109 protein-coding genes, 3 tRNA genes and 3 pseudogenes (2 of these 115 running past the window's edge) are annotated in these 112,473 nt (G+C 63.4%); 48 read left to right on the top strand and 67 right to left on the bottom strand.

Annotation, left to right across the window (positions count from 1 at the left end):
• From JJC00_RS18645 to pepT, 8 genes are all read left to right on the top strand, one after another.
• Positions 1-236, top strand: partial view of a hypothetical protein gene (locus JJC00_RS18645; RefSeq protein WP_200473912.1) — the 3' portion only. The gene continues 148 nt to the left of window position 1, outside the view; only the last 236 of its 384 coding nucleotides appear in the window; the start codon falls outside the window, past its left edge; its stop codon occupies positions 234-236.
• A complete protein-coding gene (locus JJC00_RS18640; protein ID WP_200473911.1) occupies positions 226-489 on the top strand; it encodes a hypothetical protein in 264 nt (87 codons plus the stop codon). The genes JJC00_RS18645 and JJC00_RS18640 overlap by 11 nt, the downstream gene beginning before the upstream one ends.
• Positions 486-704 (top strand): hypothetical protein, encoded by a 219-nt coding sequence (locus JJC00_RS18635; protein WP_200473910.1) that lies wholly within the window; start codon positions 486-488, stop codon positions 702-704. The genes JJC00_RS18640 and JJC00_RS18635 overlap by 4 nt, the downstream gene beginning before the upstream one ends.
• Entirely contained in the window at positions 701-883 is a 183-nt protein-coding gene (locus tag JJC00_RS18630; RefSeq protein WP_200473909.1) for a hypothetical protein, read from the top strand. Before JJC00_RS18635 ends, JJC00_RS18630 begins: the two co-directional genes overlap by 4 nt.
• A complete protein-coding gene (locus JJC00_RS37700) occupies positions 880-1,170 on the top strand; it encodes a hypothetical protein (RefSeq protein ID WP_210347360.1) in 291 nt (96 codons plus the stop codon). The genes JJC00_RS18630 and JJC00_RS37700 overlap by 4 nt, the downstream gene beginning before the upstream one ends.
• On the top strand, positions 1,163-2,485 hold the full coding sequence (locus JJC00_RS18625) for a hypothetical protein (RefSeq protein ID WP_200473908.1): 1,323 nt from the start codon (positions 1,163-1,165) through the stop codon (positions 2,483-2,485). Before JJC00_RS37700 ends, JJC00_RS18625 begins: the two co-directional genes overlap by 8 nt.
• 424 nt (positions 2,486-2,909) lie before the next feature.
• Positions 2,910-3,209 (top strand): HU family DNA-binding protein, encoded by a 300-nt coding sequence (locus JJC00_RS18620; protein ID WP_200473907.1) that lies wholly within the window; start codon positions 2,910-2,912, stop codon positions 3,207-3,209.
• Positions 3,210-3,355: 146 nt separating this feature from the next.
• Positions 3,356-4,603, top strand: coding sequence for a peptidase T (gene pepT, locus JJC00_RS18615; protein ID WP_200473906.1), 1,248 nt, complete (start codon positions 3,356-3,358; stop codon positions 4,601-4,603).
• Between the two features lie 10 nt (positions 4,604-4,613).
• Here the strand turns inward: pepT and JJC00_RS18610 are convergent, their stop codons facing one another.
• Entirely contained in the window at positions 4,614-5,507 is an 894-nt protein-coding gene (locus JJC00_RS18610) for a hypothetical protein (RefSeq protein ID WP_200473905.1), read from the bottom strand.
• A gap of 374 nt (positions 5,508-5,881) precedes the next feature.
• Between JJC00_RS18610 and JJC00_RS18605 the strand changes: the two genes are divergently transcribed.
• From JJC00_RS18605 to JJC00_RS18590, 4 genes and pseudogenes are all read left to right on the top strand, one after another.
• Complete coding sequence (locus tag JJC00_RS18605) at positions 5,882-6,247, top strand: hypothetical protein (RefSeq protein ID WP_433996512.1); 366 nt, start codon at positions 5,882-5,884, stop codon at positions 6,245-6,247.
• 56 nt (positions 6,248-6,303) lie between these two features.
• Positions 6,304-7,572: pseudogene (ihpA, locus tag JJC00_RS18600) on the top strand (divalent metal ion exporter subunit IhpA); the annotation flags it as partial.
• Positions 7,572-7,946, top strand: a pseudogene (locus JJC00_RS18595) (efflux RND transporter permease subunit); the annotation flags it as partial. The pseudogenes ihpA and JJC00_RS18595, both read left to right, overlap by 1 nt.
• A gap of 2 nt (positions 7,947-7,948) precedes the next feature.
• Positions 7,949-8,923: a cation diffusion facilitator family transporter gene (locus JJC00_RS18590; RefSeq protein ID WP_200473904.1), complete on the top strand. Its 975-nt coding sequence runs from the start codon at positions 7,949-7,951 to the stop codon at positions 8,921-8,923.
• A gap of 3 nt (positions 8,924-8,926) precedes the next feature.
• Here the strand turns inward: JJC00_RS18590 and JJC00_RS18585 are convergent, their stop codons facing one another.
• Entirely contained in the window at positions 8,927-9,790 is an 864-nt protein-coding gene (locus tag JJC00_RS18585; RefSeq protein ID WP_200474153.1) for a class I SAM-dependent methyltransferase, read from the bottom strand.
• Between the two features lie 143 nt (positions 9,791-9,933).
• Between JJC00_RS18585 and JJC00_RS18580 the strand changes: the two genes are divergently transcribed.
• Positions 9,934-11,139 carry an IS481 family transposase gene (locus tag JJC00_RS18580; protein WP_200469653.1) on the top strand — a complete coding sequence of 402 codons (1,206 nt, stop codon included), beginning with the start codon at positions 9,934-9,936 and terminating at the stop codon, positions 11,137-11,139.
• Positions 11,140-11,402: 263 nt separating this feature from the next.
• On the opposite strand, the gene JJC00_RS18575 is transcribed toward JJC00_RS18580, so the two are convergent.
• The 7 genes from JJC00_RS18575 to JJC00_RS18545 form a co-directional block, all read right to left on the bottom strand.
• Positions 11,403-11,479, bottom strand: a tRNA-Val gene (locus tag JJC00_RS18575).
• Positions 11,480-11,544: 65 nt separating this feature from the next.
• Entirely contained in the window at positions 11,545-11,949 is a 405-nt protein-coding gene (locus JJC00_RS18570; protein WP_200473903.1) for a GFA family protein, read from the bottom strand.
• Between the two features lie 74 nt (positions 11,950-12,023).
• Positions 12,024-14,447: an endopeptidase La gene (lon, locus tag JJC00_RS18565; RefSeq protein WP_200473902.1), complete on the bottom strand. Its 2,424-nt coding sequence runs from the start codon at positions 14,445-14,447 to the stop codon at positions 12,024-12,026.
• Positions 14,448-14,771: 324 nt separating this feature from the next.
• The gene (gene clpX, locus JJC00_RS18560) at positions 14,772-16,043 is read right to left on the bottom strand and encodes an ATP-dependent Clp protease ATP-binding subunit ClpX (protein ID WP_018320118.1); all 1,272 of its coding nucleotides are present in this window, start codon (positions 16,041-16,043) and stop codon (positions 14,772-14,774) included.
• Positions 16,044-16,516: 473 nt separating this feature from the next.
• A complete protein-coding gene (locus JJC00_RS18555; protein ID WP_200473901.1) occupies positions 16,517-17,149 on the bottom strand; it encodes an ATP-dependent Clp protease proteolytic subunit in 633 nt (210 codons plus the stop codon).
• 293 nt (positions 17,150-17,442) lie between these two features.
• Positions 17,443-18,801, bottom strand: coding sequence for a trigger factor (tig, locus tag JJC00_RS18550; protein ID WP_200473900.1), 1,359 nt, complete (start codon positions 18,799-18,801; stop codon positions 17,443-17,445).
• Between the two features lie 180 nt (positions 18,802-18,981).
• A tRNA-Leu gene (locus tag JJC00_RS18545) sits at positions 18,982-19,066 on the bottom strand.
• A gap of 154 nt (positions 19,067-19,220) precedes the next feature.
• On the opposite strand from JJC00_RS18545, the gene JJC00_RS18540 reads away from it, so the two are divergent.
• Positions 19,221-20,525 (top strand): multicopper oxidase family protein, encoded by a 1,305-nt coding sequence (locus tag JJC00_RS18540; RefSeq protein WP_200474152.1) that lies wholly within the window; start codon positions 19,221-19,223, stop codon positions 20,523-20,525.
• Between the two features lies 1 nt (position 20,526).
• Here the strand turns inward: JJC00_RS18540 and JJC00_RS18535 are convergent, their stop codons facing one another.
• Together JJC00_RS18535 and JJC00_RS18530 are read right to left on the bottom strand one after the other, a co-directional pair.
• Positions 20,527-20,970, bottom strand: coding sequence for a GNAT family N-acetyltransferase (locus tag JJC00_RS18535; protein ID WP_200473899.1), 444 nt, complete (start codon positions 20,968-20,970; stop codon positions 20,527-20,529).
• Positions 20,970-22,469 (bottom strand): NAD(P)H-hydrate dehydratase, encoded by a 1,500-nt coding sequence (locus JJC00_RS18530; RefSeq protein ID WP_200473898.1) that lies wholly within the window; start codon positions 22,467-22,469, stop codon positions 20,970-20,972. The genes JJC00_RS18535 and JJC00_RS18530 overlap by 1 nt, the downstream gene beginning before the upstream one ends.
• Before the next feature lie 380 nt (positions 22,470-22,849).
• On the opposite strand from JJC00_RS18530, the gene JJC00_RS18525 reads away from it, so the two are divergent.
• Positions 22,850-23,188, top strand: a complete 339-nt coding sequence (locus JJC00_RS18525) for a P-II family nitrogen regulator (RefSeq protein ID WP_007603495.1) — start codon at positions 22,850-22,852, stop codon at positions 23,186-23,188.
• A 150-nt stretch (positions 23,189-23,338) separates the two neighbouring features.
• Positions 23,339-24,748: a type I glutamate--ammonia ligase gene (gene glnA, locus JJC00_RS18520; RefSeq protein WP_200473897.1), complete on the top strand. Its 1,410-nt coding sequence runs from the start codon at positions 23,339-23,341 to the stop codon at positions 24,746-24,748.
• A gap of 179 nt (positions 24,749-24,927) precedes the next feature.
• Here glnA and JJC00_RS18515 read toward each other — a convergent pair whose 3' ends face one another.
• The 3 genes from JJC00_RS18515 to JJC00_RS18505 all read right to left on the bottom strand — a co-directional run bounded on the left by JJC00_RS18515 (position 24,928) and on the right by JJC00_RS18505 (position 28,274).
• Complete coding sequence (locus tag JJC00_RS18515) at positions 24,928-25,689, bottom strand: slipin family protein (RefSeq protein WP_200474151.1); 762 nt, start codon at positions 25,687-25,689, stop codon at positions 24,928-24,930.
• Positions 25,686-27,059, bottom strand: a complete 1,374-nt coding sequence (locus JJC00_RS18510; RefSeq protein ID WP_433996531.1) for an NfeD family protein — start codon at positions 27,057-27,059, stop codon at positions 25,686-25,688. The genes JJC00_RS18515 and JJC00_RS18510 overlap by 4 nt, the downstream gene beginning before the upstream one ends.
• A 441-nt stretch (positions 27,060-27,500) precedes the next feature.
• A complete protein-coding gene (locus JJC00_RS18505; protein ID WP_200473895.1) occupies positions 27,501-28,274 on the bottom strand; it encodes a gamma-glutamyl-gamma-aminobutyrate hydrolase family protein in 774 nt (257 codons plus the stop codon).
• A 243-nt stretch (positions 28,275-28,517) separates the two neighbouring features.
• On the opposite strand from JJC00_RS18505, the gene JJC00_RS18500 reads away from it, so the two are divergent.
• The gene (locus JJC00_RS18500) at positions 28,518-29,657 is read left to right on the top strand and encodes an AI-2E family transporter (protein WP_200473894.1); all 1,140 of its coding nucleotides are present in this window, start codon (positions 28,518-28,520) and stop codon (positions 29,655-29,657) included.
• 6 nt (positions 29,658-29,663) lie between these two features.
• Here JJC00_RS18500 and JJC00_RS18495 read toward each other — a convergent pair whose 3' ends face one another.
• The 6 genes from JJC00_RS18495 to JJC00_RS18470 form a co-directional block, all read right to left on the bottom strand.
• Entirely contained in the window at positions 29,664-29,960 is a 297-nt protein-coding gene (locus tag JJC00_RS18495) for an antibiotic biosynthesis monooxygenase family protein (protein ID WP_200473893.1), read from the bottom strand.
• A 99-nt stretch (positions 29,961-30,059) separates the two neighbouring features.
• Positions 30,060-30,296: a hypothetical protein gene (locus JJC00_RS18490; RefSeq protein WP_200473892.1), complete on the bottom strand. Its 237-nt coding sequence runs from the start codon at positions 30,294-30,296 to the stop codon at positions 30,060-30,062.
• Between the two features lie 57 nt (positions 30,297-30,353).
• A complete protein-coding gene (locus JJC00_RS18485) occupies positions 30,354-31,586 on the bottom strand; it encodes a GGDEF domain-containing protein (RefSeq protein ID WP_200473891.1) in 1,233 nt (410 codons plus the stop codon).
• 229 nt (positions 31,587-31,815) lie between these two features.
• A complete protein-coding gene (gene rpsI / locus JJC00_RS18480) occupies positions 31,816-32,295 on the bottom strand; it encodes a 30S ribosomal protein S9 (protein WP_007611021.1) in 480 nt (159 codons plus the stop codon).
• A gap of 2 nt (positions 32,296-32,297) precedes the next feature.
• Entirely contained in the window at positions 32,298-32,762 is a 465-nt protein-coding gene (rplM, locus tag JJC00_RS18475) for a 50S ribosomal protein L13 (protein ID WP_008137961.1), read from the bottom strand.
• A gap of 159 nt (positions 32,763-32,921) precedes the next feature.
• Positions 32,922-33,350: a PaaI family thioesterase gene (locus JJC00_RS18470; RefSeq protein ID WP_200473890.1), complete on the bottom strand. Its 429-nt coding sequence runs from the start codon at positions 33,348-33,350 to the stop codon at positions 32,922-32,924.
• 85 nt (positions 33,351-33,435) lie between these two features.
• Between JJC00_RS18470 and JJC00_RS18465 the strand changes: the two genes are divergently transcribed.
• From JJC00_RS18465 to JJC00_RS18445, 5 genes are all read left to right on the top strand, one after another.
• A complete protein-coding gene (locus JJC00_RS18465) occupies positions 33,436-34,260 on the top strand; it encodes an enoyl-CoA hydratase (protein WP_200473889.1) in 825 nt (274 codons plus the stop codon).
• 108 nt (positions 34,261-34,368) lie between these two features.
• Positions 34,369-34,953 (top strand): CoA-binding protein, encoded by a 585-nt coding sequence (locus JJC00_RS18460; protein ID WP_200473888.1) that lies wholly within the window; start codon positions 34,369-34,371, stop codon positions 34,951-34,953.
• A gap of 138 nt (positions 34,954-35,091) precedes the next feature.
• Positions 35,092-36,372, top strand: coding sequence for an O-acetylhomoserine aminocarboxypropyltransferase (locus JJC00_RS18455; protein ID WP_200473887.1), 1,281 nt, complete (start codon positions 35,092-35,094; stop codon positions 36,370-36,372).
• Positions 36,373-36,511: 139 nt separating this feature from the next.
• On the top strand, positions 36,512-37,264 hold the full coding sequence (locus tag JJC00_RS18450) for a class I SAM-dependent methyltransferase (protein WP_200473886.1): 753 nt from the start codon (positions 36,512-36,514) through the stop codon (positions 37,262-37,264).
• 109 nt (positions 37,265-37,373) lie between these two features.
• Positions 37,374-37,718 (top strand): hypothetical protein, encoded by a 345-nt coding sequence (locus tag JJC00_RS18445; protein ID WP_200473885.1) that lies wholly within the window; start codon positions 37,374-37,376, stop codon positions 37,716-37,718.
• Between the two features lie 38 nt (positions 37,719-37,756).
• Here the strand turns inward: JJC00_RS18445 and JJC00_RS18440 are convergent, their stop codons facing one another.
• Entirely contained in the window at positions 37,757-38,839 is a 1,083-nt protein-coding gene (locus JJC00_RS18440) for a COX15/CtaA family protein (protein ID WP_200473884.1), read from the bottom strand.
• A gap of 95 nt (positions 38,840-38,934) precedes the next feature.
• On the opposite strand from JJC00_RS18440, the gene JJC00_RS18435 reads away from it, so the two are divergent.
• Positions 38,935-39,144 (top strand): DUF2842 domain-containing protein, encoded by a 210-nt coding sequence (locus tag JJC00_RS18435; RefSeq protein ID WP_200473883.1) that lies wholly within the window; start codon positions 38,935-38,937, stop codon positions 39,142-39,144.
• A 55-nt stretch (positions 39,145-39,199) separates the two neighbouring features.
• Here the strand turns inward: JJC00_RS18435 and JJC00_RS18430 are convergent, their stop codons facing one another.
• A complete protein-coding gene (locus JJC00_RS18430; protein WP_200473882.1) occupies positions 39,200-40,243 on the bottom strand; it encodes a polysaccharide deacetylase family protein in 1,044 nt (347 codons plus the stop codon).
• 129 nt (positions 40,244-40,372) lie between these two features.
• Between JJC00_RS18430 and JJC00_RS18425 the strand changes: the two genes are divergently transcribed.
• Positions 40,373-41,554, top strand: coding sequence for a GNAT family N-acetyltransferase (locus JJC00_RS18425; protein ID WP_200473881.1), 1,182 nt, complete (start codon positions 40,373-40,375; stop codon positions 41,552-41,554).
• A gap of 189 nt (positions 41,555-41,743) precedes the next feature.
• Here the strand turns inward: JJC00_RS18425 and JJC00_RS18420 are convergent, their stop codons facing one another.
• The gene (locus JJC00_RS18420; RefSeq protein ID WP_200473880.1) at positions 41,744-43,990 is read right to left on the bottom strand and encodes a GumC family protein; all 2,247 of its coding nucleotides are present in this window, start codon (positions 43,988-43,990) and stop codon (positions 41,744-41,746) included.
• 202 nt (positions 43,991-44,192) lie between these two features.
• Here JJC00_RS18420 and JJC00_RS18415 point away from each other — a divergent pair, with 202 nt between their 5' ends.
• The 3 genes from JJC00_RS18415 to JJC00_RS18405 all read left to right on the top strand — a co-directional run bounded on the left by JJC00_RS18415 (position 44,193) and on the right by JJC00_RS18405 (position 48,404).
• Positions 44,193-45,326 carry a glycosyltransferase gene (locus tag JJC00_RS18415; RefSeq protein ID WP_200473879.1) on the top strand — a complete coding sequence of 378 codons (1,134 nt, stop codon included), beginning with the start codon at positions 44,193-44,195 and terminating at the stop codon, positions 45,324-45,326.
• A 119-nt stretch (positions 45,327-45,445) separates the two neighbouring features.
• Positions 45,446-46,993 (top strand): undecaprenyl-phosphate glucose phosphotransferase, encoded by a 1,548-nt coding sequence (locus JJC00_RS18410; RefSeq protein ID WP_200473878.1) that lies wholly within the window; start codon positions 45,446-45,448, stop codon positions 46,991-46,993.
• Positions 46,994-47,147: 154 nt separating this feature from the next.
• Positions 47,148-48,404, top strand: coding sequence for an O-antigen ligase family protein (locus JJC00_RS18405; protein WP_200473877.1), 1,257 nt, complete (start codon positions 47,148-47,150; stop codon positions 48,402-48,404).
• Here JJC00_RS18405 and JJC00_RS18400 read toward each other — a convergent pair.
• A complete protein-coding gene (locus JJC00_RS18400) occupies positions 48,373-48,849 on the bottom strand; it encodes a MarR family transcriptional regulator (protein WP_200473876.1) in 477 nt (158 codons plus the stop codon). The genes JJC00_RS18405 and JJC00_RS18400 overlap by 32 nt on opposite strands.
• A gap of 148 nt (positions 48,850-48,997) precedes the next feature.
• Here JJC00_RS18400 and JJC00_RS18395 point away from each other — a divergent pair, with 148 nt between their 5' ends.
• Positions 48,998-50,194: an FAD-dependent monooxygenase gene (locus JJC00_RS18395; RefSeq protein WP_200473875.1), complete on the top strand. Its 1,197-nt coding sequence runs from the start codon at positions 48,998-49,000 to the stop codon at positions 50,192-50,194.
• A gap of 115 nt (positions 50,195-50,309) precedes the next feature.
• Here JJC00_RS18395 and JJC00_RS18390 read toward each other — a convergent pair whose 3' ends face one another.
• The 4 genes from JJC00_RS18390 to JJC00_RS18375 are packed head-to-tail and all read right to left on the bottom strand — an operon-like array spanning position 50,310 to position 54,297.
• Positions 50,310-51,485 carry a saccharopine dehydrogenase family protein gene (locus JJC00_RS18390; RefSeq protein WP_200473874.1) on the bottom strand — a complete coding sequence of 392 codons (1,176 nt, stop codon included), beginning with the start codon at positions 51,483-51,485 and terminating at the stop codon, positions 50,310-50,312.
• Positions 51,486-51,513: 28 nt separating this feature from the next.
• Positions 51,514-52,692, bottom strand: coding sequence for a saccharopine dehydrogenase family protein (locus tag JJC00_RS18385; protein ID WP_200473873.1), 1,179 nt, complete (start codon positions 52,690-52,692; stop codon positions 51,514-51,516).
• Positions 52,693-52,701: 9 nt separating this feature from the next.
• Positions 52,702-53,484, bottom strand: coding sequence for a DUF169 domain-containing protein (locus JJC00_RS18380; RefSeq protein ID WP_200473872.1), 783 nt, complete (start codon positions 53,482-53,484; stop codon positions 52,702-52,704).
• Positions 53,485-53,529: 45 nt separating this feature from the next.
• A complete protein-coding gene (locus JJC00_RS18375) occupies positions 53,530-54,297 on the bottom strand; it encodes a YdcF family protein (RefSeq protein ID WP_246774276.1) in 768 nt (255 codons plus the stop codon).
• Positions 54,298-54,480: 183 nt separating this feature from the next.
• Between JJC00_RS18375 and JJC00_RS18370 the strand changes: the two genes are divergently transcribed.
• The 3 genes from JJC00_RS18370 (at position 54,481) to JJC00_RS18360 (ending at position 56,382) form a co-directional block, all read left to right on the top strand.
• The gene (locus JJC00_RS18370) at positions 54,481-55,422 is read left to right on the top strand and encodes an acetamidase/formamidase family protein (RefSeq protein WP_200473870.1); all 942 of its coding nucleotides are present in this window, start codon (positions 54,481-54,483) and stop codon (positions 55,420-55,422) included.
• 201 nt (positions 55,423-55,623) lie between these two features.
• Positions 55,624-55,821: a hypothetical protein gene (locus tag JJC00_RS18365; RefSeq protein ID WP_007603456.1), complete on the top strand. Its 198-nt coding sequence runs from the start codon at positions 55,624-55,626 to the stop codon at positions 55,819-55,821.
• A 72-nt stretch (positions 55,822-55,893) separates the two neighbouring features.
• The gene (locus JJC00_RS18360; protein ID WP_200473869.1) at positions 55,894-56,382 is read left to right on the top strand and encodes a GcrA family cell cycle regulator; all 489 of its coding nucleotides are present in this window, start codon (positions 55,894-55,896) and stop codon (positions 56,380-56,382) included.
• A gap of 277 nt (positions 56,383-56,659) precedes the next feature.
• On the opposite strand, the gene JJC00_RS18355 is transcribed toward JJC00_RS18360, so the two are convergent.
• The gene (locus tag JJC00_RS18355; RefSeq protein ID WP_200473868.1) at positions 56,660-58,207 is read right to left on the bottom strand and encodes a porin; all 1,548 of its coding nucleotides are present in this window, start codon (positions 58,205-58,207) and stop codon (positions 56,660-56,662) included.
• A gap of 414 nt (positions 58,208-58,621) precedes the next feature.
• Here JJC00_RS18355 and JJC00_RS18350 point away from each other — a divergent pair, with 414 nt between their 5' ends.
• Positions 58,622-59,128, top strand: coding sequence for a MarR family winged helix-turn-helix transcriptional regulator (locus JJC00_RS18350; protein WP_200473867.1), 507 nt, complete (start codon positions 58,622-58,624; stop codon positions 59,126-59,128).
• Positions 59,129-59,162: 34 nt separating this feature from the next.
• Here the strand turns inward: JJC00_RS18350 and JJC00_RS18345 are convergent, their stop codons facing one another.
• A complete protein-coding gene (locus JJC00_RS18345; protein WP_200473866.1) occupies positions 59,163-60,278 on the bottom strand; it encodes an alpha/beta hydrolase family protein in 1,116 nt (371 codons plus the stop codon).
• Between the two features lie 273 nt (positions 60,279-60,551).
• Positions 60,552-61,523 carry an SDR family NAD(P)-dependent oxidoreductase gene (locus tag JJC00_RS18340; RefSeq protein ID WP_200473865.1) on the bottom strand — a complete coding sequence of 324 codons (972 nt, stop codon included), beginning with the start codon at positions 61,521-61,523 and terminating at the stop codon, positions 60,552-60,554.
• Between the two features lie 360 nt (positions 61,524-61,883).
• Here JJC00_RS18340 and JJC00_RS18335 point away from each other — a divergent pair, with 360 nt between their 5' ends.
• Positions 61,884-62,123: a hypothetical protein gene (locus JJC00_RS18335; protein WP_200473864.1), complete on the top strand. Its 240-nt coding sequence runs from the start codon at positions 61,884-61,886 to the stop codon at positions 62,121-62,123.
• A 117-nt stretch (positions 62,124-62,240) separates the two neighbouring features.
• Here the strand turns inward: JJC00_RS18335 and JJC00_RS18330 are convergent, their stop codons facing one another.
• Positions 62,241-63,212, bottom strand: coding sequence for an alpha/beta fold hydrolase (locus JJC00_RS18330; RefSeq protein ID WP_200473863.1), 972 nt, complete (start codon positions 63,210-63,212; stop codon positions 62,241-62,243).
• A 160-nt stretch (positions 63,213-63,372) separates the two neighbouring features.
• Here JJC00_RS18330 and JJC00_RS18325 point away from each other — a divergent pair, with 160 nt between their 5' ends.
• Complete coding sequence (locus JJC00_RS18325; RefSeq protein ID WP_246774250.1) at positions 63,373-63,963, top strand: TetR/AcrR family transcriptional regulator; 591 nt, start codon at positions 63,373-63,375, stop codon at positions 63,961-63,963.
• 571 nt (positions 63,964-64,534) lie between these two features.
• Entirely contained in the window at positions 64,535-65,740 is a 1,206-nt protein-coding gene (locus tag JJC00_RS18320; RefSeq protein WP_200469653.1) for an IS481 family transposase, read from the top strand.
• A 263-nt stretch (positions 65,741-66,003) separates the two neighbouring features.
• On the opposite strand, the gene JJC00_RS18315 is transcribed toward JJC00_RS18320, so the two are convergent.
• The 7 genes from JJC00_RS18315 to JJC00_RS18285 form a co-directional block, all read right to left on the bottom strand.
• Positions 66,004-66,081: transfer RNA gene (locus tag JJC00_RS18315), tRNA-Pro, on the bottom strand.
• 109 nt (positions 66,082-66,190) lie between these two features.
• On the bottom strand, positions 66,191-66,769 hold the full coding sequence (locus JJC00_RS18310) for a MerR family transcriptional regulator (protein ID WP_200473861.1): 579 nt from the start codon (positions 66,767-66,769) through the stop codon (positions 66,191-66,193).
• 26 nt (positions 66,770-66,795) lie between these two features.
• On the bottom strand, positions 66,796-67,137 hold the full coding sequence (locus JJC00_RS18305) for an integration host factor subunit alpha (RefSeq protein ID WP_018456841.1): 342 nt from the start codon (positions 67,135-67,137) through the stop codon (positions 66,796-66,798).
• Between the two features lie 134 nt (positions 67,138-67,271).
• Entirely contained in the window at positions 67,272-68,252 is a 981-nt protein-coding gene (locus JJC00_RS18300; RefSeq protein WP_200473860.1) for a beta-ketoacyl-ACP synthase III, read from the bottom strand.
• A complete protein-coding gene (plsX, locus tag JJC00_RS18295) occupies positions 68,249-69,310 on the bottom strand; it encodes a phosphate acyltransferase PlsX (RefSeq protein ID WP_200473859.1) in 1,062 nt (353 codons plus the stop codon). Before plsX ends, JJC00_RS18300 begins: the two co-directional genes overlap by 4 nt.
• Positions 69,311-69,605: 295 nt before the next feature.
• Positions 69,606-70,181 (bottom strand): YceD family protein, encoded by a 576-nt coding sequence (locus tag JJC00_RS18290; protein ID WP_200473858.1) that lies wholly within the window; start codon positions 70,179-70,181, stop codon positions 69,606-69,608.
• On the bottom strand, positions 70,178-70,732 hold the full coding sequence (locus JJC00_RS18285) for a ubiquinol-cytochrome C chaperone family protein (protein WP_200473857.1): 555 nt from the start codon (positions 70,730-70,732) through the stop codon (positions 70,178-70,180). Before JJC00_RS18285 ends, JJC00_RS18290 begins: the two co-directional genes overlap by 4 nt.
• Before the next feature lie 98 nt (positions 70,733-70,830).
• On the opposite strand from JJC00_RS18285, the gene JJC00_RS18280 reads away from it, so the two are divergent.
• Both JJC00_RS18280 and JJC00_RS18275 read left to right on the top strand, forming a co-directional pair.
• Entirely contained in the window at positions 70,831-71,316 is a 486-nt protein-coding gene (locus JJC00_RS18280) for an outer membrane protein assembly factor BamE (protein WP_200473856.1), read from the top strand.
• Positions 71,317-71,433: 117 nt separating this feature from the next.
• Positions 71,434-72,435 carry a Bug family tripartite tricarboxylate transporter substrate binding protein gene (locus JJC00_RS18275; protein WP_200473855.1) on the top strand — a complete coding sequence of 334 codons (1,002 nt, stop codon included), beginning with the start codon at positions 71,434-71,436 and terminating at the stop codon, positions 72,433-72,435.
• A gap of 174 nt (positions 72,436-72,609) precedes the next feature.
• Here JJC00_RS18275 and JJC00_RS18270 read toward each other — a convergent pair whose 3' ends face one another.
• The 20 genes from JJC00_RS18270 to JJC00_RS18175 form a co-directional block, all read right to left on the bottom strand.
• Positions 72,610-74,730 carry a sodium-translocating pyrophosphatase gene (locus JJC00_RS18270; protein WP_200473854.1) on the bottom strand — a complete coding sequence of 707 codons (2,121 nt, stop codon included), beginning with the start codon at positions 74,728-74,730 and terminating at the stop codon, positions 72,610-72,612.
• Between the two features lie 237 nt (positions 74,731-74,967).
• Positions 74,968-75,966: a thiamine-phosphate kinase gene (thiL, locus tag JJC00_RS18265; RefSeq protein ID WP_200473853.1), complete on the bottom strand. Its 999-nt coding sequence runs from the start codon at positions 75,964-75,966 to the stop codon at positions 74,968-74,970.
• A gap of 175 nt (positions 75,967-76,141) precedes the next feature.
• On the bottom strand, positions 76,142-76,636 hold the full coding sequence (nusB, locus tag JJC00_RS18260) for a transcription antitermination factor NusB (protein ID WP_200473852.1): 495 nt from the start codon (positions 76,634-76,636) through the stop codon (positions 76,142-76,144).
• 3 nt (positions 76,637-76,639) lie between these two features.
• On the bottom strand, positions 76,640-77,131 hold the full coding sequence (gene ribH / locus JJC00_RS18255) for a 6,7-dimethyl-8-ribityllumazine synthase (RefSeq protein ID WP_200473851.1): 492 nt from the start codon (positions 77,129-77,131) through the stop codon (positions 76,640-76,642).
• 87 nt (positions 77,132-77,218) lie between these two features.
• On the bottom strand, positions 77,219-77,845 hold the full coding sequence (locus JJC00_RS18250; RefSeq protein WP_200473850.1) for a riboflavin synthase: 627 nt from the start codon (positions 77,843-77,845) through the stop codon (positions 77,219-77,221).
• A gap of 1 nt (position 77,846) precedes the next feature.
• A complete protein-coding gene (gene ribD, locus JJC00_RS18245; RefSeq protein ID WP_200473849.1) occupies positions 77,847-78,995 on the bottom strand; it encodes a bifunctional diaminohydroxyphosphoribosylaminopyrimidine deaminase/5-amino-6-(5-phosphoribosylamino)uracil reductase RibD in 1,149 nt (382 codons plus the stop codon).
• Positions 78,992-79,474, bottom strand: coding sequence for a transcriptional regulator NrdR (gene nrdR / locus JJC00_RS18240; RefSeq protein WP_027529969.1), 483 nt, complete (start codon positions 79,472-79,474; stop codon positions 78,992-78,994). Before nrdR ends, ribD begins: the two co-directional genes overlap by 4 nt.
• Positions 79,475-79,489: 15 nt before the next feature.
• Positions 79,490-80,788 (bottom strand): serine hydroxymethyltransferase, encoded by a 1,299-nt coding sequence (glyA, locus tag JJC00_RS18235; protein ID WP_200473848.1) that lies wholly within the window; start codon positions 80,786-80,788, stop codon positions 79,490-79,492.
• 202 nt (positions 80,789-80,990) lie between these two features.
• Positions 80,991-82,181 carry an AAA family ATPase gene (locus JJC00_RS18230; protein WP_200473847.1) on the bottom strand — a complete coding sequence of 397 codons (1,191 nt, stop codon included), beginning with the start codon at positions 82,179-82,181 and terminating at the stop codon, positions 80,991-80,993.
• Positions 82,182-82,223: 42 nt separating this feature from the next.
• Positions 82,224-82,826, bottom strand: a complete 603-nt coding sequence (locus JJC00_RS18225) for a plasmid pRiA4b ORF-3 family protein (RefSeq protein WP_200468617.1) — start codon at positions 82,824-82,826, stop codon at positions 82,224-82,226.
• The gene (gene tnpC / locus JJC00_RS18220; protein WP_200468616.1) at positions 82,823-84,388 is read right to left on the bottom strand and encodes an IS66 family transposase; all 1,566 of its coding nucleotides are present in this window, start codon (positions 84,386-84,388) and stop codon (positions 82,823-82,825) included. Before tnpC ends, JJC00_RS18225 begins: the two co-directional genes overlap by 4 nt.
• Positions 84,389-84,440: 52 nt before the next feature.
• On the bottom strand, positions 84,441-84,794 hold the full coding sequence (gene tnpB / locus JJC00_RS18215; RefSeq protein WP_200468615.1) for an IS66 family insertion sequence element accessory protein TnpB: 354 nt from the start codon (positions 84,792-84,794) through the stop codon (positions 84,441-84,443).
• Positions 84,788-85,210, bottom strand: a complete 423-nt coding sequence (gene tnpA, locus JJC00_RS18210; protein WP_200473846.1) for an IS66-like element accessory protein TnpA — start codon at positions 85,208-85,210, stop codon at positions 84,788-84,790. Before tnpA ends, tnpB begins: the two co-directional genes overlap by 7 nt.
• Before the next feature lie 47 nt (positions 85,211-85,257).
• On the bottom strand, positions 85,258-85,926 hold the full coding sequence (locus JJC00_RS18205) for an AAA family ATPase (RefSeq protein ID WP_200473845.1): 669 nt from the start codon (positions 85,924-85,926) through the stop codon (positions 85,258-85,260).
• A 279-nt stretch (positions 85,927-86,205) separates the two neighbouring features.
• On the bottom strand, positions 86,206-86,427 hold the full coding sequence (locus tag JJC00_RS18200) for a hypothetical protein (RefSeq protein ID WP_027529971.1): 222 nt from the start codon (positions 86,425-86,427) through the stop codon (positions 86,206-86,208).
• A 55-nt stretch (positions 86,428-86,482) separates the two neighbouring features.
• Positions 86,483-86,719 (bottom strand): hypothetical protein, encoded by a 237-nt coding sequence (locus JJC00_RS18195; RefSeq protein WP_200473844.1) that lies wholly within the window; start codon positions 86,717-86,719, stop codon positions 86,483-86,485.
• A gap of 197 nt (positions 86,720-86,916) precedes the next feature.
• Positions 86,917-87,435 (bottom strand): transcriptional regulator LdtR, encoded by a 519-nt coding sequence (gene ldtR / locus JJC00_RS18190; protein WP_027529973.1) that lies wholly within the window; start codon positions 87,433-87,435, stop codon positions 86,917-86,919.
• A 475-nt stretch (positions 87,436-87,910) separates the two neighbouring features.
• Positions 87,911-90,169 (bottom strand): adenylate/guanylate cyclase domain-containing protein, encoded by a 2,259-nt coding sequence (locus JJC00_RS18185; RefSeq protein WP_200473843.1) that lies wholly within the window; start codon positions 90,167-90,169, stop codon positions 87,911-87,913.
• Positions 90,170-90,254: 85 nt separating this feature from the next.
• Positions 90,255-91,610, bottom strand: coding sequence for an LssY C-terminal domain-containing protein (locus JJC00_RS18180; protein ID WP_200473842.1), 1,356 nt, complete (start codon positions 91,608-91,610; stop codon positions 90,255-90,257).
• 16 nt (positions 91,611-91,626) lie between these two features.
• A complete protein-coding gene (locus JJC00_RS18175) occupies positions 91,627-92,370 on the bottom strand; it encodes a carbonic anhydrase family protein (RefSeq protein WP_200473841.1) in 744 nt (247 codons plus the stop codon).
• A gap of 222 nt (positions 92,371-92,592) precedes the next feature.
• On the opposite strand from JJC00_RS18175, the gene JJC00_RS18170 reads away from it, so the two are divergent.
• From JJC00_RS18170 to JJC00_RS18155, 4 genes are all read left to right on the top strand, one after another.
• Complete coding sequence (locus JJC00_RS18170) at positions 92,593-93,612, top strand: patatin-like phospholipase family protein (RefSeq protein ID WP_200473840.1); 1,020 nt, start codon at positions 92,593-92,595, stop codon at positions 93,610-93,612.
• 255 nt (positions 93,613-93,867) lie between these two features.
• The gene (locus tag JJC00_RS18165) at positions 93,868-94,344 is read left to right on the top strand and encodes a hypothetical protein (protein ID WP_200473839.1); all 477 of its coding nucleotides are present in this window, start codon (positions 93,868-93,870) and stop codon (positions 94,342-94,344) included.
• Complete coding sequence (locus tag JJC00_RS18160; protein WP_200473838.1) at positions 94,337-95,569, top strand: HlyD family secretion protein; 1,233 nt, start codon at positions 94,337-94,339, stop codon at positions 95,567-95,569. The genes JJC00_RS18165 and JJC00_RS18160 overlap by 8 nt, the downstream gene beginning before the upstream one ends.
• Positions 95,570-95,703: 134 nt before the next feature.
• Positions 95,704-95,907, top strand: a complete 204-nt coding sequence (locus JJC00_RS18155) for a sodium/glutamate symporter (RefSeq protein ID WP_200473837.1) — start codon at positions 95,704-95,706, stop codon at positions 95,905-95,907.
• Between the two features lie 12 nt (positions 95,908-95,919).
• Here the strand turns inward: JJC00_RS18155 and JJC00_RS18150 are convergent, their stop codons facing one another.
• A complete protein-coding gene (locus JJC00_RS18150; RefSeq protein ID WP_200473836.1) occupies positions 95,920-99,264 on the bottom strand; it encodes an AAA family ATPase in 3,345 nt (1,114 codons plus the stop codon).
• Between the two features lie 242 nt (positions 99,265-99,506).
• Entirely contained in the window at positions 99,507-100,010 is a 504-nt protein-coding gene (locus JJC00_RS18145; RefSeq protein ID WP_200473835.1) for a DUF6163 family protein, read from the bottom strand.
• Between the two features lie 124 nt (positions 100,011-100,134).
• Between JJC00_RS18145 and hemB the strand changes: the two genes are divergently transcribed.
• Positions 100,135-101,196, top strand: a complete 1,062-nt coding sequence (gene hemB / locus JJC00_RS18140; protein WP_200473834.1) for a porphobilinogen synthase — start codon at positions 100,135-100,137, stop codon at positions 101,194-101,196.
• Positions 101,197-101,201: 5 nt separating this feature from the next.
• Here the strand turns inward: hemB and JJC00_RS18135 are convergent, their stop codons facing one another.
• Complete coding sequence (locus JJC00_RS18135) at positions 101,202-101,837, bottom strand: DUF6151 family protein (RefSeq protein WP_200473833.1); 636 nt, start codon at positions 101,835-101,837, stop codon at positions 101,202-101,204.
• Positions 101,838-102,033: 196 nt separating this feature from the next.
• Here JJC00_RS18135 and JJC00_RS18130 point away from each other — a divergent pair.
• Both JJC00_RS18130 and JJC00_RS18125 read left to right on the top strand, forming a co-directional pair.
• A pseudogene (locus JJC00_RS18130) lies at positions 102,034-102,575 on the top strand (RDD family protein).
• 104 nt (positions 102,576-102,679) lie between these two features.
• A complete protein-coding gene (locus JJC00_RS18125; protein WP_200473832.1) occupies positions 102,680-103,456 on the top strand; it encodes an arginyltransferase in 777 nt (258 codons plus the stop codon).
• A 5-nt stretch (positions 103,457-103,461) separates the two neighbouring features.
• On the opposite strand, the gene JJC00_RS18120 is transcribed toward JJC00_RS18125, so the two are convergent.
• Positions 103,462-104,826, bottom strand: a complete 1,365-nt coding sequence (locus tag JJC00_RS18120; RefSeq protein ID WP_200473831.1) for an Nramp family divalent metal transporter — start codon at positions 104,824-104,826, stop codon at positions 103,462-103,464.
• Between the two features lie 170 nt (positions 104,827-104,996).
• Here JJC00_RS18120 and JJC00_RS18115 point away from each other — a divergent pair, with 170 nt between their 5' ends.
• Positions 104,997-106,241, top strand: a complete 1,245-nt coding sequence (locus JJC00_RS18115) for an MFS transporter (RefSeq protein WP_200473830.1) — start codon at positions 104,997-104,999, stop codon at positions 106,239-106,241.
• Here JJC00_RS18115 and JJC00_RS18110 read toward each other — a convergent pair whose 3' ends face one another.
• On the bottom strand, positions 106,242-107,501 hold the full coding sequence (locus JJC00_RS18110) for an adenylate/guanylate cyclase domain-containing protein (protein ID WP_200473829.1): 1,260 nt from the start codon (positions 107,499-107,501) through the stop codon (positions 106,242-106,244).
• Positions 107,502-107,656: 155 nt separating this feature from the next.
• Here JJC00_RS18110 and JJC00_RS18105 point away from each other — a divergent pair, with 155 nt between their 5' ends.
• Positions 107,657-108,814, top strand: a complete 1,158-nt coding sequence (locus tag JJC00_RS18105) for an MFS transporter (protein WP_200473828.1) — start codon at positions 107,657-107,659, stop codon at positions 108,812-108,814.
• Positions 108,815-108,845: 31 nt separating this feature from the next.
• On the top strand, positions 108,846-109,037 hold the full coding sequence (locus JJC00_RS18100; RefSeq protein WP_200473827.1) for a hypothetical protein: 192 nt from the start codon (positions 108,846-108,848) through the stop codon (positions 109,035-109,037).
• On the opposite strand, the gene JJC00_RS18095 is transcribed toward JJC00_RS18100, so the two are convergent.
• The 3 genes from JJC00_RS18095 to JJC00_RS18085 all read right to left on the bottom strand — a co-directional run bounded on the left by JJC00_RS18095 (position 109,034) and on the right by JJC00_RS18085 (position 111,538).
• Positions 109,034-109,912 carry a DMT family transporter gene (locus JJC00_RS18095; RefSeq protein ID WP_200473826.1) on the bottom strand — a complete coding sequence of 293 codons (879 nt, stop codon included), beginning with the start codon at positions 109,910-109,912 and terminating at the stop codon, positions 109,034-109,036. The genes JJC00_RS18100 and JJC00_RS18095 overlap by 4 nt on opposite strands.
• A gap of 109 nt (positions 109,913-110,021) precedes the next feature.
• Positions 110,022-110,663 carry a glutathione S-transferase family protein gene (locus tag JJC00_RS18090; protein WP_200473825.1) on the bottom strand — a complete coding sequence of 214 codons (642 nt, stop codon included), beginning with the start codon at positions 110,661-110,663 and terminating at the stop codon, positions 110,022-110,024.
• A 32-nt stretch (positions 110,664-110,695) separates the two neighbouring features.
• A complete protein-coding gene (locus JJC00_RS18085; protein WP_200473824.1) occupies positions 110,696-111,538 on the bottom strand; it encodes an N-acyl homoserine lactonase family protein in 843 nt (280 codons plus the stop codon).
• Between the two features lie 242 nt (positions 111,539-111,780).
• Here JJC00_RS18085 and JJC00_RS18080 point away from each other — a divergent pair, with 242 nt between their 5' ends.
• A protein-coding gene (locus JJC00_RS18080; protein WP_200473823.1) for a chromate resistance protein ChrB domain-containing protein crosses the window boundary here: on the top strand, positions 111,781-112,473 show its 5' portion. The gene runs 126 nt beyond the window's last position; only the first 693 of its 819 coding nucleotides appear in the window; the start codon lies at positions 111,781-111,783; its stop codon lies beyond the right edge, outside the window.

The raw sequence follows: 112,473 nt of genomic DNA, 5'->3' as shown, positions 1-112,473 counted from the left end.
TGCCGTCCTGGCTCGAGCGCCAGGCAATGCAGGTCCACGCCGAGCTCGTCCGTCCTCAGGCCGAGTTCGAGGCGATCTATCACGACCTGGTCATTCTCGGGCAACCGAGGCCCGGGCTTTACGCGGGTATAGCTCAAGAAGAGCGCCGGCTGCTTCCCGCTTCCGGAGATGGCGTATCAAATCGTCCTGCCCGCTCCACCCTTCGCGTTATTCCGGGAGGATCAGATGCGCTATGATCCTGTCGAGCTGAACACGCGCCCGCGCACCGCCGGCCTCGCCTGTAAGTTCTGCGGCTGCACCGACGACCGGGCTTGTCCCGGCGGTTGCTTCTGGATCTCGCACGATCCTCCGGTTTGCTCCGCGTGCGAGGCACGCCTTTTCAGCCAGGAGCAATGCCCCGTTTCGGAGACGCCGGCACTTCATCAGCTCCTCTTCCTTGAGGAGAACTCCGGCTATTGCGTTCGTTGCCTTGCAGGCTTCGAGCTATGAGCCGGCCCGAAGCCCTCGCCGCGGCGGTGGCCGCCACTATGCGGCTTACGCCTATGATCACCAGGCATGTGATCACTGCGGCTCATTCGTCGAAGCCGGAAGGCTATCGCGCGCACTCTCTCGAGCAGGCCATCCGCCACGCTGAAACGCTGCTCAACGAGCTGAAGCTGCAACAGGAGCGCCTGCGCTGGACCCGCGAGGATCGGGCATCATGATCGGGCTCGAGGTCACAGAGGTCGGTCGCCTGGTCCGCAGGATCCAATGGTGCCGCATCGTCGCCGCGCGAATCGAAATGCAGCTTTGCCGCTGCCCGCCGGCAAACGCGGAAGCTCTCGCGCGTGTCCGCCGGCGCCTGCTCGAGGTGGCCGACAAGCTGGAAGGGCGCACGCGATGAGCAGCATGCGCTTTCATCTTCCGCCAGGCGGAGACTGTCCGCCCGAAGTCGCTGCGCGCCGAATCTGGCTGTCCCTGGCGCAGTTTAACGAGAAGCTGCCCGAGCTGCTCCAGCGCGGGTTTCCGCCTCCCGACCCGACCACGGGCAACTACGACCTCGACGCGATCGACACGTGGCGTCGGGCGCGTCATCCACAGATCTTCCGCCCCAATTTGACTCCGGTCAGCACCGCGCGCGACGCTCGTGACGTCGTTCGCGCAAGGCTGGCTGGGGCTCGGGATGGGTAAGGTGAATATCCGCTACTACGTGACACGCGGAGGAGACGCACCTGGCACCAAGAAATGGGGCTACTGGGCGCCCTGCCTCGCGCGTCGCAGTAAGAAATCTGGCGAGATCGAACCGACATTGATGGCGAAGCTCGGCTTCGCGCTGGTCGACTGCGGCCAGGACGGACCTTCCGCCTGGGCGATTGCCGAGGGCTGGAATGCACGCTGGGACGAAACCTTCGCGAGGTACAAGCGCGGCGAGATTGATGAGAAGGGCAAACCGATCATCGTCATGGCCTCGCAGGAGCGCATCTACCCGCCCAACAGTGTCGGTGAAGGCTTTGCGCGATTTCGCGGCACTGCGACCTGGGAAAAAAAGAAGCCGCGCACGCGCGAGGACTGGCTGCGCGGCTGGAAGTACATCGAGCCCGTTTTCGGCGACGTCGACGCGCGCACGATCTCTTTCGAGGATCTCGATCTCTGGTATGGGGGCGATCCGGACGATCCGAAAATTCCCGGACTGCTCGCGCCGCGTGAGGAAGGCGGCGTCGGCGTGCGTGAGGCACATCGCGCGATGAAGATCTGGCGCGCGCTCTATGGCGTGCTGTCCGTGCTCAAGCGCGAGGATGGCGAGCGCTATGTCGAGGGCAAGGATCCATCGCTCGGCATCCGCCGGCAAACGCCAAAGGCCCGCGATGCGGTCTGGCTCTACGACGATGCCGTGCGCCTGGTGAAGCGTGCGATCCGCATGGAGTACTACGGACTCGCCGCCGCGCTGGCAGTCTGCTGGGATACGCAGTTCTCGCCCGTCGACGTGCGATCGCTGACGACCGCGAAGCTCTATCCGGATGCCCAGGGACCGGTTTTCGACGTCGACCGCACCAAGAGCGGTAAGGGCGCGATCGGCACGCTATCGTCACGGACGCGGATCCTGCTGAGATGGTACATCAAGCAGCTGCCTTTCGAGCTGCATCCCAGCAAGCCGATCTTCCATACCCGCGGCAGCGGGACCGGCCCGAAGGGTGGCCGGCCGCGGCCGCCGGCGATGTACACCAAGGATACCCTGTCGAAGGATTTCCGGGTGGTGCGCGTCGCCGAGTTTCCCGGCGAGACCAGGAAGGTCTCGGATTTCCGCCGCTCCGGTGCGCTCGAGGCTGTCGCCGGCAAGGTCGATCCGGCCGCACTGGCCGCAAAGATGGCCAACACGATCGACGAGAGCCGCGAGCTGCAGGCGACCTATCTGCCGGCCCAGACCGCCGTCGTCAGGCTCGCCGACGAAGCCCGCACGCGCGGTCGCTCGGTGCTGCGCGTTGCCAAGGATGGAGCCCGGAAATGACTGTCAGATCGTTTCGACTCCTGGCGCCCACCCTTCAAAAACCCCGAGTCGAATCGGGGGTCTTGCTTTGGGCGTTTGGGGGCCCGGAGTCGAATCGCAGCTTGATCAAGCGTGGTGAGCGGTTGAAAAGCGCCGGCCTGTCACGCCGGAGGTCGCGGGTTCGAGCCCCGTCTCTCGCGCCATTTTTGGTAGCATCTTCAAAAACTTAGCAGTACGTCCTCAGCCTGATTGACGACGCCTGCGTCGAATCTCGCGCGTTGCGTTCGTCCGGGGCTGGCGGGAACGCGTGGATTCCCTGACAAATCACGCGAAACCCACTCCGCTGGCCGGCGTAGTCAATCCCATCTCGAATCGTCTAGGCCTTCGGGAACTTGGCAGTTTGGGAGCCCTGCAAGCTTCCGCGCGATACCCGAGGAGGCCAGATATGGCGAAGAAGGCAGCTGCTCCCGCCACGATCACTCTCAAGCAACTCGCGGCCGACATCGCGGAGAGTCAGGGCCTCTACAAGAAGCACGCCGAGGCCGTCTTGACCGACATGGTCGATCTGATCACCAAGCACCTCAAGAAGGGCGACCGCGTCCGCATCGTCGGGCTCGGCATCCTCCAGGTTCGCAAGCGCGCCGCCCGCACCGGCCGCAATCCCGCCACCGGCGAGGCGATCCACATCAAGGCCAGCAAGAAGGTCGCGTTCCGCCCGGTTAAGGAACTGAAAGAGGCGATCTGACGCTACTTTTCGTGAAGTCTGATCCGCCTTCGTCCGGCCGCAACGCGGCCCGCTTTTCTGGTATACCGGTTGCTTCCCAAGAACTGCTCCCAAAAGAGCTGCTCTCAAAAGACCTGCTCCTGAAAGCCCCGGCGGTTTAATCAGACATGTCCCTGACCTTCGCGCATACCGTGACCGAGCGCTTCCTGCGCTACGTCACCATCGACACCCAGTCCGATCCGAATTCCCCGGCCTCGCCTTCGACCGAGAAGCAGAAGGATCTTGGCCGCGTTCTCGTCACCGAGCTGAAGGCCATGGGCGTCGCGGACGCCCATCTCGACGATTACGGCTATGTCTACGCAACGATCCCGGCCAACACCGAAAAAAAGGTGCCGGTGATCTGCTTCTGCTCGCACATGGATACCTCGCCCGACGTCACCGGCAAGGACGTGAAGCCGCAAATGGTGAAGAACTATCGCGGCGGCGACATCACCTTGCCGGGCGATACGACCCAGGTGATCCGCTTCGCCGAGCACCCCGCGCTGAAGAACCAGATCGGCAATGACATCATCACCACCGACGGCACCACGCTGCTCGGAGCCGACAACAAGGCCGGCGTCGCCGAGATCATGGATGCCGCGCATTTCTTCATCAACAATCCCGACGTGAAGCACGGCACCATCAAGATCCTGTTCACGCCGGACGAAGAGATCGGCCGCGGCGTCGACAATGTCGACATCAAGAAGCTCGGCGCCGATTTCGGCTACACCATGGATGGCGAGAGCGCCGGCAGTGTCGAGGACGAAACGTTCTCGGCCGACGGCGCCACCATCACCATCACCGGCGTCAGCGCCCATCCCGGCTATGCCAAGGGCAAGATGGAGCACGCGATCAAGATCGCTGCGGCCATCGTCGAGCGGTTGCCCAAGGAAGGCTGCTCGCCCGAGACGACGTCGGGCAAGCAAGGCTTCCTGCATCCGGTCGGCATCGAAGGCGCGCTGGAACAGGCGACCCTTTCCTTCATCGTGCGCGACTTCACCGAGGAAGGATTGAAGGAGAAGGAGGTCCTGCTCGAGACCATCGTCAAGGATGTGATGAAGGATTTTCCGCGCTCGACCTACAAGTTCGAGATCCGCGAGCAGTACCGCAACATGAAGCAGGTGATCGACCGCCACCCGCACATCCTCGAATACGCCATCGAGGCGATCCGCCGCACCGGCTTGCGTCCGATGCGCACCGCGATCCGCGGTGGCACCGACGGCTCACGCCTCTCCTTCATGGGCCTGCCCTGCCCCAACATCTTTGCCGGCGAGCACGCGTTTCATTCGCGGCTGGAATGGGTGAGCCGGCAGGACATGGAAAAGGCGGTCCAGACCATCGTGCATCTGGCGATGATCTGGGAGGAGAAGGCGTAAGCCTCGTCCGTTACGGCACCGGCGTGGCGCGCCGGCCACGATGGAAGCGGTTGGAGCTCGCCATCCAGTTCGGCAGCGGCTCACCATCGCGGTGCCGGCCGCCGGCCACGGCGGCGGCCCACGCCACGGCGGCACCGATCAGGGTCGCCGCCGCAACCGAGAAGGCGACGATCACCGAATTGCGCCGAGCGCGGTTGATCGCCGTCTGGGAGGCGACGATCGACCCATCGACCCGCCGCTCGGCATCCGGCGCAGACAGTCCCGTCAAGGCGGCGACCTGCTGCACGAGATAGGCGCGATCATCGGTGCCGACGCCGCTATGGCTTGATGACGTCATCAGGATGCGCCCGGCTTCGGCACGGGCTTCCCGCATATCTGTGTTGGGAGGCTGCCGCGGCGCACGGAACAGCTTGTCCAGCTCGTAGCTCAACAGCGGCTCGGCCGACGTCGCATTCCCGGCCGAGCTTCGCATCGGCGAGCGGTCGATCGCCGCCGCACCGATGATCGCCAGCAGGGTCGCGCCGATCAGCACGGCGAGCGCCCAGGACGTCAGCCCATGAAGCCCGTCGCGCCGCTCGCCGTCATCCTCGATCGTTGCCAGCGCAGGCGCCGGTCGTGCTGTCCGGCCGGCGATGTAACCGCCGAAGCCGAAGCTGACGATCGCCTGAATCATCAGATACAGCCCCGACAGCAGTGCCAGCGCGGCCGACGCATCACGCCAGGTCGGCGAGGCCGAGCTCACGCCAAGGCCGACGGCCACGCCAAAGCTGACCAGGATGAACGACATTGCGCCGGCCGCGAAAGCGCCGGCGATGACGGAGCTCCACTGGATGCTCCGTCGTTCCTCGGCGGCCATGAGGCCGCCTTCCATCACGTCTTCCCGCACGAGAGTTTCGATCGCCATAGCTTTTCTCTCAGCGCAGGCCGAAGAACGACAAGATCGCCATGATCACCACGATCAGGCCGATCAGATAGATCAGTCCGTCCATAGTCCCATCCTCCTCAAATGCTCCGCGGCGCTAATGAGGGGGACCGGCGAACGTTCCTAATTTTCGCGACGAGCGGGAACGAACCCGCGGAAGGCGACTTGTAGGCTCAAGTCCCAAGGATGAAGATTGTGAGCACGAAAGGCCTCAGCCGGTCAGCCCCGGGGCTGGGGTCTTTTCGTATTCTGTTTTGCGCGTGCGTCATCGAGTTCCCCACAGGTAACATTATTGCGGGTCGACACTGTTCCGACCGCCATGCTACGGCAGGCGGATCAGGACCCTGAGTGCAACAGTGACCGCGATCCGCCGCCCCCACAGCTTTTGCTCCCTGCGCAATTGGCGCGGGCTCGTGGCTGTGCTGGTTGCGGTGATGTACCTGCTGTCGGGCGCGCTGCATGGCGCACACGATATCGATGTGACCAGCCCATCCGGTGGCCCAGAGATCGCGTCGGTGCTCAACGACGGTGCGGCCGGTCATAATGACCATAAGGCCATCGGTGGCCATCACTGCCACGGCTGCTTCTCCGTGGCAGTCACGCAGCTGCTGCAGTCCGAAGCCGCGGCCCACATCGTTGCCGCGCCTGTCGCGCAGCGCGCACCTGCCCTGATTGGCATTGCGCCCGATACGGACTCCCCGCCCCCCAAACTTCTGACCTGAACTGATCAGCCGGGCGCCGCGTGCGCCCACGATGCTTTTGTTCACAGGTCACCTTCATGTCTTGCAGACGAACGGCCGCGCGCCTGGCGTGCGCGATGGCGATTTTCGTCAGCCCCTGGCTGACGCAGCACGCCCACGCCCAGACCCTGACGATGCGCGCCGCGCTGTCGCGTGCGCTGGCCGCAAGCCCGCGCCTCACGGCGGCGGAGCGCGACGTCGGCATCGCCACGGGCCAGCGCATCCAGGCCGGCGCGCTGCTCAATCCGGAACTGTCCTATGAGCAGGACAGTTCGTTCGGCTCCGGCATCTATCGCGGCACCAAGTCGGCCGAAACCACGCTCCAGATCAGCCAGGCCTTTGAGCTGTTCGGCAAGCGCGATGCCCGTATTGCTGCCGGTGCAGCCGGCATCGAGGTCGCCGCAAATTCAGCGCAAGGCGATCAGGCTGGAGGTACTGTCGGAAACCGCGATCGGCTTCCTCAGCGTGCTCGGTGCTCAGCGGCGCATCCAGATCCTCGACGAGCAGATTGCAGCGATCGACAAGCTGACGCCGCTCCTGCGCCGCCGCGTCGAGGCCGGCGCCTCCTCGCCGGCCGAATCCGGCCGCGCCGAAGTCGCCTCCGCCCTGGTGAAGGCCGATCGCGAGCGCTTCAAGGCGACGCTGGCGAGCGCCCGCCGCGAGCTTGCTGTGCTGATGGGCGATCCCGCTGCGAAATTCGGCGAGGTCTCCGGCCGGCTCGACACCATGGGCAAGCCGCCGACATTCCAGTCCGTCGTCGCCGCCATCGATGCCAATCCGCAGCTCGTACGTTGGACCGCAGTCTATGCGCAGCGAAACGCCGAGTTGTTGATAGCGCGGCTGAGGCCTTATCCCGACGTGCGGATCGCCGCCGGCTGGCGTCACTTCAACGAGACCAATGACGACGCAGTGCGCCTCACCGTCTCGGTGCCGATCCCGGTGTTCGACCAGAACCAGGGTAACATACTCTCGGCGCAGGAAAGCCTCGCCAAGACCAGGGTCGAGCGCGAGGCCAACCGCAACACGCTGATCGTGGTCGCCGGCCGCGCTTACGACTCGCTGCAGGGCTCGCTGCGCGAGTTTGCGGTGCTGCGCGAGACCGCGATCCCCAAGGCCACTGAAGCTGCGGATGCGATCTCGCAGGGCTACGGCCAGGGCCGCTTCACCCTGCTCGAAGTGCTCGACGCGCAGGCCAGCGTAGCCCAGGCGCGGCTGCGCGAGCAGGAGGCGTGCAGAACTTCCATGCCGGCGTTGCGACCATCGAAGGCCTCGTCGGCAATCCGTTTGCCCTGGCCCGGGAGAGCGCAGCGCCGGCGTCGGCTTCATCGCGCTGTCGGGCGTCGCCGTGCTCAACGGCCTCGTCATTATCGCTTTCATCGAGCGTCTCCGCAGCGAGGGGCGCCCTATCGCGGAGGCCGTGCGCGAGGGCGCGCTGACGCGGCTGCGGCCGGTGCTGATGACCGCGCTGGTCGCCTCGCTCGGCTTCGTGCCGATGGCGCTTGCCACCGGCGCCGGCGCCGAGGTGCAGCGGCCGCTCGCGACCGTCGTGATCGGCGGCATCATCTCCTCGACCGTGCTGACATTGCTGGTGCTGCCGGCCCTCTATTTGCTGTTCCGGCGTGACGACGCGGGCGAAACGCCTACAATGGCGCCTGATTTGGCAGCGTCCGGGGAGCGCTAGGTTTGGCCAGCCACGACCATCACGGTCATCACCACCATGATCACGGCGATCATGGCCACGACCACGGCCATTCCCATGGTCATGGACGCGCGCATGTCCATGCGCCCGCCAATTTCGGCAAGGCGTTTGCGATCGGAATCACCCTCAACACCGCGCTGGTCGTGGCCGAGGCGGTCTACGGCTATCTCGGCAATTCCACCGCGCTGCTCGCCGATGCCGGCCACAATCTGAGCGACGTGCTCGGCTTGGTCGTGGCCTGGGGCGCCTCGATCGCGGCGCGGCGCGTGCCGAGCGGCCGCTTCACCTATGGCTTTCGCGCGTCCACCATTCTGGCGGCGCTCGCGAATGCGGTGTTCCTGCTGGTCGCAACCGGCGCGATCGGCTGGGAGGCGATTTTGCGGCTGCGCGAGCCGGAGCCGGTCGCGGGCGTCACCGTGATGGTGGTCGCCGGCATCGGCATCCTCATCAACGGCTTTACGGCCATGCTATTTGCGAGCGGCCGCAAGGACGACATCAACATCGAGGGCGCTTATCTGCACATGGCGGCCGATGCCGCGGTCTCGCTCGGCGTCGTGGTCTCGGCGGCGCTGATCATCTGGACCGGCTGGCTTTGGCTCGATCCCGTCACCAGCCTCGTCATCTGCGCCAGCATCCTCTGGGGCACCACCAGCCTGCTCCGCGGCTCCATCGACATGTCGATGGCGGCAGCGCCCAAGGGCACCGACCTCGCCGCGATCAAGGCGTTCCTGCTGGCGCGGCCGGGCGTCTCAGGGATCCACGACCTCCATGTCTGGCCGATCAGCACAACCGAGACCGCGCTGACCTGTCATCTCGTGATGCCCGCCGGCACTGTTGATGCATTCCTGATGGAGACGGCGCAGCTGCTGAAGATATCGTTCCGCATCGGCCACACCACGCTTCAGGTCGAGACGCATCCCGACAATGGCTGCGCGCTGGCGCCGGATGATGTGGTTTAGGACTCACCGACCCATCCGCGCCGTCACGATCCAGATCGCGCCCTGCAGCGCCACGCTCTGCCCCCTCAGGAACGGCGCAAGCGCCTCGCGGATCGACGCCTTGGCCGCAGCGTACGTCTCCGGCGGATGACCCTGAAGCGCACGGCTGGCGGGGCCGATCTGGAGTGAACCGTCGACGGCGGCATCGAGCCCGCCGCCAATGGCGATGTCCATGGGAAGATCATGCGGCTCCATCGCCACGTCGACGAAGCCGGCGCCTTTCAGGATGCGCATCACGCGGTCTTCGGAGGCGAACGCGAACGGGCCCGGCTCTTCCGGCCCGACCGGCGGCATCTTCGGCACGTGCTTGTAGACCGCCATCAGCGGCGCCATCATCCAGGGGTTTTCCTTCGGCTCGCGCCAGCAGGCGAACGCGAGCCGCCCCGTCGGCTTCAGCGCACGGCGAAGGTTGATGAAGGACGCAATCGGATCGGCGAAGAACATCACGCCGAAGCGTGAAGCGAGCAGATCAAAGCTCGCCGGCTCAAACGGATGCACCGTCGCATCCGCCAGCACGAAATCGAGCGGCAGTCCCTTTGGTGCAAACGCATGCGCCTGCGACAGCATCGGGTCGGAGACGTCGAGGCCGAGCGCAAAACCATCAGGCGCGACGGCTTTCGCGAATGCGACCGTGGTCGCACCCGAGCCGCAGCCGACGTCGAGAACACGCTCGCCAGGCTTCGGCTTGGCGTGCTCGATCAGCACGTCGGCAATAGGTCCGAGCAAGGTTTCCTGCGCCCCATGACGATCGGCCCAGCGCTGCCCGCTTGGGCCGTTCCAATAGGCGATCTGGTCGGCGTTCTGCTCGTGTCCGCTAGGCTGCTGCATCAGGGCCTCCCGTTCGGCGGCCTGCTTGGGCTGGCCTGCGAAGCCATCGCCCGCGACGCGAACTGAGCGGCCCGAGACATAGGTGACAAAACGTACCGGACACATGGGTTACACTTTCCGCTTTTGTTCTGCGGGAGGTGTGGATGCCGTGGAAAGCGAGTTCGGTGATGGAGGAGCGCCTGCGGTTTGTTGCCCGGCTGTTGGATGGCGAGGCAATGACGGACGTATGCCGGGATTTCGGCATATCGCGGAAGACCGGCTACAAGATCTTTGGTCGGTACAAGGAGCACGGGCTTGAGGCCCTGACGGACCGGTCGCGGCGGCCGGTCCGCTACGCCAACCAGCTGCCGCAGCAGCTCGAAAGCCTGATCGTACGCCTGAAAACCGAGAAGCCACATTGGGGAGCCCGCAAAATCCGCGAGCTCCTGGTCCGGCGGCTGGATGGTGACGTCAGGGTGCCGGCCAAGAGCACCATCCATGCCGTGCTCGACCGCCAGGGCCTGGTCAAGCGCGCCCGTGAACGGAAGACCCCGGCGCAGGGCACGCGGTTGTCGGCCGCGGTTGCGCCCAATGACCTCTGGTGCGCCGACTTCAAGGGCGAGTTCAAGCTCGGCAATGGGCGCTATTGCTACCCACTCACCGTGACCGATCAGGCTTCGCGGTTCTTGCTCATGTGCGAAGCTCTGGAGTCGACGCGAGAGGAACTGGCAGTTACGGCGTTCGAGCGGCTGTTTGCCGAACGCGGGCTGCCGCTGTCGATCCGCTCCGACAATGGCGTACCGTTCGCCAGCCCCAATGCGCTGTTCAACCTGTCAAGGCTCTCGGTCTGGTGGCTTCGTCTCGGCATCGCCATCGAACGCATCAAGCCTGGCCATCCGCAGCAGAATGGCCGTCACGAGCGCATGCACCTGACGCTGAAGAAGGAGGCGACCCGGCCGCCAGGCTCGAATATTCTGCAACAACAAGACCGCTTCGATGCCTTCGTTCACGAATTCAACACGGAAAGACCGCACGAGGCGCTCGACATGAAGTGTCCGGCGGAATTGTATGCGGCTTCACCGCGCCACTATGACGGCTTGCCCGAACTGTCCTATCCATTCCATGACCGCGACGTCCTCGTCACGGCCTGCGGACGGCTCTGCCTGCATCGCAAGAGGATCAACATCTCGAGCGTGCTGGCCGGCCAGAAGCTCGGCATCAAGGAAGTCGACGATGGCATTTGGCTCGTCAGCTTCATGCACTACGATCTGGGATACTTCGACCTCGAGCAAAAGACCTTGCAACCCCTCGACAATCCATTCGGCCCGAAGCCCGTCACCGATGTTCCCGGTACGACATTGTCGCTCTGACCGAGATGCACTCTTGCTCATTCTTGGCATGGCAGCCACCGGCTTGGCCGCGCTGAGCCGTCAACCCCCGAAGCCCCGTAGGGGGCGCGCCCTTGGCGCGCGGGCTTGACGGCGAAAGTGCGGGCCGAGCAATAATGGCCATGCCAACGAATGCGTGGAGTGAGTGACCCTGCAACCCTTCGACAACCCGTTCGGCACGAGGTTGTCACCCATGTCTTAGGTACGACCTGTTACCTATGTCTCCGGGCTGGACAAACAAAGGCTGGTGGGCGGTCACGGATTCGAACCGCGGACCCTCTCGGTGTAAACGAGATGCTCTAACCAGCTGAGCTAACCGCCCCACGGCGCTTCTTTATCCCCACCTGCCCTGTGCGGGCAAGTACGGAACGAGGGTCCTCAGGGCCCTCAATCCCCCGGCCGGCCCGGCAGCAGCGGCACGGCGTCGATCCACACCGCGGCCGACTGGCACCAGATCTGCCTGACCGGGCGCAATTTGTCGCGCTGGCGGATCGAGCCCCAGCGGATGCCCCAATCGTCGGCCTGGTCGCCCTCGCCGCTGGTGAACAGCGGGGAACCGCAATCGCCACAGAAGTGCTGGAAGCGCATCCGGCCGTTATCACCGCGCTTGCCATAGACTTTTGGCGCGCCGCCGGTGACGTGCACATCGGCCTTGGAGCAGATCGCGGTCACCCGGAATGGCGAGCCCGTCAGGGTCTGGCAGTCGCGACAATGACAGACCGACACCGTCTCGGGGTCGATCTCGGCTTCAAAGGTGATCTTTCCGCAATGGCATTGCCCGTCGACCAGCATCGCGATCGTCCCTTCTTCCCTCCAAAAAAACGGCGCCCGAAGGCGCCGTTTTATCATTTTTTCGAATTGCGATCTCAGTGAGCGGTCAGGCCGCCGGCGGCTTCGTCGCCGTCGGGCTTCACCGTCACCTTGGTGTCCTCTTCCCAGACGATCGGCACGGGCTTCCGCACCAGAGCCTTGGCGACGACGTCATCCAGACGGGAGACCGGGATGATCTCCATGCCGCCTTTGATCGCATCGGAAATCTCCGTGAGATCCTTGGCGTTGTCCTCGGGGATCAGCACCGTCTTGATGCCGCCGCGGGCCGCAGCCAAGAGCTTCTCCTTCAGACCGCCGATCGGCAGCACGCGACCGCGCAGCGTGATCTCGCCGGTCATCGCGACATCATGGCGGACCGGAATGCCGGTCATAACCGAGATGATCGCGGTGGCCATCGCCACGCCCGCCGACGGACCGTCCTTTGGCGTCGCGCCCTCAGGCACGTGCACGTGGATGTCGCGGCGGTCGAACAGCGGCGGCTCGATACCGTAGACGATCGCGCGGGAGCGGACGTAGGACGCCGCCGCCGAGATCGATTCCTTCATCACGTCGCGCAGATTGCCCGTGACCGTCATCTTGCCCTTGCCGGGCATCATGACGCCTTCGATGGTCAGCAGCTCGCCGCCGACGTCGGTCCAGGCCAGGCCGGTGACGATGCCGACCTGCGCCTCGCTCTCGATCTCGCCGAAACGGTACTTCGGCACGCCGAGCAACTCTTCCAGAGTCTTCTCGGTGACCTTGACCGACTTCTTCTTGGAGATCATCAGCTCCTTCACCGCCTTGCGGGCGAGCGTGGAGAGCTCACGCTCCAGATTACGCACGCCCGCTTCTCGGGTGTAGCGGCGGATCAGAAGCAGCAGCGCGTCGTCGTCGATCGAGAACTCCTTGGAGTCCAGGCCGTGCTTGGACACCGCGGTCGGGATCAGATGCTTGCGCGCGATCTCGACCTTCTCGTTCTCGGTGTAGCCGGCGATCCGGATGATCTCCATGCGGTCCATCAGCGGGCCCGGAATATTCAGCGTATTCGCGGTCGTGATGAACATGACGTTCGACAGATCGTAGTCGACCTCCAGATAGTGGTCGGCAAACGTCCCGTTCTGCTCGGGATCGAGAACCTCGAGCAAAGCCGAAGACGGATCGCCGCGGAAATCGGCACCCATCTTGTCGATCTCGTCCAGCAGGAACAGCGGATTGGACGACTTCGCCTTCCGCATCGACTGGATGATCTTGCCGGGCATCGAGCCAATATAGGTGCGGCGGTGGCCGCGGATCTCGGCCTCGTCACGCACGCCGCCGAGCGACACGCGCACGAACTCGCGGCCGGTCGCCTTCGCGATCGACTTGCCGAGCGAGGTCTTGCCGACGCCGGGAGGTCCGACCAGGCACAGGATCGGGCCCGTCAGCTTGTTGGCGCGCGACTGCACCGCGAGATACTCGACGATACGTTCCTTGACCTTCTCCAGCCCGTAGTGATCCGAGTCCAGAATGGCCTGCGCCGCTTCCAGATCCTTCTTCACCTTGGACTTCTTGTTCCACGGGATCGACAGCAGCCAATCCAGATAGTTGCGCACGACGGTCGCTTCCGCGGACATCGGCGACATCTGGCGCAGCTTCTTCAATTCATGCTGCGCCTTCTCGCGCGCTTCCTTGGAGAGCTTGGTCTTGGAGATCTTCTCTTCGAGATCGGCGAGCTCGTCGCGACCGTCGTCGTCGCCGAGTTCCTTCTGAATCGCCTTCATCTGCTCGTTGAGATAATACTCGCGCTGGGTCTTCTCCATCTGGCGCTTGACGCGCGAGCGGATGCGCTTCTCGACCTGCAGCACCGAGATCTCGCTCTCCATCAGGCCCAGCACCTTCTCCAGGCGCGTGGTGACGGACAGCGTCTCCAGGATTCCTTGCCGGTCCGCGATCTTGACGGCGAGATGCGAGGCAACGGTGTCGGCGAGCTTGGCGAAATCGGTGATCGCCTGCACGACGCCAACGACCTCGGCCGAGATCTTCTTGTTGAGCTTCACATAGCTCTCGAAGTCGGACACGACCGAGCGCGACAGCGCTTCGGCCTCGACCGACTTCGCATCGGTGTCGGCGAGCGCAATTGCGGTGGCCTCGTAATAGTCGGCGCGATCGGTGTATTTCTGCACGCGCGCACGCTCGAGCCCTTCGACCAGCACCTTCACGGTGCCGTCGGGAAGCTTCAAGAGCTGCAGCACGCTTGCAAGCGTACCGGTCTCGTAAATGGCATCGGGCGCCGGATCATCGTCGGACGCGTTCTTCTGCGTCGCGAGCATGATCAGCGCGTCGTTCTTCATCACCTCTTCGAGCGCGCGGATGGACTTCTCGCGACCGACGAAGAGCGGAACGATCATGTGCGGGAAGACGACGATATCGCGCAGCGGCAACACCGGATAAGCGTGCGTCTCACCATGGACGATGGTTGGCCGGGGTTTTGGATTAGTCATGGCCTTTTCCTTTTGCTTTGCCCCCTCGCACGCAGTCCGCTTCTCTCATGCGCAACCGCCACAAGGTGCCGAGGTGATCCACAAAACCGGTCTACCACGCGAAGGTTGGACCGGGCTTGCCGGATCGGAACTGAGGCGAATCTTTAACAGAATTCTCGCTCGCCGCCGACATTAGGTGGCTATCGACCCGGGGGGTGTCAAGTCATTGAAAAACACGCGCCATCAGGCGCTTACGCACTGGGTAAGCGACGCAATTCCGGCTGCGGAGTACATGTCCGCAGCCGCTACAATGAAAGACGTTTGGAGCATTCCAGCGCCGCAAAATCAGGCGCTGGCGTTCTCGACGGCGCGATCGGACCGATCGGCGTAGATGTAGAGCGGACGCGCCGTTCCTTCCACGACTTCGCGCGAAATCACGACTTCTTCCACACCTTCCAGGCCCGGCAGGTCGAACATGGTCTCGAGCAGGATCGCTTCGAGGATCGAACGCAGACCACGCGCGCCGGTCTTGCGCTCGATCGCCTTGCGGGCAACCGCGCCAAGCGCCTCGTCGGCGAAGGTCAGCTCGATGTTCTCCATCTCGAACAGCCGCTGGTACTGTTTCACCAGCGCGTTCTTCGGTTCGGTGAGGATCTTCTTCAGCGAAGTCTCGTCCAGATCCTCGAGCGTCGCGACAACAGGCAGACGACCGACGAACTCGGGAATGAGGCCGTACTTCAGGAGATCCTCAGGCTCGACGTGACGGAAGATCTCGCCGGTCCGGCGGTCTTCCGGCGCCATCACCTGGGCCGCGAAACCGATCGAGGTCGACCGGCCGCGCGCCGAGATGATCTTCTCGAGGCCGGCGAACGCACCGCCGCAGATGAACAGGATGTTGGTGGTATCCACCTGCAGGAATTCCTGCTGCGGATGCTTGCGGCCGCCCTGCGGCGGGACCGAAGCCACCGTACCTTCCATGATCTTCAGCAGCGCCTGCTGCACGCCCTCACCCGACACGTCGCGCGTGATCGAGGGATTGTCGGACTTGCGGCTGATCTTGTCGATTTCGTCGATGTAGACGATGCCGCGCTGGGCGCGCTCGACATTGTAGTCGGCGGCCTGGAGCAGCTTGAGGATGATGTTCTCGACGTCCTCACCGACATAACCGGCTTCGGTCAGCGTGGTCGCATCCGCCATCGTGAACGGCACGTCCAGGATGCGGGCAAGCGTCTGCGCGAGCAGCGTCTTGCCGGAACCGGTCGGACCGATCAGCAGGATGTTCGACTTCGCAAGCTCGACGTCGTTGTGCTTGGTCTGATGGTTGAGGCGCTTGTAGTGGTTGTGCACCGCGACCGACAGGACCTTCTTGGCATGGCTCTGGCCGATGACGTAGTCATCGAGAACCTTGCAGATTTCCTTCGGCGTCGGAATCCCGTCGCGCGACTTGACCAACGAGGACTTGTTCTCCTCGCGGATGATGTCCATGCAGAGCTCGACGCACTCGTCGCAAATGAAGACCGTGGGACCCGCGATCAGTTTGCGAACTTCGTGCTGGCTCTTGCCGCAGAACGAGCAATATAGCGTGTTCTTGGAGTCGCTCGTGCCGACCTTACTCATTCATGTCTCCGTCCGCGGTTCGATCCCGTCCGCTCGATCGTCCCATCCCGATACGTTGTCGGGTAAAGGACTTAAATAGAGCAAATTCCGTACCAAAAAAGACCCTACGCGTTACATCCCGTGCGAATCACGGTCACTCGATTCTCCGCGATCATAGCCGATCAGTCGTAGCCAACCATGCTGTCACCCGACTATCAAGAATTCGCTAATCGGGGGGGCGCTGGCTACCCGTGACAATACCGTGATTTCACGTCTTGGCACGGGCGAAGTGATCGAAATCACCCCGGCGTTGCTGGATTGCCACGAAAAACAAGCACGAAAGCGGAACTTTCTGCCTGCCGCAGGGCGCAAAGCTGTCTTTTTGCGCCCTCGCGAAGTCGGCCGTTAACGTCAACATTGCCCTGGCGATCCCAGGGAATCCAAGAGGAATTCCAAGACGAACTCCAGGGATCGATGTTGCAGCCCCGGTCGCGTTACTGGGGCTTCGCTGCCGGCTCCTCGGCGCGCTTGTCGATGACCTTGTCGACCAGGCCGAACTCCTTGGCGTCGGTGGCGGTCAGGAACTTGTCGCGCTCCAGCGCATCCTCGATCGACTTGTAGGTCTGGCCGGTGTGCTTCACGTAGATCTCGTTGAGCCGCTTCTTCAGGTTCAGGATTTCCTGGGCGTGCAGCATGATGTCGGTGGCCTGGCCCTGGAAGCCGCCGGAAGGCTGATGCACCATGATGCGCGCGTTCGGCAGCGAGAAGCGCATGTCCTTTTCGCCGGCCGCGAGCAGCAACGAGCCCATCGACGCGGCTTGTCCCGTGCACAGGGTCGAGACCGGCGGACGGATGAATTGCATGGTGTCGTAGATCGCAAGGCCCGACGTCACCACGCCGCCCGGCGAGTTGATGTACATCGAGATTTCCTTCTTCGGATTTTCCGCCTCGAGGAACAAGAGCTGCGCGACAACCAGCGTCGACATGCCGTCCTCGACGGGTCCGGTCAGGAATATGATGCGCTCTTTCAGCAGGCGGGAGAAAATGTCGTAGGCGCGCTCGCCACGGTTGGTCTGCTCGACCACCATGGGCACGAGGTTCATGTAGGTTTCAACGGGATCGCGCATGAGTCACCTAGGGTTTTTAGAGGCCGACATCGCCAATCGTGGCTACCAGTTGGGCTGGATGTGCCGGAAGGCGGATGGACGTCCCGTGATGCAGGAAGTTGGGAGAGGTAGAACGCGTATGTACCGACAGATATAGCCCAATTCGCGCCAGACAAGTGCGGAACGAATTAAGGCTTAATCCACTGAGCCCTTTGAGGCACTTGAAGCTGATTCTCGCAAAAAGGCCCAGCCGGCCATCTGGCTAGCTGGGCCCCTTCGCTGATCATCCTTAATAGAAGACTGTCTCAAAGCCTTCAGGCTGCAGTCTTTTCCTCGTCGTCCTTGTACAGGTCCTCGCGCGAGACCTTCTTCTCGGTCACGTTGGCAAGCTCGAGGATGAAGTCGACGACCTTGTCCTCGTAGATCGGTGCACGAAGCTGGGCCAGCGCCTGGGCATTGCTGCGATAATAGTCCCAGACTTCCTTTTCGCGGCCGGGCATCGAGCGGGCGCGCTCGATCACGGCGCGGCCGACCTCGTCGTCGGTCACGGTGATCTTGTTCTTCTCGCCGATCTCGGAGAGCACGAGGCCGAGACGCACGCGGCGGTCGGCGATCTTGCGGTACTCTTCCTTCGCCTTGTCCTCGGTGGTGTCCTCGTCGGCAAAGGTCTTGCCGGCGGAGTCCATCTCGGCCTTGACCGAGTTCCACATCAGATTGAACTCCTCGTCGACCAGCGAGGGCGGCGCCTCGAAGCGATGCGCCTCGTCGAGACGGTCGAGCAGCGCGCGCTTGACGCGCTGGCGCGTTGCACCGGCGTATTCGGCAACCAGCCGCTCGCGCGCGGCTTCCTTGAGCTTGTCCAGCGATTCCAGGCCGAGCGTCTTGGCGAACTCGTCGTCGATGGTGAGATCCTGCGGCGCCTCGATCAGCGTCGCTGTGGTCTCGAACTCGGCCGGCTGGCCGGCGAGCTTCTCGCTCATGTAGTTCTTGGGGAACGACACCTTCAGCGTGCGCGTCTCGTTGGCGCCGATGCCGATCAGCTGTTCCTCGAAGCCGGGGATGAAGGTGTTGGAACCGATCGCGACCTGGATGCCCTCGCCGGTGCCGCCTTCGAAGGCTTCGCCGTTGATGGTGCCCTTGAAGCCGATGGTGACGCGGTCGCCGGAGGCAGCCTTGGCGCCCTCACCCTTGTCGGCATAGCCGCGGTTGGTGTCGGCGATGCGCTTGATCGCTTCGTCGACGTCCGAATCGGAGACGTCGGCGACGGGCTTCTCGACCTGGAAGGTCTTGAAGTCGGCAAGCGCGATGGACGGCACCACTTCGATCGCGACCGTGTAGGTCAGGTCGGTCTTGCCATTCAGCAGTTCCTCTACTTCGGCCTGCTCGGTCGGCATCGTGATCTTCGGCTCGGTTGCGAGTTTGAAGCCGCGCTCGGAGAACAGCTGGGTGTTGGCGTCGCGAATGGTCTGGTCGATGGTCTCGGCCATCACCGAACGGCCATAGACCTTCTTGAGGTGAGTAACCGGCACCTTGCCGGGACGGAAGCCGTTAAGGCGCACCTTGTCCTTGAGGTCGACGAGCTTGGCGCCAGCCTTGGCGTCGAGATCAGACGCGGGAACGCTGATCTTGAACTCGTGCTTCAAGCCTTCCGAGAGGGTTTCTGTGACCTGCATGGCGTCCAATCTTCTTCTCGTTCGGTCCCGGCACGCGCGCGTCGGGACGCTGTCATCAATCGGTCCGGCGCGCGAGGCCAGTGCCCCTGCGCCGGTGGGTTCAATCAGAACCGGCTCCATACGGAAAAACATCCGCAAGGAGCAGGCCCTTCGGTAATCCGTGCAAACGCTGAAAGCGCTTGGTGCGGGCGGAGGGACTCGAACCCCCACAACTTTCGTCACTGGAACCTAAATCCAGCGCGTCTACCAGTTCCGCCACGCCCGCGTAAATTTGCATCAAGACCGGCCGCGATGCCGCGAGCGGCGGGCTTATAGCATGTGCCCGCCTGTTCGCAGCAAAAAAATGGCCTGATGGAGGCACCCTTCAGGTAGGCACGATGGCTGGACTTATCCAGCGCGGCGTGGTCCGGATCGCGCCTATGAAACCGCGGATTTTCGACCCGAGCAGACGCGAAGTCCTGGCCGGCCTTGGGGCTTCTGCCGCGGGCCTGTTTGGCGGCGGCGCAGCACCAGTCGCGACCACCCAGCTTGCGCTCCAGGCCCGCCCCGCGACCCTGGCTTTGAAGCCGGATCAGCCCCCTGCACCGATCTGGGAGCTGGCCGCCGTCAGCCATCTCGGCAACGTCCGTCTTAGGCGCGGCGACCTCTGCGAGGTGACCTTCCGCAATACGCTGCCTGTCCCGCTTGCGCCAACCTGGTACGGCCTCAATGGCGCGGCGGTGGCCGATCCCCTGCGCGGGCGCGCGCCCACCGCGCCTGACGCGACCGAAACATCAATTATTTCAATACCAAGCGCCGGAACCCTGGTAGCCGACTTTCGCCTCTTTGAAGACCGCCTGAAGCAGCCTGCACGCCCGCTTCTTGTCGTCGCCGAGGAGACCAGCCGCATCGCCGTCGATCGTGACGAGGTCCTGCTGATCGAAGAGTGGCGCGTGAGGCCGGATGGCACCGCGTTGCCGCCGGGCCAGGATCCCAAGGACACGACCCCGCTCTACACGCTGAACGGACGAACTTCATTTGAACTCTCAGCCGCGGTCGGCGAGCGGCTGCGGCTGCGCTTCATCAACGGCTCGCAACGTTCTGTTCTGGCGATCAAATTGGAAAACCACGAGGTCCACGTGATGGCGCTGGACGGACAGCCGACCGAGCCGTTCCCGGCCCGCAACGGCGCCCTGGTGCTGGCCCCTGGCGCCCGCGCCGACGCCTTCGTCGATGCAGCCATATCGGCCGCGTTCGTGCTGCATGACGGCAAGCAGGCGAGCCCGATCGGGCACCTCACCATCTCGGGCAACCTGGAGCGACGCGCGGCCCTGCCGCCGCCACAGCCGCTGCCCTCGAATGACCTCCCCGAAAAGCTCGATCTGAAAGGCGCCCTGCGGTTCGATGTCGCGCTCGGCGCCCTCGACGCCGGATGGACACGGACCGCCAATTTCTCCACCGCCTCGGCTCCCGCCTTCCGCGCCAGGGCGGGCCGGACCATCGTGCTGGCGGTGCAGAACCCCGCCCCCATCACCATCGTCTTCCACCTGCACGGCCACCATTTCCGTTTGCTCGACCGGCTCGACGATGGCTGGAAGCCGTATTGGCTCGACACGCTCGCGATCGAACCCGGCCAGACCCAGCGCATCGCCTTCGCCGCGACCTGGCCGGGACGATGGCTGATCGAATCCGTCGTGACCGACTGGTCCGCGCCGCGGCTGGTGCGGTGGTACGGTGTGGAGTGAGCTATCGGCTCGTTCGCGTCCAGACGTACCGAGCGTCGGACTCCTTCTCCTCGTTACGCGCCCCGTCGGTCTCCTCGGCCAGGCTGAACCCGCGCGCCTCATAGAAGCGCCGCGCCGGCACGTTGCGCTGGAAGGTCCAGAGCTCGAGCCTTTCGGATGCGCCTTTGGCAATGTCGAGCAGTTCCGTGCCGACGCCGCGGCCCTGCGCGGCGGGACGAACGTAGAGCTGCTCGATCCAGCCGTCACGAAACGCGATGATCCCGCGCAGTTCATCGCCGTCGAAGCGTCCCCAGACGCGGCAGGTCGGAAAGACACGCTCGCGGTAGAACCAGTGATCCTCGTCCGGGGTGTGCAGCCCAACGAGCCACGGCATCGCCCGGTCAAACGCGGCCCGATGGACCTGCGCCGCCGCGCCCATGTCGGTGAGCGCGAGCGGCCGGAGCATCAGTACTCGATCCCGAGCGCGTTATAGATCCGCCGGTGCACGGCCGGCAGCGTCTCAGTGAGATCTTCGGCGATCAAGCCCGGCCCTGCTTCGCTTCCCGCCTCGCCGTGCATCCAGACGCCGATACTGGCGGCCTCGAACGCCGGCACGCCTTGCGCCAAGAGGCCAGCGATGATGCCGGCGAGCACGTCGCCGGCACCTGCGGTCGCGAGCCAGGGTGGCGCGTTGGCGGCGATGGTGGCCCGGCCGTCGGGCGCGGCGATGGTGGTGTCGGGGCCCTTCAAGAGCACGACGGCGCCGGAGCGTTCCGCGGCGGCGCGCACGCGCTCCAGCTTCGAGCGGCCTGGAGTCTTGTTGCTGAGGTCGGAGAACAGCCGTGGAAACTCGCCCTCGTGCGGCGTCAGCACCACCTGGGCCTCAGCCGCGGACTTGATCGACTCAAACAGCCGCTCGGGACTTGCGGCAAAGCTCGTCAGCGCATCCGCATCGAGCACGACATGGCGCCGCGCCGAGATCGCGGTGTGAACGATATCGCAGGCACGATCGCCGACGCCGGCGCCGGGGCCGATCATGCAGGTGTTATAACGCTTGTCATCGAGCAGCTCGCCGAACTCGATCACGGTGTCGACGGGTCGAACCATCACGGCGGTTAGCGCGGCTGCATTGATCGCGAGCGCATCGCGCGGGGTCGCAAGCGTCACCAGGCCCGCGCCGGCGCGCAGAGCGCCGCGAGCGGCAAGCCGCGCAGCGCCGGTCGCGGCCGCATCGCCGGAGACCGCCAGCACATGGCCGCGCGCGTATTTATGGCCGTCGATGCGCGGCACCGGGAAAGCAGCGCCCCAGAAATCCGGATCGTTCTCGAAGGTCTGTGGCGCGATCTCGTCGAGCACCTGGGCGTCGATCCCGATGTCGGCGACGCGCACGCGGCCGCAATGCATGCGACCGGGCAGCAGCAAATGCGCGGGCTTCTTGCGAAAGAAGGTGACGGTCTCGGTGGCGTTCACCGCGACGCCCAGCACGGCCGCGCTGGTGCCGTTGATGCCGCTCGGCAAATCGACCGCCAGCACCGGCGCGCCATTGGCATTGATCGCCTCGATCATCGCGCGCGCCTCGCCGTCGATGGGACGGCTCAAGCCCGCGCCGAACAGCGCGTCGATGATCAGCGCAGGTCTTCCGATCGCCTGCGGATTGAACGGCAACACCGGTTGCTTCCAGCCGCGGGCGGCGGAGGCTGCGTCGCCCTGAAGCTGGTCGCGCTCGCACATCAGGATGACCGAGACCTCGCGGCCTTGCGCGGCGAGTTCGGCGGCTGCGACAAAACCGTCACCGCCATTGTTGCCGGGGCCGGCCACGATCAGGATCGACCCCTCCTCGACCAGCGCGTTGGCGGCTTCGGCGACCGCCTGGCCTGCGCTCAGCATCAGCTTGAAGCCAGGCGTGCCGGCCGTGATGCTGAGTTGATCAGCCCGCTGCATTTCCGCGGTGGTTAGAACTTCCATGCCACTTCCCTGGTCTTAAACGCCTTTTCAACAGGCACGTTCCGCGCCGATCCACCCCGCGGAGCAACGAACTGCACAGATATTGAACCGTTTGCCTATTTCGTAGTCTGCGGTATTTTGGGTCGATCGGCTCCACCTATCAGAGATGCTCGTTAAAAGGCTGATAACGCTCCATTAATCAGGGCATTTGCAACTTGGCATAGACCCTGCTTTCGAGGAAGCCGCTTCGGTTCGTCGTGCTCACTGACATTATCTGGGTGTGGCCGGCCGTTGTTGCCGGGCTGGTCAGGTCCCGGCATAGCGAAGACAAAATCGTGCGTGAGATAAAGCGCATCCTGACGAAGACGTTGCTATTTGATCGAAAGGCCGGGAGGCGCGCAGTGAAGAAAATCGAAGCCATCATCAAGCCGTTCAAGCTCGACGAGGTGAAAGAAGCGCTGCAGGAAGTCGGCCTTCAGGGCATCACCGTGACCGAGGCCAAGGGTTTTGGCCGCCAGAAAGGCCACGCCGAGCTGTACCGCGGCGCAGAATACATCGTCGACTTCCTGCCCAAGGTGAAGATCGAGATCGTCATCGGCGACGACCTGGTCGAGCGCGCGATCGACGCGATCCGCCGCGCCGCGCAAACCGGACGCATCGGCGACGGCAAGATTTTCGTCTCCAACATAGAAGAGGCGATCCGCATCCGAACCGGCGAATCCGGGCTGGACGCTATCTGAGCCGGGTGCTATCCCGAATCTTGCGACACTCTGAAAGAAAAAAGGCTGCTTCGGCGGCCTGATTTCGTTTGTGCGGTTGCGCCAACTCGCCGAAAGCGAGAACGAATCTGCTCATCTGGAAACCGACCCGCAGAGCCAAAAGGGGTATGCATGAAGACCGCCAAAGACGTCCTGAAATCGATCAAGGACAACGACGTCAAATACGTCGACCTGCGCTTCACTGATCCGCGCGGCAAGTGGCAGCACGTGACGTTCGACGTCAGCATGATCGATGAGGACATTTTCGCCGAAGGAACGATGTTCGACGGCTCCTCGATCGCCGGCTGGAAGGCGATCAACGAGTCCGACATGTGCCTGATGCCCGATCCGGTGACCGCGACGATCGATCCGTTCTTCGCCGAGACCACCATGGTCATCACCTGCGACGTGCTCGAGCCGACCACCGGCGAGCCGTACAACCGCGACCCCCGTGGCATCGCCAAGAAGGCCGAAGCCATGGTGAAGTCGATGGGCGTGGGCGACACCGTCTTCGTCGGCCCCGAAGCCGAGTTCTTCGTGTTCGACGATGTTCGCTTTTCGAGCGGCCCCTACAACACCGGCTTCAGGCTCGACTCCTCGGAGCTGCCGACCAACACCGACACCGAATATGAAGGCGGCAATCTCGGTCACCGCATCCGCACCAAGAGCGGCTACTTCCCGGTCCCGCCGCAGGATTCCGTGCAGGACATGCGCTCGGAGATGCTGGGCGCCATGGCCAAGATGGGCGTCAAGGTCGAGAAGCATCACCACGAGGTCGCTTCCGCCCAGCACGAACTCGGCATGAAGTTCGACACGCTCACGCTGATGGCCGACCACCTCCAGATCTACAAATACTGCATCCACCAGGTCGCGCACATCTACGGCAAGACCGCCACCTTCATGCCGAAGCCGGTCTTTGGCGACAACGGCTCGGGCATGCACGTGCACCAGTCGATCTGGAAGGACGGCAAGCCGGTGTTCGCCGGCAACAAGTATGCCGACCTGTCGGAGACCTGCCTCCACTATATCGGCGGGATCATCAAGCACGCCAAGGCCATCAACGCCTTCACCAACCCGTCGACCAACTCCTACAAGCGTCTGGTCCCGGGCTATGAGGCGCCGGTGCTGCTCGCCTACTCCGCGCGCAACCGCTCGGCCTCCTGCCGCATCCCCTACACCGCTTCGCCGAAGGCCAAGCGCGTCGAGGTTCGCTTCCCCGATCCGCTCGCCAATCCCTATCTCGGCTTCGCCGCGATGTTGATGGCCGGCCTCGACGGCATCAAGAACAAGATGGATCCGGGTCCGGCGATGGATAAGGACCTCTACGACCTGCCGAAGGAAGAGCTGAAGCAGATCCCGACCGTCTGCGGTTCGCTCCGCGAGGCGCTCGAAAACCTCGACAAGAACCGCGGCTTCCTCAAGGCCGGCGGCGTGTTCGACGACGACTTCATCGACGCCTATATCGAGCTGAAGATGACCGAAGTCGAGCGCTTCGAGATGACCCCGCATCCGGTCGAGTTCGACATGTACTATTCCGGCTGATCGGCTCGAACAGGAAACGGCAGGCAAAAGGCGCTCCGAGAGGAGCGCCTTTTCGTTTTGGCGCATGATCCGGAAAAGTGCGCAGCGGTTCTCCGAAAGGAGCATGCTCCAGCAATAACCTTGAGCGCGATGACGATTCATCCCAATCTCATCGCGCTTGAGGCTGCAGGACCTCCCGGCTACGGTTGCTCACGCCGCGGCATCAAATGATCGAGCAGGCCCGTCGGCAGCGGAAACACGACGGTCGACGACCGCTCGCCCGCGATGTCGTGCAGAGCCGCGAAGTAACGCAGCTGCATCGCCTGCGGCTCCTGTGCCAGAATGCGGCCGGCCTCGACGAGCTTTTCGGCGGCCTGCTGCTCGCCCATGGCGTTGATCACCTTGGCGCGCCGCAACCGCTCCGCCTCGGCCTGCTTCGCAATCGCGCGTATCATCGTTTCATTGATGTCGACGTCCTTGATCTCGATACCCGTGACCTTGATGCCCCAGACGTCGGTCTGCTTGTCGAGGATCTCCTGGATGTCGGCGTTCAGCTTGTCGCGTTCGGCCAGCATCTCGTCGAGATCGTGCTTGCCGAGCACCGAGCGCAGCGTGGTCTGGGCGAGCTGGCTGGTCGCGGCCATGTAATCGCCAACCTTGATGATGGCGCGCTCGGGATCGACGATACGGAAGTACAGCACGGCGTTGACCTTGACCGAGACGTTGTCGCGCGAGATCACGTCCTGGGGCGGCACCACCTGCACCATCACCCTGAGATCGACCTTGACGAGCTGCTGCACGACCGGAATGAGGATGACGAGGCCCGGCCCCTTCACCCCGGCGAAGCGGCCGAGCGTGAAAATGACGCCGCGCTCGTATTCCCTGAGAATGCGAACGGCCTGGGTGAGAAACATGACGACGAGCAGCGCAAGCACCGCATAGATCGAATATTCAATCATCAGAGTTGACCTCCCTCGCCACCGGCCGGGCTCGGACGCCGGACCACCAGCGTTAAATCGACGATATTGGCGACCTCGACCGTCTCGCCCGGCCTGAAGCTGTCGGCGCCGCGCGCCTGCCAGCGTTCGCCATGCGTAAAGACGTGACCTTCGGTCTCGTTCCAGTCGAGGACCTGGGCGGACAGGCCGCGCATGGCTTGCGCGCCGACCCGGGTCGGGGCGTTGCGGGCGCGCCTGAGCGCGCCGAGCACGACGAGAACAAAGCCGGTGAACATCGCCGCGACGACGGCAATGACCGACCATGACAGCCGGTAGCCTGGCGCTTCGACCCGGACCAGCATGAGCGCTCCCAGCACGAAGGCGACGACGCCGCCAAGACCAATCACCACGGTTGGACTGAACGCCTCGATGGCCAGCAACGCGATCCCGACGAGCATCAAGCCGAGGCCCGCATAGTTGATCGGCAGCAGGTTGAGGGCATAGAGGCCGACCAACAGGCAGATCGTCCCGACCACCCCCGGGGCGACCGCACCGGGCGACACGAACTCGAAGATCAGGCCGTAGATGCCGACCATCAGGAGAATGAAGGCAACGTTGGGATCGGTGATGACCGCCAGAAATCGGGAGATCCATCCGGGGTCGACGACTTCGACCACGGCGTCCTTCGTCGCGAGCCGCTGCGTCTTGCCGCCTGCGACCTCGACCACGCGACCATCGATCTGTCTGAGCAATTCGGCCGGATCGCGCGCGACGAGATCGATGACCTTTTCCTGCAACGCGCCGTTGGCCGAGAGCGTGGCCGCTTCACGGACCGCCTTCTCGGCCCAATCGGCGTTGTGATTGCGCAACTCGGCAAGGCTGCGGATGAGGGCGACAGCATCGTTCGTCACCTTTGCCGTCATCGCGTCTTTCGGCTCAGCCGTCTTGTCCTTGCTGTCCTTGTCGGGTGTGCCGCTCGGCAGGCCCGGGAGCGGACCGCCAATCTGCACCGGCGTCGCGGCACCGAGGTTGGTACCGGGCGCCATCGCCGCGATATGGGTTGCATAAAGAATGTAGGTCCCCGCGCTCGCCGCATGAGCGCCCGAGGGCGCGACGTATCCCACCACGGGAACGGAAGAACCCAGCACATCCGCGATGATCTCACGCATGCTCGAGTTGAGACCGCCGGGCGTGTTCATTTTCAGAATCACGACCTCGGCGCGCCGCGCGGCTGCCGTGGCCAAGGCCTCCTTCACGTAGCTCGCCGACGCCGGTCCGATGGCTCCGTCGATCGTGACAGTGACTGCAAGACGGCCGTTCTCCTCCGCCGCTCCGGGACGGAGGCAGAGAGCAAGAGCGACGACGCCGATCGCCGCTATGAGGGCCGCCTTCATGATCCACACGGCAAGGGCTCCCTTGCCAGACATATGGTGGTCGGTTCGCGAACCTCAATGCGGCAGCATGGGTTGCTGCGATTGTGCAATGCAATGGATGGGATCGAAATGCATCGGCCGCGCGCCGTCAGCTACACCGTCGCACCGTAGAGATGTATGTCGGGCCCCGGCACCGTCGATTTTCGTTCTGCATCTGACTCCACTTCGTTCTCAAAGAACGAATCGGAATCGCGAAAATCGGCGCGTCCCAATCGTTGCTGATTGGTTTATTCAGTCCGAGATATTGCCGTCACCACCGGCGACCATTTCACCAGCCGCAACGGTCAATCTGCAAATCATCGGGATGCAATTCCAGCTCGAAAATTCAAAGGAGAAATGGCGCTCAGCCGCACGTCCGGCTCCACTGCGCTCGCAATGTCGACGTGGCCAAAAGATCTGCGCCTACGCCACTGCCCTCTGCTTCGCCACCATCGCCTCGCCAAACGCCTCGAACAGTTTCCGATTGATCGGATTGCGCTGCGGGTCGTATTCGGCGTGCCATTGCACACCGAGTGCGAAGCTCGCCGCTTCCGCGATGCGGATCGCCTCGATGGTGCCGTCCTCGGCCACGCCTTCGATCAGCACGCGCCTGCCGGGATCCAGAATGCCCTGCCCGTGCAGTGAATTGACCCGGATCTTCTCGCAGCCGAGGAGCTTTGCGAATGCGCCGCCCGGCGTAAGGTCGACGTCGTGACGGTCGGCGAACACGACGGTCGGGTCGGGATGGATCTCGCCATTCTCGAGCCTGGGCATGCGGTGGTTCATGCGGCCCGGGATTTCGCGGATCTCGGGGTGGAGCGAGCCGCCGAAGGCGACATTCATCTCCTGCAAGCCCCGGCAGATGCCGAACAGCGGAATGCCGCGGGCGACGCAGGCGACCGAGAGCGCCAGCGCGACCTCATCGCGGTGGATGTCGTAGGGCTCGTGCTTCTCGCAGGGGTCGACGTTGAAGCGGGTCGGGTGCACGTTGGCGCGGGCCCCGGTAAGCACGATGCCGTCGACCGTATCGAGCAGTGCGGCGATATCGGTGATGTCGGGCGAGCCCGCGAACATCATCGGCAAGCCGCCGGAAACCTCGGCCACGGCGCGCAGATTGCGCTCGCCGACCATCTGCACCTGAAATCGATTTTCGATGCGACTGGCGTTCCCGATCACGCCGACGACCGGCTTTCTCATCTCCCGTTCCGACCTCCCACGTTAAGAAGATTCTCCAAACATGCCCCTCGGATGGAACAAATTCAACAGAGGGGATCGCGGGACGGCAATGCTATTTTCGCGCAAATGCTCGCCGAGGCACCCTGCGCGCCCGCGGCGGTGGCCCCTGGGGCCCGGGCGCTTCAATCCGGCGCACGGGCCAGGCTTGATCTCCGGTCAGATTTCACGAAAGAGTGCCCCGGCCCGCTCCGAAAAGGACATGATGTGACCATCTCCAGAGATGAACAGCCCAAAACCCGCTCCGATCTGGCCTGGGCGATTACCGTCGGCGGCGTCGGGGTGGTGCTGTTCACCGCCGCACTGGTCTTCACCTGGTATTTTGCGGCCACCCTGCTCCTGATCTTCACCGGCATGCTGCTCGGCGTCGGCCTGAACGCGCTGACCACTGCGCTCGGACGCCGTGTGCACCTGCCGCACGCGGTGCGGCTTGCGATCGTCTGCATCGTGCTTGCGGTGCTGCTCGCTGGCGTCGTCTATCTCGGCGGCGCGACCATCGCCGAGCAGGCCGCGGTGCTCAGCAGCACCATCAAGTCGCAGATCTCGCATGTCAGGTCGTTCCTGGAGAACCACGGCATCGACACCAGCTTCTTCGATTTCGGCAACGGTCCATCTGACGCCGCGGCCAATGCGCCGTCGGACTCGACGCCTTCGCCGGCAACGCCCCCGCGCGCTCCGTTGCCCGGCGCCGGCGCGCTGGCCTCCAGCGGCGGAGCGATCGTGAGCCAGACCTTCAAGCTGCTGCTCGGCACCATCCACGGTGTGGGAAACATCTTCATCGTGCTGTTTCTGGGGTTGTCCTTCGCCGCGCAGCCCGGCGTCTATCGCGACGGGCTGCTGTTCCTCGCGCCGGCGAAACATCGCATCCGCGCCGCCGTCATCATCGACGGTATCAGCGAGACGCTGGAGCGCTGGCTGATCGCGCAGATCATCGTCATGCTTGCGGTCGGGGCGGTAACCTGGATCGGGCTTGCCATCATCGGTATCCCCGGCTCGTTCATCCTGGGGATCCAGGCCGGCCTGCTCGCCTTCATCCCCACGGTCGGCGCCATCATCGCCGGCGTCGTCGTGGTGCTGGCGAGCCTCGCCTCGGGTTGGATCCCGGCGCTATCGGCGCTGATCCTGTTCCTCGGCGTGCACGCGATGGAGAGTTACGTGCTGACGCCGATCCTCCAGCGCCAGGCGCTGGACATCCCGCCGGCCACGCTGTTCGCGTTCCAGATCCTTCTCGGCGTCGTCTTCGGAATCTGGGGCCTGGCGCTGGCGCTGCCACTCGTCGCCATCGCCAAGGTCATGATCGACCATTTCAAGGCGTATGAGGCGCCGCCTCTGGCGGAGGCGGCGTAAGCCGCCTCAGGTCGTCAGCACGGTCTCGGTATGCTCGACGTCTGGAGGCGAGGCAAAATACTGGCCGACGAGGCCGCGCCATTCGGTGAAATTCTCGGAGCCGCGGAAGTCGACGGTATGGTTTTCCAGCGTCGCCCATTTCACCATCAGCCGGTAGCGCTGCGGCTTCTCGATCGACTTGTGCAGCTCGAAGCTGTGAAAGCCCTTGGAGCGGCCGAAGGCGGCCTTGGCCTTGGCGACGGCGGCCTCAAAATCCTTCTCGCTGCCCGGCTTGACGTCGATTTGCGCGATCTCGGTGATCATCGGTTTCCACCCCATTGTTTGATGGGCGTATCTACCGCAGCCGGGGCTAAAGAAAAAGGCGCCGAAACGGCGCCCTGCCCGGCCTAAAATGCGGCGCTCTCAGGCGAACAACAGCACCGTGCCTGCAACAATGAGCGCACATCCAAGAAACAGCGCGATCGACCAATAGCTGCGGCTCTGCGTGTAACGTCCCTGGGCGCGGCGTTCGGCAATCAGCGCGGTCTCGTATTCGGCCGCGGTCGAGAACAGACAGGCGAAACCGCCGCGTGCCGAGGCTGCAGCGGCTTCGAGCGACATCAGGGCAGCCTGCGGGTTCTGTCGACGGATCGATTCCATGACCGCAATGGTAGGAACCGAATGGTAAACAGGGGATTACCGCGAGGCCCTTTCGTCTCAGGCCGTCGCCGGCTGTGTCTTGCCGTCCGTCTTGGGCACACCGATCCGCGCGGCGCTCTGGCGGCGCCAGTTCTCCAGCGACAACGGCAGCTCCTCCGCGGCCTCGATACGGTTTCGGCCGCCGCGTTTGGCCTGATAGAGCGCGGTATCAGCCGAAGCCAGCAGCACCTCGAGCTCAGTACCGGCAGGGCCGCCGGCCACACCGATGCTGACGGTGGTATCGACCGGGCCTTCATCGACCACGACACCGGAGGTCTCGAACGCTTCGCGCACGCGCTCGGCGACCAGCACGCCCTCCTCCAGCGCACATGGCAGCAGCGCGGCGAACTCCTCGCCGCCGATGCGGCCCGACAGGTCCGAGATGCGCAGATTGTTGACGACGACGGTCGAGAACAGTTTCAGCATCTCGTCGCCGGCGGGATGGCCGAAGCGATCGTTGATCGACTTGAAATGGTCGATATCGAAGATCATCACGGTGACGGGGCGGCCGCCCTTGGCCTCGCGATCGATCATGCGCGCACAGGCTTCCGAGAAGCCACGGCGGTTCAGCATGCCGGTCAGCGGATCGGTCGACGCGGCAGTGCGGTGCGCAGTCACCGTGCGCTCGGACACCAGCATGAAGATCACGAACACGGTGCCGACGGCGTAGAGCACGAGCTCGACCGCGAACACGGTGACCCAGACGCTACCGGAGAAGCCGGCATCGTTCGGGCGCAGGAAGCTGCCGAGCAGGATCGGCAGCATCAGTACGCAGCCGTGCATCACCGGCACCACCAAGGCGGGCCATCGCCGTTGCAGGCTCTTGCGCCGCTCGACCCAGAGCTCGCTCGCGGTCAGCGCCGCATAGACCGAGACGATGCCGGCGCCGATGATCATGCGCAGCATCGACGCGGTGGGATCGAGCAGCATCACCGTCGCGACCCAGGCGAGCGCACCGATCACGAGGCCGGGCCAGTTCGGCTTGCGGCCGTGGAAGACGCGCGCCGCATTCCACACCATGCCGCAGGCGACGAAGCCTACCGCATTGAGCGCGAGATAGAGATGCGGACCGAGCTTGTCGCCGGTCGCCGTCCACAGCGCGACGGAGGTCGCGCCGAGCAGATAGGCGGTGCCCCACCATTTCAGCGCGGGGCTGTTCTCCTGTCTGCCGAAAAACACCATCATGGCGCCGAGCAATGCGGCGACCATGGTGGCGACCAAATAGAGCGTGATGCTATCGAGCGACATCATGTCGGCCCCCTCTTGAACATAGCAGTTGCGCGATCGGCACATCCGATTTGCGCGCCCTTCCAGATGCGACGCTATGTCCCGCGCGTTCCATTGAGGTTTTCACGCGGCACCAAGTTTTCGGGAAACACGTCATCAATTTGCGTACAAACGAACAACAAAAAGGGCGCTGAAATCAGCGCCCTTTTGCATCTCATTGAAGCCGCTTTCGCGGCGAATGTGACCGAAGCGATTAACGCTTCGAGAACTGGAAGGACCGGCGGGCCTTGGCCTTGCCGTACTTCTTACGCTCGACCACGCGGGAGTCGCGGGTGAGGAAGCCGCCCTTCTTGAGGACGGTGCGCAGCTCGGGCTCGAAATAGGTGAGCGCCTTGGAGATGCCGTGACGGACAGCACCGGCCTGACCGGATAGACCGCCGCCGGCGACGGTGCAGATGACGTCGTACTGGCCGGAACGCGCAGCCACGGAGAACGGCTGCTCGATCATCATGCGCAGCACCGGACGAGCGAAATAGACCTCGACCTCGCGCGAGTTGACCGTGACCTTGCCGGCACCCGGCTTGATCCAGACGCGGGCGACCGCGTCCTTGCGCTTGCCGGTGGCGTAGGCGCGATTGAACTTGTCGACCTTCTTCTCGTGCTTGGGCGCGTCGGGCGCCGCCGCGGTCTTGAGCTGCGAGAGCTGGTCGAGCGACTGAATGGATTCGGCCATGATTATGCGGCCCTCGTGTTCTTGCGGTTCAACTTGGCGATGTCGATCTTCTCGGGCGTCTGGGCCTCGTGCGGATGATCGGCACCGCCATAAACGCGGAGGTTGCCCATCTGGACGCGACCAAGCGGACCACGCGGGATCATGCGCTCGACGGCCTTCTCGAGCACGCGCTCGGGATGCTTGCCTTCAAGGATCTGGCGCGCGGTGCGCTCCTTGACGTGGCCGACATAGCCGGTGTGCTTGTAATAGGTCTTCTGCTCGCGCTTGCGGCCGGTGAGGACCGCATGCTGGGCATTGATGATGATGACGTTGTCGCCGCAATCAACGTGCGGGGTGTAGGTCGGGAGGTGCTTGCCGCGCAGGCGCATGGCAACGATGGTGGCGAGACGGCCGACGACCAGACCCTTGGCGTCGATCAGTACCCACTTCTTCGTCACCTCAGCCGGCTTTGCCGAAAAGGTTTTCATATCGGAGTTTCCGTGGACGGGGAGACATCGGCGCGAACACCGCACCGGACTGCGCGGTTTTCTAGAGAAGTGACGCGCAACGGTCAATGCCCAAAGACAGAAATTAAAGCAGCAAAATCAACATCTTAAAAATATGGTGCTATATTACCTGCAAAAAGCTCAAGCATTTGGAATGGAATAGGTCGATGTGACATGGGCAATTGGATCGGGCGAGGTCCCTGACAACAGGTTCACCTCACCGACCGCAAGGCGCTTGCCGAGCTTGAGCAGCCGGGCCTCCGCCAGCACATCCTGCCCGGGCTGGCCCTTGCGCAGGAAATTGATGTTGAGATTGGTGGTCACCGCGAGCCCGATCGGCCCGATCGCCGACAGCAGCACCACGTACATGGCGAAATCGGCCAGAGCCATCAGCGTCGGGCCGGACACGGTTCCGCCCGGCCGCAGCATCCGCTCACTGAAGCGCTGGCGCAAAAGGCAGGTCTGGCCGTCCGCGCTCTCGATCGTAATGTCGTCGCCGCCGAAGGCCTGGGGAAACTCGTCACGGAGAAACTCCTCGACCTCCGCCACGCTCATTTTCGCTAACGCCATGCCGCCCCTCACCCTCGATTGTCCTCGCCTGTTACATTAAGTTATATCCAGCATCCAACTGGAATATCCCAAACGGAATCCTTGAATGTCCGTCCAGGCTGCCCCCGCCCCCTCCCCGCAACCGCCGATCCTGCTGCGCGAGATCGTCGGCAGTGTTGCCGTGCTTACGCTGAACCGGCCTGCCGCACGCAACAGCCTCTCCGAGTCGATGATCGGACAATTGCACGCGAGCCTCAACGCAATCGCGGAGGACAAGCGCATCCGCGCGGCCGTCATCGCGGCCAACGGGCCGGCCTTCTCCGCAGGCCATGACATGAAGGAGCTCACCGCGCGCCGCGGTGACCAGGATCGCGGCCGCGCTTATTTCGCGCAGATCATGAACGCCTGTAGCGCGATGATGCAGGCGATCGTGCATCTGCCGAAGCCGGTGGTCGCAGCAGTCCAGGGCATCGCCACCGCGGCCGGCTGCCAGCTCGTGGCGAGCTGCGACCTTGCGATCGCGTCGGAAGCGGCGAGCTTCGCCACACCCGGCGTCGACATCGGCCTGTTCTGCTCAACGCCGATGGTGGCGTTGTCGCGCAACGTGCCGCGCAAGCAGGCGATGGAGATGCTGCTCACGGGCGAGCCGGTCCCGGCTGCGCGCGCCCGCGAGATCGGCCTTGTCAATCGCGTGGTCGCCGCCGGCACCGAGCGCGACGCCGCGATCGCGCTGGCGCAACAGGTCGCGCTGAAGTCCGCCTATACCGTCAAGCTCGGCAAGGAGGCGTTCTACCGCCAGGCCGAGATGAGCCTTGCGGACGCCTATCGCTATGCGGCAGAGGTGATGACCGAGAACATGATGGCCCGCGACGCCGAGGAAGGAATCGGCGCCTTCATCGAGAAGCGAACGCCGACATGGCGGGATGAGTGACATTCGTCATTGCGAGCGAAGCGAAGCAATCAAGAAACTCCTCAACGGAAACAAACTGGATTGCTTCGTCGCTTCGCTCCTCGCAATGACAAGGAAGAAGAACGACACATGAACCACGACGCCTATCCCGACAATTACATCCGCAGCATCCTCAACAGCGTGAAGTCGATCGCGATGGTCGGCGCCTCGCCGGTCAACGTGCGGCCGAGCTATTTCGCGTTCAAATATCTGGCGCAGCGCGGCTACGACATGATCCCGGTCAATCCCGGTCATGTCGGCAAGGACCTGCTCGGAAAACCCTTTGTCGCCTCGCTCCGCGATATCGGCCTTCCCATCGACATGATCGATATTTTTCGCAGCTCCAGCCACATCATGCCTATCGTCGACGAGGCCCTCACACTCGATCCGCTGCCGAAAGTGATCTGGATGCAGCTTGGCGCGCGCGACGATGCGGCGGCGGAGAAGGCCGAAGCCGCGGGTATCAAGGTCGTGATGAACCGCTGCCCAAAAATTGAATATGGCCGGCTGTCGTCGGAGATCTCCTGGATGGGCGTCAATTCGCGGACACTCAGTTCCAAGCGCCCGCCTGCACCGACGCAGGGCATGCGTCTATCCCTCAATCGGATGAGTGTCGGCGGCGGTGACACCGCAGCCTCTGATCGCGCAGCCAAAAACAAGAGCGAACAAAGCTGACGCAATTGCGAAGGATTCATTTTGCGAACGCGACAATGCGTAGCACGATCGTTGCGATGTGAGGCCGCGGCTTGACGCCGGGCGCGGCGCCAATCAGCATGCCGCGCGATTTCAGACCACAAGAACAGGACGCCCTCAATGAGCGATCGCCTTCCGGGATTTTCGACCCTCGCCGTGCATGCCGGTGCACAGCCCGATCCGACCACCGGTGCGCGCGCGACTCCGATTTATCAAACAACGTCATTCGTTTTCAACGACGCCGATCACGCTGCCTCGCTGTTCGGCCTGCAGGCGTTCGGCAACATCTATACCCGCATTGGAAATCCTACCAACGCAGTGCTGGAAGAGCGCGTGGCCGCGCTCGAGGGCGGCACCGCCGCGCTTGCAGTTGCCTCGGGCCATGCCGCACAGGTCGTGGTGCTGCAGCAATTGCTGCAACCCGGCGACGAATTCATCGCCGCGCGAAAACTCTATGGCGGCTCGATCAACCAGTTCGCGCATGCGTTCAAGAGCTTCGGCTGGAACGTGGTGTGGGCCGATCCCGATGACGTCGCAAGCTTCGAGCGCGCGGTGACGCCGCGTACGAAAGCGATCTTCATCGAGTCCATCGCCAATCCCTCCGGCAGCATCACCGACATCGAGGCGATCTCGACGGTGGCGCGCAAGGCGGGCGTTCCCTTGATCGTCGACAACACGCTGGCCTCACCCTATCTGATCCGGCCGATCGACCACGGCGCCGACATCGTCGTGCACTCGCTGACGAAATTCCTGGGTGGCCACGGCAATTCGCTCGGCGGCATCATCGTCGACGCCGGCACCTTCGATTGGTCCGCCGGCAGCAAATATCCGATGCTGTCGGAGCCGCGGCCGGAATATCACGGCATTCGTCTCCAGGAAACGTTCGGCAATTTCGCCTTCGCGATCGCCTGCCGCGTGCTGGGCCTGCGCGACCTCGGGCCGGCGCTGTCGCCGTTCAATGCCTTCATGATCCTCACCGGCATCGAGACGCTGCCGCTGCGCATGCAGAAGCACTGCGACAACGCCAAGGCGGTCGCCGAATTCCTCGCCGGCCACCCGGCGGTGTCCGCGGTGAACTATGCGGGGCTGGCAAGCGACAAGTACAACCAGCTCGCGCGCAAATACGCGCCGAAGGGTGCGGGCGCCGTGTTCACCTTCAGCCTCAAGGGCGGTTATGACGCCGGCGTCAGCCTTGTGTCGAAGTTGCAGCTGTTCTCGCATCTGGCCAATGTCGGCGACACCCGCTCGCTCGTCATCCACCCGGCCTCGACCACACACAGCCAGCTCGACGACGCCGCCAAGATGAAGTCCGGCGCCGGCCCCGACGTGGTCCGGCTCTCGATCGGCATCGAGGACAAGGAAGACCTGATCGCTGACCTGGGGCAGGCCCTGGGCGCGTAGAGCGCTTCAACGCCTCCTATCCGCACCGGGATCTGGCGCTGCGCCAAGCCGACGGCTCCGCGCCAGCTTCCGTGGCTACCGTCGCTCAACGCTCGCACGACTCACCGGGCGTCACGATCGCGACTGCACAAGGATGGCCATGAATATCGCCGTGCCGGACATCGGAACGCTTTTTCCAATTCCCTCGCAAACAAGCGCTCACGATAAAAGGTTCTTGTTGCAGACCATAGCTCTCACCAAGAGAGTCCTGGGATCGTTTTCTTACGTCGAGATCGGCTCCTATCTCGGCGGAAGCCTGACCCCGTTTCTGCTGGACCCCGCATGCAAAGCGGTACTCTCAATCGATGAAAGAGGACGGCAACAGCCAGACGAGAGGGGCGCCAAATACGACTACTCCGGAATTACACACCAGACCATGATCGATAATCTGGTATCTCGTGGCGTTCCGACGTCCAAGCTGACAACGTTCGACGGCTCGGTAGATTCCGTCCAAGGGGCAGAAAATAGCTTCGACATCGCTTTCATCGATGGCGAGCACACCGATATCGCCTGCTTCAGGGACTTCCTGTGGACGCTTCCGCTGGTGAAGGACGACGCGATCGTTCTCTTTCATGACAGCACGCTGGTCTACAAGGCGCTCCGCATGATCAGCCTGTACATGAAGAAGTCGGGACAAAAGCACTTGTTCGCGAAGAACAATGAGTCTGACGTCACGGCCCTCTTCCTTGGAAAATTCGCCGAGATCGATTTCGCGAGAGAGTTCGGTCAAGCCGCGAACTGGGATGAGTTTTTCGATAAGTCGGAAACAGAGGTCATCCAGCACGTTCTGAAGAACAGGGTGAGCATTCAATTCGACGCGGTCGTCACCCCGGTCAGGACGTTTCCTGCCTGATCAACGGAGCGCGTGAAAGCGCCTCCCGGAATGGGCTGCGGTTAACAGTCGTTAACCATATCTGCCGCATACATCGTCTTGGATCGCCCCTTTTGATTCGGAGCCGACGATGCTGCGCTGGACGGTGCCTGCCCTGGCAGTGATGCTGACGGTTTCAGCCGCTATTGCCGCCGATTTGCCGGCCACGCCGAAGCGGCGGGCCGCCGCTCCGCCGCAGGAACCGCCAAGGGTCTATGTCGAGACCGATCCGGATGCGCTGATCTCGCCGGCCTATGGCGTCGGCAGCTACATCCGCAACCTGCCGGGCACGCCGCTGCTGCCGGGCTCGCATACGCTGCCGGGTTACTACGGTCGCCCCTGGGACTACGACTATCAGGGCGCGTATTACGGCGGCAAGCAGGTCGATTACTTCTGGCGCTTGCCCTACTCGTGCGGCATCTACGGCTATTGCTGATCAGCCGGGCTGGTGGTGACCAGCCGGGCTGATGGTGATCAGCCGGCCTGACCGACTGGAACCGCGCGCGGCTGCGCCTCAGCGGATTGCCGCGACGCCAGCCGTTCCGCCTGCATCACCGCAAGCATCAGCACCATGATCGCAACCGCCTGATGCGACAGCGCGAGATCGATCGGCACCTGGTTGAGCAGTGTAAGGATGCCGAGCACCGCCTGCACGCTCACGGCCGCGAACAACCAGAGCGCGCCACTCGCCGCCGAGCCTGCACGTGAACGCAGCGCGTCGAACGCATGCAGCGCCGCCAGCGTGAACAGCAGATAAGCCGTCATGCGGTGCTCGAACTGCACCGTCAGCACGTTGTCGAACATGTTGCGCCACCAGGGCGTCTCGAACCACAGCCGTTCCGCCGACGGGATGAAGGCGCCGTCGATCTGCGGCCAGGTATTGTAGGCGCGTCCGGCGCGCAGGCCCGCGACCAGTGCACCGAAATAGATCTGGATGAAGGTCACGATCACCAGCACCGCGCTCGTGAACCGCAGTCGCGTGGGAACGGCAATCTGCGGCCGATCGGCGAGCCGCCGCACCGTCCAGACGATGCCGGCGAAGATCAGCAGCGCGAGTATCAGATGCGTGGCCAGCCGATATTGCGAGACTTCGACCCGCTCGGACAGCCCCGATGCCACCATCCACCAGCCGACCGCGCCCTGCAGGCCGCCGAGCGCGAACAGCAGCCACAGCCGCCGCTTCAACTCGCCGGACAGACCGCCGCGCCACAGGAAGAACAGAAACGGCAGCAGATAGGCAACACCGATGAAACGCCCGAGCAGCCGGTGGCTCCATTCCCACCAGAAAATCTGCTTGAACTCGGACAGCGACATCCCGGCGTTGAGCTCGCGATATTGCGGGATCTTCTTGTAGGCCTCGAACGCATCGGTCCATTGCGCCTCAGACAGCGGCGGAACGCTGCCGGCGACGGGCTTCCACTCGACGATAGAGAGACCGGATTCCGTCAGCCGCGTCGCGCCGCCGACCAGCACCATCAACGCGATCAGAGCGGCCACGGAGATCAGCCACCAGCGCACGGCGCGATGCGGATTGGTCGGGGCTGAATTCGTCGTCATTTCAGGGTCAAAACCAAAGCTTGAACCGGACTGCGTGCCCCTTATAGTCCCCCGCTTCCGCAGCGCAAGTTACGCGAAAGCCGCAATAGTCCGCCATGACGATCCGCACCCGCAAGTTCCTCGGCGCCATTCTGCTTCTGGTGCTGGCCACGGTCTGGGCCCTGCTTGGCATGGCGGCGGCGCAGATGCCGTGGATTGCCGGGTCCGGCTGGCGGCAGGCGATCTATTACGTCGTGGTCGGCATGGGCTGGGTGCTGCCGGCCATGCCGATCGTAAGCTGGATGCAGCGGCCCGATCGCGCCTAACCCCGCAAACGCGTTTGCGCGTTTGTCGGATACGAAGGCTCTAACCATCGTTGAGTCAGCTCGTAACGCTGCCCGTCGGTTTCACCGGCGCAAACGCAACGCCGGACACCAGCACGCGCATCATGCGCAACGAGCGCATCCGTCCGTCCCAGGAAATCCTCGGCAGCGCGCGCAGATTGGTGCGGCCTTCCGCGTCCACAATTCCCGGGATGGTCGACACCGCGCTGGCAAAGCCCGCTTCCTCCGCCATCACGACATGGTTGCGCCGGAACGAGGCGCGATCGCCGAACGGAAACGCCAGATGCCGGATCTCGCGGCGGAAGGACACTTCCGCCACCGCCTTGCCCATCGTCATCTCGCGCAGTGCGGCTGCGTCCCTCATGTTGGCGAGAACGGGATAGTTCACGGTCGCGCTGCCGATCGTAACACTCGGATCGGTAGCCAACTTGGCCAGATCCTCCCAATCCATCGACGCCTCACGCGAGAGTGCGGCGAGGTCGACCCGATAGCGCGCGCAGAGATCGGCGATCGCCGCCGACAAATCCGCCGGCGGCAACGAGCGCAACCAATTCTCGAGATGCGAGAACAGCGCCTGCTTCTCGGCATTGCCTGTCACGGTAAAGCGCTGCTCCTTGTCGCCCATCATCAGGCTGATGCGGCTCTGGCGTGCGATCACCTGCTCGAGCCCGAGCCACCAGGCCTCGCCGACGCCATCCGGAAAGGCGGTGGGAACGTACAGCGTGAATGGCACGGCGTGGCGTACCAGCACCGGATAGGCGAAGCTGATGAGGTCCTTGGCAGCGCCGTCGAAAGTCAGCGCCACGAAACGCCGCTTCTCCGGCAGCGTCACCGCGCGCCGGCAGACCTCGTCCATGCCGAGAAAATCATAATTCCAGCGCCTCAGCGCGCGAATGGCGCGATCGAGAAATTGCGGCGTGATCTCGTTTTGGCGCAACGGCTGGAACGCGCCGCTTCGCCGCGGTCGCACGCGCTGGAAGCGCAGGATCGCGCCTGCGCCACGGCTGCGCAGCAGCGGCTGGCCGGTGAACCAGGCCAGTTCGTGCCGTAACCGCTCCAGCCATCTGTCGTCGGATGCCAATATCCCACCTTCGCGTTCGCCGGCGGCCCGTTCCCTCAGCCATTGTCATTACCCTTTGTTGACCTTTATTTGCAAAGGTCGGCCACAGGCCGAAATACATATTCTTCGTTTTCTCGACAGGTTTCGCGGATGACCATGGCTGCGGCGATGCAAAGCCGGATGGCAGAATCGCCAGCGCGGTCCAAAACGAGCCGTATCACGCATGTCGACCTCATCAGCGATGTTGCGGAGGCCGAGGCGGCCTGGCGCGTCCTCGAGCAGCCCGGCCATCTCTTCACGCCCTATCAACGGTTCGATCTTCTGGGCTCATGGGCCCGATCGGTCGGGGAACGCGAAGGCGCCCGTCCCCTCGTCGTGATTGCCCGCGACGCCGAGCAGACACCGCTTGCGCTGCTTCCGCTCGCGCTGCGCCAGGGCCACGGTGTGCGCACCGCCTGCTTCATGGGCGGCAAGCACACGACCTTCAACATGGGGCTGTGGAACGCCGAGTTCGCAGCACAGGCTGTGACCGCCGATCTCGACGTGCTGTTCGCGCCCTTACACGATCAGGTCGACGTTCTCGCGCTGACGCAGCAGCCGAAACGCTGGCATGACCAGCAGAATCCGTTTGCGCTGCTGCCGCAGCAGAGCGCGATCAATGGGTGCCCGCTGCTGGCGATGGAGCCGGGTGGCCCGCCCGCATCCCGGATCAGCAATTCCTTCCGCCGCCGGCTGAAGAGCAAGGAGAAGAAATTCCAGACGCTCGCCGGCTATCGCTACCACCTTGCCACGACGGACGCGGACGTCACCCGCCTGCTCGACTGGTTCTTCCGCGTCAAGCCGGCGCGGATGGCGGAACAGAAGCTCCCGAACGTCTTTGCCGAGCCGGGTGTCGAGCAATTCATCCGCAGCGCTTGCCTCGCGCCGCGCGGCGAAGGCCGTGTCATCGACATCCACGCGCTCGAATGCGACGACGAGGTGATCGCGATCTTCGCCGGCGTCGCCGACGGCCAGCGCTTCTCGACGATGTTCAACACTTACACGATGTCGGAGCACGCCCGCTACAGCCCGGGTCTGATCCTGATGCGCTACATCATCGACCGCTACGCCGAGCGCGGCTATCGCTCGCTCGACCTCGGCATCGGCACGGACGAGTACAAGCGCATGTTCTGCAAGGACGACGAGGACATCTTCGACAGCTTCGTGCCCTTGACCTCGCGCGGCAAGCTCGCGGCCATGGCGATGTCCTCACTCAACCACGGCAAGCGCCTGGTCAAGCAGAACCAGATGCTGTTCGACCTGGCGCGACGATTGCGCCAGGCGTTCGGGTAGCTCTCTACCCAGTTGTACCGCTGTCCTCCCTTCTCCCCTTGTGGGAGAAGGTGGCGCGAAGCGCCGGATGAGGGGTACCTGTCCGCGCGCCTTAATGTGCGAGATCGACTCGGGGAGAGAGACCCCTCACCCGTCTCGCCGCTGCGCGGCGAGCCACCCTCTCCCACAACAAGGGGAGAGGGAAGAAGCCTACGCCGCCACGACGCGCGACGGCGTCTCACCGGCATCCGACGGCTGCACCGGCCGGCTCAGCATCGTTACCTCGCTGAAGCCAACGGCCTTGAGCTGCTCGCACATCAACGCGCGCGCGTCCGACTCCATCGAAGCATCCGGCACCACGACGGCGCTGGCATGCGCCGTCAGGAGTTCAGCAGGCAAGTCCTCGGCACTGCCGGCGTCGACGATCACGTGATCGTAGGCGCGCAGCAAGGCGTCGATTGCGAGTGTCACCCGCGGCGACTGAAGCAGGCTGCGGTCGAAGCCGGGACGGCCGGCCATGACCAGGTGCAGCCGCGAGAGCTTGTCGCGCGTGATGACCTGCGCAAACGAGGCCTGCCCCTGCATCAGCTCGGCAAGACCGGGCGCCGTCGGATCGACAGACACCGCGGCAATCGTCGGCGAGGACGCGGCGAGATCGACCACGACGACGCGCGCCTCGCGCGCGAGGTGGCGGGCGAGCGTCAGCGTCGACATCGTGATGGCATCGCCCGATGCGGTGCCGAGTACGGTGACCTTCTTCGCACCTGCCCCTGCCGCAATCAGACTTTCGGCCAGTTGCCCGATCTCGGCGAACTCGCTGACATCGGCATTGGCGGTCATCGCCGGCTGGAGCGGCGCCGACTCGATCTCGACCGCATCGACGACCGGCTCCTGGCGAGCCTTAGGCAGCGCGAGTGTGGCCATTGCGCGCGGCGCGGTCTGGCGCAGCAGCTCGCCGGTGACGACGAGACCGGACGAGAGCAGCAGTGTCGCCAGCGTCGCGATCAGCAGGATCGGCAGTTTCTTCGGATAGGCCGGCGTGTTGGAAACGATGGCGCGCGAGATGATGCGGCCTTCCGCCGGCGCGGAATCGATGCTCTCGCGGGTGCTGGCCTCGCGATATTTGCCAAGATAGGTCTCGAGCAGGTCGCGCTGCGCCTTGGCCTCGCGCTCGAGCGCGCGGAGCTGCACGTCCTGACCGTTGGTCGAGGTCGCCTGCTTCTTCAGCTGCTCGAGGCTGGTGGTCAGCCCGTCGACCCGACCGCCGGCAATCCGCGCGTCGTTTTCGAGCGAGCGCGAGATCTTGGCCGCCTCGTCGCGAATCTGACCATCGAGATCGCCGAGCTGCGCCTTCAATTCCTTGATGCGCGGGTGATTGCCGAGCAGCGTGGACGACTGTTCGGCGAGCTGGGCCCGCAGCGTCACCCGCTGCTCGGACAGGCGCCGCATCAGTTCGGAGTTCACCACCTCGGATGCCTCGATGGGCTTGCCGCTCTGCAGCATCTCCTTGATCAGCCGGGCCCTGGACTCCGCGTCAGCCTTCATCGCGCGCGCATTGTTGAGCTGGGTGTTGACCTCGCCCATCTGCTGGTTCGACAGCGTGGTGTTGTTGGTGCCGACGAACAGCGACGATTTGGAACGGAAGTCCTCGACCTTGGCCTCGGCGTCGGAGACCTTGTTGCGCAGATTCTCGATCTCGCCCGAGAGCCACTGGCTGGCATTGCGGGCCTGATCCTGGCGCGCATTCTGCTGGAGCACGAGATAGCCGTCGGCGATCGAATTGGCGACGCGCACGGCAAGCTCGGGATCCTGCGACTGGAATTCGACGACGATCACGCGCGACTTGTCGACGGCGTAGGCCTGCAGACGATCGTAATAGGCATCGAGCACACGCTCTTCCGGCGTCATCGAGAACGGATCGCGACCGATGCCGACCAGCGCCGCCAGCGATTTCAGCGGCGAGACGCCCTGCAGCACCGGATCGAACTCGGGGCGCTCGGCGAGCTTGTTCTTCTTGATGATCTCGCGCGCGAGGTCGCGCGACAGCACGAGCTGCACCTGGCTGGTGACGGCCTCGGGGTCGAGCGCCTGCCGCTCCTCGGTGCTGCGGTCGCTGCTCGGCCGCAGGAAGACGTTCTCGCGACCGTCGATCAGGATGCGCGATTCGGATTTGTAGCGCGGCGTGATGAGATTGACGATGGCGACGGATGCGACGAGCGCAAGCACCGTCGGCACGATAATCCAGCCGCGCTTGCGCGCGAGCGCGCCGCCAAGCGCGTGCAGATCGATGTCACCGGACTCGGCTGGCGCCGGCTGCGCAACAACCGGTGCGGGCCTGGTTTCGACTTTGGGCTTGGTCTCAGGCTTGGTCTCAGGCTTGGCTTCGTGCTTGGCCTTCGAAACGGCTCGCTCGATGACGGCCTTGTCGTTGCCGGCACGCCAGAACGCTAAACGCATCGAACACTCCCGCAGGGCAACGCCACTCGTGTACCTCAATGGGGCCGATTACACTCCATTAAGGTTGCCGCTGGGTTAATCGCGACGTCCCGCGGGTAAGACAAGCGTGCTCGTCACCGTTTGTTAACCACGAGGGCCCTTAATCCATCTCGATATTTCGAGAACTTTGTTCGGCATTCGCCGTCGAGCGCTGGTTTTGATCATGCCCCCCTCTCCCGACCAGCCGCTCCGAATCCTGCACGCCGTCCGCGCGCCCGTCGGCGGCATCATGCGCCACATCCTCGACCTCGCCAACGGCCAGGTCGATCGCGGCCATCACGTCGGGATTCTCGCCGACAGCCTCACCGGCGGCGAGCGCGCGGACAAGGCGCTGGCCGAGCTTGCGCCGCGGCTGAAGCTCGGCGTGCAGCGGCTGGCGATCCGCCGCGAACCCTCGCCGGAGGATTTTCTGGTGTGGCTGCGCATGCGCCGCGTGATCGCCACGCTCAAGCCCGACGTCATGCATGGCCACGGTGCCAAGGCCGGCGCCTTCGTGCGCATGCGGCGCCGCGCGGACGACACCATCCGCATCTACACTCCGCATGGCGGCTCGCTGCACTATCCCCTCAACACCCTGAAGGGCGAGTTTTATGCGCGGCTCGAGCGCACGCTGATGGATGCGACGGATCTGTTCCTGTTCGAGAGCGCCTTTGCCCGCGACACCTACCAGCGCATCGTTGGCACGCCCAAGGGCGTGGTGCATTGCGTCTTCAACGGCGTGACGCCGGAGGAGTTCGAGCCCGTTGTCATCGCCGATGACGCCACCGACCTCGCCTATGTCGGCGAGTTCAGGCACATCAAGGGCACGGACCTCCTGATCGACGCAATAGCGTTGCTGCATGAGAGCGGCAAGAAGGTCACGCTGACGCTCGGCGGCGACGGTGAGGAGACGGCGACGCTAAAGGCGCAGGTCGAGCGGCTCGGCCTGACGGACGCGATCCGCTTCATCGGCCACGTCAAGGCGCGCTATGGCTTTTCCAAGGGACGGCTGCTGGTCGTTCCCTCGCGCGGCGATTCCATGCCCTATGTCGTGATCGAGGCGGGCGCGGCCGGCATCCCAATGATCGCGGCGCGCGTCGGCGGCATCCCCGAGATCTTTGGCCCCGAAAGCCTGGCCCTGTTCGCGGCCAGCAACGCCGAAGCGATGGCTGAGGCGATCGCGGCCGCGCTCGAGAATGCGGAGGCGACAGCGCAGCGCGCGGTGTCGCTCCGCGAGCGGATATCAGCGTATTTCTCTCAGCAGGCGATGGTCGACGGCGTGCTCGCAGGTTACCGCGACGCATTTGCCAATCATTAACCATCCTTAAGGCCGCTTTAGAAAATCTTCCGATTTGTCCGATAATCCACCTGCCGGGGGATGCTTGCCCGGGAGCGCAAAGCTGCGCCCGCGGGTCTTTGGAACGGACGTGGACGACCGTGGAACCGCTCAATGCACGCTCGATGCTCGATGCCGCGACTAGCGCCGCGGCCAAGCCGGCTGAGACGACTTTCGTCGAACGCCGCCGCCGGCTGACGCCGGCCGCACTCGATGTGGTCAACCAGAAAGTCGCACGCGCCTATTCGCCGATCGTGATCGCCGGCTTTGCGCGCGCCATCGATTTCGTGCTGCTGAGCGTGGTCGGCATCGCCGTGTATGTCGGCTACGTCATGCCGGTCGTCGGCTTCAGCTGGGTCTATCCCGCCGAGATCCTCGCCGTCGCGGTCGCCGCCGTGGTCTGCTTCCAGGCTGCTGACATCTACCAGGTGCAGCTGTTCCGCGGGCAGCTCCGGCAAATGACACGAATGATCTCGTCCTGGTCGTTCGTCTTCCTGCTGTTCATCGGCATCTCCTTCTTCGCCAAGTTCGGCAGCGACATGTCGCGGCTGTGGCTTGCCGCCTTCTACTTCCTTGGCCTCGCCGCATTGGTCGCCGAGCGCCTTATCCTGCGCTCGCTGGTACGCGGCTGGGCGCGCCGGGGCCGGCTCGACCGCCGCACCATCATCGTCGGCTCCGACAGCAATGGAGAGCAGCTGGTCGAGGCACTGAAGGCGCAGGAGGATTCCGATATCCACGTGCTCGGCGTGTTCGACGATCGCAACGACAGCCGCGCGCTCGATGCTTGCGCCGGCGCACGCAAGCTCGGCAAGGTCGACGACATCGTCGAATTCGCCCGCCGCACCCGGGTCGATCTGGTGCTGTTCGCGCTGCCGATCTCGGCGGAGACGCGCATCCTGGAGATGCTGAAGAAGCTCTGGGTGCTGCCGGTCGACATCCGCCTCTCCGCGCACACCAACAAGCTGCGCTTTCGTCCCCGCTCCTATTCCTATCTCGGCGAGGTCCCGACGCTCGACGTGTTCGAGGCGCCGATCACCGACTGGGATCTGGTGATGAAATGGCTGTTCGACCGCGTCGTCGGCGGCCTCGCGCTGCTCGCAGCACTTCCCGTGATGGCGCTGGTGGCGCTGGCGGTGAGGCTCGACAGCCCCGGTCCTGTGCTGTTCCGCCAGAAGCGGTTCGGCTTCAACAATGAGCGTATCGACGTCTACAAATTCCGCTCGATGTATCACCACCAGTCCGACCCGACGGCGTCGAAGGTCGTGACCAAGAACGATCCACGCGTCACCCGCGTCGGCCGCTTCATCCGCAAGACCAGCCTCGACGAACTGCCGCAGCTTTTCAACGTGGTGTTCTCCGGCAATCTCTCCCTGGTCGGCCCGCGCCCGCATGCGGTGCAGGGCAAGCTCCAGAGCCGCCTGTTCGACGAGGCCGTCGACGGCTATTTCGCCCGCCATCGCGTCAAGCCCGGCATCACCGGCTGGGCCCAGATCAACGGCTGGCGCGGCGAGATCGACAATGAAGAGAAGATCCAGAAGCGCGTCGAGTTCGACCTCTACTACATCGAGAACTGGTCGGTGCTGTTCGACCTCGTCATTCTCCTGAAGACGCCGCTCTCGCTGCTGACCAAGAACGAGAACGCGTATTGAGTTGAGTCTCTCCGTCATGCCCCGCGAAGGCGGGGCATCCAGTACTCCGCGGCGCCAACCGCCTTCCGCAGTAGGCGCCGCGAAGTACTGGATCGCCCGGTCAAGCCGGGCGATGACAGCGGTGTTTGTGGCGTACAAGTAACGTGAGCGCGTGATGGCGTATGCGGCAACAGCCGGTGGAATGAACGCAGCCGCACCGGCAGCGCCCGGCGTGCTGGCCCTGCAGCGCGCGCTGGTGTGGCTGGTCGGCGCGTCCGGCGCGATCGTGTTCATCGAGCCGAGCCCCTACGAGATCGCGACGCTGCTCGCCACCGTCGCTTTCTTCGCCACCGGTCTGCGCCTCACGCTCGTGCTGATGCCGCTGGTGCTGGCCCTGGTCCTGCTCAATGTCGGCTACACCATCAGCGCGATCCCGCTGCTCGACCAGTCCGAGGTCGCAAGCTGGATCGCGACCTCCTGGTACATGGCGGTGACCGTGGTGTTCTTCGCCATGGTCACCTCCGAGGACACAGCGGCGCGGCTCGATATGCTGCGCCGCGGCCTCGTGGTCGGCGCGATGGTCGCCTCGCTTTCGGCGATCGCCGGCTATTTCAACCTCGTTCCCGGCGGCCACGATCTCCTGACGCTCTACGAGCGTGCACGCGGCACGTTCAAGGATCCGAACGTGCTCGGCGCCTTCCTGATCCTGCCGGCGCTGTTCGCGCTCCAGAGCGTGGTCTCGGACAGGCTGCCGAAGGCGTTCCGCAACGTCATCGCGTTCGGCATCATGTCGCTGGCGATCCTGCTCGCCTTCTCCCGCGCCGCATGGGGCGGGCTGGTCCTGACCTCGGCCTTCATGCTGGCGCTGATGGTGCTGACCAGCCGCACCAATGCGCAGCGCTCGCGCATCATCATCATGGCCATCGTCGCGGTGGTGCTGGGCCTCGCGCTGATCGCGGTGCTGCTGTCGTTCGATTCCATTGCCGAGATGTTCAAGCAGCGCGCGAGCTTCGACCAGAGCTATGACGAAGGCCGCTTCGGCCGCTTCGGCCGGCACATCCTGGGCGCGGAGATGGCGCTCGACCTGCCGTTCGGCATCGGTCCCTTACAATTCCACCGCTTCTTCCCTGAGGACACCCACAATTCCTATCTGAACGCCTTCATGTCCGGGGGCTGGCTCTCCGGCGTGTGCTATCCCGCGCTGGTCTTCACCACCGTCATCACAGGCTTCCGCCACATCTTCGTCCGTGTGCCCTGGCAGCGCGCCTATCTCGCGGTGTTCTCGGCCTTCGTCGGCACCGTCGGCGAAAGTTTTGTGATCGACACCGACCACTGGCGGCACTTCTGGATGATGCTGGGCGCGATGTGGGGCATGATCGCGGCCGCGCAGGCCTACAAGATCAAGTCTGGCGAGGATGCTTCTTCAGCTTGAGCGCGGGCCGCTTCTCTGGCGGCGTATCGAGCAGGCCTTTCAGTGCGGCGGTCGCTGCAAGCACGCCCTTGTAGCCCTCATTGGCAAAACGCAGCAATAGGCGCAGTTCCTCGTCCGAATAGGTGCTGAAGACCTTCTCCATGGCCTGCTGCATCGGCACGTAGAGTTCGCCGATCTTTGCCCCGGTCTCCGGTACAACCGAAATGAAGACCTTGCGCCGATCGTGCTCATCCCGCTCGCGGCGCACGAGCCCTGCCTCCTCGAGCCGATCCACCACCCCGGTGATGGCGCCGGTCGTCAGTCCCGTCACCTCGGCGAGCCGGCCGGCGGTCACGCGCCCCTCGAGATAGAGGATGTCCATGCATTCGAGGTCGGAGTTGGCAATTCCGGCCACGTTCGCAACGGTTTGCCCATAGAGCACGCCCTGCGCCGACGACCGGCGCATCGCCTCCTCCAATTCGCCCAGCAACGCAGCGCGCGCTTTTGCCCTTGACAAGGCTCACCTCATATCTTAGTCGATATATATCTTAGCCACTAAGAGATTTAGCGACCGTGATTTCTCCTAGCACCACGGAAACGTCGCGAGCAAGCCAATGCCTCATCGTCCCCGTAAAGCCCTGATCATCGGCGCCGGCATCGCCGGGCCCGTTGCCGCGATCCTGCTGCGCCGCGCCGGCATTGAATCCGCGATCTACGAAGCCTGGCCCTACTCGAAGGGCATCGGCGGCGGCCTCCAGATCGCGCCGAACGGCATGCATGTGATGGACGAGATCGGACTTGCGGCGGAGCTGATCAGCCGCGGCTCGATCGCGGAGTCCTTCGACTTCTGTTCGCAAGAAGGCCAACGGCTCGGCTCGATCAACCGTGACATGGCGCGGCGCTTCGGCCAGCCCGCGGTCAATGTCTGCCGCGCCACGCTGAACGAGATGCTGATCGACAAGGCCTGGTGCGCCTGCGTCTCGCTCTATTTCGACAAGCGCCTGATCAAGATCGAGGATCGCGGCGACCAGCCGATCATCGCCTATTTCGCCGACGGCACCATCGCCGAGGGCGACTTCCTGATCGGCGCCGATGGCGTGCATTCGATCACGCGGGGCCAGGTCGTGCCGGACGGACCAACGCCCTTCAACACCGGCCTCATCGGGTTCGGTGGCTTCGTGCCGCATATCGTACTCGACGGCCGGGCGATCGGCCGGCATGTCGAGACCACGTTCGGGCAGAGCGGCTTCTTCGGCTACGGCTATTGCAGCCCTGATCCGAAGGACGGCGTGATGTGGTGGAGCACGCAGCCCGCGTATGGCATGGATGCCGAGATGTTCCGCGCGCTCGACCGGCCGACGCTGAAGCAGCATCTGCGCGGCTTCCATCGTGGCTGGCATGAGCCGATCCCTGCCATCATCGAGGCGGCCGAGAACATCGTGGTCACCGACACGCTCGACGTCGCGACCTTGCCGACCTGGTCGCGCAAGCGCTCGCTGCTGATCGGCGATGCCGCCCATGCAACCAGCCCCCATGCCGGCCAAGGTGCCTCGCTCGCGCTGGAAGATGCGATGCGGCTCGCCCGTCTGATGCAGGAGGGCCAGGAGCTAACCGCTACCTTCCAGGCCTTCGAGGCCGAACGCCGCCCCCGCGCGGAAAAGATCGTCGCCATCGCCCGCCGCAACGGCAACAACAAGCGCGAGTTCAGCGCCACCGGCGCCTGGGTCAGAAATCAGATGATGAAATGGCTGCTGCCGTTGGGATCGAAGAGCATGGATTTCATGTACGCGTACGACGCGCGAGCGGTGTAGTGGCACGGTGCCGTAGGGTGGGCAAAGCGGAGCGTGCCCACCATTCGCGAAGATGAACCGCGGAGAGATGGTGGGCACGGCGCGTTGCGCCTTTGCCCACCCTACGATAGCAGAGTTAGCCTTCCACAGCGAATATCAGCCCCGCTTGCTCCCGCAAGCGCTTGATCAGCTTGTGCTGCATCGCTGCACCCGGCGTCCAGAGCCCGGCTGGGACATCCGGTGTGTCGCGCAGCAGGCAGATCGCAGATTCGGAAATGATCTTCGCCGTTGACGCATAGCCCGGATCGAGATCGCCCTTCACGGCCGCGCGAACCTGACGGCCATCGGGCGCAATCGCGACATAAAGCAGGTCGTAATGGCCGTTCTCGCGCTCTTCCTTCGACGGCCCCTCACCGGGCTTGAGCGCCTCGGGGCCGGTCTTTTCGCTGTTGGCGGCCATGACAAGCCTGGCGTTGGCCTGACCTTCTTCCCCCGCTCCCGTCAGCACCATCTCGTCGTAGACGAAATCCCGGCCATAGGAGAATCCCATCAGCATGTTGGAGCGGTGGACATTGCGCGTGTTCAGCGTCGCCATCGCGAACGGGGCGGACCAGGACTGCAGGTCCTCCTCGAAAACCGGCTTGTTGCCGCGCGGCTGCTTCGGTCCCTCGAAGCCAGGCGTAAACGCAAAGGGATCTTTGAGGATCGATACCAGACTGAGATCCTGCGCAACCGCTGCGAAAGTGAGCCTTGCGCTCGCCGAGGTGCCGCCGGAGAACTTCCAGCTGAGATCGCGGACGCGCCCCTTGACGCGGGGGGCCGGTGCGCCGAACACGCGCCTGGCTTCCTCCTGCACGAAGAACGCACCGAGTTCGAACGGAATGGAATCGAAGCCGCAGGAGAAGATGATGCGCGCACCGCTCTCTTTCGCTGCGGCCTCGTACTTGTCAATCATCTGCTTCAGCCAGATCGGCTCGCCGCAGAGATCCATGTAGTCGGTGCCAGATGCGACGCAGGCGGCCAGCAGATCGGCCCCATAAAGCTGGTACGGACCGACGGTGGTGACGACCAGCTTCGCCTGATCGACCATCGCCCGCAACGACGCCGGATCGGCTGCATCCGCAACGATGAGCGGCGTGTCCACGGGTGCGCCGATCGCGTCGCGAACGGATTCGAGCTTGTCTTTGCTGCGCCCCGCCATCGCCCATGTCGGGGCCCCGTCACCGATGTAGCGCGCGGCGAGGTACTCGGCGACAAGCTGGCCGGTATATCCCGTTGCGCCATAGACGACGATGTCGAACTTCGTGGACATGGATCGCGCTTCCTGGGGATCGCAGACCTTATGCTTCCACGGCGAACGTCAGCCCCGCATTGTCCCGCAGCCGCTTGATCAGCTTGTGCTGCATCGCTGCGCCCGGTGTCCAGAAGCCGGCTGCGACATCGGTCACGTCGCGCAGCATGCAGATGGCGCATTCGGAGATCATCTTCGAGGTCGAGCCGTAGCCGGGATCGCGGTCGCCGGTGACGCCGGCGCGGACCGCACGGCCGTCGGGCGCGATCGCGACATAAAGCAGATTGAAGAGCCCGTTCTCGCGCTCTTCCTTCGACGGTCCCTCACCCGGCTTCGGCGCGCTCGGGCCGGTCTTCTCAGCGTTGGCCGCCATCACGCGCTTGGCGTTGGCCTCGCCCTTCTCGCCGGGGCCCGTCAGAACCATCTCGTCGTAGACGAAATCCTGGCCGTAGGGAAAGCCCATCAGCATGTTGGAGCGATGGACGTTGCGGGTGTTAATCAGTGCCATCATGAACGGCGCGGCCCAGGATTGCAGATCCTCCTCGAGCAGCGATCTGTTGCCCTTCGGCTGCTTCGGTCCGGCGAAGCCCGGCGTCAGCGCGAACGGATCGTTCAGGATCGCGATGAGGCTGATGTCCTTGGCAACGGCATCGAAAGTCGCCTTCGCGCTCGCCGCGGTACCGCCCGACAGCGTGCCGCGCATGTCGCGCACGCGGCCCTTCACGCGCGCAGCTGGTGTGCCGAACACGCGCTTGGCCTCTTCCTGCACGAAGAACGTACCGAGCTCGAACGGCACGGAGTCAAAGCCACAGGAGAACACGATACGCGCGCCGCTTTCCTTTGCAGCCGCCTCGTACTTGTCGATCATCTGCCGCATCCAGATCGGCTCGCCGCACAGATCGAAATAATCAGTGCCGGTGGCGACGCAGGCCGCGAGCAGTTCCTCACCGTAGAGCTGATACGGACCGACGGTGGTAATCACCGACATCGTCTGCTCGGCCATCGCCCTTAGCGAGGCCGCGTCCGACGCATCCGCGACGATCAACGGCGTGTTCCCAGGCGCGCCGATTGCGTCGCGTACCGCTTTCAGCTTGCCGAGGCTGCGCCCTGCCATCGCCCATTTCAGTGTCTTGTCAGTCTTATAGTGCTGGGTCAGATATTCGGCGACGAGCTGGCCGGTGAAACCGGTCGCGCCGTAGACGACGATGTCGAATTTCGCAGAGCTCATGGTCGGCCTTTACTTCTTCGCGTAGCTCACGCCCATGCCGGCGCGGACGTCGCTTTGAATTCCATAGGGCGGGATCGGGTAGCGCAGGCCGTTCTTGGCCAGCGCCTTCATGCCTTCGATTGCTTTGGCGAGATGATGCGGCTTCAAGGCCATCAGCATCTCCTCGTCCGGCACGCCGCCATAGCGTCGTTCGGCATAGCATGGCAAGGACAGGCTGGGCTCGCCGCTTTTGAGCGCCCGTCCCCAGGAATCGGCGCAAGCGGTCTCGCCGACCACGCCCCATTCGAACTTCTTGTAGCCGGTATATTGTAGCCCGTTGATCAGGATGATCATCTGGCCGGGCGTTGCGTAGACGAGGCAGATGTCGGGTCGATCGAGCCGGCCGCTCGCCAGCGGGCTGACCGCGAGCGCCTGATATTGCCCGAACGGAACCACGTCCAGCGCCTCCTGGCGCTTGCGCGCATCCTCTGCGGTGCCGTGCCAGACCCCGACATAATTTTCGCCGGCGAGCCATTTCTCGTCCTGGGGGCTAAGCCCGATCACCGCGCGGCACTGCGCGCCGACGAGATCGTCGGCGGTAATGCCGACGGTCCATCCCAGGCGCGAAGCCATGCTGACGATCTGGTCGGTGGTGTGGACCGCATTCGGCCGCCGGATTTTCGGGATCGCCTCCATGTCGGCGACGCGCGCGAACAGCTTCATGCCAATCACCGTGGTCTTCAGCCGCAACAGGCTGTTGAGATCGGCCACGAGGCCGGCAAGATCGATCGTATCAGCGGCTGGCTGCTGCATGGCATCCTCCCGGCGTGCCCCTATTGTTGGGCTACTGAGGCTGTTCTAGTCCTTGGCCGGCCCGGGAAGCAACTCGCTGGTCCTGCCCACGAGGCGGTTGGCCACGAGGCCGATCCATTCGCGCACAGCCGTGTCGGTTCGGCCGAGACCGTCCGAACCGACATTGGTGAAAGAGAACAGATCGTCGCGCCCGCCCATCCGCCAGTCGACGGGATAGGCTTCGACATCAAATCCAGCCTTGCGGAATATCCCCATCGAACGCGGCATGTGAAAGGCCGAGGTCACCAGCAGCCAGCGCTCGCCCGGTTTCGGTGCCACCAAGCGCTTCGTGAAGATCGCATTCTCGTAGGTGTTGCGCGAGTCCCGTTCCACGATCAGGCGTTCCCTCGATATGCCGATATTTTCCAGGATCGGTACCGAGTAGTCGGCTTCCCTGGCGCCGGGCGAGACCAGGTTCGCAGAGCCCCCCGTGAAGACGATGCGCGCATTCGGATAGCGACGCGCAAGCTCGGCCGGCGCAAAAAAACGATCGGCCGCGTGTGAGACCACCGGCGTGTGATGCGCCGCCGACAGATCGGTATCAACCGAGCCGCCCAGCACGATGATGCCGTCGGGTGTGCCGCGCGACGGATCCCACGCCGGAAAACGTGACTCAAGCGGATAGAGCAAGAGATTGCCAAGCGGCGAAAAGGCAGCGAGCGCGAACAGGATCAGCGTGGTCGTGGCCAGCTTCCGGCCGAGCCCGGCAAAACGCGTTGCCATCAACACGACCGCGATGATCCCGAGTTCGGCCAGAAGATTGATCGGCACCACTGCGGCGCCGAGCGTCTTGGAAAGAAGGAAGTACAGGGGAAGCCTCGCTGAAATGATCGTGCCATGCGCGGGCTTGACCCGCCCGCCCATCTTCAGAAATCTTCTTGGAAGAGGATCGATTGCCGGGTCAAGCCCGGGCATAACAGGATCTCATGACGAGTTTCTTATGATTGGACGCGGCAAATGACCCATCATCACCTGCATTCAAGTCCCGAGACCTGCCATTGGGGCTTCTTTGAAGCCGCGCTCAAGCCCGTCCTCACCATCGCCAGCGGCGATGAGGTGACCATCGATACCATCAGCGGCGGGCCGGACATGCTGCCCGACCGCAGCAAGTTTCACATTCCACCGGAGATGTTCGAGGTTCATACCAAGAACGAGCGCATGCTGCCCGGCCACATCCTGACCGGCCCGGTCGCGGTCGAAGGCGCCGAGCCCGGCGATGTGCTCGCAGTCGAAATCCTCGACGTCCAGCTCCGCCAGGACTGGGGCTGGAACATGATCAAGCCATTGTCCGGCACCCTGCCCGACGATTTCCACGAGACGCGCATCCTCAACATTCCACTGGACCGGACGCGCATGGTCGGCCGCATGCCGTGGGGCCTCGACCTGCCGCTAAAACCGTTTTTCGGCGTGATGGGCGTTTCGCCGCCGCCGGCCTGGGGCCGCATCTCCTCGCTTGTCCCGCGCGCCATGGGCGGCAATCTCGACAACAAGGAGCTCGGCGCCGGCGCGACGTTGTTTCTGCCGGTATTCGTTCCTGGCGCGATGTTCTCCTGCGGCGACGGCCACGGCGTGCAGGGCGACGGCGAGGTCTGCGTCACAGCGATCGAGACGGCGCTGCAGGGCCGCTTCCGGCTGACGTTGCGCAAGGATTTGCGATTCGACTATCCGCGCGCGGAGACGCCGACCCACTACATGACCATGGCAATGGACCCTGACCTCGACCAATGCGCGGTGCGGGCGCTGCGCGATATGATCGTGCTGCTTGGCGAGACGCGAAATCTGTCGCGCGAGGACGCCTATACACTGTGCAGTCTCGCGGCCGATCTGCGGGTCACCCAGACCGTCAACGGCTCCAAGGGCATCCATTGCATGATCGAAAAGACGATCGTGCACGGCTGATATCGCCGGTACCTCCTGACCGCTCCACATTCCACGGCCGCCCGGACATCCCGCGCGGCGTGCTGAGTCGCGTCTGATTTCCTGCACGATTCCAACGATCTAAGCGACGAGCTCAGCCGCCATTTGACTTCCACCCCTGAACCTAAATAGAGTCTTAATCGTTACTTTTATGTACCCGAGTAAGAGGCTAGCGTTCGGGCCATGGCCACCGAAAAAGCCGAAACTGACCGCATTCCCGTAACCTTGGCGCTCTCGACCATCACCTACCTGGAGAAGTTGGTGAGACAGGGCACCCACGGCACCAGCGTTCCCGGCGTCGCACGGACATTGATCGAGGAAGGCATCCGTCTCGCCATCAAGGACGGGCTTTTGTCGATTCGCGACAATGGCAGGACGTGAGCGCGCGCCGAACGTGAAGCGGACGGATCTCGAGCTGCGGTTGGTCGATTGTCGCAACCGGGGACCGTTACAATGCCTGTTCTCTCACCGACCTGGACCAACGAACGAATTGAACTTCTGAAGCAACATTTCGAGGCCGGTCTGTCCTGCCGCGAGATCGCCGCCGACATCGGCGTCAGCCGCAACGCCGTGATCGGCAAGCTGTCGCGGCTGAATCTCACGCGCGGCCGCTCGGTCGACGAGCGCAGACCCCAAGACAGGCACCAGGACCGGACTGGCGCGCCGCGCACGCAAAAAGCGGTGCCCCGGCTGCAATTTGAGATGCTCGCCACGATCTACGGCGAATCTGTCGTGCCTGTCGCGACCGGACCAATTGACGAAGCCAATCGCTGCTCGCTGATGGAGCTCGGCGAAAACCGCTGCCGCTGGCCGATCTCGACGCCCGGTGCGGAGGATTTCTGCTTCTGCGGCAACGCCGCGCACGACGGACAGCCCTATTGCGCAGGCCACAGCCGCCTCGCCTACCGGCCGAACTCGCGTGCGCGTGTCGTGCGCGGCTGAAGCCCGCCGTCCCCTGCCCCACAACGAAAAACCTCCGGCAGGGCACTACCGGAGGTTTCTGGAGGCTTAGCGTGAAGCTAAGAGCCGAGATTTTTTGGAACCGGCTGACAGCTATATAGCTGATCAACTCAGGTAAGTAAATAAGATTGGTGGCAATCGAATCGCATAGCTCGTCTTCGCTCGCGCAGGGCATTTCTGATTTTACAAATCAGCCTTTCATCAAAAAACCCCGGCGGTTTCCCGCCGGGGTTCTCTGATCGATTTGCGCGATCGATGATTAGAAGTTGCGCTGAGCGCGCAGCATCATGGTCACCGAGTTCTGGTCCTTCAGCTCGTACACGGCAGCCGGCTTGGCGGCAGTCGAAATGGCCGGGGCAGTGATGGCGCCAGAGTACTTCTGGTCCAGACGCGACCAGCTCAGGTCCGCCGTGAACGCCAGGTTCTTGACCGGAGTCCAGATCGTGTTGACACCGATCACGCCGAAGTTGAAGTCCGGATTACAGGTCGAACCTGCCACTGCGATCGACGCGAAGTTGGCGCAGATCAGGGCCTTGCCCGTGGTGCCGTACTTCAGCTGGGCATAACCGCCGTAGACGGCGCTCGCCCAGTTCGGGCTCCAGTTGTGGGTATAGCCACCACGGATGCCCCAGGTCTTGACGGTATCGATGCTGCCACCGGCGCCAAAGACGCCGTCAGCGAGACCGGCGAAGCCGATGCTCTGATACGCGCCGGTGCCGCTACCGCTGAACATGAAGAAGCTCTGCGGGAACAAGCTCTGGAAGTTGTAACGCGTTGCACCGTCGGTGTAGACGGCCTGCAGGTTGATGTTGTCGCCCGCACCGGTCGGGATGTTCTTGATCGACAACGAACCCTGCACAGCCCAACCCCACTTGTCCGAGGGATGACCGGTTGGTTCAGTCGTGCCGTAGTAGCCGGGATGGAGATCCTTTGCCGCAACCGAGATCTGGGCCAGACCCCAGGCCTGGTCGACACGGACCGCACCAATGATATCGGGGACGCGCGTTCCACCCCAAGCCTGGACGCCGTAGTTGCCCTGGATGAGGGCGGCAGCAGCGTTTGCAGCAGCGGAAGTCGTAACAATGGCACCCGCGCCGTTAACAGCACTGGAGGCCGTGAAACCGGTGACGTTCCACAGGTTCGACTGACCGTTTGACGCCGACGTCTCCTCTTCCAACGCCAGCGAACCGGTGATGCCCTGGCCGAAGTCAGCCGTGTAGGCAGCCTGGTTCACACCGTTGACGTGGTTGGAGCCGCCCGGAATGGAATCGGGACCGCCAGCCGGATAGCTCTGCCACGGGGCATCGAAGATCGAGACCGTGCGGCCGAAAGTGAAACCGGCGAACTGGATGAACGCATGGTACAGACCGAGCGCCGGCGCACTGGGCGAGATCGTCGACGGGCTGCTGCCGGTGATGTTGGACGTATCATAGGTGAAAACCACGTCGGCGTAGGTGCGAACAACGCCGTATTCGGTCGCCGTGCGGGTGTCGACGTTGAGGTCGAAACGGGCGCGGCTGTAATAGTAGTTGGTCACACGGTTGTTTGACCCACCGTTCACAGAGCTCGTGCTGTTATTGAAACCGTAGTCGCCGGCGCCGCCGAGAATGGCGTCAGCGCGCAGGTAACCACCCAGCTTGATGCAGGTGTCGGTGCCCGGGATGTAGTAGAAACCCGCACCGTACAGGGAGCAGATCTTCACGTATTCGACCGCCTTGGCCTTGACCGGAAGATCAGCCGCCTGAGCTCCACCGACGGCGATGAGACCCGCCGCAGTGCCGAGCAAAAGGCTCTTCACTACTTTCATTTAAAACCTCCAAGTTGCACATTTTGCGGAGACCGGACCGTGAGGCCCCCCAGATCCCCGTCTCTTCAAATCCGCTCGGCCGCTTCGCGCTTTCGGACACACCCGCATTCGACGCGAGGGACGTGAGCGGACCACCTGCAACGGGACGATCGAGAACCCCCCACCGTCACGGATCAATATGCCTGCGCCGTTCCGTTAATCAAAATAGTTTATCAACTCAGCTTTGTGGTTTCACTAAACCTGTGTCCCTAGTGCAACACCGGACGCCAGGAGCTTAAAAAGGCTGACCCGATCATATTTGTAATTTCCGTGACACAATTACTCTGCTCTGCACTTGCGTCAGGGCAGGCTTGCGTGGACTATGGCCGCCGCGAACACCGGCCAAGAAAGAAACCAGCCCGCGGGAGTGACGCTGTGTCAGCGACGAGGAAAGAAGGGGCGCGCCTCCGGTCCGCCGGCAATCTCGATATCATCAGGCGATTCACCTGGGAGATATCGTCGATCAACATGTATTTGGAGGAGCTGCGTCAGTTCTGGGCCAGGACGCTCGGCATCAGCGGACCGCAATGGCTGATCCTGATGGCGATCTCCGACCTCGACAAGGACGACGGCGTTCCCATCAACGTGGTCTCCAAGCTGCTTCATGTCGACCCGTCCTTCGTCACCACCCAGTCCAAGCTGCTGGAGAAGAAGGGCCTGCTGCGCCGCCGCCCCTCACCGACCGACGCCCGCGTGGTGCGGCTGTCGCTGGTCGAGAAAACGCAGAAGCACATCGCGAGCCTTAACGAGCAGTACAAGACGATTCGCGAATTCGTCTTCCAGGAGTTCGATGAGAACGAACTGACGGAATTCACCGCCAAGCTCGCGACGCTGAAGACCCGGCTCGAAAAGGCCTGCGTCAGGATCTCCCTCGACTTCTGAGACGCGACGCCATTTCTGAGCCAAGAGGCCGCGCTCAGATCCGCTTGCCGACGGCACCGAGTCGCGATTCGAGCCAGTCGAAGATGTATTCGTTGGCAAGGCTCGGATTGTCGGCATGAGCCTGCGCCGCGCCGGTCTCCGCCGCGGTAAACACTTTCAGCACGATATCCGAGCTGCCGAGCTGGGACTTTTGCAGGATCTGACGCGCCCGATCAGCCTTGAGCCAGCCGTCCTCGCCGAGCGTGATCAACACCGGACATTCGGCGCCGGAGGCCATCAGCGGCGCATGCGGCACCGGGACGATGCTGAGATCGCTCATCGCAAAACGGCTGGCAAAGAACGACCGCTCGTGCAGGTCCCACAGGCCGCCGTCGCAGACGGCCGCGGCGAGACGCGGCTCCTGCAACACCGCACGCGCCACGAACGAGGAGCCCCATCCGTCCGCTACGATCGCAACGCGATCGAAATCGACGTCCTTGCGCTGCTCCAGATAATCCATCGCGCTGCCAACCGAGCTTTCGAGATCCCGGCGCTGCATGAGCATGTCGGCGTAATCGTCACGCTCGTCGCCGAGCAAGTCCAGCGCGAGCATCGACAACCCACGCTCGCGCGCATGGGGCGCGAGCTTGAACAGGAACTCTTCCTTGCGGTGGCCGGGCTCGCCGATGCAGATCACCGTCGGGGCGCGACCGTTCGCCGCAGGCGCAGGCAAGAAATAGCCCTGCAACGAATGTCCTTCGCCCCACGGGATTGTCACGACTTCGCCGGCCGGCCCGCGCGCCGCGAGGAAACGGCGGGCGCATTCCTGCATCGCGAGCACGGCGACCCAGCGGCGCTCGTCGACCGGATCGAGCGGCATCGCGGCCGCACCGTAGTAGTTCATCGCGCGCAGCCAGTTGCGCTGCGCCGTCGCCAGATGGCCTTCCGCGAACGCCGCCTCGGCACGATGCCGGTTGGCCTGTGCCAGCTTTTTCCACTCGCGATGCCAGGACTGCTCGTCGTCGCGCTTCAGCTGCCGCGCGATCATCAGGCATTCGGCGATGGTGGCGCCACCCTCTTGCGCCGCGGTAAGCAGCCGCGTGAACTCAGCGGAGATATCCTCTCTCTCCGGGCAGAGGATGAAGTCGTCGGAGAGGCATGCGGGTATCATCGGAGCTACGCTTTGTCGTGGCGCTAATCTAATTCACTAAACTATTTTGGTTCCCCAACCAAGCTGCCGTGCGCCGAATGAGACCCGTTCGAGATCACCATCGCTTGAACGCATGTCACATGTCGCATGCGTGACATTCCGTACCGTCATGGGAGCACGAGCGCGCGCGTGAAGCAGGTAAATAACCTTGAGTAAAATGACCGAGGCCTCTTGCGATGATGCTTATCATACCTACATTCGCGCGCCTTCGTTGACGGTCTCGGCCACATAGAGTCAGCCAAGCCGCCAGCCGGCTTCCTGGGTGATGCGTTCGAAGAAGGCACGGTCATAGGCCTGCTCGGGCGCCGCGCGCACGCGCTCGTCGAGCAGTTTTGCATCCTCACCGACCAGAATCCGCCAGCGCTCTGCCTTCACGCCGTCGAGGATAATCCTGGCGGCCTGCGCCGCCGACGTCGGCGCATCCTCGAGGAAGCTGCGTGCGCGCTCGGCGAACGCCGCCTGGATGGCGTCGTCCGACATTTTGTCAGCATCTGGCACGCCGGCCGCAACCATGCGTTTGCGGGTCAGCACGACCTCCTCGGCGTTGAGTCGCTCCGATCCGTCGCCGCTCTGCACCTTGCGTGAGTTGGAGACGATCGAGGTGCCGATATGGCCGGGCATCACCACCGAGCATTTGACATGCGGCGCGTGGAGGCGGAGGTCGTTGATCAGCGCTTCGCTAAATCCCTTTACGGCGAACCTCGCCGAGCTGTAGGCGGTGTGCGCCTGGTTCATGCCGATCGAGGCCCAGAAGCCGTTGACGCTTGCGGTGTTGATGATGTGGGCCTCGTCGGCCTTGACCAGCATCGGCAGGAAGGTGCGGACGCCGAGATAGACGCCACCCCAGCAGATGTTGAAGGTGCGCTCCCACTGCTCGCGCGTGTTGGTGAACAGGCTGCCGCCACCGCCGATACCGGCGTTGTTGAACAGTAGATGGATCCTGTCCGTCTTCTGCTGCTCGGCGAGCTCATCGCGAAAGCGCTTGAGCTGATCCTCGATCGAGACGTCAGCGACATGCGTCGTGACGCGCAGGCCCTGCGGCAGCTTCTCGACCTCGCAGAGCCGCTTGGTCTCCGCCATCGCAGCGTCCGAGACGTCACACATCGCGACGTTGCAGCCCTCGGCAACGAGCTGCCGGGCGAGCTCCCGCCCCATGCCCGTGCCGCCACCGGTGATGACGGCGATCTTTCCAGCAAATTCCTTCATGGGACTTCGGCCCCTCCCTTATCGGCATGTTTCTTCGTCGTTGGCGCGCCGCGCATGCGACGCGCGCAAAATGTAGCAGCGCCGCATCCGCAGGTAAAAGCGGATCGGCGCCGGCCACCCGGGCCTTGTGAAGGGTGGATCGCGCGGCGCTGCCCCCGACAATCGCTCATTCCTGCGCCTTTTCCTGTGGGTTCCCCGTAGTTGTCCGGCTTCGGGTTTGGGGCAATTTTTTTACAATCCGAATCGCCAAATGGGGAACGCTGGTGCGAGCAGGCCCGGCCGGCGTGTCGTTTCAGACACAGGCTGTGGCACTCGGCTTGCATCCTCCTCGTGGTCGAAACTACCGATGAGGTGACTGGAATGTTCATAACCGTCGTTGCCGTGCTCTGCCGGCTCGGCGCTGCCGCCTCAGGCAGCTGCGTCGAGGAAATCGTGACCGACAGCAACATGACGCCCGATATGTCGATGATGGCGTGTGCAGTCGGTGCACAGGCTCCGCTCGCAAAATGGATGGGCGAGCATCCGATCTATCACGCCAACTGGCGCCTCGAGCGCTACAAATGCGTGCCGGGTCACTACGAGATCAAGGGCCACGCCTAAGGCCCCGCAAAACGACGTCTATCGAGGAAACGCCCGGGGCCGCCTTTCCCCCGCGCGAGCTTGCAGCGCCAGCCTCATTGCAGCGGCGCTCCGCATGACCACGATCACGCCTTTCCCTTAAGCCACCGCACGCAGAATATTCGCACGCGCCTGCCGCCCTTCCGGCGTCGGCATCAGCGCATAATTGTGCGGCTGGTCACGGAGCAGATGCAGCTCGACCGGCACGCCGGCCGCCCTCGCCCGCACGGCAAGATCGACGCTGTCGGGATAGAGCAGATCGCGCGTGCCCGAAAAGATCGTCATCGGCGCCAGCGAGCGAAAGGCACCGTTGAGCGGGCTGACGAAGGGATGGCCAACATCGACCTCGCCGGCATAGAGCCGCCCGGCCTCGATGATGCCGGGAATGTCCTGAATCGGATCGCGCGCCGCGATCTCGACCTGCTCCGGGCGGCTGATCGACGCATCGGCCGCGGGCGAGATCAGGATCAGCCGGCTCGGCTGCCGATGCCCGCGATCGCGCAGCCACTGGCATGCGGCGAGCGCGAGGCCCGCGCCAGCCGAGTTGCCGACCACCGTGACCTTCGCCGACCCCGCATCCTCCAGCAGCATCCGCAACAACTCGGCCGTCCTCGGCACGACATCCTTCGCGGTTGCGCGCGGCGCAAGCGGGTAGATCGGCACGACGCAGACGACGCCCGCCTTGCGCGTCATCTGGCCGACGAAACGCCAATGCGCGGGCACGATCTCGTTGATGTAGCCGCCGCCATGCAGGAACATCACGTGGTCGCAGCCCTCGTGTCCCGACGACGGCGCCGTGTAATAAACCGGCCAGCCGCCCATCTTGGTCAGCGTGACGTCGACGCCGCGGCCGAGCCCGATAGGCTCATGCGAGGCCGGCGCCAATGCGAGCTTCTGCACGTGCGCCTGCACGGCCTCGGCCGAGGCAAGCTGCTCCTTGTAGGGAAGCAGCCCGAGCAGCAAGTTGAACACGCGGCTCTGCAAGCTCGGCGCGGGATCGTTTGAAGGCTTCACCCGCGAGAAATTGCATTCGCAAAGCCGCCCGATCGACAGCATCTTCGCAACGCTCATGCTCCTGCCCTCACCTGCTGCGCCCGACCGGCACCAACTTGCTTCTATCCACCGGCTGCCGACCCTGCGTATAATGCGAGCATTCACTCGCTTTTTCTACTCGCATTCGGAATTGAGAATCATGGCGCGCAAACCGCCGACAAAACCCCGGAAAAACGCCTTGCAGGAGCGATCCCGCGCCACCGTCGACGCGCTCGTCGAGGCAACTGCTCGCGTTCTGGTCCGCGAGGGTTTTGAGAAGACGAGCACCAACCGGATCGCCGAAATCGCCGGCGTCAGCGTCGGCTCGCTCTATCAGTATTTCCCGGGCAAGGAGGCGCTGGTCGCCGCCGTGATCGAGCGTCACAACGAGAAGATCATGGGGCTGGTCCGTACGACGCTCGCCGAAATCACCGACATGCCGATCGAGAAAGCCATGCGCCGCCTCGTCACCGTCGCGATCGACGCGCACCGCATCAACCCGGAACTGCATCGCGTCCTCGCCGAACAGATTCCGCGCGCAGGAAAGCTCGACGTCGAAGCCTTCAACCGCGAGGTCCACACCCTCGTCCGCGCCTACTTCAACAGCCATCGCAAGGAAATGCACAAGATCGACCTCGATGTCGCAACCTTCATCTGCGTCAGCACGATCGAGGCCATCGCGCACAACACGGTGCTGAACCAGGCCGAGATGCTGTCGGACAAGATGGTGCGGACGCTGGTGGACGAGACGACGAGGATGGTGGTGGGGTATTTGCGTCCGTCCGCGTAGCGTTCTTTGTTCGATACAGGCTCGGTGGCTCCAAGCCGAGCTTCGACAAGCTACGGTCGGCCTGCAACCGCGAGGCACGCGCTGTTACAGAATTGTCGCACTTCAAGAACGCGTGCGTGAGGCCTTCGAGGGGTTGAACCGTGCGCAGCAGCCCTACCTATCCGGGTAGCGGAATACATGAGAAAGTCAGCTGATGAAGTCACCAGAATGGAAGGGAATTGCCGTCGCATCCGCGGTTGCGCTCCTGTCGGTATCCCTTTTGGCAGCCGACGCGCTCCTGGACCTGAACCCCAACGCGTTGGTCAAACGCCTCGAGAGCGCGCAAGCCTCCTTCGTGGACACGATGGCGCACCATCGACTGGCCTTCATGGCAACGCTCCGGAACAGCAGTGCCAGCGCAGCGCGTGCTGACGGCACTGGTACGGACACGTTGCGAAAACAGGAGATCGCTTGCCGATCAGCGACCGCGCAAGCCTTTGGCCCATCTCTGATGAGCGGCCCGAGACATAGGTGACAAAACGTACCGGACACATGGGTTACACTTTCCGCTTTTGTTCTGCGGGAGGTGTGGATGCCGTGGAAAGCGAGTTCGGTGATGGAGGAGCGCCTGCGGTTTGTTGCCCGGCTGTTGGATGGCGAGGCAATGACGGACGTATGCCGGGATTTCGGCATATCGCGGAAGACCGGCTACAAGATCTTTGGTCGGTACAAGGAGCACGGGCTTGAGGCCCTGACGGACCGGTCGCGGCGGCCGGTCCGCTACGCCAACCAGCTGCCGCAGCAGCTCGAAAGCCTGATCGTACGCCTGAAAACCGAGAAGCCACATTGGGGAGCCCGCAAAATCCGCGAGCTCCTGGTCCGGCGGCTGGATGGTGACGTCAGGGTGCCGGCCAAGAGCACCATCCATGCCGTGCTCGACCGCCAGGGCCTGGTCAAGCGCGCCCGTGAACGGAAGACCCCGGCGCAGGGCACGCGGTTGTCGGCCGCGGTTGCGCCCAATGACCTCTGGTGCGCCGACTTCAAGGGCGAGTTCAAGCTCGGCAATGGGCGCTATTGCTACCCACTCACCGTGACCGATCAGGCTTCGCGGTTCTTGCTCATGTGCGAAGCTCTGGAGTCGACGCGAGAGGAACTGGCAGTTACGGCGTTCGAGCGGCTGTTTGCCGAACGCGGGCTGCCGCTGTCGATCCGCTCCGACAATGGCGTACCGTTCGCCAGCCCCAATGCGCTGTTCAACCTGTCAAGGCTCTCGGTCTGGTGGCTTCGTCTCGGCATCGCCATCGAACGCATCAAGCCTGGCCATCCGCAGCAGAATGGCCGTCACGAGCGCATGCACCTGACGCTGAAGAAGGAGGCGACCCGGCCGCCAGGCTCGAATATTCTGCAACAACAAGACCGCTTCGATGCCTTCGTTCACGAATTCAACACGGAAAGACCGCACGAGGCGCTCGACATGAAGTGTCCGGCGGAATTGTATGCGGCTTCACCGCGCCACTATGACGGCTTGCCCGAACTGTCCTATCCATTCCATGACCGCGACGTCCTCGTCACGGCCTGCGGACGGCTCTGCCTGCATCGCAAGAGGATCAACATCTCGAGCGTGCTGGCCGGCCAGAAGCTCGGCATCAAGGAAGTCGACGATGGCATTTGGCTCGTCAGCTTCATGCACTACGATCTGGGATACTTCGACCTCGAGCAAAAGACCTTGCAACCCCTCGACAATCCATTCGGCCCGAAGCCCGTCACCGATGTTCCCGGTACGACATTGTCGCTCTGACCGAGATGCACTCTTGCTCATTCTTGGCATGGCAGCCACCGGCTTGGCCGCGCTGAGCCGTCAACCCCCGAAGCCCCGTAGGGGGCGCGCCCTTGGCGCGCGGGCTTGACGGCGAAAGTGCGGGCCGAGCAATAATGGCCATGCCAACGAATGCGTGGAGTGAGTGACCCTGCAACCCTTCGACAACCCGTTCGGCACGAGGTTGTCACCCATGTCTTAGGTACGACCTGTTACCTATGTCTCCGGGCTGGACATGAAGAAAATGGTCGGAGCGAGAGGATTTGAACCTCCGACCCCTAGTCTCCCAGACTAGTGCGCTAACCGGGCTGCGCCACGCTCCGAACGTCGTTCCATTAGCTAGGATCGCTGCTTTGCGCAAGGCGAGCGAGGCCATTTTGGTGTCTTCGCCCAAAGCCCGGCGGAACTGGCCGCAAAGCCAGCCGCAAACGCCTAGCCGTCCTTCAGCGCCTGATCCAGCATCTCGCGGCAGGCGACGAGGTCGGCGAGCGCCCGTCCGAGCCGTTCCCGGTCCAGCGCGCTGGGGCCGGCGGGCGCGGCGGGGGTGCCGCCCTTGCGGAAGGTGGTGAGGATGTCCTCGTCGTCGACCTCGGTGAAGCGGAAGTCGATGCCTTCCTCGTCGTCACCCTGGTAATCGTCATCGTCGGCATCGGTGATGCCCTTGATGGGCGGCTCGTCGTCCGGCTCCATCAGGCTCGCCCCGATGGCGTCCTCGATGGCCCCGAACGAGACCGCGGCCGCGCCGTCGGCCAGGCCCTGCACCGATTTGACGCCGTGCTCTTTCAGGATCCGCTGCACCCCGCGGATGGTGTAGCCCTCCCCATAGAGGAGACGGCGGATGCCCTTGAGCAGGTCGACGTCGTCGGGACGGTAATAGCGGCGGCCGCCGCTGCGCTTCATCGGCTTGATCTGGGAGAATCGGGTCTCCCAGAACCGCAGCACGTGCTGCGGAATGTCGAGTTCCTGCGCTACTTCGCTGATGGTTCGGAACGCATCCGGCGCCTTGTCCAAATGCCAAATCCTTCGCGCGGGGCGACTTACGCCTCGGGTTGAGCCTTGCTGGCATCGCCATTGGTGCGGTGCTGAGCGTTGATCCGCTGCTTCAGGATCGCCGACGGCTTGAACACCATCACCCGGCGCGGCGAGATCGGCACCTCGGTTCCGGTCTTCGGGTTGCGGCCGATGCGCTGGCCCTTCTTGCGGACCATGAAGGAGCCGAACGAGGACAGCTTCACCGTCTCGCCCTTCTCAAGGCAGTCGGTGATCTCCTTCAGTACGAGTTCCACGAAGGCGGACGATTCCGTGCGCGACAGCCCCACCTTCTGGTAGACGGCTTCGCAGAGATCGACACGCGTTACGGTTTTACTTTGATCGGTCATCGCCCTGCCCCACATCACGGCGAACAATTGTTGTCTGAAATTATGAGGTTACGATACGACGGTCAACAGCGCTCATCAATGCAGACGCATCGATAATCGCGGCCAATTCCGACAAAATTTTATCGACTGTGGCTCTACCAGCGCACCAGGGCGGAGCCCCAGGTGAAGCCGCCGCCCATCGCCTCCAGGAGAACCATGTCGCCGCGCTTGATGCGGCCGTCCTTGCGCGCCACCGCAAGCGCCAAGGGAATCGAGGCGGCCGAGGTGTTGCCGTGACGGTCCACCGTCAGCACCACCTTCTCCGGCGCGATATGGAGCTTGTGGGCGGATGCGTCGATGATTCGCTTGTTGGCCTGGTGCGGCACGAACCAGTCGATGCTGTCGGCATCGAGCCCGGTTGCCTCGAAGGCGTCGACGATCACGTCGGTGATCATGCCGACCGCATGCTTGAAGACCTCGCGGCCTTCCATGCGCAGGTGGCCGACGGTCTGGGTCGAGGACGGCCCGCCATCGACGAACAGCTTTGCCTTGTGACGGCCATCGGAGCGCAGATGCGTGGTCACCACGCCGCGGTCGGTTGCGGCCTTGCCTGGCTGCTCCTGCGCATCCAGCACGACCGCGCCGGCGCCGTCGCCGAACAGCACGCAGGTGCCGCGATCGTTCCAGTCGAGGATGCGCGAGAAGGTCTCGGCACCGATCACCAACGCGCGATTGAAGGCGCCAGAGCGCAGGAAATTATCGGCGGTCGCAAGCGCGAACACGAAGCCCGAGCACACCGCCTGGAGGTCGAAGGCCGCGCCGTGATTGATGCCGAGCGCGTGCTGCACGGCGACCGCGGTCGCAGGAAACGTGTTGTCCGGCGTCGAGGTTGCGAGCACGATCAACTCGATCGACTGGGCGTCTACGCCGGCGTCGGCGAGCGCGGCCTGCGCCGCCTTGATCGCAAGATGCGAGGTGAACTCGCCCTCGGCCGCAATGTGCCGCTCGCGAATGCCGGTCCGCTGCACGATCCACTCGTCGGACGTGTCGATGCGCGCCGCCAATTGGGCATTGGTCACCACCTGCTCCGGCAGATAGGAGCCGCAGCCCAGCACGACCGAACGAATTTTGGTCACGAATCATCCTCCGGCGCGGTTGGCACTGAACTGAGCGCACCCCCATCGCGGTTGAGCATCTGATTGATCTTATTCAGAAGATCGAATTTGGCCATCTCATAACCAACATCGATCGCATAGGCAAAGCCTTCGGCGTTGATTCCGCCATGGCTCTTGACCACAAGCCCGTTCAGCCCGAGCAGCACGCCACCGTTCGACTTGTTCGGGTCCATCTTGTCGCGCAGGGCCTGGAAGGCATTGCGGGCAAAGAGATAACCGAGCCTGGACAGCCAGCTCCGCTGAATCTCGTTGCGGAGCAAGTCCGCCATCTGGCGCGCGGTTCCCTCGGCGGCCTTGAGCGCGATGTTGCCGCTGTAGCCCTCGGTCACGATCACATCGGCCAGCCCCTTGCCGATGCCATCGCCCTCGACGAAGCCGATATAATCGAGTTCCGGCAGGTTCGTCGCGCGCAGGATCTCGCCGGCCTCGCGGATCTCCTCGTGCCCCTTGATCTCCTCGGTTCCGATGTTGAGCAGGCCGACCGTCGGGCGCCTCTTGTCGAACACGACGCTCGCCATGGCCGCGCCCATCACCGCCAGCGCCACCAGATGGCGCGCATCGCCGCCGATGGTGGCGCCGAGATCGAGCACGACGGTAGAGCCGTGCAGGGTCGGCCACACTGCCGTGATCGCGGGGCGGTCGATGCCGGGCAGCGTGCGCAGATGGAAGCGGGCCATCGCCATCAGCGCGCCGGTGTTGCCGGCGGACACGGCAACATCCGCCTCCCCCTTCTTCACCGCGTCGATGGCAAGCCACATCGAGGAGGTCTTGCGACCGCGGCGCAGCGCCTGGCTCGGCTTGTCCTCCCCGCTGACGGCGACGTCGGTATGGATGATCCGGGAGGCGGCCTTGAGCCTGGGGTGGCGGTCGAGCTCTGGCTCGATCCTGGTGCGATCCCCGACCAGCAGGAACTCGGTCTCCGGATGCCTGCCAAGCGAGATGGCCGCGCCTGGAATGACGACAGCGGCGCCGACGTCGCCGCCCATGGCGTCAAGCGCAATACGAACCTTACTTGGCATCAAAATCCCGGAAACCTGGTCTGGCGCGGCCGTCAATCAGCGGGGCCGCAAAATGGGTCCGCCATGGACATGGCGACCGGCCAAGCGCCACGCCGCGCCCGGACCGGCGCGGACAATAGCGTTTTGTTATCCCGAAACAACCTCTTGCCCCCAGTCTTTTGGATTGAGGGCGACCCGCGGGCGGATGTTCGGATTCACAATAACCCATTAAATATCAAAGAGATATGACGACCTTTCAAACTGATCCCGCAAACACCTCACCCCGTAGCACAGCGGTCTTACGGGGAATGCCCAGCTATTTGCCTTTCTTCTTGCCATGCTTGTTGTCCTGGAGCGCTTTCAGTGCCGCGAATGGATGATCCTCGGGGTCGAGCGCGGCGACCTCCGCCTCGAATACGACCCCCGGCTTTCGCGGATAGGGGTCGATTGCCAGGAACAGCGCGTCCGTCGCAATCCGACCGAGATCGATGATTCCGTTGACGATGGCCTCGGGCGGATCGGCGACCTCCGGCGGTTCTTCGTCGTCCTGCCCCTCTTCGATGAGGTCAGCCAGCCGCCGTACCTCGGCCTCGGGCGCAAAGATCAGGTCGACCTCCTCGTCGATCTCGCTCTCCATCGGGTCGAGCGTGACCACGCAGGTCTGGCCGACCCGGGCCCGGACATGGCCCGTGACCTGGACCCGGCCGCCGCTCTTCGGCACGACGTCAAAGCTGGCCTGAGCCGACAGAATCTCGCGAACGCCTGCGAGATCGGCCATGGCGTGACGCTCGGCCGCCGAGGCTTCGAGCTCACGATGCAGGCCGGTGTCGGGGATATGCGCAACCGTCACCGGCGCTCGCCAGGGATCGGGTCCGGTCATCGGTCGGTTCATGACGTTCCATCCTCCCGAGGCGGAGCGGTAAATTTGAAAGATCCGCGCAGAAGCGCGGGATCGGCCGTCCGGCCAAGATCCGCATCTGCGGCCTGTGCGTAACTTGCGAGCCGCCGCGCGTGATCCAGCCCGGCGCCATTCAAGATATTCTTGCAGATCGCCTGCGCCAGCGCTTCCGCGCCCGTGTCGGTCGCCTGGTCGTAAGCCTGGACGCGGCCGTAAAAGGCCTCCCCGAAGGCCCGCATCCGCTTCGGGACGATCTGGTCGCCCACGCCCATCTCGCGCAGATTGTCGTCCATGTCCTCGCAGAAGCGGTCGAACAGGGCCTGCGACAGCTCCGCCCCGCCCTGGGCGACGCTCCGCAGTCGCCGCAGCAACAGCCAGAGATGCAGCAGCAACAGGTCGAAACGGCCATTAACCGTATCCGGCACGCCCAAGTCCCGGTAAAATATGGGTTCTCGCGCCTGCGTCACGATCATGCCATAGATGGCCTCAATGGTGCCGGCCGGGGCTAGCCGGGGTTTCCTGAAGTGATTGAACGGCCAAAGCATTGTGGTTTCCGCAAGCGGGCGCGCGCGAGTTGCATTCAGAGCCTCCGCCCGGTACTTCAGCGCCTCGCGCGACGCAAGGGGACGGAATCAGTTCCGCTATGACGATAACGAACCAGACCAGCCCGCGCGCACGTCAGCGGCGCGGCCTTTACGCACGCTGGCGCGGCTTGCGCATGCTGGCGGCCGTGGCTCTGGTCGGTGGCGCCCTTGCGGGATGCACCGGCGAGCAATTCCAGAAGGGCTATATCCTGCCGCCCGGCGCACTCGAGCAGATTCCGATCGGCGCGAGCCAGGACCAAGTGCTGATCGTGATGGGCACGCCCTCCACTGTCGCGACCCTGGACGGTGAAGTGTTTTACTACATCTCCCAGCGCTCGGAGCGCATGGTCGCCTTCATGAACCAGAAGGTGGTCGACCAGCGCGTCATCGCCGTCTATTTCGACAAGAACCGGCGCGTGCGCCGCCTTGCGAATTACGGCCTCCAGGACGGCAAGATCTTCGACTCCATCAGCCGGACCACGCCGACCTCGGGTCAGGAGATGAGCTACCTCGCGCCGCTGTTCAAGCTACTCAGCTTTAACTAAGGCTTCAGCCTGCGGCGTCGTGCCGCCCTTCGCGCAGCGCTCGCGGGCGCGTGCGACTTGCCGTTGCACGCCGGGTTCCATACGCTCTCTGCAAAGCAAGAAGCAGGGAGTGGATTCGTGCCCACCAAAATTCTGTCCCGTCGTCGCGTGCTCGCCGGGGCCGCCGGTCTGTCGGCTGCAGCCCTCCTGCCACGATCGAGCCTTGCGGACTGGAAGCCGACCGAGAACATCCGCATCATCGTTCCGGCTGCGGCCGGCGGCTCGACCGATGTGATGGGCCGGTTGCTCGCAGCCCATCTCCAGTCCGCCTGGGGCCAGACCGCGGTGGTGGAGAATCGCTCGGGCGGCGGCGGCACGATCGGGACGGCCGAAGTCGTTCGCTCCAAGGCCGACGGCCACACCATCCTGATCGGCAATCCCGGGCCGAACGCAATCGCCTACAGCATCTTCAAGAACCTCAGTTACAAGCCGGACCAGCTTCAGCCGGTTTCCAACATGATCCGGATCCCGAACATCGTGTCGGCGCATCCGAAGACCGGCATTAAGTCAGTCGCCGAACTGATTGCGTTTCTCAAGGCCAATCCCGACAAGCTCAGCTACGCCTCCTCCGGTGTCGGCCAGAGCCCTCACCTCACCGGCGCCTGGTTCCTCCAGCTCACCGGGCTGAAGATGACGCACATCCCGTTCCGCGGCGCCGGGCCTGCGCTTCAGGCCGCGCTTGCCGGCGACATCCAGATCCTGTTCGACAATCTCTATCCGAGCCTGCCGCAGGTACAGAACGGCACGCTCAACGGCCTCTGCGTCACCACGACCGAGCGCAGTGATCTCGCGCCGAACCTGCCGACCATGCGCGAGAGCGCGCCGGAGCTTGCGACCTTCGATGTGTCGTCATGGTTCTCGGTGTTTCTGCCGAAGGGCGTCCCCGCGCCCGTTCTCGAAGCGCTCAATCTTCAAGTGAAAGCGATGCTCGAGCGCGACGACATGAAGAAGCAGATCGTCGCCATGGGCGCCCGCGCCGACTACGGCACGCCGCAGCAATTCTCCGATTTCGTGGACGCCGAGACAAAGAAGTTCGCCGGTATCATCCAGAAGGAAGGCCTGCAGATGGACGTGCAGTAGCTCTCGTGCCCGTCATTGCGAGCGAAGCGAAGCAATCCAGACTGCCTCAACGGAAAGACTCTGGATTGCTTCTTCGCAAGAGCTCCTCGCAATGACGTGGTGAGAGCGTGCAGTCCATCAACCAAAAACCCCGCGGCTCACGTCGCGGGGTTTTGTCTTGTGTCGTTGACGCGCTCAGTGCGCCAGGATCGCCAGCAGCAGGAGCGCCACGATGTTCGTGATCTTGATCATCGGGTTCACCGCGGGGCCCGCCGTGTCCTTGTAGGGATCGCCGACGGTGTCGCCGGTCACCGCGGACTTGTGGGCATCACTGCCTTTGCCGCCGAAATGACCGTCCTCGATGTACTTCTTGGCATTGTCCCAGGCGCCGCCGCCCGAGGTCATCGAGATCGCGACGAACAGGCCCGTCACGATCACGCCGAGCAGCATGGCGCCGACGGCCGAGAACGCCGCCGACTTACCGGCCGCACCGCCGCCCGCGATCGCGTAGATCAGGAAATAGACCACGATCGGCGACAGCACCGGAAGCAGCGAGGGGATGATCATCTCCTTGATCGCCGCCTTGGTGAGCAGGTCGACCGCCTTGCCGTAATCAGGCTTGTCGGTGCCCTGCATGATGCCCGGCTTCTCGCGGAACTGACGACGGACCTCCTCGACGATGGCGCTGGCCGCACGTCCCACAGCCGTCATGCCCATCGCGCCGAACAGATACGGCAGCAGGCCACCGAACAGCAGGCCCACCACGACGTAAGGGTTGTTCAACGAGAAGTCCGGGTTGACGCCCTTGAAGTAGACGTGGTTCGCGGAGTCCCCGATGAAGAACTTGAGGTCCTGGTTGTAGGCCGCGAACAGCACCAGCGCGCCGAGACCGGCGGAGCCGATCGCGTAGCCCTTGGTCACCGCCTTGGTGGTGTTGCCGACCGCGTCGAGCGCATCGGTCGACTTGCGCACTTCCTTCGGCAGGCCCGCCATCTCCGCGATGCCGCCGGCGTTGTCCGTCACCGGGCCGAAGGCGTCGAGCGCGACGACCATGCCGGCCAGCGCCAGCATGGTGGCGGTCGCGATCGCAATGCCGAACAGGCCGGCGAGGCTGTAGGTGACCAGGATGCCGGCGATGATGACGAGCGCGGGCAGCGCGGTCGCTTCCATCGAGACGGCGAGGCCCTGGATCACGTTGGTGCCGTGACCGGTCACCGAGGCCTGGGCGATCGACTTCACCGGACGATAGTCGGTGCCGGTGTAGTATTCGGTGATCCAGATGATCAGTGCGGTGACGATGAGGCCGACCACGCCGCATTCGAACAGCGCCATGCCGGTGTAGTCGACGCCGTCGAGCTTGCCGAAGCCGATCAGGTAATAGATCACGCCGGCGATGCCGATCAGCGACAGGATGCCGGTTGCGATCAGGCCCTTGTACAGCGCGCCCATGATCGACTGGCTCGGCCCGAGCTTGACGAAGAAGGTGCCGATGATCGAGGTGATGATGCAGATGCCGCCGATGGCGAGCGGCAGCGTCATCATGTCGGAGAGGATCGGCGTTTTGGCGAAGAAAATTGCCGCAAGCACCATGGTCGCGACCGCGGTCACCGCATAGGTCTCGAACAGGTCGGCGGCCATGCCGGCGCAGTCGCCGACGTTGTCACCGACGTTGTCGGCGATGGTGGCCGGGTTGCGCGGATCGTCCTCCGGGATGCCGGCCTCGACCTTGCCGACGAGGTCACCGCCTACGTCAGCACCCTTGGTGAAGATGCCGCCGCCGAGACGGGCGAAGATCGAGATCAGCGAGGCGCCGAAGCCGAGCGCCACCAGGGCGTCGACCACGGTGCGGCTATCGGGCGCGAGCTTCAGCGAGTGGACCAGGAAGCCGAAATAGAGGGTCACGCCGAGCAGCGCGAGACCCGCCACCAGCATGCCGGTGATGGCGCCCGCCTTGAAGGCGAGCTCGAGGCCGCCCGCAAGCGACGTCGTCGCGGCCTGGGCGGTGCGCACATTGGCGCGGACCGAGACGTTCATGCCGATGAATCCGGCCGCCCCCGACAGGATGGCGCCGATCAAGAAGCCGATCGCGACATAAAGCCCAAGAAAATAGGCAAGCAGCAAGAAGATGACGATGCCGACCATGCCGATCGTGGTGTACTGGCGCCGGAGATACGCTTGTGCGCCTTCACGCACAGCTCCCGCGATCTCCTGCATGCGCGGTGACCCCGCATCTGCACTCAACACCGAAGACGTCGCCCAAATCGCGTAGACGACGGAAAGCACTCCGCAGAGCACTATCAACCATAATGCTGTCATGTGATTTTTGCCTCAGATCCTTGATGTACGTACCCCCGGCGCCTTTTGTTTTTCCGTCAAGCGGTGCGGCGCCCTTATGTTGAACAGGGCCGCCCCTTGCACGAAGGTGTGGCCCTGGTCAGTCACAAGCTTGCCAAAATCGACTTGAGGGTGCAACGCCGGATGAGGTCGAAAAAGCCGATCTCGGCAGGTATTTAGGCCAATCCTGAAAGCCCGGGCGACGGTTTTGAGGAATTCCTAGAAATGGCTGTAGGACAGGCGCTTCAAGGCCAGTTCCTGGCCCTGCCCGTCAAGGAAGCGCGGGCGCTCATGGCCCGCGACGATGGTGCCGATCGCCGTGACGGTCAGACCTACTGCCCGGCCTGCGGCGATCAGCGCATCGCTGTGTGCCGGCGGTACCGTGCACAGCACCTCGTAATCGTCGCCCCCGGCAAGCAGCGTCTCAACGCAAATGGCTTTGCGGGCGACCAGGCCGGCCGCAGCGGGTGACAGGGGCAGGCTCGCCACGTTGACCACGGCGGAGACGCCGGATGCTGCACAGAGTTTCGTCAGGTCACCGGCGAGCCCGTCGGACACGTCCATCGCCGCTGTCGCATGGTCGCGCACGGCCTGCGCCAGCACATTGCGCGGCTGCGGAATCCGATAGCGCGAGATCAGCGCTTCTCGTGCAGCTGGATCGGACGTAAGCGCGGTGGCCGCCGCGCCGCCGGTGAGCACGTCGAGGCCGAGCGCGGCATCGCCGATCGTGCCCGTCACCAGGATAAGGTCACCCGGCTTGGCGCCGGTGCGGCCGACCATTCGCCCCTTCGGCACGCGGCCGAAGGCGGTGATCGAGATCATTTGAGGTCCCGGCGTCGACACCGTGTCGCCGCCGAGCAGCGGGCAGGCAAAGGTCTGCGCGTCCTCGCCAAGCGCATCCGCAAACGGCCTGAGCCATGCATCCTCCTTGCTGCGCAGCGCCAGCGTCAGCACGAAGCCGGCGGGCGCAGCCCCCTTGGCGGCGAGATCGGACAGGTTCACCCGCAGCGCCTTGCGCGCGATGGTGTCGGGGGGATCGGTGGCAAGATAATGCACGCCCTCGACCACGGCATCGGTGGTGACAACGATGTCGTCGCCGGACGAGGACAGGATGGCGGCGTCATCGACCAGCCCGAACGCGCCGGGATCCGTCGCCAGCGGCTTGAAATAGCGCGCGATGAGGGAGTCTTCGGCGGAACGATTGTGGGAGTTTGCCATTAGCGTGAGCCACACCCATCGCTGTCATCGCCCGGCTTGACCGGGCGATCCAGTATTCCAGAGACGTTCGCGTGAAGCAGATAGGCCGCAGCGTACTGGATGCCCCGCCTTCGCGGGGCATGACAGCGGAATATGGGGCAGCCACATCGCATCAGTTCACCGCCCTCGCGGGTACCTACCCCCGCCCGAACTCGTCACCGCGAAACTGGCGGCCGATCTGGTCGAGCACGGCGTTGACCATGCCGGTCTCCTCGCGGTCGACGAAGGCATTGGCGACGTCGACATATTCTGACACGACGACGCGGCCCGGCACATCCTTGCGATGCTGCAGCTCATAGGCCCCTGCCCGCAACACCGCGCGCAGGATCGCCTCGATCCGCTTCAGCGGCCAACCCTTCGACAACGCCTCGTCGATCAAGGGATCGAGCTTCTTCTGGTCGCGCACGACGCCGGAGACGACGTCGCGGAAGAATGCGGCTTCCGCCGGCAGGTAAGTCTCGCCCTCGACCTCATTGCCGAGCCAATGGCTCTCGAATTCCGCAAAGATGTCGTTGATGCCGGCGCCGGCGATGTCCATCTGGTACAGCGCCTGGACGGCTGCGAGCCGCGCGGCACCGCGCCGGTTCGCTTTCTTCTCCGTAAGGCCCGCCGGTTTCTTGGTGTCAGCCATCGCTCAGGCCCGCGCCATGCGGCGTTTGATGCGCAGCATCGCAAGTGCTGCGCGCGCGGCATCGCCGCCCTTGTTGAGCTCACTGGCGCGCGCCCGCGCCCAGGCCTGGTCCTCATTGTTGACGGTGAGGATGCCGTTGCCGAGCGGCAGCTTTCGCGCCACCGCAAGATCCATCAGCGCGCGCGAGGATTCCTGCGAGACGATCTCGAAATGAATGGTGTCGCCGCGGATGACGCAGCCGAGCGCGATCACCGCGTCATAGGGCTTGCCGTTCGCAGCAGCCGCATCAACCGCAATCGCGACCGCCGCCGGGATCTCCAGCGCGCCGGGAACCGTGATGACGTCATGGGTTAGGCCAGCTCCCTTCAGCTCGGCCACCGCGCCGTCCAGAAGCGCGTCCTGGAGATCGTCATAGAACCGCGCCTCGACAATCAGCGCGCGCGCGCCGGAAATGTCGGTCTGGTCCTTCAGGGGTGCGCGCCGCGCGTCTGCCATCGTCTCAATCCGTTTCGTGAAGTCGTCTCTGAAGTCGTCTCTTGGCTCGGCGCGTTATGTAGTCGCCGCAGGCGAGTAAGCCAAGTTTTAAACCGTCATTTCCGTCAACCGCGCCGCATAGCGGGCCATCAGATCGACCTCGATATTAACCTCGGTGCCCGCCTTCCAGCCGCCGATCGTCGTGACATCAAGCGTATGCGGGATGATCAGCACCGAAAAGGTCACGTCCTTCACCGTATTGACCGTCAGCGAGACGCCGTCGAGCGTGATCGAGCCCTTGGCGGCGATGAAGCGCGCAAGCTCCCGCGTGGTGGAGAGCTCGAACCGTGCCATGTCGGGCAGGTCCTCGCGGCTGACGATGGTTGCAATGCCGTCGGCATGGCCGGCGACGATGTGGCCGCCGAGCTCGTCGCCGATCTTGAGCGCACGCTCGAGATTAAGCTTCGTACCCAGCTTCCAGTGCTTCGCCGTCGTCAGCGCCAGCGTTTCGGCCGCCGCGTCGACCTCATACCAAGTCTTCTGAGTAGAATCCTTGCCGTCTGCGACGCCGGAAGCAACCACGGTCAAGCACACTCCGTTGCTGGCGATCGAGGCGCCGTCGGCGATGGTGGTCTGGTCATAGCTGCAGGCGATGCGCAGCCGGTGCAGCTGGCCCTGCGCCGTTGGCTTGAAGCCAACGATCTCGCCGATATCCGTGACAATGCCGGTGAACATGCTAGGCGCGCTCGTAGATGGTGAGAGTATCGTGATCGAATGTCTCGCTAGCATGAACCTTGTAGGCCTGCGACTGCGTGATTTTCGACAGGGGCAATGCATCGAGCGCATCGACGCCGCCAGCACCCACCTCTTCCGCTCCGCGGAACAGCCAGATCTCGTCGACGAGGTCGGCGGCCACGAACGATGCCGCAACGCGGCTGCCGCCCTCGACCATCAGGCGCGTGATGCCCTTCCCGGCGAGCGCATTCAGCACGGCCGGAAGATCGAGCCCGGATGCACTTCCTGGAGGCATGCGCATGATTTGCACACCGGCAGCGCCAAGGCGGGTCGCGGCCGCAGCCTCTGCTAGCTCAGAGCCGATCACCCAGACCGGTGTCTCGCGTGCGGAGCGCACGAGCTGGCTCGAGGCGGAAATGCGCAAGCTCTGGTCGAGCACCACGCGTACCGGCGAGCGTGCGGCCATGCCCGGCAGGCGGCAATTGAGCTGCGGATCGTCCGCCAGCACCGTGCCGATGCCGACCAGGATGGCATCGCTCGAGGCGCGCAGCAGATGCACGCGGTTGCGTACCGCCTCGCCCGTGATCGCGAGCGGCTTGCCACCGGCAGCGCCGATCTTGCCGTCGGGAGAGACCGCGAGCTTCAGGATCACGTGCGGACGGTGATCCCTGATGCGGCGGAAATGACCGGCGTGGTCGAACGCGGCCTCCACCGCGCACAGGCCCACATCCACGGTGATACCAGCCGCGCGCAGGCGCGCATGGCCCTGGCCTGCGACGTCCGGATTGGGATCCTCGATCGCTGCCACCACCCGCTTGATGCCGGCGGCGATCACCGCATCGGCGCAAGGCGGTGACTTGCCGAAATGCGAACAGGGCTCGAGCGTGACGTAGAGCGTCGCGCCGCGCACCGCCTCGCCTGCCCGCCGCAGCGCTTCGGGTTCGGCATGCGGTCGTCCACCAGGCTGGGTCCAGCCACGGCCGACAATCACTCCGTCTTTCACGATGACGGCGCCGACGGCCGGATTGGGCCAGGTGCGCCCCTGCCCGCGCCTGCCCAGTGCCAACGCAAGCTGCATGAAACGGCGATCGGAATCCTTGGACTCGCGGATCTTCTGGGCGAATTGATCCTCCAGGATACGGAAGATCATTTGCGGATCGCGGCGAGCCGCGCTTCCTCCTCGCCGGAGAGTTCGCCGAGCACGTCGGCGAAATCCTTGGCCTCGCGGAAATTGCGGTAGACCGAGGCGAAGCGCACATAGGCGACGTCGTCGAGCGTACGCAGATGCTCCATCACGGTCTCGCCGATCACCTCGGAGGAAATTTCGGCCTCGCCCCCGGTCTCGAGCTCGCGCACGATGGTGGAGACCATCTTCTCAACCCGCTCCGGCTCGACCGGCCGCTTGCGCAGACTGATCGAGACCGAGCGCATCAGCTTGTCGCGGTCGAACGGCACGCGGCGGCCGTTGCGCTTGATCACCGTGAGCTCGCGCAGCTGCACCCGCTCGAAGGTGGTGAAACGAAATTCGCAGGCGACGCACACGCGCCGCCTGCGGATAACGGAAGAGTCCTCGGTCGGACGCGAGTCCTTTACCTGCGTATCGAGACTGTTGCAGTTCGGGCAGCGCATCCTTTGAACCCAGCCTTACTGATAGATCGGAAACCGGTCGGTAAGCGCCTTGACCCGTTCCTTGATCGCGGCTTCGACCAGCGGCGCCTTGCCGTCGTCGGACTGCGCGATCGCGTTGAGGACTTCGGCGATCATGCCGCCGACCTGCTGGAATTCAGCGACGCCGAAGCCGCGGGTCGTCGCCGCAGGCGTACCGAGACGCAGGCCCGAGGTGACGAACGGCTTTTCGGGGTCGAACGGAATACCGTTCTTATTGCAGGTGATGGCGGCGCGGACCAGCGCCTTCTCCGACACGTTGCCCTTCAGGCCCTTCGGCCGAAGGTCAACCAGCATCAGATGGTTATCGGTGCCGCCGGAGACAATATCGAAGCCGTGGCTCTTCATCGCCTCGGCCAGCGCCTTGGCGTTCTCGACGACGTTCTTCGCGTAGACCTTGAAGTCGGGACGCAGCGCCTCGCCGAAAGCCACCGCCTTCGCCGCGATCACATGCATCAGCGGGCCGCCCTGCAGGCCGGGGAAGATCGCCGAGTTGAGCTTCTTGGCGAGCACCTCGTCATTGCTGAGGATCAGGCCGCCGCGGGGGCCGCGCAGCGATTTGTGGGTGGTGGTGGTGGTGACGTGGGCATGCGGCACGGGCGAAGCATGCACGCCGCCGGCAACGAGACCCGCGAAGTGCGCCATGTCGACCAGCAGATACGCGCCGACAGAATCCGCGATCTCGCGGAAGCGCTTGAAATCCCAGGCGCGCGAATAGGCCGAGCCGCCCGCGACGATCAGCTTCGGCTTGACCTCTTCGGCCTGCTTGGCGACCGCGTCCATGTCGATGATCTGGTCCTCGCGGCGCACGGTGTAGTGCGCGGCCTTGAACCATTTGCCGCTCATGTTGACGGGCGAGCCGTGGGTGAGATGGCCGCCGGCCGCGAGATCGAGACCCATGAAGGTGTCGCCGGGCTGCAGCAGCGCCAGGAACACCGCCTGGTTCATCTGGCTGCCGGAGTTCGGCTGCACATTGGCGAAATTGGCGCCGAACAGCTTCTTGGCGCGATCGATCGCGAGATTCTCGGCGACGTCGACCCACTCACAACCGCCATAGTAGCGCGCGCCCGGATAACCCTCTGCGTACTTGTTGGTCATCACCGAACCCTGCGCTTCCAGCACGGCCCGGCTGACGATGTTCTCGGAGGCAATCAGCTCGACTTCATGGCGTTGCCGGCCGAGCTCGCCCTTGATGGCGGCTGCGATTTCCGGATCGGCCTGCTCGAGCGAGGCGGTGAAAAACGAATCGGGCGCGGAGGCGGTTTTGGCGAAGGTCATCTTGCGAATATCTCCACCGCCGCAGCCTTTTGGCGGGCTACGGGCGGGTCTGGTGTGGTGATCGGAAGCGGCGAGCGCGATCTACCACATCGCCCGCCCCCGGCCAAGGGTTTGCGGGTCGGGCACGGGAATTATGCCAGATATGGTGGGGATCAGAATTTGAAGGTATGCGTCCGCCGTCGAAACCTTCCCCGCCGGGGCTCTAGTCCCCTTCGAGAATGGTTTTCGCAGAAAATACCCCCAAATCTGCGATTAATAGTCTGATTTCCTTAGGGATTTCACCCGAATTCATAGCGTCAACGATTGAAGTGGGCGTAACGTTGACGCTGAAATCGCGCTGAAGACGGGAATTTAGAGCGCTCAGCGCTTCCTTGCCGGGTATGATCGCTAAACGGCTCTCTGCCGTTCGCCAGAGCTCTTCAAACTCCTCCAAGATCGCTTGGCTGAACGTAGCCTCATGCACTCCCGTCGTCTGCTGACGCTCGAACGCCCGGCGTGTAGCCAGATATTGCGCCTGGACATAACTTTTTTTCTGCTTTGCAAACTCTTCGAGAAATTGCTCCGCGATCGGCTCGAGTCCAATCTTCTCGGTCTTTCCGGACCTTTTTGCCCGATCAACTCTCTTGCGTAGCACGGCTCGATCGATGGCCGCGGGGACCAGCACAAAATTCTCAATTTCCTTGCTATGATGAATGGTGACCAGCGTACAAAACTTCTCGCAATCCTCCTTTATCGCCTTTCGTTCAGGGTCACTTCGGTAGTCTTTGTCGAGAATTGCGGCGGCGAGAATTGAGCCACCGAGTGTGGTTTCCATTCCGGCCTTTAAGCTTCTGATCCTTTCAGGGTTGAACCCTTCGACTGGAACCACGGCAAAGTGGCTTCGATTTCCGACAATCGAGTAGTCAAGTTTCAGCGCAAATTTTGACAGAAGCTGAAAGTCTTGGCCTTCAACGAATACAACTCGGCGAGATTTCGCAAGTTGTGTGAGTATTGGATTCAGATTTGAGCCGAGGATTGAGAAGACCTCTTCGAGTTGCGAGGGCTGCTTGATTCTGCGACCACTCGTTCGTTGTTTGTTGATTAGCACAATGTCGTCAGTTTCAGCCTCGGTGATGATCTCGGTGGAGTGCGTTGCAAGAAGTATGTCTGGTCCCATATCGCGTAGCAGCCCGATCAGCTGGCGTTGCAACTCTGAATGGAGATAGATGTCCGGCTCGTCGATGAGAAACAGTGCGGTATCACGCGACTGAATTATGTGCGTGAGCATTTGGCACCACACTTGAAATCCGAAACCAGCCCAGAAGATTTCGCGCGGTATTCGCTCCTCCGGACAGAACATGTGCAATCGCGGCTTGCCATGAGACGTGTCAATCGTCGGGCGTTCGACATCCATTGTAAGCGTAGCCCTGCGGCCCTTTCGATTGGCGCTTGACGTCTATTTAACCCGCGTGGCGCGTCGCCGCGGCTTCCATGTGTCGGACAACGCGTTGACGGCGGCCTCGAGCGCCTTCCGGTCGATGACGTTGGGATCGAACCGCTCGGGGCCCCAGAGACGCATATGTTCGTGCTCCGGATGGCCGGGGTCACCGATGGCATCAAGGTACTCGGCATAGCCTGGGGCACCGCCGACGTCTTCCGGAGGACAACGACCGGCGGCCTCGAGCAAGAGGGGAAGTCCCTCCGTCGTGGTGTTGTCGAACCAGTTTTCGAGTTTGATCACATGGTCCCAGCTGTCGCCAAAGTCATAGAGATAATGGATCGTCTTCGCGCCGGTCTCTTGAACGATATCACAGAGCCGCGCTTTGCTGGCATCCATGGGCTGGTGGCCGTAATCGTTGTGGGGATCGGGAATCCCCCAACGGGTCTCACCAGCGAAGAACTCGAAGAGGTGGCTGTTCGTCCAGCCGAACGCCTCCTGAAGCGTCAGATGCAGTCGATCCAGGCGCAGGGTGACAGGTACGACAAGACGACGCATCACCTCCGGTTTCACATCCTTGAGGGTCACCTTGATCCGGACCGCGGTCGTATTGAGGCTCATGCTGCCAGCCGCGGATCGTGTGCATGCATCGTATAGGTCGACGCCCAGGGGAGCAGTTCGTCCAGTCGCGCCGCAGGCCAACCATTGATAAGCTTCGCGAGAACGTCGGCGAGCCAGTGCTCGGCACTGACGCTATTGAGCTTACAGGTCTCGATTAACGAAGCCAGGACTGCCCAACTCTCGGCGCCCTCATCGCAACCGGCAAAAAGGGAGTTCTTGGCGTTGAGCTTGATCGGCCGCATCGCACGCTCGACCGCATTCGTGTCCATCTCGATGCGCCCGTCATCAAGGTACAGCGTCAGGCCGTCCCAATGACGCAGCGCATAACGCAAAGCCTTCGCCGTGTCGCTCTTCTGCGCAAGGTGATCAAGCGTTGCCTCAAACCACTGCTTCAAGGCTGCAGCCAGAGGCTGGGCATGCGCTTGTCGGCCCGCACGGCGCTCGGCATCAGATCGGCCGCGGAGTGCTTTCTCGACCGCGTAGAGCTGGGCGATGCGCTCGAGGGCCTCGCGGGCAACCGGAGCTGGCGCCGGCGAAGCCTCGCGCTCGATCTTCACAAACTGGCGCCGCAGATGCGACCAGCAAAAGGCGAGCGTCCCGGACAGGGCGTCCGCACGCGTCTCTCGGGTCATGGTCTTGTAGGCCTGATAGCCATCGCAATGGATGATACCGCGATAGCCCTCGAGCAGGCTCAAGCCATGAACGGCCCCACGGCCCGGTGCATAGGCGTAAACCACGCCAGGTGGGTCAGGTCCGGCCCAAGGCCTGTCATCGCGCGAGAGCGCCCAGAAGTAGCCGGTTTTCGTCCTGCCGCGCCCCGGATCCAACACCGGCGCCGGGGTCTCATCGACACAGAGCTTCGGAGAGGCGAGCAGAAGCTCGCGCAGACGATGCCATAAGGGCTTCAATTCCCGGGCGGCATAGCCGACCCAGAAGGCGAGCGTGGAACGGTCGATGGCGATGCCGTGCGTCGCCAGCATCTGCGCCTGGCGGTAAAGCGGCAAATGCCAATGATACTTGGCGTCGATCACATGCGCGACGAGCCGCTCGGTGGGCAATCCTCCCCTGATCAGTCGCTCGGGCGCAGCGTGCTGGAGGACGACGCCGTGACAGGCGCGGCAGGCCAGCTTGGGCCGGCGGGTGACGATGACGCGATACTGCGCCGGAACGACGTCGAGCCTCTGACTCTCATCGCGACCAATCTCGAAGAGGTCGCCCTTACAAGACGGACAACAAGTCTCGGCCGGCATCAGGATTTCGACGATGCGCGGCAAATGCTCCGGAAGTTGACCACGGTTGGCTCTACGCTCGGCAGTTCTCTTCTCGCAGGTTCTGGGATTGGCGCGATCCCCGGCTGCTTCGAGGGCCGCGACGGCCTCTTCGATGTCCTCCAGAACAAGCTGTAGCTGATCAGCGTCCAGCTTTTCCGAGGACCGACCGAACTGCGCATCTTTTGCAAGCTTGAGCAACCGCTCGAGCCTGGCGCAGCGATCCAGCAGAGCCGCGGCAAAGACACGCAACTCGGCTGGATCGCTCGGCAGCTCATCAGGCAAATCACTCATTGGCCCGAGCTTGCCATGCTTCGCGCCCCGATGCAGCGAAGATTTTGTATCCTTACGCAAGCGCTTTCGGCTGCAGGATTCGAGGCGCGTGCATGCGCGTCCAATCCATGCCGGCCAGAAGCGCCGACAACTGCGCGGCGTTCATCCGCATCACGCCGGCCACGATGGGAGGCCACTTGAAGCCGCTGCTGTCGAGCCGCTTCCAGTACATCACCAGGCCGGTGCCATCCCAGACGACAATCTTCACCCGATCGGCGCGCTTCGCACGGAAGACCACCGCCACACCCTTCATCGGGTCATGGCCCAGCGTCTCCTTCGCCAAGAGCGCCAAGCCATCCGCACCCTTTCTGAAGTCCACAGGTTGGGTCGCAACGTAAATCGTGAGGCCAGCGGGTGGCGTCAGCATGAACGTGTCCGTCGGAGCGCAATGAACACATCACTCAACACAGCAAGGCCAGGCGTCCCGCGCACCTCCACGCGTGCCCCCTGGAACTCAACCGTTACAACGGCTGCATCCGGCGATCTGGAGGACTCCGCGGCCGCCGGTAGCGACGATTCCGACACCACCGGCACAAACGACAGTGTATCCACCGCAGCCGGCAGCACCAATTGACCTAAACGTGCCCGGCGCCGCCAGTCATGCACCTGCTGGGGCCGGCAGCCATGGCGGCGGGCAATATCTGTGACAACCGCGCCCGGCTCGAGGCTTTCCGCGACAATCTGTGCCTTCAAATCATCTGGCCACTGCTTGCGACCGGAGCCAGCATACACTTCGATACGCGGCGACAACGGTCGTCTTATGTCGTCCGAATGGTCTTCCATTGTGAGCACCCTTGCCGAAGATGACTCTTCTAGCGGCGCTCCCAAATCTACGCACAAACAATCTGAAGGGCATCGGCGCCACGCTTACCATCCATTCCTGGCCACGTGCGAATTAACGCGGCCCGAAATTCATCGAACTTCTCGGGAAAGTGATGCCAAATATTTCGGAAGTTACGCGCCGCGCGATAATTGAATAGCGCTAGCCGTGCGGCTTCAGACTCATAAAGATTTTCGTTGTGTTCAAGCGGCCCGAGTATCGGAACGAAGCCGATCCTGCAGTTGAAATGTGACCTAAAGGTTGAAGGCGTGAAGCTCGAACGGCTGTCCGAGTTTGCAATCAGATAGCAAGTGCCCTGCTCTGGAAAATAGAGGATCAATTCATTTGAATTTGAAAGGACAAATCGTACCGTCGCCGATTCGGAATCATCGTAGTTGTAGAACAAGTTCTCCTCGGCAACGGAAATACTACTTAAATCTATCTGATAACCATGGGTCAGTCCCATTCCTTTCGGACCATTTATCACCTCTGCCTTTCTATTATTGGCTCGTCTCATGCCTGCTGCGAGAATACGAAATGCCGCCAAGATGGTCGACTTTCCTGCATTGTTTGGTCCCACCAAAATATTGAAATGCCGAAGCGAAAGACTGAACCTCTTGAATGCTTTGAAGCGCGAAAATTCGACCCTAACAAAACGTGTCGCTTCATCACTCGGCATAGCTTGCCGCCCCCGGTTTGTGGGTCGCGCGGATATTGGCGCGAGCCATTGCGATTCAGCCCTCGCGCACGGCGAGATTTCTTCGCCTGAATTCATTGGAATTTGGCCGATCTCGTTTGCCGGCCCGAGGCAGTAGATTTTACTTACAACTAACGGTGGTCCACATCGATCGACTAAAGGTCGAACGACGAGAGTTTTCCCCATCCGCCAACGCAACTCGGAAGAAAACTAGAGGTATCAACCTCTAGATCTCAAGGTATCTTAATACAGATTGGGCCACTACAACCCGGTATACCCCGCCTTCACGGGATCGACGCTGCCATCGAGCTGGCGCAGATAGGTCAGGCCGCAGACAGTCAACCTGTGGGGGTCCTTCTCGCCGGCTTCCATCAAGGTGTTGAGGTAATTCGTCACCTTCAAGCGCGCCTCTGCGCTCGCCGCGGAGGTGCGGTTGGCGAGCAGGTCATAGGTCTGCATGATGCGGTCAATGGCGGCTTCCATGGCACCCTCTGGTTCTCTGAAGTTTTGGGGTTCTCTGAAGTTTTGGGAGTCTTGATCAGGCAACCGCTCTGGCCTCGGCCTGCGCCTCGAACCTGGCGATGGCCTTGTTGGCCAGCCTGATCTTGTTGAATTCGCCGTGCTGGAGCAGCTTGATGATGATCTCGAGCAGGCGCTCATTGGTGACGAGCGTGTCGGGGATCGCGCCGGAGCGGCGAAGGTAATTCGCGGCAATGGCGTAGGCATCGCTCACGAGCTCGACGTTTGTAGCCTGCAACCCGCGCTCGACCAGCATCATATCCTCCGATCCAGAGAGATAACCGCGAGGCACGGAACGGGTTCCGTTCGGACTGTCGAATTTTTCGCAACTGCGAGACGACAAAACGCACCGGTCCGGGACAATCCGGGCCGGCGCGTTTGGGGAAGGCAGGCAAGTTCGGGATGGCTTGCCGGTCTTGTTATGGGCCGGCTTGGCCAAATCCCTTGGAAAGCTCAGAGCCGATACAGGATCTGGTCGGTCCAGAACCGCTCGAGGCGGTGCAGCGACTTGTTGAGGGTCGAGAACTCTTCGCCCGAGATGCCGCCGACCTGTTCCACGGTCTTGACGTGCTTCTGGTAGAGGGAGTCGACGATGCGGCGGACTTCCTGGCCCTGCGGCGTCAGGCGAATGCGCACCGAGCGGCGGTCAACGCGCGAGCGCTGATGATCGAGGAAGCCGAGCTCGACGAGCTTCTTCAGATTGTAGGAGACGTTGGAGCCGAGATAGTAGCCGCGCGTGCGCAGCTCGCCCGCGGTCAGCTCCTTGTCGCCGATGTTATAGAGCAGGAGCGCCTGCACGGAATTGATGTCGGCGCGGCCACGACGATCGAACTCGTCCTTGATCACGTCGAGGAGACGGCGATGCAGCCGCTCCACCAGAGTCAATGCTTCCAGATAGAGCGACTGCACCGAACCCTGCGGGCCCGAAACGCGCTCCGCGGTATCTGCCGCAGTTGCGACTGCTTTCATCATGACACTTCCCCTGTTGTCGTTTTTATCGACACTTATTCGACGAAACTTGTGTCCCGTCTGATAGGTGCAACTTAAGGGGAGCGTTTGAAGATCGGCTTAAATAAGAGAATAAAGAGATCATGAATTTAAGACAGTGAATTGCGGATTAAGCCTGTACCACAAGCACTTTTCGCAACCCTCTGTTGACCGTCGCAAGGTCTTGTTCACCCTCCGTCCGCGGCATGTGTCGCATTCCAGAACAGCCTGCCCTGTTTCGAAACGAGGCTGTAAGATGTGTGGCGAATTGGTCGGGATAAGCCGAGGCAACGCGCGGTCAACCACGTGGACGCGAAATCGCTCTCATGTCCCGGATCAGGGGCAAGGGCCATTGAATTAGATCTGACAGCCCTGGCAAGCGTCGCCCATCGGCAATCCAGCATTGGATGCCCCTGCGGCCGGACAAGCGGTTACCGGCTCGTCTCGTGGAGATTACAGTTCATTTTGCCGGCGCAGTGGTCACTTCAGCTCTCGGGACGTGGGTCGACATACAGAGAGCAAGCATTGCTTTGGCAACACCATCGTTGGGGAATTCCCGAAGGATCTCCTGGTATCGGCCGGTAGCGCCGGCAATGTCCCCGGCCTCAAAGCGGTTGGAGGCGGCCCACGTCAGCTTGCTCAGCCGCTGGTCGGCAGGTCCTGCTTGAAGTTCCGGGTCATCGGTATTTGCCAGTCCGACCAACTCGTAGATCATGAAATCCTGCCTACGGCCTTTGACTTGAACGTGACGCAACGGCCTTGCGACGATCTCGGATGCGACGGCATTAAACATGCTGTCGCTGATGCAAATGGTCGTGCCGAACGTCTTGTTCGTGCCCTCCAGTCGCGCCGCCACGTTGACGCCGTCACCAATCGCCGTGTAGCTGAATCGATCCGACGATCCGATATTGCCGACCAACACCTCGGCGCAGTTGAGTCCGATCCGGATCCGGAGCGAGGGCCTCCCCGCCGCACGCCAGTTTTCGTTGACCCGCTCCATTCGCCGTACGGCTCGTAATGCGCCCGCACATCCACGCAGCACATGATCCGACAGCGCAAGCGGGGCGCCCCAGAACGCCATGATGCCGTCGCCGATAAATTTGTCGACAGTTCCCTGCTCATCGGAGATCGACCGCGTGACCTGCTCGAAATAGATTGACATCTGTTCAAGCAGCGCATCTGGCGTCAATTGCTCAGCATGGGTCGAGAAATTCTCCAGGTCAGCGAACAGGACGGTCAGATGCCGCCTCTCCACGCCCAGACGAAGCGGAATACCAGACTTGACTAGACCGCGAACCACATCCACCGGAGCGAACGAGCAAAACGACTGCAGCGAGTTGCGGAGAAGCGACGCAGCCGATTGAAGCTGCGCAATTTCCCTTACTGTGGACAAGCGACTCGTCGGCTGCTGCTCGAAAGACAGGGTCTCGACGGATTTCAGCTCCTGCGAGATACTTTCGATGGGACGCGAAAGTTGCCGAGACAGAAAGTAAATCAGAAAAAGCTCTGCGGCTGAGAGTGCGACGATGATGACAACGATCCGCTGATTCGTCTTTTTGAGCTCACCGATGAAGTCGTCGGTCGGTGTGAGGATGACGGCCTCCCATTGATGCCCGAAGCTAACAGGGAACCGGGCAAAGGATGCGCTCAGCTCGGATCCATCCTTGGGCGATCGAAACAGGAAATTGTCGTCCTTCGTTTGCCTTTGCAACCGATACGCCTCGCGCGCATCGGGATCATCAATGTTATCCAGCCGCGCGACCTCGAGCTTGCCGTCGAGCACCCGAACGCTCTTTTGCCGATCGGATGCGGCTATCACGCTGCCGTCCGTCGGATCGGCGACGATTGCCGTACTGTGCGCGCTGGCGCGATGCGTCGCCAGGAATCCCGACAACACAACGGGCGTGATGCTGGCGCCCGCGCAGCCGATGAAGGTGCCATCTTGGAGGATCGGGACTCTGAGATTGATGATTGGATATCCGGTATCGACATTGATCTGCGGCTGCGTGATCGCCAAGGTTCGCTTGTCCTTCGCCTCCGGATAGCCCGATGTCGTTCGATAATCGGTGAGGGTTGGAACGACGTATTCTCCGACGACATGGCCCCAGCTGTCGAAGAACGTCCGATGACGACTGCGATTTTCGCCCACCGAGAAATCATCGATGAAATTCGCATGCCAATTGGCGGTTCGCGGTATCCTTACGTCGGAGCGCCGGCGATCATCATCGATTCGAGTCACCGCTCGGTGGTATCCATCCTCAAAACTCACGAACGCAGCGTCGATTTCGGCGGCGGTTGTCAACGCGCGATAAAGGACGTCGTTACTCCTCCCGGTCCGAAGGAAATCGGGGTTAGCTGCCGTCACTTCGGCCAGCAGGCGCAACGTCGCCGCCACGCCGCCGATCATGTCTTCAACATTCTCCATGCTGGCCCGGCTGGTCTTTGCGACGTCCTCATGCAGGATCGCAATGATCGCTTCCGAGTTACGGTAATAACTGTAGAGCAGGATAAAAATTAGAACGGGGATGCTGAGCCCGACGAAGAGGCCGGCCATAATCGCGCTGAGCTTTGGTCTTTTCACGATGACCTCAAGTCGGCGGCGGGCTCGCTGCACCAGCAACCTTCCGACTACGCGCCGCGGTGACCAGAAGGACGCTCGCATCGTGATGCAATCCTGGCTGACAACGAGCCCGTTTGCGCCATAATAGCCGAAAAGCACGAATCCGTCAGCGGAATCGATGGGCCAGTATCTTGATCGTCGGCACCTCGGGCACGGCAGGCATGGCCGGCGTAAGTACTGTTGCTTACCGCTGCTGTTCCTGTTGGCGAGGACGCTCCCAATCCAGGAATTCGATCTGATCGAAGGCCCGTCGAGGCGTGCCGACGAACATGACGACCCGAAGGCCATCGGTCAGATAGGGATCGCCACCGAGATTGGCGCGCGGGTCAGGCATCGACGATGCCCCGACGCCCTGCACGAAGCCGAAACGGGAAACCGCCCCCGACATGATCAGATCCTGCAGCAGATAGGTGCGGTCCTGGTCGACGTCCGGGCTAACTCGATGCGTGGTCAGGTACCAGACTTGCGTCGTCAGCTTGATCCCGATATCGCGACTGATCTGGCCGACCCAGACGTGCTGACCTTCAACCGTGAAAGGTGCGAGCCATAGCCGCAGATGATTGCGCAGGCTGATGTTGTTGCGGGCCTTCTGCAGCGCGACATCCTGCCCTCTTCCGAAAACATGCAGCGGGCTGACAGGCGCATTGAGATATTCGCTGCGAAACAGGAAAGCCTGGATCGTCCGATAGACGCTGTGCAGGTCGAATGGCTCGTCCAGCTTCCATCCGCGTCCAACGAACGCAAACAATGCATCCAGTCCGCCGCCGACGACGACGATGTTGAGCGGGTCGCCGTTGCTGCTACCGCTTCTGTTGGTCGCGCAGCAGGGTAGCCGTGCCAGCTCTTCGCGCAACCCCGGCAGATCGACATCCTTCACCGCGCCTGGCGCATAGATACTTCCGAAATCGACTCTCTGGACAGCATAGGACATCCCGCGGATCGGCAGGGCGAACCGGAACAGGAGTTCCTCCGTGCCGGTCTCGAATCCAACACTGAACAGCTTCAAACCGCCTTCGCGATGCGTGAAGACGAAGCCCGCCGCGGTCCGCCTCTGCGGGATGATGTCTGGCATCGGGGCCTGCGTAACTGCGGCTTTGACCGCCGCATTGGCGCTGCCTGGCCACCATCCGCTAACCAGCCGTTCGACCTCCGATTCCGAAAAGTAATTCGGATCAGTGACGATCGGCAGAAACTCCAGAACGGACTCACCGGCGTTGTCGACCTCCAGCCAGATTGCTTGAATGCCGTGATCGGCCAGTGAGGCGCCGAAATAGCGCTGGCTTTCATCGTCGGTCAGAACCGCCGCGCGAACGGTCACGGCGTCCTGCCGACGAAGTTCGGCGCGCGACACGAATGATTGCTTCGCCGATGGATCGGGGCCGTCGGCACGGGACCAATCGACCACGGCAATCCCGAGAAGCAATGCTGTCGCCAACGCAAGCCAGCGCCATCGCTTCGTGGGAAGCCAATTCGGTCGCAGAACCATGGCCCAGGCGGTGCCTGAAAGGAAACCAGCGTTCTCGACCGCGCCCGGCTCCATGACTACCCCCTGAGCTTCAGCCGAAGAACTCCACGGCACCGGTTTCGAGGTTATACATGGCGCCGGTGATCTTGATGTTACCTCTGGCTTCCAACTCAGCCAAGACCGGGCTGTCTTTCCGGATATCGGCCACGGTCATTTCTACGTTCTTGCGCGCAACGGCGTCCACAAAGGCGTAATTCTTCGCCGACCGCTCGCCCGTATAGGCTGTCGCTTGAACTGCGGGTTTGATCTTGGCCAGCAATCCCGTGAGATTCCCCAGCTCCGCGTTGTCGATGGCGCCTTTGATTGCTCCACAGGCGGTGTGACCCATGACCAGCACGACTTTGGCACCCGCCAGTTTGCAGGCAAACTCGAGGCTGCCTAGAATATCCGCGTTTTCAACGTTGCCCGCGACCCGACAGTTGAAAATATCGCCGATCCCGAGGTCCATGATGACCTCTGCCGGGGCGCGCGAGTCAATGCAACTGAGCAGCGCCGCTGCAGGGTATTGTCCCGAGACGCTTACCTTCTGTTCGCGCAGGTAATTGCGCTCCTTCCTTTCGCCCTTCCGAAAGCGCGCGTTTCCGTTTTTCATCGCCTGGATGATTTGATCGGGGCTCAACTTGTCGCGCAGATCCTTGGTAAGCGCGTCCGCGCGGGCGTCAGCTGCCAAAAACAGGCTTCCACCGCCGAATGCGGCCGCCGTCGCTCCGCTCGCGAGCTTGAGAAAATAGCGGCGGTTGAAACAATTGCAGTCCCGCTGTGAATCCCGGTGCATTGGCTGCCCCCCCACGAGCTGTATGTCCCCAACACACTAAGCTTAAACCTTAGCCTATGACAGTGATAAAGTGCGGCGACAAGGACGTTCAATCAGCACGGGTTAGGTAAGGACTGGCCACTTATCCGGCGATAGATAGGAGCCTTCTCAAACTCGCCCAGTGCGAGCAGGATACGATTTGGTGCTGCCTTCGCCTACTCACTCCAAAATCAGAAGAACGCCATGGACCGCGAGCCTGTATCAATCGATCTCGCGCTTCAAGGCGGCGGCTCCCATGGGGCATTCACCTGGGGCGTGTTGGATCGTCTCCTCGAAGAACCGTGGCTCCGTATCGCGGGGATTTCCGGTACCTCAGCCGGCGCGATGAACGCCGCCGTGCTGGCGGACGGATGGTTGAAAGGGGAAGCCGCGGGCGCCCGCAAAGCGCTCAACGAGTATTGGCTGCGGATCTCGCAGGCCGCAGCGTTCAGTCCGCTGCGACGGTCTTTCTTCGACAGGATGGCGGGCCGCTGGTCTCTCGACGGCTCTCCGGCCTATTTCGCGCTGGACATGCTGTCGCGAATGCTTTCCCCGTATGATCTCAATCCGTTTGGCTTCGACCCGCTGCGCGAGGTTCTGGCCGACAGCATCGATTTTGAAGCGCTTTCCCGCTCCCCGATCAAGCTGTTCGTCACCGCGACAAGTGTCCGGACCGGCCGCGGACGCATCTTTCGGAATCCGGAGATCACGGTCGATGCGCTGCTGGCGTCGGCCTGCCTTCCGACGATGTTCAAAGCCGTCGAAATTGACGGCGAGGCCTATTGGGATGGCGGTTACGCCGGAAACCCCACCATCACGCCACTGGTTCGCGAGAGCGACGCCCACGACACGATCCTGGTGCAGATCAATCCGCCCCAGCGGGCGAAGACACCTCGCTCTGCCGCGGAAATTATGGATCGGCTCAATGAGATTTCCTTCAATTCTCCGCTGACGAAGGAACTGCGGATGATCGCACTGTTGCGGCAAGTCGCCGATCCCGGAACGGGAGAAGGCGCCCGCTGGGCGCAGATGCGAGCGCACTGGATCAAGAGCGAAATGCTGACCCATCTCGGCGCGTCCTCGAAATTCAATGCCGAGTGGGAGTTTCTGGAATTGCTTCGGGACGAAGGTCGCCGCGCCGCCGGCGAATTCCTGGATACGAATGCGGATCACCTGGGTAAGCGCTCCACGGCCGATCTGGATGTGTTGCTCAAAGAATGCTGAACAAGGTTTGCGACCAGCCTCATTATCCCCCGCTGCGCGGACAAATCGTCGAGGCTCCTTGGAGGCCCCGCCAGAGTTGCAGGGGCAGTCTCCAAGATGTACCATCGAGACGGGAGTTATGGCAGGCAGGGGGAGAACCCATGATCGCAGGTTGATCGACTTCGATCGTACGCTCCCCACGTCCCATTCGATTTGCAGGTGCCGATCGGGCATCAGATTTCGCGCGCGCTCCCTGCGCAGGTCGTGGAGGCTCTCATGAGTGATCGACTGCATCCGCTCGCTCCTCACCACCTGCCGCCTTTCATTGCTGCGCCGGGCGAGACCGACGTGTTGATGGTCGTGGTGGGAATCCTTCTGATTGTCGCCGTCCTCGCTATCGGCAACGTGTATTTGCGGCTGCACAGCTTGCCCGAGCGGATGGCGCACAAGTCCCAAAAGCTACAGTTCGAGATCGTAGCTGTTCTGGGCCTGTTGGCGCTGTTCACGCATGTCCATCTGTTCTGGATTGCGGCCCTCCTGCTTGCCATGATCGACCTGCCTGATTTTGGGACGCCGCTGCGCAGCATAGCCGGATCAGTCAAGAAGATGGCGGGCTCGACCGACGACCTCCAGACCGTCGAGGCAGGTAGCGACATTGAAGCTGCTGCATCGACGGCCATGTCAGAAAAGGCAAAGCCGTCGGAAAAGGGAATCGCGCCGGCCTCAAAAGAGGAGGTACCGAGCCATGCTTGAGCTGCTCCTCTGCTCGATTCTCACGATCCTGCCGGACTACCTGTTTCGCCGCTACGTCCAGGGAAAGCACCTGGGCAAGGAAATTACATTTTATTCGGTCTGGTTCGAGCTGAGATGGGGCATCGTCAGCTGCCTGATGCTCACGATCGGGCTCATCACACTGATCTTCTATTTCCATCCCTCGAGCACCACTGCCACCCTGTTCTTCAGAACCGTGCCGATCCTCCCCGAGACGGTCGGTCGCGTCGCGGAGGTCGATCTTGGCGTGAGCGAGGCCGTCGACAAAGGCGCTGTCCTATTCAAATTGGACAGTTCAAAACAGGAAGCCGCGTTGGAAACCGCCCGCAGGCAGATCGCCGAGGTCGATGCCGCAATGGTCTCGGCGCAGACGGACGTGACCAGGGCAGAGGCTCAGATACAGGAAGCGAAAAGCGCCCACAAACAGGCGGTCGACGAACTGCAGGTCAAGAGCGAACTGCAGCGGCGCAATCCGGGCATTGTCCCGCAGCGCGATATCGAAAAGCTCCAGGTTGCGGTCGACGGGCGGCAAGCTACAATCGATGCCGCCGTCGCGGCAAAACAATCGACCGAGGCACGGGTCTCGACGCTGCTGCCCGCACAAAAGGCAAGCGCAGAAGCCGCGCTCGCGCAGGCGCAAGTGGAATATGACAAGACCATCGTTCGTGCCGGCTTCGCCGGGCGTGTCGAGCAGTTCTCCCTTCGCGTGGGTGACATCGTCAATCCGTTGATGCGGCCGGCCGGAATCCTGATACCGGAGGGTGCAGGTCGACGTGGGCTGCAGGCTGGATTTCCACAGATCGAGGCCCAGGTTCTCAAACCTGGCATGGTGGGCGAGGCCGTTTGCATCTCCAAGCCGTGGACGGTGATCCCGTTGGTCGTCACGGCCGTTCAGGACTATATCGCGACCGGACAATTCCGCGGTGGAGAGCAGCTTCTGGATGCCCAGAGTGCGGCGAGACCGGGGACCATTCTGGTGTCCCTCGAGCCAATATATGAAGGCGGACTTGAAGGGGTGACGGCGGGAAGCACCTGCGTTGTCAACGCATACACGAGCAACCACGACATCATTTCTTCGGGACAGGTCGGCTGGTTCAAGAGCTTTGCATTGCATGCCATCGATGCCGTCGGGGTTGTCCACGCCATGCTGCTGAGGATCCAGGCGCTGTTGCTGCCTATCCAGACGCTGGTTCTAACCGGACATTGAGAAGGGATTGGCTCGAAGCCGAGAGTCTGCGCCAGGCCCGTATGATAATCGTCGCGGAACCGCCGTGAGAGAATATTGGCTGTTCTCGCGCGCGAGTTTGGCGGGGATCTAGTGAAGAGCTAAGGGACACGCAGATGATCGCGCTCGATGCTGATCAGGTGCTACACGTGCGACCCTTCTTGTCGGTCACAGCCGGAGTCATAGTGCTCTTCGTGGGCAAGATGCTCAATGAGCGCTTTGCGGGACTTCGTGAGTACAACATCCCCGAGCCCGTGACCGGAGGGCTCCTCTTTTCGATTGCGTTCGGCCTCGTTCATCTCTTCCTCTCCGCCGTGTGACTTGGAAGGTCCTCATTGCGCCAGATCGAGGAGCAGAGCCCTGGCGTCTTTCAAGTCGCGCGTGTCAAAGCCTTCAATGAACCAGCCGTAGACGGCCGAGAGGAGATCGCGCGCATCGGTGCGTTTGCTCTGGTCGCGCCAGAGCCGAGCGAGGTCCAGGGCCGCACGCAGCTCCCAGAACTTTGCGCCCTGTCGCTGCGCCACTTCGAGTGCGCGGCGATAACTGTTCTCTGCCGCGGCATGCTCGCGCTTGGACAGCAGTAGCCTGCCCCGCATCCGGTGTATTTCGGCCTCGATCCAGCGCTCGTGTGTCGTCTCAACCAACTTCTCGGCCTCGGCGAGATGATCGAGCCCTTCTTGCGCCTGTGCCGCCATTCCGTAAGCTTCGGCGAGGGCCGTCAGAAAAAAGGGAACCATCAATTTGCGCCCCCCTGCGCGGCACACTGTCAGCCCCTGAAGGAGCTGCGGGATGCCCTCCGCGGCTTGCCCCAGGCCGGCCAGACACCAGCCGCGCATGATGTTTCCGATCGCCAACGAGTCGCGGAAGCCATGCTCGTTCGAGACGGCCACGATCTCGTTCGCTGACGCAAGCATCGTATTGGCTGATTGAATTCCATCCAGCGCCCAGTCGCCATACCAGGCCTGGCGTAATGCGAAGGCCCGCATAAAGGGCGAGAGCCGTTGCGACTCGGTCAGAGCTTCGTCCCGCCGCGAACGCGCCAGGTCGAGATGACCGAGGCAGAGCAGTGTCCGGAAAAAATGGATCATGGCTCCAACGTATGGATCCTCCGCCGTCGGCGCGAAGGCTCGATACATCGAGTCCCATAACGAGAAAGCACTCTCATGGTAAACGCGGACGTCAGAGAACTTGCCGAGGTAGAAGCAGATGTTCCCACTGATTTGCGACCCAAAACACCTCCACATCGCGTCGTCCCCGGCCTCGCGCAGGTGACGTAGCTCCCCGGCGTGGTGCTCCGCTTGCTCCAGCTCGCCACGGACGATGCGAAACAAATATTGGCCGTAGAGGACAAGTCCCAGTTGCTCCGGTCGCTTTAGTTGCTCGCAGAGTTCACGCGCGCGAGCGTAGACCTCCCCGGTCTCAACCTCAGCCAGTCCCTTCGTCGTCTCCAATGCGTGTCCGAGCGCGATCTGCAGATCAAGCTCCTGCTCCCGGCGTGGGGCGCCGTCGGACAGACCAGTGAGGATGTCGAGACCCTTCCTAAGCTGTGCCACCGCTTCGACCATGGTGCCCCGTGCAATGGCCTTCTGGCCTGCCTTGAGGCAGTAACCAACGGCCTTCTCGACCGAGCCCGCTTCCGCGCAATGCTGCGCCAGTCGCTCGGGCTGCATCTCCACGATCTCTGGAAATTGGCGTTCGAGGGTAGCAGCTATACTGCCATGCAGCTGCTGCCGCCGGGCGCGCAGCAAGGTGCCATACGCGGCATCCTGAACCAGCGCATGCTTGAAGGTGTATTGTGCATCGGGAGGAGTCCCGCGCCGGAAGATCAATTCGGCGTGCACGAGTTGTGCCAGGGCATCATCCAGTTGCGGCTGAGGCATAGACGTAACGGCGCTGATCAGCGCATGCGAGAACTGACGTCCGAGCGCCGCCCCGATCTGCGCCACTTCCCGCACCGGTGCCAGGCGATCGAGCCGCGCCAGCAACGAGGCGTTTAGTGATGTTGGGATGGCTAGTGCCGGCAATGGACCTGCCGCCACGTATCGATCGCCAAGATCGGTGAGGACACCGCTCTCGACCACGGCCTTGGTCAGCTCCTCGATGAATAAGGGGATACCGTCGGTTCGGGCAAGGATCTGTTGCAACACGTCGCTGGGCAGCTCCTTGCCGCCCGTGACCTGCGCGATCAAGGATGATCCTTCGGCTCGCCCGATGCGCCCGAGCTCAATGTGGGTCAAGTGCGCATAACCGGGCCAGGGGGGCCTGAACTCGGGCCGTGCCGTGACTAGCAATAGCACCGGGAGGCGCTGCACTCGCTCAATCGTCAGTGTCAGCAATTCGAGCGTAGTTGGATCGATCCAGTGTACGTCCTCATACACGACCAGGATGGGTTGGCGCGCCGCCAAGCGCTCCATGTACGCCAGGAGCGCATTCAAGGTGCCTTCCCTATGCTTTTGCGGGCTCAGTTGGAGAAGAGGATAGCGGCCAGCAGTCGGAATCGACAGCAATGCAGCGATGAAGCCGATTTCCTCGGGTGGCGTATTGGATTGAGCGAGTATAGCCTCCAATTTGGTGAGCTTCTCCGAGGCTGTGTCGTCGCGCGTCAAGCCAGCCGCCCGCTCGAATTGGCCGATCCAGGGGTGCAGCGGTGTGGACTGGTGATGTGGAGAGCAGAACTGCCGCAGCCGGGCATGCGGATCAAGTTGTAGATGCCCCTGGACAGCAGCCGTAATGCGAGACTTGCCGATGCCCGGCTCGCCGGTTAGGACCACCATGCGTCCTTCACCGGACTGGACCTGCTGCCAGCGCCGTAGCAGCAGCTCAAACTCCTCGGTCCGGCCGACGAGCGGCGTCGTCCGGCCCGAGCGCAACGCCTCGAAGCGGCTCTCTATGGAGCCACCCCGCAGCACCGCCCAGGCCCGCGTCGGTCCGGCAAGGCCCTTGAGATTCTGGGCGCCTAGGTCCTGAAGCTCGAAGAGATTGCCGAGCAGCTTCCGCGTGCCCTCGGCGATCACCACGCTGTCCGGTTCGGCAACCCCCTGCAATCGCGCGGCGAGGTTCGGGGTCTCGCCGACGATGCCGCGCTCCTGGGCTTCGCCGGATCCGAGCAGGTCACCGACCACGACCAGGCCGGTTGCAATGCCGACCCGAGTTTGTAGCGACGCACGGGTCTTCAGCATTCTAACCGCCGCGATCAGTTCCAGCCCCGCCCGTACGGCCCGCTCGACATCGTCCTCCAGAGCCGTGGGGTAGCCAAAATAGACGAGCACGCCATCGCCCATGTATTTAGCCACGAATCCGTTGAAGCGGCGCACGGCCTCAGCGACGCACTGCTGATAAGCAGAAATGATGTCTCGGAGATCCTCCGGGTCCATGCGGGTGGAGAGCGCGGTCGAGCCGACGAGATCCGTGAACATCACGGTCACCTGGCGTCGCTCGGCATCATGCTCGTGCGTCGGCTCGGGCGCGACTGCGGGCAACTGCGTCAGAGTGCTGGTGCCTGCAAGCCCACTGATCGCGCGCAGCATCTTCCGGCGATGGCCGAGCAAGACGCCGATATCCTTAAGGTCCTGATCCGTCAGATCCGGGACAACGGAGAAATCGATGCCGTTTTCAGCAAAGCGGCCTGCATACTCGGATAATCCAAGCGAGGCCAGCCAATCCGTGATCGTTGTCACCGGTTGCCTCCTCGCGGTTGCGCAGCGACCGGATGGTACATCAAAAAGCGATCAGCTAGAAGGGAACAACCGGAATTGACGGTGCAGTGCAATCATCGGTGCGCGCGACAGCCCCCGGGCGCGACGATGGGCCTACGCCGCTGTTTTGCCCGACGTGTCAACTGTCGTTGAGGCATCGCAGATGCATGCTTGCCCGCGACTGCTACTTTGCATGGGGTTGTTTTCGATGTTTTGGTCGGAGGCTACGGCGGCCGTTCGCGCGCGGCCATCCAGGCGAGCGCAAGATAGGCGGCGAGCATGAAGGCCTCGACGCCGACGACGACAAGGCTGCCGCCATAGATCCCGGGGAACATCAGCTCGATCACCGCCATCGAGACCACGGTCGTGAGCCACACCACCGCGCCCCAGGGCGTGGCAAGCCAGAGGCCGACGGCGGCGACGAGCTCGATTACGGCGAAGTAGATGGTCGAGGCCTGCCAGGCCATCGACTGGTTCTCGAACGCCTCGTCCTCGCCGCCGACGAAGCCCGTCACCTGCGCCCAGTGATAGAGGCCCTTGAGGATCGACAGCAGCGCCATCACCCGCAGGAACAGCACCAGCCGGCGCGTCCAGACATTGTCGTCGGACTCGGGGCGCTCCGACGAGATCGCCGCCACGGACATCGCATTGTCTCGGGCGCTGTCTCTGACGGCGTCCCTGGCATTGGCGCTGTCGCGGGCCGCATCGCGGGTGGAGATCTCGGACATGGCCCCCTTCTGGCTGGTTCGCCCCGCAAAATCAATCGGCAGCCCATCCCTTGCGCGAGGTCAAGCCGCGGTGACGGGAACCGTGCGAGCTGGTATAAGAATAATTCCAGCCGGAGGAAGAGTGATGGCGATCAAATACGGACGTCCGATCGAATTGCGCGAGGTTTCGGGCCGGGATGGCACGACAGCCTCCCCGGCCCTCGATCTGGCCATCCGTCCGCGCCGCAACCGCAAGGCCGAGTGGGCCCGCCGCATGGTGCGCGAGAACGTGCTCACCACCGACGATCTGATCTGGCCGCTGTTCCTGATCGACGGCAACAACAAGCGCGAGCAGATCGCCTCGATGCCAGGCGTCGAGCGTCTCAGCGTCGACCAGGCCGTGCGCGAGGCCGAGCGCGCCATGAAGCTTACCATCCCCTGCCTCGCGCTCTTTCCCTATACCGACCCCTCCTTGCGCGACGAGGAAGGCTCCGAGGCGACCAACCCGAACAATCTGGTCTGCCAGGCGGTGCGCGCGATCAAGAACGAGTTTCCCGATCTCGGCATCCTCTGTGATGTCGCGCTCGATCCCTTCACCAGCCACGGCCACGACGGCCTGATCGAGGACGGCAAGATCCTGAACGACGAGACGGTCGCGGTGCTGGTGCGCCAGGCGCTGGTGCAGGCCGAGGCCGGCTGCGATATCATCGCGCCCTCCGACATGATGGACGGCCGCGTCGCCGCGATCCGCGAGGGGCTCGACCGCAGCGGTCTGCTCGACGTGCAGATCATGGCCTATGCCGCGAAGTACGCCTCTGCGTTCTACGGCCCGTTCCGCGACGCCATCGGCTCGGCCAAGACGCTTGTAGGCGACAAGCGCACCTACCAGATGGATAGCGCCAACACCGACGAAGCGCTGCGCGAGGTCGAGCTCGATATCTCCGAAGGCGCCGACATGGTGATGGTAAAGCCCGGCATGCCCTATCTCGACGTGGTCCGCCGGGTGAAGGACACGTTTGCGATGCCGACCTTCGCCTACCAGGTCTCCGGCGAATACGCGATGATCGCAGCCGCCGCCAACAACGGCTGGCTCGACGGCGACCGCGCGATGATGGAGAGCCTCGTCGCCTTCAAGCGTGCCGGTGCCAATGGCGTTCTGACCTATTTTGCGGCGAAGGTGGCGGAAAAGTTGACGGCACGGCCCTGAGCTGCTCAACGCGCCGCTTGTGCCGTCCGCTGGGGCCCACACAACGGACGTAGTGCCTCGCGTTGCTCGCGCGACAGCACGGCGACTGGATAGATCGGCTCGCGCGTCTCCCGCTTGAAGAACGGATGCGGCCACGTCTTCCCGCGCAACCGCCACCCCAGCACCTTGCCGATGGCGCGCAGGATAAGGGAGAGATTAAGTCCCGTTGAGCCCGCCGGTGGCTCGCCCACCGCGTACTTGCCGAGAATGGCGCCGATCGGCGATCCGGCGACCTCGTCAACTCCCGGCGTGCCGCCCTCGAACGTCGCGGCCACGATGCCCACAAAGGGAACGGTCGGCGAGAGCGTGTTGCCGACCGGTGTGTTGCAGCAACTTGCATACCACCGGTAGAGGCCTTTCGGGGTCAGCCGCACCCCCGCAATCCGGTTCTGTCCCTGCACGAACGAAAGCGTAGATGGCGCGATCTGGACAATGTCGCTGCCACCTTTCGCATTCAACAGATCGGCGCGGCCGAGTTGATGTGCAAAGGCCTGACAGTCGTCGCAATAGCAGACCACGCGATTGACGGTCCGCGGCGACACGCCCGTGACCACGGCGCGCACCCCGCCACAGCAGCAACGCATTTCGACCTGATCACGCATGAAATGTTCCTTTCGGGGGACAGAAATTTGCGATCTCGGCCCCGGCCGCAGCATGGTGCAAATCACGGACCGCACAAGCGCTCGGCCGCCGAATCGCCGGAATATTTTGCGGTGTTGATGCACCAGCAGCCTTGGCGTGCGGTCGCAGGGTTCCCATGTGCTGCGGGTGAGATGTCCGTAAGTGGAAGGGAAGCTCATGTCTTATTCGGGTTCGCCAAATGACAGCGGCGCCTGGCGCAGTGACGGCGCGGCTCACGCCTACGATCCCTACCAGCATCCGGAACTGTTCCGCGGCGTCGCGACGCGGCGCGTGTTCGCATTCCTGATCGACATGGTCGTGATCTCCGTTCCCGTCATCCTCGGCTACATCTTCATCGCCTTGTTCGGCGTGGTGACGCTCGGCATCGGCTGGGCGCTGTTCTGGCTGGCCTGGCCGGCCTCCGTGATCTGGGCCATCGTCTATTACGGCGCCTGCATCGGCGGCCCTTCGTCCGCGACGATCGGGATGCGGATCATGGATCTCGAGTTGCGCACCTGGTACGGCGCGCCCGGCTACTTTGTCCTCGGCGCCACCCATGCCGTGCTGTTCTGGGTGACGGTCTCGTTCCTGTCGCCGTTCGTCGTGCTGGTCGGCCTGTTCACGGCCGCCGGCGCCTGTTGCACGATTTCGTGCTGGGAACGGTCGTGATCAACAATTCCGTTCGCGCGCCGGTGCCGCAGACGGCAAGGACCTACTAACCAGGATCCGCTAAGCTGACTGATCTGACCTGCCAAGCGGACCGATTGACCGGGGGCTTTCGTAGCGCGATGCTGATACTCAGTTCGGAGGCCCACGACGTCCCTTGACCCAACACTCGCGCGACACCCCACAGTTTTACCTCACGGCGCCGTCCCCCTGCCCGTATCTGCCAGGCCGGCACGAGCGCAAGGTGTTCACGCACCTCGTGGGTGATCGCGCCGGCGACCTCAACGACCTCCTGACCCATGGCGGGTTCCGCCGCAGCCAGTCGATCGCCTACCGGCCGGCCTGTGACCAGTGCCGGGCCTGCGTCTCCGTCCGGGTGATCGCCAACGAGTTCCGCCCCTCCCGCAACTTCCGCAAGGTGATGGCGCGCAATGCCGACATCATCGGCGAGCAGCGCAGCGCGGTGCCGACCTCGGAGCAATATTCGGTGTTCCGCGCCTATCTCGACGCCCGTCACCGCCACGGCGGCATGGCCGACATGACCGTGCTCGACTACGCCATGATGGTCGAGGACAGCCATGTCGAGACCCGGATCATCGAGTATCGCAAGCGCGGCCCCGACAGCGGCATCACCGGCCGCGGCGAGGAGCTGATCGCGGTCGCGTTGACCGACGTGCTCAGCGACGGCCTGTCGATGGTCTATTCGTTCTTCGAGCCGGGCCAGGTCAGCCGATCGATGGGCACTTTCATGATCCTCGACCACATCGCGCGCGCCCGCCGGCAAGGCCTGCCCTACGTCTATCTCGGCTACTGGATCGAAGGCTCGAAGAAGATGGACTACAAGGCCCGCTTCCTGCCGCAGCAGCGCCTCGCGCCATCAGGCTGGCTGCGCGTCGACGCACAGGGTGATGCGGCGTCCGAGCCGCAGGATTAGCGCGGTCACCCGAACAGCGCGTCCGCCAGCAGCTTCACGTTCAGAATCACGATCACGCCCGCGACGATCCACGCCGTCGCGGCGACCGAAGCCGATATCGCGAACTGCCCCATCTTGCGGCGGTCGGAGACGAAGCGGACCAGCGGGATCACCGCGAAAGGCAGCTGCATCGACAGCACGACCTGGCTGAACACGAGCAAATCCGCCGTGCCGCGCTCGCCATAGATCGCGGTGACGACGATCACCGGAACGATGGCGATGCCGCGCGTGAGCAGGCGGCGCGCCCAGCTGGGCAGGCGCAGGTCGAGAAAGCCTTCCATCACGATCTGGCCGGCCAGCGTCGCCGTGACGGTTGAATTCAGGCCTGACGCGAGCAGCGCCACCGCGAACAGTGTCGAGGCGATGCCGAGGCCGAGCAGCGGCGAGAGCAGCTCGAAGGCCTGGCCGATCTCGGCGACGTCGGAATGGCCGCTCTTGTGGAAGGTCGCGGCCGCCACGACGAGGATCGCGGCATTGATGAACAGCGCCAGCATCAACGCGACAGTCGAATCCGTCGTCGCCCATTTGATCGCTTCGCGCCGCCCCTCGTCGTTGCGCGCATAGGCGCGCGTCTGCACGATCGACGAATGCAGATAGAGATTATGCGGCATCACCGTCGCACCGATGATGCCGATCGCGATGTAGAGCATTTCAGGATTGGTGAAGATCTCGGTCTTCGGCACAAATCCCATGAGCATCTCGGCAACCGGCGGCGCTGCCGCGGCAAGCTGGACCGTGAAGCAAACGGCGATCACGACCAGCAGCGCGATGACGAAGGCCTCCAGGAAGCGGAAGCCGCGGTTCATCAGAATGAGCAGCAGAAAGGCATCGAGCGCGGCGATCAGCGCGCCGCCGATCAGGGGAATGCCGAACAGCAGTTTCAGCGCGATCGCGGTGCCGATCACCTCGGCGAGATCGCAGGCGATGATCGCCGCTTCGCAAGCCAACCAAAGCAGGAAGTTCACGGCCGGCGAATAGCTCGCGCGACAGGCCTGCGCGAGGTCGCGGTCGGTGACGATGCCGAGCCGCGCCGCCAATGACTGCAGCAGGATCGCCATCAGGTTCGAGAGCAGGATGACGGACAGCAGCGTGTAGCCGAACTTCGACCCGCCGGCGAGGTCGGTCGCCCAGTTGCCGGGATCCATGTAGCCGACCGAGACCATGTAGCCCGGGCCGACAAAGGCCAGCAGCCGCCGCCACCACGCCCCCGCTGCGGGGATGGCGACCGTGGCGTTCACCTCGGCCAGGCTCTTCGTCGTTGGCGCGTCGCTGCGCCAGCCCACTGCGTCCTGGGCCAGTTCTTGGGTGAGATCGGGCGATCGGACATCCATGCTGGCACAATACCGATGTCGAGGCTTATTGCAACTCATTTGCAACTGCATCTAGCCGCATCGGTTCCCATTGCTGCCCTGGTTTATCCCTGCCCCTGTCGGGAAGCGGGTGGGTTTGGCCGTCCCGGAGGTCGATACTGGCGTCAACCTGACTTTGCAGGAAATGCGCCATGTCAAATCCGCCTCGCCTCCCCGGCACCTTCAACCGCCTGGCCTGGTCCAACCTCGCGGCGCAGTCGGCCGAGCAGATCGCCTTGGCTGCGGCCCCCATCGTCGCGGTGCTGACATTGGGTGTGGCTGAGGGCCAGACCGGCCTGCTCCAGACCGCCCTCACCCTGCCCTTCGTCCTGTTCGCCATTCCGGCCGGCCTGCTCGCCGACCGCATCTCCCGCCGCTCGCTGATGGCGGGTGCCGAGGCGCTGCGGGCCGCGGCGCTTGCAACCATTGTGCTGCTGCTCGCACTCGGGACGCTCAATCTGCCGCTGCTGGCGCTGCTCGGCTTTGCCGCCGTCTGCGGCACCGTGGTCTACAGCGTCGCCGCGCCGGCGCTGGTGCCCTCACTGGTGAGCGCGGAGCTGTTGCCGGCCGCCAATGCCCGGATCGAGCTTGCCCGCACCATCGCCTTTGCCAGCGGCCCTGCGCTCGGCGGCGCGCTGGTCGGCTGGTGGGGCGCGAGCCCGGCCTTCGGCTTTGCCGCGGCGCTCTCGGCCATCGCCGTGGTGTTGCTCTCCGGCATCTACGAGCCGGCGCGGACGCCCGCGCCGCGGCGCCATCCGTTCCAGGACATCCGCGAGGGCGCGGCCTTTGTCTTCCACCATCCGCTGCTGCGGCCGGTGTTCATCACCCAGTTCATCTTCAACACCGGCTGGTTCCTGCAGATCGCGGTGTTCGTGCCTTACGCGGTGCGCCATCTCGGCCTGACCGCCGCCGGTGTCGGCACCGTGCTGACGATGTACGGCGTCGGCATGGTGATCGGCGCGCTGTTCGCCACGCGCGTGATGAAGCGCATCGCGTTCGGCATCGTGGTCGGCCTCGGCCCGGTCACCGGCTTCGTCGCCGCGGTCGTGATGGCGCTGACGGTGCTGGTGCCATCGCCGTGGCTCGCGGGTCTCAGCTTCTTCCTGCTCGGCCTCGGCCCGATCCTGTGGGTGATCTCGACCACGACATTGCGCCAGTCGGTGACGCCGCCGCGGCTGCTGGGGCGCGTCTCCGCGATCAACATCATGAGCTACGGCGCCCGCCCGCTCGGCTCGGCGCTGGGAGCCATCGTCGGCGGCCTTTACAGCGCGGAAGCGTGCCTCTATTTCGCAGCCGCCGTGTTCGGCGTGCAGGCGCTGATCATCTGGCTCTCGCCCGCGGTGGCGCTGGATCGGCAGCCGGCCATGGTGGGGGACGAAGTGCCGGCGCGGTGCTAACTAACTCGCCAGATATCGCTCGTAGCTCCCCGTCATCGGTTCGCTCGCTTCGACTTCGGGATCGAGCGTGTAGAGGTCCTGCGCGCGGCCGATGCCGCGCAGCGCATAGCGGCCGGTGGAGACGAGATAGCGGCGGCCGGAAGCGTCCAGGCCCTTGTAGAATTCCGCCGACGCCAGCAGCTCGCGATCGACCGAGCGGCTCATCGAGGCGATGCGGCTGACCTCGTTCACGGTCGGACCGACCACGGTGAAATCGAGCCGGTCCTCGCTGCCGATATTGCCGTAAAAGACCTCGCCGACATGCAGGCCGATATAGGCTGATGTCGTCGGACGGCCCTCCGCCGCCCGGCGTGCATTCAGCGCCGCGACATTCTTGCGGAACAGGTGCTCGGCCCGTAACGCGGCCCGCCGCGCATCCGCCATATCTTCACCCCAGAACATCGCAAGCACGCCGTCGCCGATCAGCTTCAGCACGTCGCCCCCGCCATCGTGGATCGCGTCGATCACGGCCTGGGCATAATCGTTGAGGAACGGGATGATCTCGTCCGGGCCGATGCTCTCGCTAATCCCGGTCGAGCCGCGCAGATCCGAATACCAGAGCACGGCACTGATGCGCTCGGTGACGCCGCGCGAGATACGCCCGCGCAGGACCTGCTCTGAGGCGTCGCGCCCGAGATAGACGCGCCCCAGCGTCCGAACAATGTCGACCTGCTGCGCCGACTTGATCGCGAGTCCCAGCACCGGAACGAGATCGCGCAGCGCGGCGAGCTCGGCTTCCGTAAAGCCATCGTCGCGTCGCGTCGTCCAGTAGGAGTAGAGGCAGTCCATCTGCCCGAGCGCTCCGGTCTCGCCGAAACGATGCACGAAAGCCAGGAAATGGCGGTGACCCGTTTCGGCGAGGTCGCCGATTTGCGAGAAATCGAGCGAGGGCGCGTCGGCGAGGTCGATCACCATCTCGTCGTGGCCATGCTCGAGCAAATGATAGAACACCGAGCGGCGCCAGTTCTTGGCCGCGTCGCCCTCAGCCGTCGAGCCGTATTCGACGACGTCGCTCTCGTTGGTCGGCGTATCGCTCCAGCGGAAGGCGCGGCCCTCGTAGATCGGATGCAGCGTATCGATGACGACGAGCCCGCGCGAGAGTTCCAGCCCCTCGGCGCGGCAGCGCTCGCAGAAGCCGCGCAGCAGCTCGGGTTCGGGCAGGCCGGTGAGCCCCTGGCCGGCCAGCCAGTTCATCAGCGCAAGGCGCGAGGTTAATTGCATACGCCAATATGGCGTGCATTCGTGACGAGCGAAAGGCCGGGCACAACCAAGGCTCCCGCTCGCAGCAGGTCGAATATGTCGAGGACGCTGTTGACGCGCACGCGGCTCGGGCCGCAAATGCAAGTGATGACACTGCCGACCAGACAAACGGCGACATGAGCCAGCGCCAGCTTCCAATCATCCTGGCGCTTGGCACGACGCAGACCCTGGCCTGGGCCTCCAGCTATTATTTGCCGGCCCTGCTCGCCGATCCCATGGCGCGCGACCTCGGCATCTCCACCAACTGGATCTTTGGCGCGTTCTCGGCCTCGCTCGTGATCTCCGCAATGCTGGGGCCGCGCATCGGGCGGCAAATCGATCTCGTCGGCGGGCGACAGGTGCTGTCAGCCTCGAACCTGACCATTGCCGCTGGCCTCGTCCTGCTCGGTTTCTCGCAATCCGTAGCCGTGATGGCGTTCGCCTGGCTCGTGCTCGGCATCGGCATGGCGATGGGGCTCTATGATGCCGCCTTCGCTGCGCTTGGCCGCATCTATGGCACCCAAGCTCGCGGCTCGATCACCGGCATCACGTTGATGGCGGGCTTTGCCTCGACCGTTGGCTGGCCGCTCACCGCCTGGGGGCTCGCTCATTTCGGTTGGCGCGAGACCTGCTTCGCCTGGGCCGCCGCCAACATCCTGATCGGCCTGCCTCTCAATTTCTTCATGCTGCCGGCGATCAAGGGCGCCAAGCAGGCCGCCGCGACGGCGGAGAAGCCGCACCTCCCGCTCGACCGGACCATGATCCTGCTCGCCTTCGTCTTTGCCGCGGTCTGGACCGTTACCGGCGCCATGGCCGTGCATTTCCCGCGCATTCTCGAGGCAACGGGCGCGACACATGTCGAGGCGATCGCAGCCGGCGCGCTGATCGGCCCGGCGCAGGTGATCGCGCGCATTCTCGAAGCGAGTGTTCTCTCCCGCTTCCATCCGCTGTGGTCGACCCGGCTCGCCTGCCTCACCCACCCGATCGGAGCTGCCGTCGTCGCCATCTTCGGCGCCCCCGCCGCAAGCGCCTTTGCGCTGCTGCACGGCTCCGGCAACGGCATTTTGACGATTGCGCGCGGAACGCTGCCGCTCTCGATCTTCGGTCCGAAGGATTTCGGCTATCGCCTCGGCATCATCGGCGCGCCGGCGCGGATGGCGCAGGCGGTGGCGCCGTTGGCCTTCGGCCTGCTGATCGACGTCATGGGTGCCAAGGTGCTGATGGTCTCGTCCGCCCTTAGCCTCTCGGCGCTGGCCGCGCTGTTCCTGATCCGCGCGGCGCCGCGGCCGGATTGACCGTGCCTGCGCTTTCGCGCACAAGCGCGGCATGACCGAAGACAAAAGCCCGCCCCGCACGTTCAAAGGTCTCCTGGGCTGGGCCATAACGCCGCCGCAGGCCTGGGGCGTCTATCTCCTCGCCGTCCTGCTGGTGTGGCTGCTCTCGTTCTATTCCGGCACCCTGAAGCCGAAAAATGCGCCGAACGCGAGCCCGCCGATGGTCACCGCGCCCAAGAGCTAGGCCGGCTTCGCCTCGCCGGTCGCGATCCAGATCCCGGCGAACACGGCAACCAGCCCGATCAGGAGATTTGGCGTGATCGGCTCCCCGATCAGCAGTGCCGCCAGCAAGGTTGCCGCAATCGGATTGACCGTCATCGTGTTGGCGACCCGGGTCGGCGTCGCGCGCGCCAGCGCCATGACCCAGAGGATGAAGGCGAGCGCACCACCGCCGGCCCCGAGATAGAGCCCGGCAATCCACTGCGCCGTGGTGAAGTGCGCGAGAGCGGCGAAGCTACCCTTCGCGAAACCCACGAGCACCAGCACCAAGGCGCCCGCGCCCATGCCCACGGTGAGAAAGCCGAGCGCGCTGGAGCGCTGCATCAGCGGCCGCGACAGCACGTTGTAGAACGCCATGCAGAACACCGCGCCGGTCATGATCAGCTCGCCGCGCCACGCGCCCGGCGGGCTCTGCGCGAGGCCTGCCGCTAACGCCGCAGCCACGCCGAGTACGGCAATGCCGACGCCCGCGATCTTGCGCGCTGTCAGCCGTTCCACGCCGAGGATCGCACCGACGACCATGGTGTGAAGCGGCAGCGTTGCCAGCGCGAGACTCGCGCGCGCGGCGGTCGTGTAGGAGACTGCGATGTTGTAGAGGATGAAGAACAGGCCGAAGAAGCAGATGCCGAGCACCATCACGGCCGGCCAGTCCGACCGCTGCGGCCAGCGCGCGCGAAGCAGCACCGCGCACGGCAGCAGGCAAAGGAAACCGATCCCCCAGCGCAGGATCGCGAGCATGACCGGATCGGCGCCGACGACGAGATAACGGGTGATCGCGGCGGCGGTGCCGCCGATGCTGCTCGATGCCAGCGCGATCGCGACCCCGAGGCACTCCCCCACTTTTCGCCTCCCATCCCGGAGCCTTTGCAGGCGCCTAGCACAACCCTGCTGCCACCACAGTGGCAACAGGAGTGCCGGCGCTCGGCCGGCCTCTCTGATGAAGCGAGCACTACAATCCCGGTGATCGCGCCGCCCAAGCCTTGGTGGCCTGACAGCTTTCCATCGCTCGGGCGTAGGCCGGGCGTGCCGTCGTGCGGGCGAGATAGTCCCGCTCGGGTGAACCGGGGACGTAGTTGCCGGTTCGCAGGCCAAGCAGGAGGGCGTAGCTCACCGAGATATCGGCAGCAGTGAATCGGTCGCCGGCGAGATAGGGGCACTCCGCGAGGCGGCGGATGACCAACCCCAGCCGGCTCTTGAAGGTCTCGAGTGCCCAGCCGGTAACCCGGGCATGGCGCTCGGTTTCGGGCGCCAGCTCGCGACCGACGAAGACGGCGTTCATGGGCCCGGCGAGCCCGGCCTCGCCTAAGTGGAGAAATTGCAGATAGGAAGCGAAGGCGGGATCGTCCGGAGCGACGGCAAGCGAATTTGAGCCGTGGCGGGCGAGCAGGTACTCGAGAATCGCGATCGATTCGACCATGATCGTCTCGCCGTCCTGTAGTGCGGGAATGAAGCCAGCGGGGTTGATCGCGAGGAAATCGCGATCATTCTCGACTGCCAACAGATCGACCGGGCGCAGCCGATAAGCCAATCCTAATTCCTCAAGCAGCCAAATAACACGGAAGCCACGGCCTTCGCCATAGACGGTGAGCATAGCTAAGCGTTCCTGGATTATGAGTTCACGGCCTACTCGTAAAACTCCGGCGACATCTTCTGGCTGTCGCGCTGCGCCTTGTCGTGGTTGATCCAGAGCTGCGCTTTCTCCTTGGTCAGCGTGTCCGCAATCTTCTGCATCGAGGCGAGCGACTGGTCCTTGCTGACATTGTTGACGGGAACGCGCCGGTTGTCCCAATTGTTCTTGAAGTGAACGGCGTCGCCGGACAGCACGACCGCGCCGGTCTTCGGCAATTTCACCAGCAACGACTGGTGCCCCGGCGTGTGGCCGGGCGTCGACAGGATCGTCAGGCTGCCATCGCCGAACACGTCCTTGTCGCCCGACAGCAGCTCGACAGGATGCGAGGGCTTGAAGCGCGGCTCGTTGTTCGCACCGGGCCAGTCATATTCGGCCTTCTGCACATAGAGCGTGGCCTGCGGGAACATCTCGACATTGCCGATGTGATCGGGGTGGGTGTGGGAGACGCCCATCGCCTTGATGTCAGCGGGCTTGACGCCGATCTGCTCGAGCTGCGACGCGAGCGTCTTCGGCCGCTTCCAGGTCACCGCCTTTGGATCGGCAGGCGCAAGCCCGTTTGGCATCGCGGCGACCGCGTCGGGAATGCCGGTGTCCCATAGGAACCAGCCCTGAGTGTGCTTGATGAGATAGCAGGTATCGACGAAGTCCATCGACTGGCCTTCGTTCACCCCGGGTGACCAGCGCCCGATGTCGCCAGCAACGCCCTCCCCACAATTCATGATGTAGAGCTTCTCGACCCCGGATTTTTCCGACTGCGCGAGCGCGGTCTGGCCGAACGACGCGAGCGTAACAACGGCGAGAGCGAGCGTGATTTTGGACATGATCTTGGGCGTCATCTTGGTCCTCCCTGCAGCGCCTTCCTGCTGCGACCGAGGATCAACCCCGACCTCACCGCAGAATTCCGCCTCCACCCACTATAGGTCGCAATGGCTTATCTTTCTAACCTTCGATGCCAGTGAAACCGGCGATTGACAGTCCGACTGAGTTTCGATGTAATCAACGCGATGGGGATTTGAGCGATCTCCCCACGAGGCGACATGCCCAAGTATCGCGTCCCCTGATTTTTCGAGGACGCATCATGTCAACTTTCACGACCATATCATCCGATAAATTGGCGCGCCTGATTGGCACGGCCAACGCCCCTGTCCTGATCGACGTGCGGACCGAGGAGGATTTTGCCGCTGACCCGCGGTTGATCCCCGGCTCCATCAAGCTCAGCCACGACAACGTCTCCGACTGGGGCGCCGGCTTCGCCGGTCGCCGAGCCATCGTCTCGTGCTTCCGCGGCGAGAAACTCGCGCAGGGCACAGCGGCCTGGCTTCGCCAGCTCGGCGCCGAGGCCGAAACGCTGGAGGGTGGCTTCGAGGGCTGGAAGGCGGCAAAGCTGCCACTGCTCGACACACGCAAGCTGCCGCCGCGCGATGCCAAGGGACGCACAATCTGGGTGACGCGGGCGCGGCCCAAGGTCGACCGCATCGCCTGCCCCTGGCTGATCCGCCGCTTCGTCGATCCCAACGCGGTGTTCTTGTATGTCGCGCCGTCCGAGGTGGTCGCCGTCGGCGAGCGTTTCAATGCTGCCCCCTTCGACATCGAGAACGTGTTCTGGAGCCACCGCGGCGAGCTCTGCAGCTTCGACGTCATGATCGAGGAGTTGGGGATCGCGACGCCGGCGCTGTTGCGGTTGGCCACGCTGGTGCGCGGCGCCGATACTGCAAGGCCCGACCTCGCACCGGAGGCACCCGGCCTGCTCGCGGCCTCGCTCGGATTGTCG

It is taken from the genome of Bradyrhizobium diazoefficiens (genome assembly GCF_016616885.1).
Classification (GTDB): domain Bacteria; phylum Pseudomonadota; class Alphaproteobacteria; order Rhizobiales; family Xanthobacteraceae; genus Bradyrhizobium; species Bradyrhizobium diazoefficiens_F.
Note: the sequence above shows the minus strand (reverse complement) of the source record. Positions and strands in the feature narration are given on the sequence as shown.

Coding starts and splice junctions, on each gene's coding strand:
- JJC00_RS18640 (WP_200473911.1), top strand. CDS start 226: ATGCGCTATGATCCTGTCGAGCTGAACACGCGCCCGCGCACCGCCGGC.
- JJC00_RS18635 (WP_200473910.1), top strand. CDS start 486: ATGAGCCGGCCCGAAGCCCTCGCCGCGGCGGTGGCCGCCACTATGCGG.
- JJC00_RS18630 (WP_200473909.1), top strand. CDS start 701: ATGATCGGGCTCGAGGTCACAGAGGTCGGTCGCCTGGTCCGCAGGATC.
- JJC00_RS37700 (WP_210347360.1), top strand. CDS start 880: ATGAGCAGCATGCGCTTTCATCTTCCGCCAGGCGGAGACTGTCCGCCC.
- JJC00_RS18625 (WP_200473908.1), top strand. CDS start 1,163: ATGGGTAAGGTGAATATCCGCTACTACGTGACACGCGGAGGAGACGCA.
- JJC00_RS18620 (WP_200473907.1), top strand. CDS start 2,910: ATGGCGAAGAAGGCAGCTGCTCCCGCCACGATCACTCTCAAGCAACTC.
- pepT (WP_200473906.1), top strand. CDS start 3,356: ATGTCCCTGACCTTCGCGCATACCGTGACCGAGCGCTTCCTGCGCTAC.
- JJC00_RS18610 (WP_200473905.1), bottom strand. CDS start 5,507: ATGGCGATCGAAACTCTCGTGCGGGAAGACGTGATGGAAGGCGGCCTC.
- JJC00_RS18585 (WP_200474153.1), bottom strand. CDS start 9,790: ATGCAGCAGCCTAGCGGACACGAGCAGAACGCCGACCAGATCGCCTAT.
- JJC00_RS18580 (WP_200469653.1), top strand. CDS start 9,934: ATGCCGTGGAAAGCGAGTTCGGTGATGGAGGAGCGCCTGCGGTTTGTT.
- JJC00_RS18570 (WP_200473903.1), bottom strand. CDS start 11,949: ATGCTGGTCGACGGGCAATGCCATTGCGGAAAGATCACCTTTGAAGCC.
- lon (WP_200473902.1), bottom strand. CDS start 14,447: ATGACTAATCCAAAACCCCGGCCAACCATCGTCCATGGTGAGACGCAC.
- clpX (WP_018320118.1), bottom strand. CDS start 16,043: ATGAGTAAGGTCGGCACGAGCGACTCCAAGAACACGCTATATTGCTCG.
- JJC00_RS18555 (WP_200473901.1), bottom strand. CDS start 17,149: ATGCGCGATCCCGTTGAAACCTACATGAACCTCGTGCCCATGGTGGTC.
- tig (WP_200473900.1), bottom strand. CDS start 18,801: ATGCAGGTCACAGAAACCCTCTCGGAAGGCTTGAAGCACGAGTTCAAG.
- JJC00_RS18540 (WP_200474152.1), top strand. CDS start 19,221: ATGAAACCGCGGATTTTCGACCCGAGCAGACGCGAAGTCCTGGCCGGC.
- JJC00_RS18535 (WP_200473899.1), bottom strand. CDS start 20,970: ATGCTCCGGCCGCTCGCGCTCACCGACATGGGCGCGGCGGCGCAGGTC.
- JJC00_RS18530 (WP_200473898.1), bottom strand. CDS start 22,469: ATGGAAGTTCTAACCACCGCGGAAATGCAGCGGGCTGATCAACTCAGC.
- glnA (WP_200473897.1), top strand. CDS start 23,339: ATGAAGACCGCCAAAGACGTCCTGAAATCGATCAAGGACAACGACGTC.
- JJC00_RS18510 (WP_433996531.1), bottom strand. CDS start 27,059: ATGAAGGCGGCCCTCATAGCGGCGATCGGCGTCGTCGCTCTTGCTCTC.
- JJC00_RS18505 (WP_200473895.1), bottom strand. CDS start 28,274: ATGAGAAAGCCGGTCGTCGGCGTGATCGGGAACGCCAGTCGCATCGAA.
- JJC00_RS18495 (WP_200473893.1), bottom strand. CDS start 29,960: ATGATCACCGAGATCGCGCAAATCGACGTCAAGCCGGGCAGCGAGAAG.
- JJC00_RS18490 (WP_200473892.1), bottom strand. CDS start 30,296: ATGGAATCGATCCGTCGACAGAACCCGCAGGCTGCCCTGATGTCGCTC.
- JJC00_RS18485 (WP_200473891.1), bottom strand. CDS start 31,586: ATGATGTCGCTCGATAGCATCACGCTCTATTTGGTCGCCACCATGGTC.
- rpsI (WP_007611021.1), bottom strand. CDS start 32,295: ATGGCCGAATCCATTCAGTCGCTCGACCAGCTCTCGCAGCTCAAGACC.
- rplM (WP_008137961.1), bottom strand. CDS start 32,762: ATGAAAACCTTTTCGGCAAAGCCGGCTGAGGTGACGAAGAAGTGGGTA.
- JJC00_RS18470 (WP_200473890.1), bottom strand. CDS start 33,350: ATGGCGTTAGCGAAAATGAGCGTGGCGGAGGTCGAGGAGTTTCTCCGT.
- JJC00_RS18465 (WP_200473889.1), top strand. CDS start 33,436: ATGTCCGTCCAGGCTGCCCCCGCCCCCTCCCCGCAACCGCCGATCCTG.
- JJC00_RS18460 (WP_200473888.1), top strand. CDS start 34,369: ATGAACCACGACGCCTATCCCGACAATTACATCCGCAGCATCCTCAAC.
- JJC00_RS18455 (WP_200473887.1), top strand. CDS start 35,092: ATGAGCGATCGCCTTCCGGGATTTTCGACCCTCGCCGTGCATGCCGGT.
- JJC00_RS18450 (WP_200473886.1), top strand. CDS start 36,512: ATGAATATCGCCGTGCCGGACATCGGAACGCTTTTTCCAATTCCCTCG.
- JJC00_RS18445 (WP_200473885.1), top strand. CDS start 37,374: ATGCTGCGCTGGACGGTGCCTGCCCTGGCAGTGATGCTGACGGTTTCA.
- JJC00_RS18440 (WP_200473884.1), bottom strand. CDS start 38,839: ATGACGACGAATTCAGCCCCGACCAATCCGCATCGCGCCGTGCGCTGG.
- JJC00_RS18435 (WP_200473883.1), top strand. CDS start 38,935: ATGACGATCCGCACCCGCAAGTTCCTCGGCGCCATTCTGCTTCTGGTG.
- JJC00_RS18425 (WP_200473881.1), top strand. CDS start 40,373: ATGACCATGGCTGCGGCGATGCAAAGCCGGATGGCAGAATCGCCAGCG.
- JJC00_RS18420 (WP_200473880.1), bottom strand. CDS start 43,990: ATGCGTTTAGCGTTCTGGCGTGCCGGCAACGACAAGGCCGTCATCGAG.
- JJC00_RS18415 (WP_200473879.1), top strand. CDS start 44,193: ATGCCCCCCTCTCCCGACCAGCCGCTCCGAATCCTGCACGCCGTCCGC.
- JJC00_RS18405 (WP_200473877.1), top strand. CDS start 47,148: ATGGCGTATGCGGCAACAGCCGGTGGAATGAACGCAGCCGCACCGGCA.
- JJC00_RS18400 (WP_200473876.1), bottom strand. CDS start 48,849: ATGCGCCGGTCGTCGGCGCAGGGCGTGCTCTATGGGCAAACCGTTGCG.
- JJC00_RS18395 (WP_200473875.1), top strand. CDS start 48,998: ATGCCTCATCGTCCCCGTAAAGCCCTGATCATCGGCGCCGGCATCGCC.
- JJC00_RS18390 (WP_200473874.1), bottom strand. CDS start 51,485: ATGTCCACGAAGTTCGACATCGTCGTCTATGGCGCAACGGGATATACC.
- JJC00_RS18385 (WP_200473873.1), bottom strand. CDS start 52,692: ATGAGCTCTGCGAAATTCGACATCGTCGTCTACGGCGCGACCGGTTTC.
- JJC00_RS18380 (WP_200473872.1), bottom strand. CDS start 53,484: ATGCAGCAGCCAGCCGCTGATACGATCGATCTTGCCGGCCTCGTGGCC.
- JJC00_RS18370 (WP_200473870.1), top strand. CDS start 54,481: ATGACCCATCATCACCTGCATTCAAGTCCCGAGACCTGCCATTGGGGC.
- JJC00_RS18365 (WP_007603456.1), top strand. CDS start 55,624: ATGGCCACCGAAAAAGCCGAAACTGACCGCATTCCCGTAACCTTGGCG.
- JJC00_RS18360 (WP_200473869.1), top strand. CDS start 55,894: ATGCCTGTTCTCTCACCGACCTGGACCAACGAACGAATTGAACTTCTG.
- JJC00_RS18355 (WP_200473868.1), bottom strand. CDS start 58,207: ATGAAAGTAGTGAAGAGCCTTTTGCTCGGCACTGCGGCGGGTCTCATC.
- JJC00_RS18345 (WP_200473866.1), bottom strand. CDS start 60,278: ATGATACCCGCATGCCTCTCCGACGACTTCATCCTCTGCCCGGAGAGA.
- JJC00_RS18340 (WP_200473865.1), bottom strand. CDS start 61,523: ATGAAGGAATTTGCTGGAAAGATCGCCGTCATCACCGGTGGCGGCACG.
- JJC00_RS18335 (WP_200473864.1), top strand. CDS start 61,884: ATGTTCATAACCGTCGTTGCCGTGCTCTGCCGGCTCGGCGCTGCCGCC.
- JJC00_RS18330 (WP_200473863.1), bottom strand. CDS start 63,212: ATGAGCGTTGCGAAGATGCTGTCGATCGGGCGGCTTTGCGAATGCAAT.
- JJC00_RS18320 (WP_200469653.1), top strand. CDS start 64,535: ATGCCGTGGAAAGCGAGTTCGGTGATGGAGGAGCGCCTGCGGTTTGTT.
- JJC00_RS18305 (WP_018456841.1), bottom strand. CDS start 67,137: ATGACCGATCAAAGTAAAACCGTAACGCGTGTCGATCTCTGCGAAGCC.
- plsX (WP_200473859.1), bottom strand. CDS start 69,310: ATGCCAAGTAAGGTTCGTATTGCGCTTGACGCCATGGGCGGCGACGTC.
- JJC00_RS18290 (WP_200473858.1), bottom strand. CDS start 70,181: ATGAACCGACCGATGACCGGACCCGATCCCTGGCGAGCGCCGGTGACG.
- JJC00_RS18285 (WP_200473857.1), bottom strand. CDS start 70,732: ATGCTTTGGCCGTTCAATCACTTCAGGAAACCCCGGCTAGCCCCGGCC.
- JJC00_RS18280 (WP_200473856.1), top strand. CDS start 70,831: ATGACGATAACGAACCAGACCAGCCCGCGCGCACGTCAGCGGCGCGGC.
- JJC00_RS18270 (WP_200473854.1), bottom strand. CDS start 74,730: ATGACAGCATTATGGTTGATAGTGCTCTGCGGAGTGCTTTCCGTCGTC.
- thiL (WP_200473853.1), bottom strand. CDS start 75,966: ATGGCAAACTCCCACAATCGTTCCGCCGAAGACTCCCTCATCGCGCGC.
- nusB (WP_200473852.1), bottom strand. CDS start 76,636: ATGGCTGACACCAAGAAACCGGCGGGCCTTACGGAGAAGAAAGCGAAC.
- ribH (WP_200473851.1), bottom strand. CDS start 77,131: ATGGCAGACGCGCGGCGCGCACCCCTGAAGGACCAGACCGACATTTCC.
- JJC00_RS18250 (WP_200473850.1), bottom strand. CDS start 77,845: ATGTTCACCGGCATTGTCACGGATATCGGCGAGATCGTTGGCTTCAAG.
- ribD (WP_200473849.1), bottom strand. CDS start 78,995: ATGATCTTCCGTATCCTGGAGGATCAATTCGCCCAGAAGATCCGCGAG.
- nrdR (WP_027529969.1), bottom strand. CDS start 79,474: ATGCGCTGCCCGAACTGCAACAGTCTCGATACGCAGGTAAAGGACTCG.
- glyA (WP_200473848.1), bottom strand. CDS start 80,788: ATGACCTTCGCCAAAACCGCCTCCGCGCCCGATTCGTTTTTCACCGCC.
- JJC00_RS18230 (WP_200473847.1), bottom strand. CDS start 82,181: ATGGATGTCGAACGCCCGACGATTGACACGTCTCATGGCAAGCCGCGA.
- JJC00_RS18225 (WP_200468617.1), bottom strand. CDS start 82,826: ATGAGCCTCAATACGACCGCGGTCCGGATCAAGGTGACCCTCAAGGAT.
- tnpC (WP_200468616.1), bottom strand. CDS start 84,388: ATGAGTGATTTGCCTGATGAGCTGCCGAGCGATCCAGCCGAGTTGCGT.
- tnpB (WP_200468615.1), bottom strand. CDS start 84,794: ATGCTGACGCCACCCGCTGGCCTCACGATTTACGTTGCGACCCAACCT.
- tnpA (WP_200473846.1), bottom strand. CDS start 85,210: ATGGAAGACCATTCGGACGACATAAGACGACCGTTGTCGCCGCGTATC.
- JJC00_RS18205 (WP_200473845.1), bottom strand. CDS start 85,926: ATGCCGAGTGATGAAGCGACACGTTTTGTTAGGGTCGAATTTTCGCGC.
- JJC00_RS18200 (WP_027529971.1), bottom strand. CDS start 86,427: ATGGAAGCCGCCATTGACCGCATCATGCAGACCTATGACCTGCTCGCC.
- JJC00_RS18195 (WP_200473844.1), bottom strand. CDS start 86,719: ATGCTGGTCGAGCGCGGGTTGCAGGCTACAAACGTCGAGCTCGTGAGC.
- ldtR (WP_027529973.1), bottom strand. CDS start 87,435: ATGATGAAAGCAGTCGCAACTGCGGCAGATACCGCGGAGCGCGTTTCG.
- JJC00_RS18180 (WP_200473842.1), bottom strand. CDS start 91,610: ATGGAGCCGGGCGCGGTCGAGAACGCTGGTTTCCTTTCAGGCACCGCC.
- JJC00_RS18175 (WP_200473841.1), bottom strand. CDS start 92,370: ATGCACCGGGATTCACAGCGGGACTGCAATTGTTTCAACCGCCGCTAT.
- JJC00_RS18170 (WP_200473840.1), top strand. CDS start 92,593: ATGGACCGCGAGCCTGTATCAATCGATCTCGCGCTTCAAGGCGGCGGC.
- JJC00_RS18165 (WP_200473839.1), top strand. CDS start 93,868: ATGAGTGATCGACTGCATCCGCTCGCTCCTCACCACCTGCCGCCTTTC.
- JJC00_RS18160 (WP_200473838.1), top strand. CDS start 94,337: ATGCTTGAGCTGCTCCTCTGCTCGATTCTCACGATCCTGCCGGACTAC.
- JJC00_RS18155 (WP_200473837.1), top strand. CDS start 95,704: ATGATCGCGCTCGATGCTGATCAGGTGCTACACGTGCGACCCTTCTTG.
- JJC00_RS18145 (WP_200473835.1), bottom strand. CDS start 100,010: ATGTCCGAGATCTCCACCCGCGATGCGGCCCGCGACAGCGCCAATGCC.
- hemB (WP_200473834.1), top strand. CDS start 100,135: ATGGCGATCAAATACGGACGTCCGATCGAATTGCGCGAGGTTTCGGGC.
- JJC00_RS18135 (WP_200473833.1), bottom strand. CDS start 101,837: ATGCGTGATCAGGTCGAAATGCGTTGCTGCTGTGGCGGGGTGCGCGCC.
- JJC00_RS18120 (WP_200473831.1), bottom strand. CDS start 104,826: ATGGATGTCCGATCGCCCGATCTCACCCAAGAACTGGCCCAGGACGCA.
- JJC00_RS18115 (WP_200473830.1), top strand. CDS start 104,997: ATGTCAAATCCGCCTCGCCTCCCCGGCACCTTCAACCGCCTGGCCTGG.
- JJC00_RS18110 (WP_200473829.1), bottom strand. CDS start 107,501: ATGCAATTAACCTCGCGCCTTGCGCTGATGAACTGGCTGGCCGGCCAG.
- JJC00_RS18105 (WP_200473828.1), top strand. CDS start 107,657: ATGAGCCAGCGCCAGCTTCCAATCATCCTGGCGCTTGGCACGACGCAG.
- JJC00_RS18100 (WP_200473827.1), top strand. CDS start 108,846: ATGACCGAAGACAAAAGCCCGCCCCGCACGTTCAAAGGTCTCCTGGGC.
- JJC00_RS18090 (WP_200473825.1), bottom strand. CDS start 110,663: ATGCTCACCGTCTATGGCGAAGGCCGTGGCTTCCGTGTTATTTGGCTG.
- JJC00_RS18085 (WP_200473824.1), bottom strand. CDS start 111,538: ATGACGCCCAAGATCATGTCCAAAATCACGCTCGCTCTCGCCGTTGTT.